This is a genomic window from Streptomyces sp. NPDC086835, from assembly GCF_044745705.1.
In the GTDB taxonomy this organism is placed as follows: Bacteria; Actinomycetota; Actinomycetes; order Streptomycetales; family Streptomycetaceae; genus Streptomyces.
Genome location: NZ_JBIVAU010000004.1, coordinates 234041 through 348069, shown reverse-complemented (window position 1 = coordinate 348069; position 114029 = coordinate 234041). Strand labels below are relative to the sequence as shown.

Genomic DNA, 114029 nt, shown 5'->3' with positions numbered 1-114029 from the left:
TCGCCCCGCTGCTCATCGAGACCGACGTGCCCGCCGACAGCTACGCGCTGATGGCCGAACAGTTGCTGCCGCACGGCCTGCTGGGCCTGGTCATCGTCGGGTTCTTCTCCCACACCATGGCCATGTGCTCCTCCGACGCCAACGCGATCGCCGCGGTCGTCACCCGCGACATCATGCCCGCGCTGTCCCGCAAGGCCAGGGAATGGGACACCCGCCTCGGACTGCTCGCCGCCCGCTGGACCACGCTGCTCTTCCTCGGTCTGTCGATGGCGATCGCGACGCAGGTCAACTCGCCGTTCTTCGGCGACATCATCACCGTCGTCATCAAGTGGGTCGCCGGCCTCATGGGCCCGATCGCCATCCCGCTGATGCTCGGCCTGCTCCCCTGGTTCCGTAAGAGCGGACCCACCGCCGCCCTGCTCAGCTGGGGTGCCGGCCTGCTCACCTTCTGGCTGGTCAACTACCCGATCAGCTGGAACGTCGAGGGCGGTGTGCCGCTCCAGTACCAGATCTCGGTGCCCCTGGCCGTCTCGCTCGTCCTCTACATCGTGGTCGGCTGGATCAAGCCCGAGGACACTCCCGAACGCGACGCCGTCCTCGCCAAGATCAACGGCGACGACGAGGGCGGCATCGGTGCCGCACGGCTGATCCCGTCGCCGGCCGCGGCCGGCGACGCGGACGTCAAGGTGCTCGGCCGCGAGAGCGCCGACAGCTGAGGCACGCCTCTCCGTCGGCCCTGCCGACCGTGCGAGGGCCCGGCTCCCGAGGAGGGGGGCCGGGCCGTCGTCGTTCCTGGACGGGGCGGGCCGGCTCAGGTCAGCTCGGCCGCCGCCCGCGGATACCGCTGGAGCCAGCCCGGCGCGGTCACCGTGGGGCTGTGCAGTGCCGGGCCCTGGGTCATCTCCATGGCGAAGTCGTCCGCGATCTCCAGCAGCGTCGGACGGCCCTCCAGCTCGCACAGCCAGGCCGGCGGCAGCGCGGTCTCGCCGTGCATCGCGCCCAGCAGCGCGCCGCACACGGTACCGGTCACCTCGGACGGGCCGTCGTGATTGACGGCGAGACGCAGCCCGTGCCTGATGTCCTCGCCGACGAGGGCGCAGTAGACGGCGATCGCGAGGGCGTCCTCCGCCTGCCTGGCGTCGCCGAGGGACGCGATCCGCGCCGGGCTCGGGATGCCCTGCCGCACGGCGCCGAGCGCCTGCTTGAGCGCGTCCGTGACCGGCTGATGGCCCGGCCGGGACGCCAGTTGCGCCAGCGCCCGCTGCACCGAGCCGTCCAGCGTCTCGCCGCGGGCCAGGCCGTGCACGATGACGGCGAACGCGCCGGCCGACAGGTAAGCGGTCGGATGCCCGTGCGTCTGCGCCGCGCACTCGACGGCGAGCTGGCACACCAACTGCGGCTCCCAGCCGACCAGCAGCCCGAACGGCGCGGAGCGCACCAGCGCGCCCGCGTCACGGGCGGTCGGGTTCTTGGGGGTCTGCAGGGTGCCCATGTTCGCGTCGCCGAGACCGATGACGGTGTCACGGGGCGGGTTGCGGCGGCTGTAGAGCCACTCCTCGCGGGCGAGCCAGCCGTTGTCCTTGCGGCGCTCGTCGGGGCCCCAGTCGCGCTGGGTCGCGGCCCATCTCAGATACGCGCGGTGCACATCGGTGGGCGGGTGCCAGGCGCCGGTGTCGCGGCGGACCTGGGCCCGTATCAGGCCGTCGACGGTGAAGAGCATCAGCTGTGTGGCGGCCGTCACCGCGCCGCGGCGGCCGTTGACCGGTTCGAGGTCGGTCAGCCCGTCGGGGCCGTGGGCGGCGCGGATCTCGTCGAGGGTGAGCCCACCGACACCGGCGCCGAGCGCGTCGCCGATGGCACCGCCGAGCAGCGCGCCGCGCACCCTCGCGCGGAAGTCCTGCTGCTCGGCACGGCCCCACACGCCTGCGGCTGCTGCGCTCACCGCGCTCCTCCCCCGACGTCGAACGAACACTGCCCGGCCCAGCACTGTAATCGAACGGCAACGGCCGGCTCAGGGGGCGAGGGCGGTCCCGGCCTGGCCGTGCGCGGGTCGCACCGGTATGTCGCGGGACGCAGGCAGGCGCGGCGTACCGACCCGTATGCCCCGCCGTGCCGGGCACCGGCGCGGCCGTGCCCTACGGCCTGTTTTGCGCGCCGCGCCGGGATCGGTCGGGGTGGCCGGGCCGCCCGGCGGCCGGTCCGCCTGGTCGGTCCGGCCGGCGATCGGTCCGCCGGTGGTCGGTCCGACCGGCGGTCAGTCCGGCCGGCGGTCAGTCCGGCAGCAGGGGCAGCAGCGCCGGGAGGTGCCCGTCGGACGCGCTCGCCGCCTGCTGACGCTCGGCCGGGACCTCCCCGTACAGCGTCGTACGCGGCCTGGACGGCCGCCCGGCGGCCTCCGCGATGGCGGTCAGGTCGCGGACGGAGCGGTACGAACCGTAACTGGAGCCCGCCATACGGGAGATGGTCTCCTCCATCAGCGTGCCGCCGAGGTCGTTGGCCCCCGAGCGGAGCATCTCCGCCGCACCCTCCGCACCCAGCTTCACCCAGCTGGTCTGGATGTTGGTGATGTGCGGGTGCAGGAGGATGCGGGCCATCGCGGTGACGGCGCGGTTGTCGCGGGTGGTCGGGCCGGGCCTCGCGATGCCCGCCAGATACACGGGTGCGTTGGTGTGGATGAACGGCAGGGTCACGAACTCCGTGAAGCCGCCGGTCTCCTGCTGGATGCGGGCGAGCGTACGGAAGTGGCCGAGCCAGTGGCGGGGCTGGTCCACATGCCCGTACATCATCGTGGACGAGGACCGGATGCCGAGCTCGTGCGCCGTCTTCACGACCTCGATCCAGGTCGCCGTCGGCAGCTTGCCCTTGGTGAGGACCCAGCGGACCTCGTCGTCGAGGATCTCCGCGGCGGTGCCGGGGATGGAGTCGAGGCCGGCCTCCTTCGCCGCCGTCAGCCACTCGCGGACGGACATGTTGGTGCGGCTGGCGCCGTTGACGACCTCCATCGGCGAGAAGGCGTGCACATGCATGCCGGGGACGCGTTCCTTGACGGCCCGTGCGATGTCGAAGTACGCGGTGCCGGGCAGGTCGGGGTGGATGCCGCCCTGCATGCACACCTCGACCGCGCCCACGTCCCACGCCTGCTGCGCCCGGTCCGCGACCTGGCTCAGCGAGAGGGTGTAGGCGTCCGCGTCGGTGCGCCGCTGGGCGAAGGCGCAGAAACGGCAGCCGGTGTAGCAGACGTTGGTGAAGTTGATGTTCCGCGTGACGATGTACGTGACGTCGTCGCCGACGACCGCCCTGCGGAGCTCGTCGGCGATGCGGGTGAGCGCGTCCAGGGCGGGGCCGTCGGCGTGCAGCAGGGCCAGCGCCTCGTCGTCCGTCAGCCTGGTGGGGTCGTCGGCGGCCGTGGCCAGTGCGGCCTTCACATCGGTGTCGAGGCGCTGCGGCACCATGCCGGGCGCGGCGGCCTCCCGCAGGGCGTCCCAGTCGCCGTAGACGGCGTCGAAGTCGTCACGCCGGTCGTGCGTACGGCCGTCGGTGTCGATGGTCCGGTGCAGATCCGTACGCCCGGTGGCGGTGAAGCCCTCGTCGGGCTCCTGCCAGGGCAGCCCCGTGGGGCAGGCGTCGCTCTTCGCGAGACCGGTCTCCGGGTCGGCCAGCGCCCGTACGTGCGGCAGCAGCCGCGGATCGAGCCACGGCTCGCCGCGCTGGACGAACTCCGGGTACACGCACAGCCGTTCGCGGAGCTCGAAGCCTTCGGCCGCCGACCTCTCGGCCAGCTCGTCGATCCGGGGCCAGGGCCGCTCCGGATTGACGTGGTCGGGGGTGAGCGGCGACACGCCGCCCCAGTCGTCGATCCCGGCGCGGATCAGCCGCGCGAACTCCGCGTCCACCAGGTTCGGCGGCGCCTGCAGACAGGCGGAGGGCCCCATGATGTGGCGCGCGACCGCGACGGTCGCGACCAGCTCGTCCAGCTCGGCGTCCGGCATACCGCGCATGGCCGTGTCCGGCTTGGCGCGGAAGTTCTGCAGGATCAGCTCCTGGATGCCGTGGTACGCCCGCGAGACGCGGCGCAGCGCGAACAGCGACTCGGCCCGCTCCTCGTACGTCTCGCCGATCCCGATCAGCAGCCCGCTGGTGAACGGCACGTTCGTCCGTCCTGCGTCCTCCAGCACGCGGAGCCTGACAGCGGGCTCCTTGTCGGGCGACCCGTAATGCGGCCCGCCCGGCTCGCTCCACAGCCGGGTCGCCGTGGTCTCCAGCATCATCCCCATCGACGGCGCGACCGGCTTCAGCCGCTGGAAGTCGGTCCAGGACATCACCCCGGGGTTGAGGTGCGGGAGCAGCCCGGTCTCCTCGAGGATCCGGATGGCCATGGCCCGCACGTACGCGATCGTGTCGTCGTACCCGTGCGCGTCGAGCCACTCGCGGGCCTCGGGCCAGCGGTCCTCCGGCTTGTCGCCGAGCGTGATCAGCGCTTCCTTGCAGCCCTGTTCGGCGCCGCGCCGCGCGATCTCCAGCACCTCGTCCGGCGACATGAACATCCCGTGCCCCGCGCGGCGGAGCTTGCCGGGCACGGTCACGAACGTGCAGTAGTGGCACTTGTCGCGGCACAGGCGGGTGAGCGGGATGAAGACGCTCCTCGAGTACGTGATGATCCCGGCCCGGCCGGCCGCCTCCAGCCCCGCGTCCCGGACCCTCGCGGCGGAGGCGGCAAGGTCCTCCAGGTCCGCGCCGCGCGCCTGCAACAGCACGGCGGCTTCCGCGACATCGAGCGCGACCCCGTCCCTGGCCCGCTTGAGCGCCCGGCGCATGGCGTTGGCGGTGGGCCGTGCGGTGGGTTGGCCGGGCTGTCCGGGCTGTCCGGGCTGTCCAGGCTGTCCAGGCTGTCCAGGCTGTCCAGGCTGTCCGGGCTGGTCGTCGGGCTGGTGATCGGTCATGCGTCGAGCATACGAGCGGGGTGGGGCGGGTCCGTGACGTCGGCGACATGCGTCCCATATGCATCGGTTTGCCACCCGATCTCCGTTGCATGGAGGGCCCGGGCCGGGCAGCTCCTGGACGAGCTCGCCCTCGCGCGGCTCAGATTCATGATGTCGCTGGAGGATTCCGGGGACACCGCCGTTCTGGCGCCCCTCGACGACTCCGGCAGCCTGTGGAAGCCCTGGAAGGAGAAGGAAAATGGCTTCGCTCGTCTACTTTCGCAAAGTTTCCGAATCGGGTGATTCGGTCCAATATGCATTCGGCTTCGATCCGACGGAAACGCCTCGCGCTCTCATCATGGATACGAAGAGCCGTCGATCCCGTCCGGCGGACGGTGAAGTCGACTACGCATTCCTCAAGGCGTCGCGCAAAATCAACGCCATGTACGACGAGTTGGCGCAATGGCCGGACCGCGGAGCGAGTGCAAGCTGACAACGCCGAGACCCCGCGCCCTGGGGGTACGGTGCCCGGTCGGCTGAGTAGCCGTGCTCATCCGGCTTGAGTCGGTTGACGGGTACGGCCGTGGCGGCCCTCCTCGTAGCGTCGTCCCCGTGACCGAAGACCTCGCGCAGCCCCGCACCAGCACGTCCGCCGCCAAGTGGGTCGGCATCGCCCTGGCGACGATCGTCGGCATCCCTGTGCTGCTGGTGCTCGTCGTACTGGTGACGTACGGCGTCCAGCGCGCGACCCCCGAGGACTACCCGAAGGCCGCGCCGCAGACCATGGCCGACCGGGCGGGTGCCCGCTCCCAGGAGTCGTACGACGTCCTCGGCTTCGACGCCCTGATCCCGTCGGGCGAGTTCAACTCCCTGTCGTCCGGCTACTGCTACCCGGACGGCCTGGAGAGCGTGGCCGACGAACACGTCGACAACGCATACGCCCTCTCCCACTCGTGGCACCTCGCCGACGTCCCGGAGTCGGAGGCGCTCCCGGCCATGCGCCGTCTGCGCGACCACCTGAAGGCGGAGGGCTGGGACATCGTCTCGTTCGACTCCACCCCGTCGGGCGACAATTGGACGCTGCGCACGGAACGCGACGGCGACGGCCGCCAGGTCTACGAGTGGTACGCGGACGGCGGCCGCTTCTACGGGGGCGTGCACGCGGAGTGTGCGTACCTCCCGACCCCGCCGACGGACCCGTACGCGAGCCCGGACGACGCGACGACGGGCCTGACGGCGCCGACACTGCGGCCGGCGTCGGACTGACGGCGGTGGCGACGCCTGGCTGACGCCGGTGTCCCGTGGGACGACTTGCCCTATTTCCCCGTTGCTGGCGGGAAGTTCCGCGTGACAGCATCCGAGGCGTGAGTGGCAACGGGGATGACATATCGAGGCCGGACCGCCTCTCCAGGCTGTCGGAGTTGGCCGAATTGACCCACCCGGCCGAACTGGCCGAGCCGGCTGATGGGCCTTCTCATGGCGAGCACGTCCAAGGCGGTCGGGATGCCTAACCGATTTACAACAGCACGGGAGGCGCTCAGTAAGTTCGGTTTTCGCCCTCCGGCAACTCGATTGAGCGTTCTCGTGACTACATACAAGTATCGTTTGAGGAGTCACATCGGCGGACTGGCCGCCGACTTGGACGCAGAATTTCGCCCGCCGCAAGAAGCTCCGGAAAGCCACGTACAGATTCACCAAAGGATTCGACTCGAGCTACCTCGAACAGGGATCTACTGGAAAGATCTGGCATGGCTTGCGTTCGGGGCATCCCTGCACGCGATGGAACTTGCCGAGAGATACCCGAATGGACTCTCTATCACCATTCATTTTTTGCGATTCCCGTTGGCTGACTACAGAGCCGAAGTGGCGGCTCTGGCGATAGAGGGATGGATCAGGCAGGAACTTGGCCTACCAGAGGCAGGAGTTTACGCAGAATACTCCGCCGCAGACGGGACTTATTCGTTCCATTGGGGCGACGAGGCATCCCCTTTCGACGACTCGTGACCGGGCATCGACCAGAGGAGGCCGAGAATGCGAGTCAAGCCCTGGCGGCACGACCCCGGAGATTTCGAACGGGCGCCGCTTGGCACCCTGCGCGGAGCCGTCCGCGGCTTCCTCACCTTCACGTCCGGAAGGCGACCTCGCCCGCGGGAGGGACCATCCGCAGCCGAGCGTGACGCGAGTCACATTCAGCCGTGTCACATCCTTGCCGGGTCGTTCCGTCGGAGAGGTGTAACCATCGGCAACGGCACAGGAGCTCACCATGGACGCTCGCTTGAACCTCTTCGGTAACCCGGTCGCCACCCAGTTCCTCAAGCACCTCAACTCCGCGGGCAAGGTCATATCCGACTCGACCCTGCCCCATGCGACGCAGGAGTTGGTGAAGCTCCGCGCCAGCCAGATCAACGGCTGCGGATTCTGCACCGACATGCACTCCAAGGACGCCGCGCACGCCGGGGAGACCTCGGTGCGCCTCAATCTGGTCGCGGCCTGGCGTGAGGCCACCGTGTTCACCGACGCCGAGCGAGCCGCCCTGGAGCTGACCGAGCAGGGCACCCGCATCGCCGACGCGGCCGGTGGTGTCACCGACGAGGCGTGGGCGAACGCGGCCAAGCACTACGACGAGGAGCAACTCACCGCCCTGGTCTGCCTCATCTCCCTCATCAACACCTACAACCGCGCCAACGTGATCGTCCAGCAGCCCGCCGGCAGCTACCGGCCCGGCCAGTTCGGATGACGAGCAGCACCTGGCACGGACCGTCGCCCGGTGCCGTCCCGTACGCGCAGTAGCACCCGCCCCGGGCCGCCTTGTCGCGGCCCGGGGCGGACTTCGTCCAGGCCGGCGTCGGCGCACCCCGCACGTCCCTGACGCTGGGACGACCAATCGGTCGCTCTTGTTGACCGGCATTGAGTAGCGCGGCAATGACCGTCGCGGCTACCAAGGCGACTGCTGCCGGCGTCCCGGGCTGGGTAGATAAGGCATACAGAGAAGCTGACGGCACCGGGCGGGCCGTACGCGAGCCCGGCCGCCGCGACGGGGGCCTGATCCCGTCAATCCTTCGACCGGCGTCGGCTGACGGACAGCGCCTCCTCGGGCTACGCCGACCTCAAGTACCGGTGCTCGATCAGGAGGTGGAACCTTCGACACTTCGGAGATCGTCCGCTACCGATGACGGGTGTGTCACAGGTGGCGACTTGCCCGATTTTCTCGTTGCTGGCGGGAAAAGCCACGTGGCAGCATCCAGTGGTGAGTGACAACGGGGATGAGATATCGAGGCCTGACAGCCTTTCGAGGATTGCTGAGTTGGCCGAACTGGCCGAGCAGGCCGGGGAGTCCGGGCGGGTGGCATCGGCTGCGCCTCTCGAGCAGCCGAAAACGGCTGCGCCCGCGCCGGTGGTGGATGAGGTGGCGGCGGGTCGGCGTCGGTTTGCGCGTTTGCTGGGTGAGTTCCGGCGTGCGGCTGTGTTGGTGCCGTTCGATGCGCAGGGGAGTTTGTGGACGGCGGATTTCAACGGGGTGCGGTGGATCTGTGCGTTCTCCGATGAGGAGGCGTTGTCACGGTTCGCGCACGCTCAGCGGGACGTGGGGCGGGAGTGGGTGTTCCGGACGGTGCTGGGTGCGCGGTTGCTGGATGTGATGGTGCCGATGCTGCCGGGCCCGGCGGGTGTTGCGTTGGATGCGGGTAGCGAGGACGGCATGTTGTTTCCGCCGGTCGAGGGTGTGGTGCCCGAGGCGGCGGTGGTGGATCTCGGGGGGACGCGGTGAGTGGGGAGCAGCCGGATCTTGCGGCGCCGCCGTCGGCTTTGGTGGAGATCGCGAACGGTATCAATTTGGCGCATGCGGAGCTGAAGGAGCTCGGCATGATCGGGGAGGCGACGACGGGCCGGGGGTTTTCTGATCTGGCTTTGTCGGGGCTGGAGTTGGGGCATGGGGGTTTGACGTCGGAGTTCGAGACGTTCTGCAACCGGTGGGAGTGGGGCGTTCGGGCGCTGACCATGAAGGGCAATGTGGTTGCTCAGGCGTTGGGGCTGTCGGCGGGCTCGTTCGCGGAGCAGGAGCAGTACGTCAAGGACAGCATCAAGATCGGTGTGAACTCGCTCAACGGTAATCCGCATCTGTCGGAGGACGAGGTCAAGCAGATGCGCTGGGACACGATCCGTGACCAGCACGCGTGGGACAACGCCGACTGGAGCCGGGAGTCGTTCTCCGAGGCGCATGCCGAGGTGAAGCAGACGTGGGCCAACACCACCTATGACGTGATGGACGCGCAGAACGACGCGATGGAGCGGGCGGGGATCTTGGATCCGGCGGTGCGGGAGCGGTTGGACGCGCAGTTGCGTGAGGATCTGGACCCTGATCAGGCGACGGTCGATCAGGCTGAGCAGCCGCGGTGGGGGGAGAGTCGCTGATGGTGGACTGGGGCGGGCTGGTCGACAAGGGCGTCGACATCGTCGACGACGGGATCGACAAGGGCAAGGAACTGGTCGGCGAGGGCGTCGACTACGTGACCGACAAGGCCGGCGAAGGCCTGCGGCACTACGGCTACGACGGTGTGGCCGAGGCGGTCGAGGACTGGGGGGACGAGACCGCCTCGTCTCTCGGTGCGCAGGTGGGTGAGCAGCAGCTCGGTCAGACCGAGGAGGCGAACGAGCTGATTCATGGCCGGCCGGAGAAGATCGCCGAGTCGGTGAAGAACCTGCGGGACTTCCACAAGGCGTTCGACCTGGTCGGCGGCGGGTTGAAGAAGATGGACTCGGCCCACTGGAAGGGTGAGGCGGCCAATACCTTCCGGGAGAAGTTCGAGCCGCTTCCCACGGACTGGCTGCGCGCGGCGGACGCGTGCGAGGACGCGGCGAAGGCTTTGGAGACCTACTCCAAGGCGATCACCGGTGCGCAGGGCAAGGCGAAGGAGGCGATCGCCCTCTACAAGGAGGGTGAGAGCGACTCCAAGAAGGCGGTCGAGGCGTACAACAAGAAGGTCGACGCCTACAACGCGGCCCGCAACGGGGACGATCCGCTGCCGCATCCCGGCGAATACTCGGATCCGGGCGAGGCGAAGCGGGCCCGCGCGCAGGAGATCCTCGCCGATGCCCGCAAGGCCCGCAACGAGGCCGCCGAGGCTGCCAAGTCCGCGGTGACGGCGGCGATGGCGCATGCGCCGAAGGAACCGACGGGCCGGGACAAACTCAAGGCCGAGTTCACCGACTACGCCCTGGGCATGGGCGTGGAGTCCATGCACCTGGCCGGCGGCGTGGTCAAGGGAACAGCGGGCATCGTCAATTTCGTCCGCTCGGTCAACCCGCTGGACATGTACAACCTGACCCACCCGGCCGAGTACTGGAAAGGCGTCAACACCACACTGGCAGGCATCGCCTCCACCGCCGCCAACCCCGACCGGGCGCTGAAGAACGCCTGGGAAGCAGCCAAGGGCGACCCTTCCGAATTCATCGGCCGCCTCATCCCCGAAATCCTCGGCACCAAAGGCGCCGGCGCCGTCAAAGGCCTGGTCACCGCCGGGGCCAAGAACGCCGTCACCACGGGTGCGAAGACCGCGGCTCGCGAAGGTGTCGAAGACGCAGCGAAACCGTCCCGGACCCCGGACGCCGTCGAGAGCCGGGGCACGGACCCGATCGACCTTGCCACGGGCGTCATGTATCTGCCCCAGACGGACATCGTCCTGCCGGGCACACTGCCGCTGATCTTCCGCCGCCGAGTCGCCTCGGACTACCGCGCCGGCCGCTGGTTCGGTCCATCCTGGTCGTCGACCGCCGACCAGCGCCTCGAGATTGACTCCGAGGGCGTCGTCTTCCTCCGCGAGGACGGCCTGCTCCTTGCCTACCCGCACCCGGCCCCCGGTGTCCCCGTCATGCCCAGCCATGGCCCGCGCTGGCCGCTGGACCGTACGCCGGACGGTGACTACACGATCACCGACCCGGACACCGGACATACCTGGCACTTCACCACCCGCAGGGAGGACCAGGCACTCCTCACCCAGATCGACGACCGCAACGGCAACTGGATCACGTTCGAGTACGACGACGAGACCGGCGCACCGATCTCGATCGTCCACTGTGGCGGCTACCACCTGAAGCTCACCACCGCGGACGGCCGGGTCACCGCCCTGCACCTCGCCGGCGCCGCCCCGGACGGCTCCGACCAGGAGATCCTGCGCTACGGCTACACCGACGGCCATCTCACCGACGTCACCAACTCCTCCGGCCTGCCCCTCAGATTCGCGTACGACGGCCGAGGCCGGGTCACCTCATGGACGGACACCAACGGCAGCCGTTACGACTACACCTACGACGACCAGGATCGGTGCATCGCCGAATCCGGTGCCGCAGGCCACATGAGCCTTCGCCTTGACTACGACGACATCGATGCAGAGACCGGCCTGCGGGCCACGACCACCACCACCGCTGCCGGTGCCGTGAACCGGTTTGTCATCAACGACGCGCACCAGGTCGTCAAGGAGATCGACCCGCTCGGCGCGGTCACGCGCTACGAGCGCGACCGCTACAACCGCCTTCTGTCTCTGACGGACCCGCTCGGCCGGACCACACGCTTCGAATACGACGAGTCCGGGCACCCCACCACGGTAGTCCGCCCCGATAACCGCGAGGCGCAAGCCGAGTACAACGCGCTGGGATTGACCGTGCGCGTCACCAACCCGGACCGGACGACGGTCCGACATGCCTACGACGAACGCGGCAACCGCACCAGCGTGACCGCCCCGACCGGGGCCGTCACCCGCTACACCTACAACCATGCTGGGCACCTCACCGCCGTCACCGACGCACTCGGCAACACCACGCATGTACGCAGCAACGCGGCGGGTTTGCCGGTCGAGATCACAGACGCACTCAGTGCGGTAACCCGTATCGAACGCGACACCTTCGGCCGCCCCGTCACCCTCACCGACCCTCTCGGCGCAACGACCCGACTCGAGTGGACTCCGGAAGGAAAACTCGCCCGCCGCACCGAGGCGGACGGCACCCAGCAGTCCTGGACATACGACGGCGAAGGCAACTGTGTCACGCACACGGATGCCCTCGGCCAGGTGTCCCGCTTCGAGTACACGCACTTCGACCTGCTCAGCGCCCGTACCGGCCCTGACGGCGTGCGCTACGAGTTCACCCACGACGACGAGCTGCGGCTCACCCAGGTCCTCAACCCGCAAGGTCTCACCTGGGACTACGCGTACGACCCGGCCGGCCACCTCATATCCGAGACCGACTTCGACAACCGCGCCCTCATCTACGAACGCGACCCGGCAGGCCGCCTCGTCGCCCGCACCGACGCCCTCGGCCAGACGATCCGCTACGAGCGTGACGAGCTCGACCGCATCACCCGCAAGGACGCCGCAGGGAAGATCACGACCTTCGCCTACGACTTCTCCGACCAGCTCGCCGAAGCCGTCAACGCGGACGCCACCATCACGTATCTCCGCGACCGATACGGCCGTCTCGTCTCCGAAACCGTCAACGGCCGCACGGTGTCCTACACCTACGACGCCCTCGGCCGCCGAACCGGACGTACCACCCCCACCGGCGCCGTCAGCTCCTGGGCCTACGACGCCGCAGGCCGGCGGACCTCCCTCACCACGTCGGGCCGCACGATCGCCTTCGAGCACGACGCAGCAGGCCAGGAGATCGCCCGCCACATCGGCGACACCGTCTCCTTCACCAACCAGTACGACCCGCTCGGCCGCCTCACCAACCAACACGTCACCACCGGCGACCGCAGCATCCAACGCCGCGACTACACCTACCGCGACGACGGCAACCTCGTCGCCCTCACAGACCAGCTCACCGGCACCCGGACCTTCGACCTCGACCCCGTCGGCCGCGTCACCGCCGTCCACGCCGCGGGCTGGACCGAGCGCTACGCCTACGACGAAGCCGGCAACCAGACCGAAGCCGCCTGGCCCGCCACCCATCCCGGCCAGGAAGCCACCGGCACCCGCGAATACACCGGCACCACCATCACCCGTGCCGGCAACATCCGCTACGAACATGACGCCCTCGGCCGCATCACCCTCCGCCAGAAGACCCGGCTCTCCCGCAAGCCGGACACCTGGCGCTACGAATGGGACGCCGAAAACCGCATCCGTTCCGTCACCACCCCCGACGGGACGGTGTGGCATTACCACTACGACGCGCTCGGTCGTCGAACCGCGAAACAACGCCTCGCCGAGAATGGCACGGAGGTCGTTGAACAGACCACCTTCACTTGGGACGGCACGACCCTCTGCGAGGAAGTGGCGGAGAGTAACGTCATTCCACAACCGGTAGCTCTCACTTGGGACCACCACGGCCTGCACCCCGTTGCCCAAACTGAACGTCTACTCTCGCGCGGCTCCCCACAGGAAGCTTTTAACGAACGCTTCTTTTCCATCGCGACGGATCTCTCCGGAACTCCGAACGCGCTCATCGATGAGTCGGGGTCGCTGGCATGGCGCGCTCGTAGCACGCTGTGGGGAGCCTCCACGTGGGCTACCGCCAGCACGGCATACGTACCCCTCCGGTTCCCAGGCCAGTACTTTGATCGCGAAACTGGCCTCTACTATAATTTTCATCGATATTACGTTCCCGAGACTGCAAGGTTCGCATCGCCTGATCCCCTGGGGTTGGCGCCCGCACCGAACCCCGCAGCTTACGTCCACAACCCGTACTCCTGGGCGGACCCGAATGGGTTGTCACCCTGCCCGAACAATGTCGCGCTTGGAATACGAAAGTATGGCCTGCGCGAGTTCGCCGAAACCAATGGGTTTACTCACTACCTGGACAACTGGACCGATTTCGAGACGGACGTGCGCAATGCGGCACATAATCCTGACGTTCGCCTGCACATCGCCATGGACGGTTTCAAAAACGGTGAAACGCTAGCCGAGAAGCTTCTTTCCGCCTATCGGAACGGGGCGGGAGACAATTGGTTCGCCACGGAAAGAGAGATGTACCATGTAGGTAAAGCAGTGCGGGTGGGGGATAGATCGTGGGACAGCATCACGTTCTATGAAAACGGAAAGATCGTGGAGATTCCCGAGATGGTCTTCCCGCTACCGGAAGGATGACTTTGATGAGAATTTCCGCATGGGATCGAGAATTCCAGGTGTGGCAGTATTCGGTTAGCCATTCGGTGCTACTGCTACGGAGTGCGGATTCCGATCGATACGGATCGCGGGTGGATGTTTTCTTTCCTGCGGTCGAGCTCATGAAACTGCAACCCACTTACGAGTCTCTACGTATCGACATTGCCACGGCGGAAGACCAGACGAGAGTCCTTGGAGAGACACCGCCAAGCTTCTCCCATGGCTCTCTCTTCTTGATTAATGAAGGAGAGGGATACGTGTGGGCGGCAGATTGCCAGTGGCACGAGGACGGCGGTGATTACAGAACGCCGTCCCGGTTCGGCCCACTTCGGGGTACCGCCTGACTCCGTATGGTCCGAGCCTTTTGCGTGACTAATGGCCCGATCGCGGGATGAGTTGCAGTTGACATCGCAGCGTTCGGTCTCGGCACCACCAACGTTCTCTCTTCAAGGTGCGGCTCCGCCTCGGCAGTCTTGGCGACTTGCCGGGGCGTGCATCCCATGCGTCCGCCCAGCGCCGCGAGTAGGCGTTCGATGCGCAAGGTGTCTGACTCCCCGAGCAGCGAGGGATGTTCGGCCCGGGTACGCGACCGTAGATGGCCACGTCCGCCGCAAGTTGGTCCGCAACGATGTTCGCCACTCTTTTGGAGAGCATTCGTAACCGTGACCCAAGAACGCCGCGCACGCCGGGGAGACCTTGGTGCGCCCCAATCTGGTCGCGGTCAGTTCGGATGACGAGCAGCACCGGGCACGGACCGTCGCCCGGTGCCGTCCCGTACGCGCAGTAGCCCCCGCCCCGGGCCGCCTTGTCGCGGCCCGGGGCGGACTTCGTCCAGGCCGGCGTCGGCGCACCCCGGTACGCGAGGGGGATTTGTGCGGGTACGACCGGATCGGGGATCTCCCGGACCCGGTTTTTCAGGACCTCCTGGCGCCCGCTCCAAAAGCTTTAAGAACCAGGGAAAGAACCTTCCCCACCCCTACCTCACCCCCGCTCACTCGGACGGGTGACGCACCCCAACTCAACTGGCGCATATGCCATGACGCGGTGCAAGCTCAGCCTCGACAACAGAACACGACCGCAGAAATGCGGCGGCCCCCGGCCGGGACTGGCATCCCGATCGAGGGCCTCACCAACGAGGAAGAAGACCCTTCCCCATGGCTGTACCGCAGCTTAACGCGCCCCTGTGCGCGTCGCCGCCCGTTCCCACGGTCGGCATCCGGCACGTCGATCTGCCGCACAACGAACGCTTCGTCGTGGTCGGCAACCACCTCGCCCAGCACGACCGTCTCTCGCTGACGGCGATCGGGCTGGCCGTGCACATCCAGTCGCTGCGTACCGGGACCAGGATCTCGGTCAAGAAGCTCGCCGAGCGGTTCCCCGAGGGCGAGGACCGCATCGCGGACGCGCTCAACGAGCTGGAGCGGTACGGGTATCTGCGGCGTACGCGGGTGCGGTTGCCGTCCGGGCAGCTCATCACGACGACCGAGTCGTTCAACAACCCGCCCGCGATGCGGGTCCGCGCGCCGGGGCAGCCCGTGCCCGTCCCCCGACGGGAAGCGCCGCCGCCTTCCGTCGAGCCGCCGGTGCCGGACCCGGTCGCCGGACCGGAGGCCGTATCCTGCGGCAGCAGGACGGTCCACGGCACCGGCCGACGACCGAGCACCCGAGGCCGACGCCCCCGCGTCCCGTCCCCGCCGCGCTCCTCGCGGACCTGCGGCGGCACGATCCCCGGCTGCTGCTCTCGGAGCGGGACATCGGCCGCCTGGCCCCGGCCGTGGACGCCTGGCTCGAGCGCGGCGTCGCGCCCGACGCGGTACGGCGGACGCCGACGGCCGCGCTGCCCGCCGGGGAGCTGCACCGCCCTGCGGGTCTGCTCCGGTACCGGCTGACAGAACTGCTGCCGCCGCCGCTCCCGGCCGCCCCGCCCTCCGCCCCGCGCCCGGACCCGTTCCAGACGTGCGACACCTGCGACCTCGCGTTCCGCGCGCCCGAGCCGGGGCTGTGCAGCGCTTGCGCGACGGCCGCCGTCCTCATGGCGTCGTGACTGCTGCTCGACGCCTCGCGGCCAAGACGGTCACAGATACTGCGCGTACTCGTCCAGCGCCCGCAGGACCTCCGGCTCGGCCGCCGGCGGGAGTTGGAGGACGACCTCCTCCACGCCCAGCTCCGCGTAGTGCGCCAGCTTCCCCGCGGAGGGGCGGACCGCGTACGGGACGACCTGGAGGGTCTTCGGGTCGCGGCCCGCCGCCTCCCAGGCGGAGCGGAGCTGCGGCATCGTCTCCGTGAGGCCCCGGCCGCCGATGGGGAGCCAGCCGTCCGCGTACTCCGTGATGTGGGAGAAGAGCTTCGGGCCCGCCGCGCCGCCGACCAGGACGCGAGGGGCGCCGCCGGCCGGCTTGGGGAAGGCCGACGAGGGGCGGACCGAGCTGAATTCGCCCTTGTACGGGGTGGGTTCGGGCGCCCACAGCGCTCGCATCAGGCGCATCCGGTCCAGTGTGAGTTCGCGGCGTGTCGACCACTCGACCCCGTGGTCCGCCGCCTCCTCCTTGTTCCAGCCGAAGCCCACGCCCAGCGTGAAGCGGCCACCGGAGACATGGTCCAGGGACGCGATCTGCTTCGCCAGGTCGATCGGATCGTGCTGCGCGACCAGGGTGATGCCCGTGCCGAGGGCCAGCGTCGACGTCACCGCCGCCGCCTGCGCGAGCGCCACGAAGGGGTCGAGTGTGCGGCCGTACTCGCGGGGCAGCTCGCCACCCGCGGGGTAGCCGGTGGTCCGCTCCACCGGGATGTGGGTGTGCTCGGGGACGTAGAGGCCGGCGAAGCCCCGCTGCTCCAGCTCGCGGGCCAGCCGCACGGGGCTGATCGTCTCGTCGGTCAGGAAGATGGTGGTCGACATCCGCATGCGCCCAACGTATGCCGTACGGGCCCGCACCGTCTCCGGTCATGACGGCGTCGTCCGTCGAACCCCTTCCCTTGGCCGCTCGTTCACGGCTGAATACCAGGGTTCGACCACAAGGCCGCAACCGACGCACCGACCGCACCGACCGCACCGACCGCAAGCTGCATCACTCCTGTCCTTCTCGACACCCTGGGGAGCCGACGGCATGTGCAACGACGAAGCGAACGACGAAGTAGGAGCGGGACACGCAGGGCACGCAGGACATGCGGGACACGCGATGGCACGGCGCGGCCTGCTCGTGACCGGGGCCGCCGCCGCGCTCACGCTCGGGACCGTGAGCTTCGCGAGTGCCGCACCGCGCGACGGAGGCCGGCGGACAGAGGTCGTACGCGGCACGCTGCCACCCGGCTCCCCCGACTACGTGTACCTGCCGGTCGAAGTGCCGCGCGGGGTGCGGGAGATCCGCGTCTCCTACCGGTACGAGCGGCCGGCGCAGCCGGCCGGGACGGCGGGCAACGCGCTCGACATCGGCATCTTCGACGAGCGCGGCACCGCCCTCGGCGGTGACGGCTTCCGCGGCTGGTCGGGCGGCGCCCGGACGGAGTTCTTCATCCGGGCGGACGAGGCGACCCCCGGCTACGTCCCCGGCCCGGTCCGCCCCGGCACCTGGCACATCGCGCTGGGCCCGTACACCGTCGCGCCGCAGGGCCTCCCGTACGAGGTGACCGTCACGCTGACGTACGGCGAGCCGGCTCCGGCCCCCAAGGTGGCCTACCCGCCCGAGCGGGCCAAGGGTCGCGGGCGTGCCTGGTACCGCGGCGACTGCCACCTCCACTCCTGGTACTCGGACGGCAGGCGCACCCCCGCCGAGATCGCCGCCCTCGCCCGCGCCGCCGGGCTGGACTTCATCAACTCGTCCGAGCACAACACCCACTCCGCGCACGCCCACTGGGCGGCGGAGGCCGGGGACGACCTGCTGATCCTGCTCGGGGAGGAGGTCACGACCCGCAACGGGCACGTGGTGGCGCTCGGCACCGATCCGGGCACGTTCGTCGACTGGCGCTACCGCGCCCGCGACAACCGCTTCGGGCACTACGCCCGCGAGATCCGCCGGGCCGGCGGGCTGGTGGTGCCCGCCCATCCGCACGCCACCTGCATCGGCTGCAACTGGAAGTTCGGCTTCGGGGAGGCCGACGCGGTGGAGGTCTGGAACGGGCCCTACACGCCCGACGACGAGGTGTCGCTCGCCGACTGGGACAGCACGCTCGCGCTCGCCGCCCGCACCGGCAAGGGCTGGACCCCCGCCATGGGCAGCAGCGACGCGCACCGCGACCCGGACCCGGTCGGCACACCGCAGACCGTCGTCCTCGCCGACGACCTGACCCGCGAGGCGATCCTCGACGGGATCAAGGCCGGACGCAGTTATGTCGCGGAGTCCAAGGACGTCTCGCTCTCCTTCTCCGCGGCAGGCGGACGCGGCCGGCACGCGGGCATCGGCGAGCGGCTCCGCGTGGACGACAGGGATCCGGTGACGGTGCGGCTGGAGGTCGAGGGCGCGCCCGGCTGCACGGTTCGGTTCGTGACCGACCAGGGCGTGCTGCACTCGGCGGCGCTGCCCGCCTCGGGGACCGGGACGGTGGAGTGGCGCACGACCGCGCGGTACGCCACCTACGTACGCGCCGAGGTGCGCCACGCGCCCGTGATGCCGCCGATGCCGGGGGCGCTCGCCGCGTTCACCAACCCTGTTTTCCTGGGCGGTTGAGCCTGCGGTCCGGCGAAGTGATGTCCGGGCCGCCGGCGGTGCGGGCGGCCCGGCCCCCGACCCTATCGGCCGACCGGCCGACGGAAAAATGGAAGGTACTGCCGGGCGCCGGGCCATACGCTCCGGGCATGGGATCCCTTGTGCGCCACATCACCATCGACTCCTCCGACGCCTACCGCCTCGCGACCTTCTGGGCCGCGGTGCTGGATGCGAAGGTCTCCGACGAGGACGCTCCCGGCGACGCCGATGCGCTGGTCGAGTCGAAGAACGGCGCGCTGCTGTTCGTCACCGTCCCCGAGAAGAAGACCCTGAAGAACCGTGTCCACCTCGACATCGTGCCGGCGGAAGGCACCCGCGACGAGGAGGTGGAGCGTCTGCTGGCGCTCGGGGCGACGCTCGTCGCCGATCACCGTGTGCCGGACGGCCGGGGATGGGTGACGCTGGCGGACCCGGAGGGGAACGAGTTCTGCGTAGAGCGCGGCGCCGCCGAGCGTACGGCCTGACGGCCGGGACCCGTCACCGCCTGTGCAGTGCCCCGACGTAGACGCCGAGCAGGATCAGCGGTGCCCCCAGCAGCAGGCTCGCCGTCAGGGGCTCGTCGTCGAGCCACGCCGAGAGCAGGATGGTGACGAGGGGAAAGACGACGAAGATGTGCGCGGCTCTCGACGGTCCCCAGGCTCTGACCAGCATCAGGTAGAGCACGAACACCGCCACCGAGCCCGCCAGGACGACATACGCCACGGCCCACCACGTCGCCGCGCGCTCGGGGAGGATCCACGCGTCGCCGGCGGCGCGGGAGCCGGCGAAGAGGAGGACCGCGGCGGCCGTCATACCGACCGCGTTCATCGTGACCGGGTGGACCTTCGGCAGGCGGTGGATCAGGACCGTCGCCTCCGCGAAGGAGAGCACCGCGCCGAGCATCGCGAGGAACGAGAGCAGTGGGACGGAGCCCTGCAGCGGGTTCCGGGACACCACAGCGACGCCCGCGACGGCGAGTACCGTCCCCACGGCCGCCCGCGGCCGGAACGTCTCCTGGTGCTGGGCGACGGAGAGCAGCAGGGCGGCGAGCGGCACCAGCGCGAGGATCGTCTGGCCGAGACCGGCGTGGATGCGGACGAGGGCGTAGTACGCCAGGGCGAACGTGACGCCGAAGTTGAGCACGCCGAACAGCAGCGCTCCGGCCAGTGCCCGCCCGCGTGGCCACTGGAGCCGCATGACGGCCATGACGAGGAGCAGGACCGCGGCCGCGGCCCCGAAGCGCAGGGCGGCGCCCCACAGTGGATCCAGCTCGCGGTTGCTGAAGCGGACGCCGACGGCGTTGCCGCCGGCGAAGAGACAGCAGACGGAGAACGTGGCCACAGCGGCGCCGCTGCCAGAAGGTGCGCGCATGACCGCACCGTAGGACGGGCACGGCGTGAGCGGGGCGCCGACACTCCAGCCGGCGCCCCCGGGCCCTACCGCCGGTTCTTGCCCGCCGGGAAGAGCGGGGTCCAGGGCAGTGCCGTGCGCCAGGTGTCGCCGCCGCGCATCCAGTCGCCGATGACCTTGGCCACCGGCTCGGGCCCGATGACGTCCCCCTGCCACGGCACATGTGCCTCGAAGTGCAGGTGGTCGCCGCCCTCGCGGTACTCGACCCGGTAGCTGAAGTCGTCGTTCAGATACACCTGCATGAAGTGCTGGCCGACCGGCTCCCTGTCGGTCCGCTCGACGATCACGAACGGGTGCGAAAGGTTCATGTCGGCGAGCAGGTCGTGGACGGCCACCTCCGACGGGTCGTCGAGGGACCTCCCGCCCGCTTCGGTGGCTCGGATCAGCGGCTCGGTCATACGGCTGACTGTAGGGCCCGGGTCGGACAGCGGGGCCGGCCACCCGGTCGAACCGGGCCGCCGTCAAGGCCGGGCCGCCGACGGCCGGGGCCGCCGGTCAGGGGCCGGACAGCGGAAAGCCGGGCCTGCGGCGCGAGACGCGCGCCGCAGGCCCGGCAGAGGGACGTTCAGTCGGCCAGTTCCAGTGCCGGGGTCTCCTTGGTGAGGACCTCGCCGCGGAAGAACGCCGGGCTGCGGCGCTGCATGAGGAGCATCAGGAAGAAGCCGAGCACCAGCAGGCCGACTCCGATGACGAAGACAGAGCCCATGCCGAGGACGGAGGATCCGGAGCCGTAGGCCGGGTCCCACATGTCGTAGAGGGTCTTGCCGAAGACCGCGGTGAGCATCAGGCCGCCGACGCCGGGGAGGATGCCCTTGACCAGCAGGTTGCCGGTCGAGCGGGTCAGTTCCTTGCGGAAGAACCAGACGCAGGCGAAGGCCGTGATCGAGTAGTAGAAGCAGATCATCAGGCCGAGCGCGTAGATCGTGTCGACGAGGACGTTCTCGCTGACGAGGCTCATCACCGTGTAGAAGACGCCGGTCGCGACGCCCGCGGCGACCGTGGCGAGCCCGGGGGTCTTGAAGCGGGGGTGGACCTTCGCGAACGCCGGCGGCATGGCGTCGTACGCACTCATCGCGAGGGCGGTGCGGGCGACCGGGATGAAGGTGGTCTGGAGGCTGGCCGCGGCGGATGCGAGGACCGCGACGAAGAGCAGGATGCCCAGACCGGAGCCCATGATCGGGTCGGCCAGCACGGCGAACACGTTGTCCGAGGTCTCCGGGTTGCCGAGGCCGGTGCCCTTCTCACCGATGCCGGCGTACATCTGCACGGCGATGGCGACCATCAGGTACGAGGCGACGATGACGACCATGGCGAGCATGGCGGAGCGGCCCGGGGTGCGGGCGCTGCCGACGCTCTCCTCGTTGATGGACAGGCAGGCGTCCCAGCCCCAGTAGATGAAGATCGAGAGGGAGAGCCCGGCGGTGAAGGCGGAGAAGGACTCGATGCCGAACGGGTTCATCCAGGACAGTGAGAAGTCCAGGGAGCCGGCGACCTCGCCGGACTTGGCGATCGCCATGGCCGCGAAGATCACGATGACGGTGAGCTGGAGGCCGACCAGGGCGTACTGGACCCACTTGGTCGCGGTGATGCCCCGGTAGCTGATGGCCGTCGCGACGGCGATGAAGCCCAGGGTGGTGAGGATGTGGACGGCCTTGTTGCCGTCGAGGGCGGCTACGTCGGCACTGCCCGTGATCTCTCCGGCGGTGAGCCAGAAGAAGGACGTGGCCACGCCGGCGAGGTTGGAGAGGACCACGACGGTGGCCACCAGCAGTCCCCAGCCGCACATCCAGCCGATCTTGGGACCGAAGGCCTTCACCGACCAGGTGAAGGAGGTGCCGCAGTCGGGGACCGCCTTGTTGAGCTCCCGGTAGGCGAAGGCGACGAGCAGCATCGGCAGGAAGCCGGCCAGGAAGATGGCGGGCATCTGGAGGCCGACCTCGCCGACGGTCGGTCCGAGTGTCGAGGTCAGGCAGTAGACGGGGGCAACCGTCGAGACGCCGATGACAGCTCCACCCATGAGGCCGACGGAGTTCCCGCCCAGGCCCTTGGTGCGGACACCCCCGTCGGGGGCGCTCCGTACCGTGTCTCCGGCCTGTGGCCGCGCATCCAGCTGAGTCATGGAGAGGACGTTAAGTGCTGCGGTTTCCACATCCGGATGATCGAAGTCCGGATGGGCGGAGATCCACGACGCTCGATTCCAAGGTCAAGGCAGACACTTCCCAGGCATTCGCAAGACACTCAGCGGTTACCAGCGGTACATCACAAGGCTCCAGCGCCACTCTTCCGACATGCGAGAACCGCAGCGTCACCCGTTTTGTCCGGTTTCAAATTTTCCCGTGCGTTTTTCGGGCCCGGCGCCGGTCCAGTGACCGCAAGGGATTTCGGCCACCCGCCACCCGCCGTCAGCCCGGCCACACCACCGACTGGAGCTCGCTGTACGCATCCAGCGCGTACGAGCCGACGTCCCGGCCCACCCCGCTCCGCTTGAAGCCGCCGAACGGCGCCTCCATGTTCCGGCCGACGGTGTTCACCCCGACGCCGCCCGCCCGCAGCCGGCCCGCCACCCGGAAGGCCCGGGCGACATCGCCCGACCAGACGTAGTCGATCAGGCCGTACTCGCCGTCGTCGGCGAGCGCGACGCCCTCCTCCTCGTCGTCGAACGGGATCACCACGACCACCGGCCCGAAGATCTCCTCGCGCACGACGCGCATGTCCTTCGTGCAGTCGGCGAAGAGCGTGGGGGCCACGTAGAAGCCCTTCTCGAAGGCGGGCCGCCCGCCGCCGGCCACCAGACGCGCACCTTCCTTCCTGCCCAGCTCGACATACGACTCCACCCGGTCGCGGTGCGCCGCCGAGATGACCGGTCCGACGACCGTGACCGGATCGCGGGGGTCTCCGACGCGCAGGGCACGCGCCAAGCCGGCCAGCCCCTCCACCAGCCGGTCGTACACACCGCGCTGCGCGATCACCCGCGTCGGCGCCGTGCATATCTGACCGCTGTAGAAGGAGAACGTCGTACCGATCCCGCGCACCGCGGAACCGATGTCCGCGTCGTCGAAGACAAGGGCCGCGCCCTTGCCGCCCAGCTCCATCAGCTGGCGCTTCATCCCCCGGCCGCAGACCTCGGCGATGCGCTGCCCGACCCCCGTGGAGCCGGTGAAACTGACCATGTCGACGTCCTCGCAGTCGACGGCCGCCTCGCCGACGGCCGGCGCGGAACCGGTGACGACGTTCACCGTGCCGGGCGGGGCGCCCGCCTCCTCGAGGGCCGCCGCCATCCGGTAGACGGACAACGGATCCTGCGGAGCGGGTTTCACCACGACCGTGTTGCCCATGGCGAGCGCCGGCGCGACCTTGCCGGCCGGATTCGCCCACGGATTGTTGTACGAGGTGATGCAGGTGACCACGCCGACCGGACGGCGTACGGCGACAGCGCCGAGCACGCCCCCCTTGCCCATCGGGCCCGCGGCGCTGATCTGCGGCGGCAGGGCCCGCTCGACCGGCTCCAGCGCGCCCTTGGCGTACCGGGCGAACCGCGCAGCCGCCACCGCCACCTGCATCCCGCGTGCCGTGGCCGTCGTCGCGCCGCTCTCGGCACGGGCGAGCTCCGTGTGCGCCTCCCGGTCCCGCAGGACCAGGTCGGCCGCCCGGTCCAGGACTGCCGCGCGCTCCTCGGGCCGCGTACGGGACCAGGTGGTGAAGGCCTCGCGGGCGGCGGCGGCCGCGGCGTGGACCTGGGCGCGGCTCGCCTCGGGCGCCAGGCCGACGACCTCCTCCGTCGCCGGGTCGATCACCTCGTAGTGACCGTCGTCCGGCTCGACCCACTGTCCGCCGATGAACAGCCGCTGCCCGGCCCGCTCCGGTGCCGTCACCGGGTCGACACCGTCCTCGTGTCACGGCCGGAACGGAGCACCCTGCCCGGGACGGCGCCGGTGACCTGGTCGTTCCGTATCGTCTCGACGCCGTTGACCCGCACGGACACGATCCCGACGGCCTTCGCGTCCAGGCGCGGGCTGTCGCCGGGCAGGTCGTGCACGAGCGTCGCCGGGCCGGCGTCGATGCGTTCCGGGTCGAACAGGACGAGGTCCGCGTGGTGGCCCTCGACGATGCGGCCGCGGTCGCGCAGACCGAAGAGACGGGCCGGATCGTCGGTCAGCATCTTCACCGCCTCCTCCAGCCCGACCAGCTTCCGGCCCCGCAGGCAGTCCCCGAGGAACCGGGTCGTGTACGGGGCGCCGCACATCCGGTCCAGGTGCGCTCCCGCGTCCGAGCCGCCGAGCAGCACGTCCTCGTGCTGCCAGGTCTCCGCGCGCAGAGCCCACGAGTCCGGGTCGTTGTCGCTGGGCATGGGCCAAAGGACCGTACGGAGATCGTCGTTGGCGCAGATCTCGACCAGGCACTGGAACGGGTCCTGGCCGCGTTCCGCGGCGATGTCCCGGACGACGCGGCCGGTGAGGCCCTCGTTCTCCCGGGTGTACGTGTCCCCGATGACGTACCGGCCGAAGTGGGCCAGCCGGCGGAAGACACCGGCCTCCGGGGAGTCCGCGCGGCGCAGCATCCCGGCCCGGACGGCCGGGTCACGCAGTTTCGCGATGCGCCGCGGCACGGGCAGGGACAGGATCTCGCCCCAGCCGGGGATCAGGTTCAGCGCGCAGAACGTCCCCAGCGACATGTTCATCGGCGTCAGGATCGGCATGGTCAGCGCGACGACGCGGCCACCGGCCTTACGGGCACGCTCGGACGGGACCAGCTGGCGGGGGACGCGGTCGGGGACGGAGGCGTCGATGGTGAGGACGTTCCAGTTCAGCGGCCTTCCGGCGGCGGCGCTCATCTCCACGAGAAGGTCGATCTCCTCGTCCCCGAACCGGTCGAGGCACCCGGCGACGATCGCCTCGAGCTGGGTGCCCTCGTGCTCTCCCACCGCCCTGGAGAGGGCGAGCAGTTCGTGCGGCAGGGCGTGACGGGACGCGACGGGCCTGCCGTCACCGTCGGAGTGCGTCGACGACTGGGTGGTGGACAGGCCCCAGGCGCCGGCCTCCATGGCGTCATGGAGGAGGGCCAGCATCTGCTCGAGCTGCGCCGGGGTCGGCTGCCCGCCGATCGCGTCGGGGCCCATCACGTGCCGGCGGAGCGCGCAGTGGCCCACCATGAAGCCGGCGTTGACCGCTGTGCGGCCTTCGAGGGCGTCCAGGTACTCGCCGAACGTGTGCCAGTTCCAGGGGGCGCCCTGCTCGAGCGCGACGAGGGACATGCCCTCGACCTTGGACATCATCCGCCGCGTGTAGTCGGCGTCCTGCGGGCGGTCCGGGTTGAGCGGCGCCAGCGTGAAGCCGCAGTTGCCGCCGGCGACGGTCGTGACGCCGTGGTTGAGGGACGGGGTGGCGTACGGGTCCCAGAACAACTGGGCGTCGTAGTGGGTGTGCGGGTCGACGAAGCCGGGGGCGAGGACGAGGCCGGTGGCGTCCTCGACGGTCCTCGCGGAGGGGGTTCCTGTGCCGGTGCTCGTGGCGGAGCCCGGCTCTGTGACGACGGCTATCCGGCCGTCGTCGCCGATGCCGACGTCGGCGGCGTAGGCGGGGGCGCCGGTGCCGTCGACGACGGTCGCGTTGCGGATGAGGTGGGCGAGCATGGCGTCCCCTTCTGCACGGGGTCGTTGGTGGGTCGGGGGGGTTGTGCGGTGTGGCCCGGCCGGGGGGTGCGGCGGCCGGCCGCGGCCACGCGCGCCGCCCCGACCGGGCCGCGACGGGCGACGGTCCGGGAAGACGCCGCCCGTGCGTGTGGGGTGGGGCGGGCGGGTGGCCGCTGCGCGGGGCCGTTGCCCTCCCCGCCCCTTCCCGCTGTACCGATGTGCGGCTCCGCCGCGTGGGGGCCCACCCGGACCCGTACCGCGCTCCGCGCGGTGCCCTCGAACGCCGGACGGGCCGACTTTGTCAGCCCCGCCCGAGATCGAGGCACGGGGGTCCGGTGGGGGTCCCCCCACGCCGCCAGGCGTAGGGGGAGGAGCCCCCGGTCATGCCCCCGTCACCTCCCCGCCGACTCCCGGAAGCGTGTCGTCCGGTGGATCGGGTCCGTGTCGATCTGGGGGATCACGTGCTCGCCGATCAGGCGGATCGTCGTCATCGTGTCCTCGTAGGACACTCCGATCGGCAGGCCGAACGACAGCTGGTCCGCCCCCGCCTGCTCCCACCGCTTGCACTGCCGCAGCACCTCACCCGGGTCGCCGCAGATCATGAGTTCCTCCGCTATCAGCAGCTCGATGATCTCCGCGGTGTACTCCGGCAGCAGTTCCGGCCACTCGGGGACGCCCTCGGGACGCGGGAAGGTGTCGTGGTAGCGGAACAGCAGCGACTGGAGGTAGTTGAGACCGCCGGACACCGCGATCTCGACCGCGCGTTCGTGCGTCTCCGCACAGATCGCCGTCGACGTCACCATCACGTTGTCGTTGACGAACGCGCCGACCGCCTTCGCCTCCTTCACGGCCGACTTGTACGAGTCGAGGACCCATTCCATGTCGGAGACCTTCTGGACGCTGAAGCCCAGCACGCCGAGGCCCTTCTTGCCGGCCATGGCGTACGAGGACGGTGATCCGGCCGCGTACCACATCGGCGGGTGGGCGGGTCCGTACGGCTTGGGGAGGACCTTCCGGGGCGGCAGGGACCAGTGTTCGCCCTGGAAGCCCACGTACTCGTCCTGGAGCCACATCTTGGGGAACTCGGCGATCGTCTCCTCCCAGATCTCCTTGGTGTGGTTCATGTCGGTGATGCCCGGCATGAATCCGAGGATCTCGTGGGACCCGGCGCCGCGTCCCGAGCCGAACTCGAAGCGGCCCTGTGACAGGTGGTCAAGCATCGCGACCTTCTCCGCGACCTTGACCGGGTGGTTGACCGGGGCCAGGGGGTTGAAGATGCCGGAGCCGAGATGGATGCGCTCGGTCGCGTGGGCGAGGTAGCCGAGGAAGACGTCGTTGGCCGACAGGTGCGAGTACTCCTCCAGGAAGTGGTGCTCGGAGGCCCAGGCGTACTTGAACCCGGACCTGTCCGCCTGGATGACGTACTCGGTCTCCTCCATCAGCGCCTTGTGCTCGGCGAGCGGGTCGGTCTCGGCGCGCTTGCCGAGGTATCCCTGAACAAAGAGGCCGAATTCCAAGGGGGTTCACCGCCTATCGTTTCTGACGCACCGTCAGATCTGGATGGTCCGACTGTTCCACCGGGTGCCTGCGCAGTCAAGAGAGCCGGGGCTCCGCACCGGGCAGCGCCGAGCCGCCACGGGGCGGGGCCACCTCGTCACAGGACGCTGACGCCCGCCAGCCATCCGCCGTCGATCACGAACGGCTGGCCGGTGATGTACGAGGAGTCCTCGCCGGTCAGGAAGAGGGCGAGCCGCGCGACCTCCTCAGGCCGCCCGACCCGTCCGAGCGGCACCAGCGTCCGGTACAGGTCGCCGACCGCTTCCGGGTCCGCGCCCTCGGGGTTGCTCATGGGGGTGTCCACCGCGCCGGGGCACACGGCGTTGACCCGGATCCCCTTCCCCGCGAGCTCGAGTGCGGCCACCCTCGTCAGGCCGAGGATCGCGTGCTTGGAGGCCGCGTACGCGCCCACGTAGGCCATGCCCGTCAGTGCCGTGTACGAGGCCGTGTTCACGATCGTGCCGCCGCCGGCCGCCTCGATCTCCGGGGCGACGCCGCGGATACCGAGGAACGTACCGATCTGGTTGACCTGTGTGATCAGCTGGAACTCCTCCAGCGGGGTCGAGACCAGCTCGTTGAAGCGCAGGATGCCCGCGTTGTTGACCAGTCCGTCGATCTTGCCGAAGCGCTCCTTCGCGGCGGCGACGGCCGCGGTCCAGTCGGCCTCGCGGCTCACGTCGAGATGGACGTAGAGACCGCCGACCTCCTTGGCGAGCGGTTCGCCCAGCTCGTCGAGGACGTCGGCGAGGACGACCTTCGCGCCCTCCGCGGCGAAGAGTCTGGCCTCCTGCTCCCCCTGCCCGCGCGCGGCGCCGGTGACGAGGACGACGCGTCCGTCCAGCTTGCCCATGCCTGCTCCTTGGTCAGTCGAGGTGCGGGGCGACGTCGGCGGCGAAGGCCGCCATCTGGTCGGTCAGTTCACTGCGGCTCCGGCTGCGGAACCGCACCTGGATCTGGTCCACGCCCATCACCGCGTAGGCCCGCAGGGACTCCGCGACCGCCGCGGGCTTGCCGGCGACCGTCCGGCGGCCGACGTGCCGGCCGGGCTCGCCGATGTACAGCGGTTCGGTGATGGCGCCGATCACGAAGGGGGCCTCGATCCCCGCCGCCTCGCGCAGCTGCCGGATCCGGGCGATCTGCGCCGGCAGTTTCTCGCGCGGATCGCCCTGCGGCAGCCAGCCGTCACCCTTGAGCGCGGCCCGTCGCACGGCGGCCGGCGAGGAGCCGCCGACCCAGAGGGGGATACGGGGCTGGGCGGGCCGTGGCCGCTGCCCGAGGTCCTCGAAGCGGAAGCGCTCGCCGTGGAACTCCGGATACTCGCCGGGGCCGAGCGCGGCGCGCAGTGCGTCGATGGTCTCGTCGAGGACGGCTCCGCGGGCGTCGAAGTCGACACCCAGGGCCTCGAACTCCTCCCGTACGTGGCCGGCCCCGACGCCGAGGACCAGCCGTCCGCCGGAGAGGTGGTCGAGGGTCGCGTACTGCTTGGCGGACGCCAGGGGGTGGCGCAGCCCGACGACCGCGACATGGCTCAGCAGCCGTACCCGTCCGGTCACCCCGGCGAGGAACGAGAGCGTGGCGACCGGGTCGTACCAGACCGTGGACATGGCGTCCGCGAGGCGGCGGGGGACGGCGACGTGGTCGCAGACGGCGATGTAGGAGAAGCCGGCCCGGTCGGCCGCCACGGCGACGGCGGCGAGGTCGTCCGGGCCGGCCTCGGTCTCCCAGGGCTCGGCGTAGAGGGTGCTCTGCGACTGGACCGGGAGCTGCATCCCGTACGCCACCATGGAGACTCCTCGAAGCTGACGGGCCGTCAGGAGTGACGGCTGTTCGCCATCGTCAGGGCTGACGCTCCATCAGGCAAGGGCGGCGCAGCGGCTTCAGCCGAGCAGCGCGTACACCGTCGACGCGCGGGCGGCCGGCTCCGGGGCGCCCTGGGCGGTCATGGTGATGTCGGCGAACGCCATGCGCTTGCCCAGCTTGGTGATCCGGGCGTCGACCAGGACGTCGGCGCCGACGACCGCGCGCATGAAGCTCGTGGACTGCTGGACCGTGGTCATGGGGACGAAGCCGCCCCGGGCCGACGACACGGCGATCACCGTCGCCGTGTCGGCCGCGGCCATCAGTGCCTGCCCGGACATCCCGCCGCCCTCCCGGGCGAGCCGGTCGGACCAGGGCAGCCGGAGCACGGCGTGCAGGTCGCCCGTCTCCTCGACGGACAGGCCGAGTTCGAGGACCCAGGGGGCGAAGCTGTCGGCGAGGATCTTGCCCGCTTCCGCGGTGGTGAGCGTCATGCCCTGATGGTGCCGGTCGCCGGGCCTTCCCGGTAGCGGGCGGGGCACACGGGCGTCGCGGACGTCAGCGGAGTTCGCCCTCCAGCAGGCCCATCGTGAACTGGTCGTACCACTTTCCGTCGCGGCGGAAGGACTGGCGCAGGCGGCCTTCCTCGACGAAGCCGACCTTCTTGTAGACCTGCTGTGCGGCCAGGTTCTCGGTGACCACCGTGAGCGAGATCTTGTGCAGGCGCATCTTGTCGAAGCCGTACCGGCACACGGTCCGCATGGCGTCGGTCGCGTAGCCCTTGCCCCAGTAGTCCTTCTCGCCGAGATAGATGTCCAGCTCCGCGATGCCGGTCTCCGGTTCCGCGTCGCGCAGGGCGACGAGCCCGATCAGCAGGCCGTCGCTCTGCACCTCGATCCCGAGCAGCAGGTCGCCGTAGGTGTTGCGCGGGCGGTCGGCCAGCCACTTCTGCACATGCTCGAGGGACGAGGGGTGGTTGTCGTCCATCCAGCGCATGACGTCCGGGTCGTGGTTCCACCGCCACAGCGCCGCCGCGTCCGCCGGGCCCATCGCCCGCAGCTTCACCAGTTCTCCGAGCACCATGCCCGCCGCCCCCTTCGTTTCGTGTGATCACGTCACAGGTAGCACGCGGCGGGCGGCTCGCTCAACGCGATTGTCCCCCGGTGATCGTCTACGGGCCCGCCCACAGCCCGTCGTCGGTCAGCCCCAGCAGGTCGATCGCGTTGCCCGCCACGATTCTTTCCACCACGTCCTGCGGCAGGTGGCCCATCTGGGACTCGCCGACCTCCTTGGACTTCGGCCAGGTCGAGTCGGAGTGCGGGTAGTCCGTCTCGTAGAGGACGTTCCCTGCCCCGATCGCGTCCAGGTTCCTGAGGCCGAACGCGTCGTCGAAGAAGCAGCCGTAGACATGCTCGGCGAAGAGTTCGGAGGGGGGCCGGGTGACCTTGTCCGCGACACCGCCCCAGGCGCGGTTCTCCTCCCAGACGACGTCCGCGCGCTCCAGGACGTACGGGATCCAGCCGATCTGCCCCTCGGCGTACATGACCCGCAGGCCCGGGAAGCGCTCGAACTTGCCGCTCATCAGCCAGTCGACCATGGAGAAGCAGCAGTTGGCGAAGGTGATGGTCGAACCGACGGCGGGAGGCGCGTCCGCGGAGGTGGACGGCATCCGGCTGGAGGAGCCGATGTGCATGGCGATGACCGTGCCGGTCTCGTCGCACGCCGCGAGGAACGGGTCCCACGCGTCGGTGTGGACGGACGGGAGCCCGAGGTGCGGGGGTATCTCGGAGAAGGCGACGGCGCGCACGCCGCGCGCGGCGTTGCGGCGGACCTCCGCGGCGGCCAGTTCGGCGTCCCACAGCGGGATCAGGGTCAGCGGTACGAGCCGGCCCCGCGCCTCGGGGCCGCACCACTCCTCGACCATCCAGTCGTTGTAGGCGCGGACGCACAGCAGCCCGAGCTCGCGGTCGGCGGCCTCCGTGAAGGTCTGGCCGCAAAAGCGCGGGAAGGTGGGGAAGCAGAGCGCGGACCGGACGTGGTTGACGTCCATGTCGGCGAGCCGCTCCGGGACGCTGTAGGAGCCCGGGCGCATCTGCTCGTAGGTGATGATCTCCAGCTTGATCTCGTCGCGGCCGTAGCCGACGGCGGTGTCGAGCCGGGTGAGCGGCCGGTGCAGGTCCTCGTAGACCCACCAGTCGCCGACCGGTCCCTCGTCGCCGGGCGCTCCCATGACGGGGGCGAACCTGCCGCCCAGGAAGGTCATTTCCTTCAAGGGCGCACGGACGATGCGGGGGCCTGTGCCGGCGTACTTCGACGGGAGCCGGTCCCGCCAGACGCCGGGGGGCTCCACCGTGTGATCGTCCACCGAGATGATCTTGGGGAAGGTCTCCATCGTCTCAAGGTAGCGCTGATCTGACGACCCGTCAGCTGTCGGGGGCGGGTTCCGTCGGCCCGGGCCACTATGAACCCCGCGTATACACGCTGTGTATAGTCACCGGCGAGTACGGACGACCACCGGCCGGCGGCCGCATTCCGTACGACCGGCACACCGCCGTGCCACCGCGCCACCACGAACGGGGAGACTCACCATGCCTTCAAGGACGTACACAACCGGCTCCAGGGTTGTCCCGGCACTCGCCGCGGCCCTGACGCTGGCCCTCGCTCTCGCCGGCTGCTCCGTCGACAGCACCTCGCCGGCGGACGCCCGCTCCGACGCCGCCGGCTCCGACGGGAAGCCGCTCGCGAGCGAGAAGGGCCAAGGCTCCGGTGCACCGGCCGTCGACTGCGAGAAGGCCAAGTGCATAGCGCTCACCTTCGACGCGGGCCCCGGCAAGGACACCCCCGAACTGCTCGACCACCTCGCGAAGGAGAAGGTGCCCGCCACCTTCTTCCTCCTCGGCAAGAACCACGTGCTCAAGTACCCCCAAGTGGTGCGCCGCCTCGCCGCGGAAGGCCACGAGGTCGCCAACCACACCTGGACCCACAAGCGGCTCGACAAGCTCGACAAGGAAGAGATACGCGCGGAACTCGGCCGCACCCAGGACGCCATAGAGGAGATCACCGGCGAGAAGCCGCGGTTGATGCGCCCGCCGCAGGGCCGCACCGACGACGAGGTGAAGGCCGTCAGCAAGGAACTCGGCCTCTCCCAGGTCCTGTGGAGCGCCACCGCCAAGGACTACTCCACCACCGACAGCGAGCTCATCAAGAAGCGGATCCTCGACCAGGCCGGACGCGACGGCATCATCCTGCTGCACGACATCTACGACGGAACGGTCCCCGCCGTGCCCGGGATCATCGCCGAGCTGAAGAAGCGCGGTTACACCTTCGTCACGGTCACCCAGTTGCTCGCACCGGCCGCACCCGAACCCGGCACGGTCTATCGCCCCTGATCAGAGCGGGCCGGACGGCCCGGCGGACGGACAGCAGTCGCCGCCGCCCCGCTGCTGACGCGGCCACCCCCAACAAGGCAGACTGTCGAGGGCGATTCCGGCAGTACCGGCAGGGGGCACCTATGGACCGTGACAGCGGGCCACGCGTACCGAACCAGCGCGCTCCGCTCGGGAGCGAGAACGCCGAGCTGTACTTCAGCGTGCTCGGACCGGTACGGGTGCGGCGGGGCGGTCAGATCCTGCCGCCCGGCTCGCCGCAGCAGCGCGCCCTGCTCGTCGCGCTGCTGCTCCGCGACGGGCGCACCGCCACCGCCCACGAACTGATCGACGCGATCTGGGGCGAGGAACCCCCCTCCCAGGCCCTCGCCGCCGTCCGCACGTACGCCTCCCGGCTGCGCAAGGCACTCGACCCGGACACCCTGGTCAGCGAGTCGGGCGGCTACGCGCTGCGCATCGGCCGGGACGCCCTCGACCTCGCCGTCGCGCAGGAGCTCGCGGCGGAGGCGTACAAGGCGAACGCCGCCGGCGACCGTACCCAGGCCCGGGCGCTGCTCAACAAGGTGCTGAACCTGTGGGACGGCGAACCGCTCGCCAACGTGCCGGGACCGTACGCGGAGAACCAGCGCACCCGGCTCGTCGAGTGGGGTCTGCAACTGCTCGAGACCCGGCTCGACATCGACCTCGAGGTCGGCCGGCACGCCGAGGCCGTCTCCGAGCTGACGGCGCTCACCGCGACCCACCCGCTGCGTGAGCGGCTGCGTGAGCTGCTGATGCTCGCCCTGTACCGCAGCGGCCGCCAGGCGGAGGCACTCGCCGTCTACGCCGACACCCGCCGGCTGCTCGCCGAGGAACTGGGCGTCGACCCGCGTCCCGAACTCTCCAGCCTCCAGCAGCGCATCCTGCGGGCCGACGCCGAACTCGCCCGCACGCCGGAGGAGACCGCACCCGCCCCGCAGACCACCCGGCCCGCCCAGCTGCCGGCCACCGTGCCCGACTTCACCGGCCGGTCGTCCTTCGTGCAGGAGCTCGGCGGTCAACTGGCGACCGCCGAGGGCTCCGTGATGGCGGTGTCCGCCCTCGCGGGCATCGGGGGCGTCGGCAAGACCACCCTGGCCGTCCATGTGGCCCACCAGGCACGCAAGCACTTCCCCGACGGCCAGCTGTACGTCGACCTCCAGGGCACCGGCAACCGGTCCGCGGAACCGGAGACGGTCCTCGGCGCGTTCCTGCGCGCCCTGGGCACACCCGACTCGGCGATCCCGGACACACTGGACGAACGGGCGGCCCTCTACCGCTCGGCCCTGGACGGGCGCCGGATCCTGGTGCTGCTCGACAACGCCCGCGACGCCGCCCAGGTCCGGCCCCTGCTGCCCGGCACGGCCGGCTGCGCCGCGCTGATCACCAGCCGGGTGCGGATGGTCGACCTGGCGGGCGCGCACCTGGTCGACCTGGACGTGATGTCCCCCGAGGAGGCCCTCCAGCTGTTCACCCGGATCGTCGGGGCGGAACGGGTCGGCGCGGAACGCGACGCCGCGCTGGACGTGGTCGCGGCATGCGGCTTCCTGCCGCTCGCCATCCGTATCGCCGCCTCGCGGCTGGCGGCCCGCCGCACCTGGACCGTCTCGGTCCTCGCGGCCAAGCTGGCCGACGGACGGCGCCGCCTCGACGAGCTCCAGGCCGGCGACCTGGCGGTGAAGGCCACCTTCGAACTGGGCTACGGCCAGCTGGAGCCGGCCCAGGCCAGGGCGTTCCGCCTGCTGGGCCTGGCGGACGGCCCGGACATCTCGCTCGCCGCGGCGGCCGCCGTGCTGGAACTGCCGCCGCACGAGACGGAGGACCTGCTCGAGGCACTGGTCGACACGTCCCTGCTGGAGTCCGCGGCGCCGGGCCGGTACCGCTACCACGACCTGGTGCGGCTCTACGCGCGTGCATGCGCGGAGCGGGACGAGTCCCCTGAGGCGCGGGAGGCCGCCGTCTCCCACCTGCTGGACTTCTACCTGGCGACGGCGGCCCGGGTCTTCGCCATGGAGCGGCCCGGCGACCGGCTCGTGGTCCATCTGGAGCCGACGGGTGACGCCGGGCTGAAGTTCACGCACCTCGACGACGCCCAGGACTGGCTCTACGCGGAGGCCCACTGCCTGTTGGCCTGCGCCCGGCAGGCGTCCCCCGGACCGCAGTTGCGGCGGGCGGTGGATCTGCTGTGGGCCGTCCAGAACCTCGCCGAGTCGGGAGCGAACTCGAAGGTCTACGAGTCCGTGGCCTGCGCGGCGGTCGAGGCCGCACGGGCCGCCGGCGACACCCGGACCGAAGGCCGGGCCCGGACGTCGATGACCAACGTCCATCTCACGGCGGGCCGTTACGAGGAGGCGGACGAGGAGGCCGCCCAGGCGGCGGTCCTGGCCCGCTCGGTGAACGACCCGGCGCCGGTCTACTGGTCGGACAACGACCGGGGCATCATCGCCTTCATACAGGGACGCAACCAGGAGGCCGAGGAACACCTGCGCCGCGCCATGGAGGGTTCACGCCGCGACGGCAACCTGCCCGGCGAGGCGAGCGCCCTGTCCAACCTCTCCCGCATCCACGTCGCCACCGGCCGCATCACCCAGGCGATCTCCCTCGCGGAGCAGGGCATCGCCATCTACGACCGGATCGGCCACACCCTGCGGCTGGCCAACGCCCGCTACGCCCTCGGTGTCGCGCTGACCCAGGCGGGCCGCCACACGGACGCCCTGGAGCAACTGTCACAGGCGCTGAGCCTGTTCGAGTCGAACCGGCAGCGCCTGTGGGAGGGCACGGCCCACTTCCGCATCGCTCAGGCGCATCTGTCCGCGCGCCGCCCGGCACGGGCCGCGCAGCACGCGGAGCAGGCGCTCGCGATGGGCTGCATCGGCGGCGACCGTACCCGCGGCAATGTGCTGACGACGCTGGGACTGGCCCTGGACGCGCTCGGTCAGGCGGACCGTGCGCGTGCGTGCTGGCGTGACGCGCTGTTCCTCCACGAGCAGACGGGCGCGGCGGAGGCCGAGGAGGTCCGCGCGCTGCTCGAACCGCTCAGCGGCGCCGCCTGACGGTTCGCCGCGCACGGCCGATCCCTGCGGGTCCGGGAAGACGGATGCAGGAACCGGCAGGGGCGGGGGCAGGGCGTTCATCGAATGTTTATGCTCGTCCGACATGCTCCAAGCATTCGATCCGTCGCATCGGGGGGCAGACGGATCACACGGGCCGGCGCCTCAGCGGGTGACAGGTCCACCGGCCTTCCGTCCGGCGACCCTCGGGGGAGTCGCCGGCCGGAAGGCCCTCCGGTCATCGGACATCCCATGGGGGACGACATGAGCACGAACAAGCAGAACCGCGAAGAGATCACCACGCTGGGCGACCACCACGCGCCCGCGCCGCCCGCCGACGGCATCACCACCATGGGTGACCACCACGCGCCGGTTCCGCCCGCCGACGGCATCACCACGCTGGGCGACCACCACGCGCCGGTTCCGCCCGCCGACAGCACCATCACCACCATGGGTGACCACCACGCCCCGGCGCCGCCGAAGGGCTGACACGAAGCCAACCACGACGGGGAACGGCCGCGGCGGCGCGGAGGGGAGCCGCCGCGGCCGTGGCATGTCCCGAACCGGCGTGCTCCGGCTGTGTTCTGAGCCACACTCAGACACTTCGTCAACAATGGGCCACCGACCGGACAAAACCAAAGGATCTTCGACAGAAACCGAGCGCAACCGCTCAGCGGCAGTGTGTACTTGGCGAGCGCGCCTCACGGCGCCCCCCACACCCTGCTCTCCCGAGGTCTAATTCGATGATCGAGATACCGGACCTGGCCGCCGGCGGCCTGGCCGCCGGGACGCTGTCGGCACTCGTCCTGGGAGGCGGGCTCCTCCGCTCCCGGCGGGAACGGGCCCGGCAGCGCGAGGAGATCGCCACGCTCCGGTCGCATCTCGACGCCGCCCGGTACGAAGTGGACCGCGCGGCCCAGGCCTTCGCCGCCGAGATCGCCCACCTCGCCGCGGAGCGGATGCCCGCGGAGGCCACCCGGACCGCCCACCCGCACGTCCGGGTGCCCGGACCGCTCGGGCCGGCGGGTGCGGGGACGGAGGCCGTGCTCGAAGCCCTGCGCACCGCCATGGCCCAGGAACGCAAACGCGTCGACGCCGCCGCCCGCGCCGGTATGCGCGGTGCGACCCGCGAGATCCAGGCCGGGCTCTACCGGCTCCAGGACGTGCTGCGCGGGCTCCAGCAGCGCTACGACGACCCGGAGCTGGCGCAGACCCTCTTCGCCCTCGACCACGAGAACGAGCAGTCGCTGCGCCGCGCCCAGGTCGCCGCCGTCGTGTGCGGGGCATGGGTGGGGCTCGCCCGCGAGGAGTCGCACCTGGTCGACGCCGTCACGGGCGGACAGGCCAGGCTCGTCGGCTACCACCGGGTCCAGGTGCACAACCACCTCGAGCCGGGCACCGCGCTCGTGTCGCACGCGGTCGAGCCGGTGGCGATCATCGTCGCCGAGCTGCTCGACAACGCGCTGCGCCACTCCTCGCCGGACACCGCCGTGGTGGTGAACCTCGAACGCGTCCACCACGGCGTCTCCGTGACGGTCGACGACGCGGGCGTCGGCATGGCGAGCGACGAACGGGCCGCCGCGCAGCGGCTGGTGGCCGGGGACGACCCGATCCTGCTGTCCGACCTCGGCGACCCGCCCCGGATGGGGCTGGCGGCGATCGGCCGGCTCACGCGGCAGTTCGACGTGTCGGTGGACCTGTCCACGCCGTCGCCCTACGGGGGTGTGCGGGCCGTGCTGCTCGTCAAGAGCCATCTGCTGACCCGTATCGACCCGGTCCTGCACCCGCCCGCCGTCAGCGCCGCCCGGTCCACCCGGAGTTCGGCGGAGCCCGAGCTCGCGGCCGAGCAGGCAGGGCCCACGGAACAGACGCCGCCGGTCCGGCAGGAACCGACCAGCCGGCAGGCGCAGCCCACCGGCCCCGAACAGCCCCGCCCTGAACCGCGCGTCGCGCAGCCGCGGCTCCCGGCGCCCGCCACCCGCGCCACATCGCCGGCCGCCGCCCCGGCGCCGCACGGCGACGAGCCCGTCCACGAGCCGGTGCCCGACCCCGCCCAGGACGGCGACCAGCTCCCGCAGCGCCGCCGCCGGGTCCGCGCGGAGGCGTCCTCCGCGGCGCCCGCCCCCGAACCGGCCGCGCCCGCGGCACCTGCCCGCACCCCCGAGGAGTCCGCCGCGGCGCTCGGGGCGCTGCAGTCCGCAACAGCCGCGGCACGCAACGCCGCAGAGACCGAAGGGAACGCCCCCCGATGACCAGCCGCGACCCCGGTGAAGCCGCCTGGGTGCTCGATCCGATCCTCGAAATCCCGCATGTCCGGGCCGCCGCGCTGCTGACCAGGGACGGGCTCGTCTCCGGGTACTCCGCCGCGCTCTCCCAGGACTCGGCGGAGCGCGTCGCAGCGATCATCAGCACCGTCCAGGGTGCGTGCCGTACCGCTGCCGCCGCGTTCGCCGACGAGGACGCCGCCCGGCTGCGGCAGGTGGTCGTCGAGTCCGACCACGGCTACATCCTGGTCGCGCCCACGGACCACGGCACGTGCGTGGCCGCGTACGGCAGCCCGGAGGTACGCCTGGACCTGCTGGGCCACCGGGTCCACTCCCAGGTCGCCCGGCTCGGTGAGAAGGCCATGGCCGCGGCGCCCCGGGTGGCCGACGGCGGCACAGCGGTATGACCGGCCGCCGGAGCGGCCGCCCCCTGGTGCCCGCCTACCTGTCCACCGGCGGGGTGGCGAGGCCCAGTCGCAACAGCCTGGAGCGCCTGTCGGTGCTGACCGGCGCCGGCGGGCCCGCGCCCGCCGGCCTGCCCGCCGCCCAGCACGCCGTGCTGGAGGCGCTCGACGGCGGTTCGCTGACCGTGGTGGAGACGGCCGCCCTGCTGAAGCTGCCGGTCTCCGCGGTCCGCGTCCTGGCCGCCGCCCTGATCGACCAGGGTCTGGTGCGCGCACGCCCACCGGTCCCCTCCGCAGCCCTGCCCGACCGTGACCTTCTGAAGAGAGTGGCCGATGGCCTCCGCGCCCTCAAGCTTTAGCCCGCCCGCGCGCTCCGGCCCGTCCTCGCGTGAGCGCGACTCGGCCGAGGCCGGTCTGCATCTGCCCGACACCGCGCGGGAACTGGTCAAGATCCTTGTCGCCGGCCCGTTCGGCGTCGGCAAGACGACACTGATCGACTCCGTCTCCGAGATCCGGCCGCTGCACACCGAGGAACATCTGACGCAGGCGTCGGTGGCGGTCGACGACCTGGCCGGGGTGCGCGACAAGACGTCGACGACCGTCGCCATCGACTTCGGGCGGATCTCGCTGGGCGGCGGGATCGTGCTCTACCTCTTCGGCACCCCCGGCCAGGAACGTTTCCGTTCCCTGTGGAACGACATCGCCTACGGGGCGCTCGGCGCGCTCGTGCTCGTCGACACCCGCCGTATCGACGACTCCTTCGACGTCCTCGGCATGGTCGAGGAGTCGGGACTGCCGTACGCCGTCGCCCTGAACACCTTCCCCGACTCGAAGACCTACGGCGAGGAGCAGCTGCGCCGCGCCCTCGACCTCGAGCACGACACCCCGCTGGTGATGTGCGACGCCCGCGACACCAACTCCTCCGTCGACGCGCTGCTCGCCCTGGTCCAGCACCTCATCGACCGCAACAGCCGCCGGACGGAGCTCCGTTGAACGCCTATCCTGCCCGCGCCGACGCGTTCTCGCTGTCCGCGCCCGTACGACTGTGGGAAGAGGGCTTCGCGGCCGACCCGCACGCCTACTACGCGGCGCTGCGGGCGCAGGGTCCGGTCGGCTGGGCGGAGCTCGCCCCCGGTGTGCCCGCGTACGTCGTCACCGACCGCCGCGCCGCCCTCGACCTGCTGCACGACCCCAAGACCTGGTCGCACGACCCGCGCCCCTGGGAGGCCACCGTCCCGGAGGACTCCCCCGTCCTCGGCATGATGCGCTGGCGGCCCAACTCCCTCTTCGCGGACGGCGACGCGCACATCCGCTACCGGCGCAGCCTCACGGACGCGTTCGACCTGGTGGAGCCGCACGACCTGCGCGAACGCGTCCATCACGCGGTGGACGTGCTCGTCGGCCGCTTCGGCCCGGCCGGCTCCGCGGACCTCGTCACCGAGTTCGCCCGGCCGCTCATGGCGCTGATCTTCAACAACCTCTTCGGGCTGCCCGACAGCGAGTCCGGCCGGCTCGACGCCGCGCTCGGCGCGATGATGGAGGGCGGCGACCGCGCGGCGGAGGGCGAGGCCGAGTACGGCAGGTACGTGCTGGAACTGATCGCCGCCAAGTCGGTGCAGCGCGGGCCCGACATCACCAGCCGGCTGCTGGACCACCCGCTGGCCCTCACGCCGGAGGAGGTCACCTGGCAGGTCTTCCTCACCCTCGGGGCGGGCCACGAGCCGAGCGCCAACCTCGTCTCCAACGCGCTCTCGCGGATCCTCGGCAACCCCGACTACTACTCCACCCTCACCAGTGGCTCCCGGCCGGTGATGGACGCGGTCCTCGAGGTGCTCCGGTACGAGACCCCGCTGTCGAACTACGGCATCCACTTCGCCCGCGAGTCCGTGTCCTTCCACGGCGTCTGGGTGCAGGCGGCGGTCCCGGTCGTCGTCTCGTACGGAGCGCTGGGCCACTTCGCCGAAAAGGACTTCGCCGGGACGCACCACCGCCACGACGCCTCGCACCTGTCGTTCTCCGCCGGTGAGCACGCCTGCCCCGTGAAGCAGCCGGCCCTGCTGATCGCCACGGAGGCCATCGAGCGCCTCACCCAGTGGCTGCCGGATCTTCAGCCGGTCGTACCGCGTGAGCGGCTCAGCTGGCGGCCGGGCCCGTTCCACCGTTCGCTGACGGCGCTGCCCGTCAGATTCACTCCTCACAGCCCCGACCAGGCAGGAGACCGTTCATGACCGTGTCCACCCGTGTGGCCGTCGATCCGTTCGGTGCCGACATCATCGCCGAGTGCGCGAAGCTCCGTTCCCTCGGTCCGGTGGTACCGGTCGAGCTGCCCGGCGGCATACCCGCCTGGGCGCCGACCGGTTACGACACCCTCAAGGCCCTGATCCTCGACCCGCAGGTCAGCAAGGACCCGCGTAAGCACTGGTCGCTCTTCCCCGAGATCGGCGAGCGCCCCGAGTGGGGCTGGATCCTCGGCTGGGTCGGTGTGGTCAACATGCTGTCGACCTACGGCAGCGACCACACCCGGCTGCGCAAGCTCGTCGCCCCCAGCTTCACCGCCCGGCGCACCGAGGCGATGCGGGACCGCGTGGAGGCCATCACCGAGGAGCTGCTCACCGAACTGGACGCGGCCGGCGCGAACGGCGAAGTGGTGGACGTGAAGGCCGCGTTCGCGCACCCGCTGCCCATGCGCATGATCTGCGAGCTGTTCGGCGTGCCCGAGGACCTGCGTGAGGCCACCGGTCGGCTGATCGCCGCCCTCATGGACACCTCCGACCCGAGCCCGGAGCGGGCGGCCTGGGTCCAGGAGCAGATCGGCACGGTCCTCGGCTCCCTCATCGGGTACAAGACCGAGCACCCCGGCGACGACATGACCACCGAGCTGATCCGGGTCCGCGACGAGGACGGTGACCGGCTCAGCGACGAGGAGCTCCTCTACACCCTGCTCCTCGTCATCGGCGCCGGCTTCGAGACGACGGTCAATCTGATCGGCAACGCCGTCGTCGCGCTGCTCGAGCACCCCGAGCAGCTGGCCGCCGTCAGGGCCGGCGGGATCAGCTGGGAGCAGGTGATCGAGGAGGTGCTGCGGGTCCGTCCGTCGATCGCCTCGCTGCCGCTGCGGTTCGCGGTGTCCGACATCACCGTCGGCAAGGTCACCGTCCCGGCGGGCGACGCCATCCTGACGACGTACGCGGCCGCGGGCAACGACCCCGCGCGCTACGGCGAGGACGCGGCGGCCTTCGACGCCACGCGCGCGGCCGACGACCATCTGTCCTTCGGTATCGGTGTGCACCGCTGCATCGGCGCCCCGCTGGCCCGCATGGAGGCGATGACCGCGCTGCCGGCGCTCTTCGACCGCTACCCGGGCCTCACCGCCGCGTTCACGTCCGACGAGCTGAAGCAGGTGCCCTCGTTCATCGCGTACGGGTGGCAGGAGATCCCGGTCCGCCTCCACGGCTGACCACCGCAGACGGGCCCGGCCCGGTGCCGCGACAGCGCGGGACCGGGCCGGTGCCGCGCTCAGCCGCCGTGCCGGGCGCGCAGCTCGGTCTTCAGCACCTTCCCGCTCGCGTTGCGGGGCAGTCCGGCCATGAACTCCACGTGTCTGGGGACCTTGTAGTTCGCCATCTCCCGTCGTGACCAGGCGATCAGGTCGTCGGAGGTGAGCGTCGAGCCGGGCCGGCGGACCGCGTACGCCTTGGCCACCTCGCCGAGGCGTTCGTCGGGCACGCCGACGACGGCGACGTCCGCGACGTCCGGGTGCAGGCCGATCAGCTGCTCGATCTCCGCGGGGTAGGCGTTGAAGCCGCCGACGATGAACATGTCCTTGATCCGGTCGGTGATGCGCAGGTTCCCCGCCTCGTCCAGGACGCCGACGTCGCCGGTGCGCAGCCAGCCGTCGGGAGTGATCGCGCGGGCCGTTGCCTCGGGGTCCTCGAAGTAGCCGCGCATGACGTTGTGACCGCGTACCAGTACCTCCCCCGGCTCTCCCGGCGGCGCGAGGACGCGGACCTCCGTGCCGGGTATCGCACGGCCGGAGGTGGCGGCGACGGTGGCGGGGGCGTCGCCCCGGCGGCACATGGTCACGATGCCGCTCGCCTCCGAGAGTCCGTAGGCGGTCAGGACGGTGGGGACGCGCAGCTCGTCGCGGATCCGTTCCACCAGTTCGAGGGGGACCACGGCGGCGCCGGTGACGACGAGCCGCAGTGTGCTCAGGTCGTGCCGGCCGCGTGCCGGGTGGTCCAGCAGCGACCGGTGCAGGGTCGGCGGGCCGGGGAGCACGGAGATGCGTTCCGCGGCGATGTTGGCGAGGACGGTCTCCACGTTGAAGACGGGTTGCGGGACCATCGTGGCGCCGCGGGTGAGGCAGGCGATGATGCCGGCCTTGTAGCCGAAGGTGTGGAAGAACGGGTTCACGATCAGGTAGCGGTCGCCCTCGCGCAGCCCCGCGAGCTCGCTCCACAGGTCGTAGCAGCGCAGCGTCTGGGCGTGCGTGATGACAGCGCCCTTGGGGCGGCCGGTGGTACCGGAGGTGAAGACGAGGTCGGAGGGGTCGTCGGCGGTGACGGTGCCGGCCCGCTCCCGCACCTGCCGTGCGCCGACGCCGTCGCCGCCCGCGAGGAAGTCCTTCCAGGTGCGGTACTCCTGCGGCGCGCTCTCGGCGAGCACGACGACCTGCTCCAGGTCGGGAAGCTCCACGTCGCAGCGGCGCAGGGAGGCGACGTAGGAGGTGCCGAGGAAGGTGCCGGTGACGAAGAGGAGCCTGGCGCGTGAGCGTTTGAGGACGTCGGCCGCCTCGGTGCCCTTGAAGCGGGTGTTGAGGGGGACGAGTACGGCTCCCGCGGTGACGGCGCCGAGGGCGCAGACGATCCAGTCGAGGGTGTTGGGCGCCCAGACGGCGACCCGGTCCCCCTTGCGGACGCCGGAGGCGATGCACGCGGCGGCGGCGCGTTCGACCCGTTCGCCGAGCTCGGCGAACGGGACGCGGGTGCGCCCGTCGACGACGGCCTCGCGTTGCCCGTACCGCAGGGCGGCACTTCGCACCAGCTCCGGGACGGTGCCCCATGCCAGGTCGCCGCGTCGCATCACATGCCTCCCGTACGTCCTCGCGCAGTAGCTGACGGTACGTCAGATTAGCTGTACGCTCCGGCCATGGCGACCCTCAAGGACAAGGCGGCGATAGTCGGGATCGGTTCGACGGCCTTCGCCAGACGACTGCCCGAGTCGGAGAAGACACTGGCCTGCCGCGCGGTCCTCGCCGCTCTCGAGGACGCCGGCATCGCCCCCTCCGAGGTGGACGGCTTCGCCTCGTACACGATGGAGGAGACCGACGAGGTCGAGCTCGCCAAGGCCGTCGGCGCGGGCGACGTCACCTTCTTCTCCAGGGTCGGCTACGGGGGCGGCGGCTCGTGCGCCACCGTCGCGCACCTGGCCGGCGCCGTCGCCACCGGACAGGCGAGCGTCGGGGTGGCCTGGCGCTCGCGCAAACGCGGCTCGGGACCGCGGCCCTGGACGAACACCACGGCACAGCTGCCGACCCCGGCCCAGTGGACCCGTCCCTTCGGGCTGCTGCGGCCCGCCGACGAGATCGGCATGCTCGCCCGCCGCTACATGCACGAGTACGGCGCGACCCGCGACCACTTCTTCAACGTGGCCCTCGCCTGCCGCAACCGTGCCAACCAGAACCCCGCCGCGATGATGTACGAACGCCCGCTCACCCGCGAGATGTACATGACCGCCCGCTGGATCAGCGAACCGCTCTGCCTCTTCGACAACTGCCTCGAGACGGACGGCGCGCTCGCCTGCGTGATCGTGAGCGCCGAACGCGCCCGCGACTGCCGGCACAGACCCGTCTACGTCCACTCCGCCGCCCAGGGCCTGCCCGCCCAGCACCACGGAATGGTCAACTACTGGAACGACGACCCGCTCACCGGCCCCGCCTGGACGGCCGCCCGGCACCTGTGGAAGCAGGCCGACTTCGGGCCGGACGACGTCCATGTGGCGCAGATCTACGATGCGTTCACCCCTCTGATCCCGCTGTCGCTGGAGGGCTACGGCTTCTGCGGGCGGGGCGAGGGCGCGGCCTTCACCGAGGGCGGAGCGCTGGAGATCGGCGGGCGTCTGCCCCTGAACACCGCGGGCGGTGGACTCAGCGAGGCCTACGTGCACGGCTTCAACCTGATCAACGAGGGCGTCAAGCAACTGCGGGGCGCCTCGACGGCCCAGGTGCCGGACGCGCGGACCTGCCTGGTGACAGCGGGCGAGGGCGTACCGACGTCGGCCCTTCTGCTGAGGAGCTGAGATGCTGCGACCGGTCATCGACGACGACGGCGCGCCCTTCTGGAAGTACGCGGCGAGCGGCGAACTGCGCGTCCAGGCCTGCGCCGCACCGGCCTGCGGCGAACCGCGCTTCCCGCCGCGGCCCTGCTGCCCGCACTGCGGGTCCTTCGACAGCGAGTGGCGCCTGATGAGCGGCCGTGGGCGCATCTGGTCGTTCGTTCTCCCGCACCCGCCGCTGCTGCCCGACTACGCCGAACAGGCCCCCTACAACGCGGTCGTCGTCGAGCTGCTCGACGCCCCCCGCATCCGGCTCGCCGGCAATGTGGTCGCCACCCCGGACGCGCCGCTGAACTCCGTCGACCCGGCCCGGCTGCGCATCGGTGCCGGGGTGCGCGTGGTGTTCACCCAGGACGGGCTGCCCCGATGGCGACTGGAGCGCGCATGAGCGTGCGCGTGGAGACCGACGAGGACACCGGCGTCGCCCTGGTCACCCTCGACCGGCCCGCCAGACTCAACGCCATCGACCTGGAGACGGCTGTGGAACTGACGGCGGTGTGGCGGGATTTCCGCCGCGACGACGCGGTCCGGGCAGCGGTGGTCACGGGCGCGGGCACCAGGGCGTTCTGCACGGGCATCGACCGCTCGGCCAAGGTGCCGCAGCCGTCCTCGCCGTACTCCCTCGACGATCCGCTGCTGGAGATCGGCCCCAAGGCGAACGACCTGTGGAAGCCGGTGATCGCGGCCGTCGAGGGCATGGCCTGCGGCGGGGCGTTCTACCTGCTCGGCGAGAGCGAGTTCGTGATCGCCTCGCACGAGGCGACGTTCTTCGACCCGCACACCACGTACGGGATGGTCAGCGCCTACGAGTCCGTCTTCATGGCCCAGCGGATGCCGGCCGGCGAGGTGGCGCGGACGGCCCTGATGGGCACGGCGGAGCGGCTGACGGCACGCCGTGCGTACGAAGTGGGCCTGGTCTCCGAGCTGACGGAGCCCGGCGGCGCGGCGGCGGCGGCGCTGCGGGCCGCGGCGGTGATCGCGTCGTGTCCGACGGACGCCGTCCAGGGAACGGTACGCGCCGTGTGGTCGGCCACCGAGGCGTCACGGTCCCGGGCGCTCGCTCTTGCCCCGCACCTGGTCACGCTCGGCAACCTGCCGCCGCGACGGCAGGCCGAGCTGTTCGAGCAGGGGCGGGGCAAGGGCGGCTTCCGACTGCGTTAGCGCCCCACCGGGGCGCCGTGGCGCCCGCCGGTCAGCTGCGGGAAGCCCGCGAGACCTCGCACTTGGTGTACTCGGAGCCGTCGCCGGAGCCGGTGTACGGGGTGGTGAGCACGGTGGTCTCGGAGGCGCCGGCGGCGACGGCGATCGCCGTCTTGCTCGCGGTGGCCGGGACGGCCGTGCCGCCGACGCCACCGGTGAACTTCATGGTGACGTCGTAGTCGTAGTCCAGCGAGTCACTGTTGTTGATGGTGATCTTCGCGGTGAGTGCCTTCGTCGCGTCGTCGTACATGCACTCGTCGATGGTGATGTCACGCGCGGCCTTGTCGGCGCTGGAACCACCGGTGACGGAGCCACCGCCGGTGCTGCCGGCGCTGTCGTCGTCGCGGTGGCTGCCGCCACTGCTCGAAGAGCTGCTGGAGCTGCTGGAGTTGTCACAGCCACCACCGCCGGAACCACGGGCCCCGGTCAGTGCGACGAGCGCGATTCCGAAGACGGCAATGGCGCGGACATGACGGATCTTCACGTTTCAACCCCCGTTGAAAGTGTCGGCGAATGGGCCCGGTTGACGAGCGCACGTCACCCTAGCAGCGTCATGGGACGCCTCCCGACACGAGAACGCCGACGGCGGTCACCCCCGCGGGGGGACCGCCGTCGGCGTGACAGGACTCGCACCCGGCACCGGGCCGGCAGCTCCGTGGGGCCGTTACTTCGCCGGCTTCTTGCCCGTGATGCCGAGGTGCACCACCAGGGCGAGGTTCGGCTTGAGTTCGGCCTGCTTGACCCCCCAGGTCGTGAAGCCCTTCTGGTGCGAGGCGACCGCGGCCAGCATCGCCACCAGCGATCCGGCCATCGCTCCGGGGCTGACGTCCTTGTCGACCTTGCCCTTGCTCTGGAGCTCCTTGACGGCGTCCGAGAGGGAGTTGGTGACCGAGGTCAGGATCTTCATACGGATCTTGTAGAAACGCTTGTCGCCCTCGGCGGCACCGAGATCGACCACGCGGAGAATGGCGTCGTTGCGGCGCCAGAAGTCGAGGAAACCCTCGACCAGTTCCTCCGCCGTCTGCCAGCCCGCCTTACCGACCCAGGAGCGGCCGGAGACCAGGTCGGTCAACTCGGCGCCCTCCTTGGCCATTTCCTCGGCGATTTCGAGAACGGCGCCCTCGACGTCCGGGAAGTACTGGTAGAACGTCGCCGGGGAAGTGCCCGCTTTACGGGCCACGTCGATGACTTTGACGTCCCGGTACGGCGACGAGCTGAGCATCTCGCTGAGGCAGTCGAGCAGTTTCTGCCGCGTCGCCTGCCCGCGTCGGCCGGCTACCCGGCCGTCGACGGTGCGCACTTGTCCTGTCATGCCGTCAGCTTACCGAGGGGTGATCGGCGCGCGATTCGGCCGACTGCAAATGGGGTGCCGACCACGGACAGCAATAGTGTTATCAACAGGCTGTGGACAACTTCGGTGGACAACTCGACGGGATCGGTCCCGCCGGGAGCACCCCGCATACCCCTTTCGACCGTTCCCCCCTTGCCGGAGCGGCCCATATCACCCATATGTTCGAATTGATTCCGCGCGCCCCGCGTGATGCGCCGTTAGCTTGATGGTGACGGGCACCACACCCAGGGAAGGAATCAGGTCCATGGCCGCATTCGCAGAGGGCACGCCGTGCTGGGTGGACGCATCGCTCCCCGACGTGGAGGCGGGCAAGCGCTTCTACGGCGAGCTCTTCGGCTGGACCTTCACCGAACGGGGCGGCGGCCACGTCGCCGGCGGCACCCGCGGGCGCTTTGCCGACGCCTTCAGCGACGGACGGCTGGTCGGCGCGCTGACTCCCAAGCGGGACGGCCGCATGCCCACCGTGTGGGGCGTCTACTTCGCCACCCCCGACGCCAAGGCCCTCGGCCGGCGCATCGCCGACCACGGCGGCCGAATGATCAACGACCCGCTGCCCGTCGACTCCGCGGGGATCTCCGCCGTCGCCGCGGACCCCGGCGGCGCGGTGTTCGGCCTGTGGCAGGCGGGCACCCGGCAGGGCTTCGAGAAGCAGGGCGAGCCGAACTCGTTCTGCTGGACCGAGGTGTACACCCGGGACCACGAGCGCGCGGACGACTTCTACGAGTCCGTGTTCCACTTCCAGGGCACGGACCTCACCGGCACCATGGCCGGCTTCCGCATGTGGTCGCCGGCCGGTACGGAACCGGGCGAGAGCACGGCCGTCGGCGGACGCAGCGCGATCACGGACGAGTTCCCGCCGGAGATGCCCGACCACTTCCTCGTCTACTTCTGCGTCACCGACTGCGACGCCACGGCCGAGTCCGTCGTCCGCCTCGGCGGCCGGGTCCGCACCGTCCCGTCCGACACCCCGTACGGGCGGATCGCCGTGTTCGGCGACAACCAGGGCGCCACGTTCGCGGTGCTGGCGGAGCCGGACCGGTCGGACGCGCCCGGCGGGACGCAGGAGACCGAGAGCGACGGGACCCAGTCGGAGTCCGGCAGGGGCGGGACGCGAAGGCTGGACCGCGACTCGTCCGACGAGGACGGAGAGGCCGCAAGAAGCGCCTGAGGCGACGATGTGAGCGGCCCCGGGGGGCCGGTCCGCGTATCCCCCACCGGCCGGCGCCTGCCAGGTCCCGGCCGGTGACCACGCTCACAGCGATGCCCGAAACGCGGTGAGACACCCCGATCCGCCCCCGGGTTCGCAACCGTGGCTCCGTACAGGAAGAATCAGGGTGCTCACCGCTGAGGGGCTCGATGGTGAGACCCTGCACGGGGCTGTATGTGACGGGCTCCATTTCGTGGGAGCCCGTACGGGGAGGTGGCACGCAGGTATGGAGCAGCTGACGCAGCACGACCCGAGACGGATCGGTCCGTTCGAGGTGCTGGGCCGGCTCGGTGCCGGTGGCATGGGACTGGTCTATCTCGCCAGGTCGGCGTCCGGCCGCCGGGTCGCGATCAAGACCGTGCGGACCGAGCTCGCGGAGGACCAGCTGTTCCGCGTCCGCTTCACGCGCGAGGTGGAGGCGGCCCGCGCGGTCAGCGGCTTCTACACCGCCGCCGTGGTCGACGCGGACCCGCGCGCCGCGGTGCCGTGGCTGGCCACCGCGTACGTGCCCGCGCCCTCCCTCGAGGAGATCATCAACGAATGCGGGCCCCTGCCCGCCCAGGCCGTCCGATGGCTCGCGGCGGGCATCGCGGAAGCGCTGCAGTCCATCCACGGGGCGGGCCTCGTGCACCGCGACCTCAAGCCGTCCAACGTGCTGGTGGTGGAGGACGGGCCGCGCGTCATCGACTTCGGTATCGCGTCCGGCGTCTCGAACACCCGGCTGACCATGACCAACGTCGCCGTCGGCACGCCCGCCTACATGTCGCCGGAGCAGGCCCGCGACTCCCGCAGCGTGACCGGTGCCAGCGATGTCTTCTCACTCGGCTCCACCCTGGTCTTCGCAGCCACCGGACACGCGCCCTTCCACGGCGCGAACCCCGTGGAGACCGTCTTCATGCTGCTGCGCGAAGGCCCGGACCTCGAAGGGCTCCCGGACGAGCTGCGGCCGCTGATCGACTCCTGCATGCAGATGGAGGCCGGGCTGCGGCCCACGCCCGAGGACCTTCAGGCCCAGCTGGCGCCCCATCTCTTCTCCTCCGGCAGCGACGACAGCGGCACCGCATCCGCCTGGCTGCCTGCCTCGGCCACCACCATGATCGAGACCCGTCGCGGTGGCGGCCGTCCGCAGGCCACGCCCCAGCGCCCCGCGCCCTCGCGCCCCACCCCGCCGCCCGTCCCCCCGGCGCCTCCCCAGCCGCAGTCAGCGCCCCCGCAGTCCATGGCCGCCCCGGTACGGCTGCCCGGCTCCAACGTTCCGATCGGACCCGGACCCCGGGTCGCCGACACCGGCCGCGCCGTGGTCGCGGAGGCCGGACCCGCCACCGGCTGGGTGCGGCCGCCCGGCGGCGCTGTGGCCGCGCCGCCGTCACCCGTCCCGCCGCCCGCGCAGGCGCCGGAGCCCGGTCCCGCCCACTGGCGGCCCTGGCGTTTCCGCATGTCGAACGACGTGTGGGGGACACCGGTCGTCGACGGCGACCTGCTGTACGTCACCTCCTTCGAGGTGCACGCGCTGGACGTGGGGACCGGCCGCCGCCAGTTCAAGACGCGGGACGTGGCCTGGGCGATGGCCGTCGCCGCCGGCCGTATCCACGCCTCCGACGGTCCGACGCTGTACGCGCTCGACGCCGCCACCGGCAACGAACGCTGGCGGCTCCAGACCGACGCCTGGGTGTACTCCCTCAAGGTCGACCGCGGCACCGTCCTCACCGGCACCCGCGGCGGCGGCGTGCAGGCATGGGAGGCCTCCAACGGCGAGAAGCTGTGGGAGATCACCGGCGCCCAGAGCGACTTCGAGACACCGGAGGCCGGCCCCGCGATCTTCGGTGACACGGTGTACGTGTGGAAGGACGCACGGCTGCGCGCCCTCGAGGCCCGCACCGGCGACGAACGCTGGTCGTACCCGATCGGGGACGCCGCCTCCTGCGGGAACGTGCCCGTACGGGTGCAGCCGGCGCCCGACGGCTACGTGTACGTCTGTGCCGGCACGCGGGTGCTCGCCGTCGACATCACGTCCGGACTGGTGCGCTGGCACTTCGAGGCGCCCGCGGTGTTCCTCTCGCCGCCCGCGTTCGCGCCCGGCCCCGCCGTGACCGGCGGCGGCGTGTACCTCGCCGACTACCTCGGCACCGTCTACGCGCTGGACGCCACCACCGGCAAGGACCGGTGGCGCATCGCCACGGAGTCCCGCCAGTCCAGCGAGCCGGTACTCGTCGCGGCCGGCAACGTCCACGTCGGCAGCGGCTCGGCGCTCTACACCCTCGACGCCGTGACCGGCACCCCGATGTGGCGCTTCGCGGCCGGCGGCGAGGTCGTCGGCGCACCGGTCGTCGCCGACGGCCGCGTCCACTTCGGCTCCGCCGACCACGTGCTCTACACGCTCGACGCGAGCGGCGGCCAGCTCCGCTGGAAGCTGGCGACCGGCGGCGAGATCACGGGGTCGCCGGTGGCGCGCAACGGTGTGGTGTACGCGTGCAGCAAGGACCGGTGCGTGTACGCGCTGGACGCGGTGAAGGGGACGGCGACGGGTCGCGGCGCGGCGACGCGCTGACGCGTAGCACCTGCGGCGGGCTTGCCCCCTCCCCGCCCCTTCCCGCAACCGGGCTCCGCCCGGACCCGTACCGCGCTCCGCGCGGCGTTTCGGGGGCTCCTCCCCCTACGCCGTGGCGGCGTGGGGGGGACCCCCACCGGGCCCCCGCGCCTCGAACGCCGGCGAGGCTGGAAAAGCCTCCGCCCGACGAGGTTGATCTCGCTCAGCGAAAATCCAGCCCGCCTGGGGGCACCTCCCACGGCCGCCAGGCCATGGGCGGTAATTGAGGGCACCGCGTGGAGCGCGGTACAGGGTCCGGGGCCTGCCCGCCACGCGGCGGAGCCGCACATCGGCACAGCGGGAAGGGGCGGGGAGGGGAACGGCCCCGCGCAGCGGGCACGACCGCCGCGCGCCCGGTTCAAGACGGATCCGCTGGGTACCCGCCGCATGTCGCCGTCGGCTGCGGCGACAGAAGGAGGCCGGCGATGATCCGCAACGTCATCGGCTCGATACTCGCTCTCATCGGAGCGACGGCCGCCGTATGGAGCCCCTTCCATGACTGGTACGACGACCGTCACGGGCGCGACTACCGCATCCAGGACCTGTTCACCGGAATCACCTCGAACGAGGGCGAGCTCTTCACGTCCCTCCTGCTCCCCATGGCCTTCGCCGCCCTGCTGACCCTGATCGGTCTGCTGCTGCGTTCCCGCCTGTTGGTGGCGCTCGCCGGCGTCGTCGTCCTCGGGTTCACCGTCCTGTGGATGGTCCGGCAGGGTCAGACCGCCGGCAGTCTCACGGCGGGCGGGGACGGGCTCGGACCGGGCGTGGCGCTCGCCTTCGGCGGAGGCGTGCTGCTGCTGTTGGCCGCCGCGCTGATGAGCGGTCGCCGCGCGCTGCGCCGCAGGCGTGAGGAGCCGTACGACGAGGAGCCCCCGGGGCATGTCCCGGCAGCGGCGGAGGACTGGGGTCCGTACGGCCGGGACCCGAACAGCCCCGGCCCCTATCAGGGCCACGACCAGTACGACGCGGGCGAACACCCCGGGGACGAGGAGGCTCGGCCCCGGCACACGAGGTTCAGACGTCACTGACGGCCGGCGGTCTCCTTGGAGAACGCGAACAGCCCGGCCCGTTCGGCGGCGGCGTCGCGCAGCCGGTGCACGGGTCCGAAGAGCAGTTCGTCGGCCGCGGCCCGTTTGACGTACAGATGCGCCTCGTGTTCCCAGGTGAAGCCGGTGCCGCCGTGCAACTGCACGGTCTCGCCCGCGACCGTGCGCAGTGTCTCGAGGCACTGCGCGAGTGCCAGGGCGCCCGCCTCCGGGTCCCCTGCCGCGTAGTACGCCGCGGAGCGGGCCGCCTGGACGTGGACGTACAGATCGGCGAGCCGGTGCTCGACGGCCTGGAGGGAGCCGGTGGGGCGGCCGGACTTCTCCCGGGTCCTGACGTGCTCCACGGTTGTCGACAGCGCGCCCGCCGCCGCGCCCGCCGCTTCCGCCGCGAGGAGGGTGGCCGCACCGCAGCCGGTGGCGTGCAGGGCGCGGGGCACATCGGCGCCGTCCTCGCCGAGGAGCCGGGCGGGGCTGTCGCGGAGTTCGAGCCGGGCCTGCGGGCGGGTCTCGTCGAGTGCCGTCAGCCGGGTGCGGGTCAGGCCGGGTGCGTCGGCGTCGACCTGGAAGAGCAGGGGGCGGCTGCGCGGGAAGCCGCCCGTGTGGGCGGCGACGAGCAGCAGTCGGGCGCTGTGGCCGTCGAGGACCTGCGGGGCCTCGCCGTAGAGGGTCCAGCCGTCCCCCGTGCGCCGGGCCTGGATGCCGCCGGCCCGGCCGCCGCCCGCCCACACGCCGGCCGTGTTGTCGCCGGTCAGCGCGAGCGCCTCGGCGAGGTTGCCGGGGACGGCGAGCGCGCAGGTCAGGGAGGAGTCCGCGATCCGGGGCAGGAGCTCGGCGCACTGTGCGGGGGTGCCGAGTGCGCAGATCAGGGGGGCGGCGAGGCCGGCGGTGGCGAGCAGGGGCGACGGCAGCAGGACCCGGCCGCTCTCCTCGCAGGCGAGCGCGAGTTCGGTGAGGGTACGGTCCGCGCCGCCGTACCGGGCGGGGAGCGCGAGGCCGGGCAGGCCGAGCTGCCCCGCGAGGCGGGCCCACAGCTCGGTGTCGTACCCCTCGGGCGTGCGGGCGGCCGCGGCGGACCCGGCGGGGCTCGTGTGTTCCGTCAGCGCTTCGCGCAGCGTGCGGCGGATCTCGTGCTGCTCGGTGGTGAAGGCGGCATCCATCGGCGGCTCCTGCCCACGACATTCTGACGGGCGGTCATGTTAGGGCGTCGGGGGCGGGATGCACAGACGTCTTCCACCCCTTGGCGTGCACTATCTGATGTACCGTCAGATACATGCCCACCACATCGCGCAAGGTCGCCGTCGTCGGCATGTCCCTCTCGGACTGCGGCCGCGTCGACGGCCTCACCCCCTACGCGCTGCACGCCCAGGCGGCCCGCCGGGCGCTCGCCGACTCCGGTCTGGACCGCTCCGTCGTGGACGGCCTCGCCTCGGCCGGTCTCGGCACATTCGCGCCGGCCGAGGTCGCCGAGTACCTCGGCCTGCGACCCCTCTGGGTGGACTCCACGGCCGTCGGCGGAGCGAGCTGGGAGGTCATGGCGGCGCACGCGGCCGACGCCGTCGCCGCCGGTCACGCCAATGTGGTGCTGTTGGTCTACGGGTCCACCGCCCGCGCCGACATCAAGGCGGGACGGCGCACCTCCGACCTGTCCTTCGGCACCCGTGGCCCCCTCCAGTTCGAGGTGCCGTACGGGCACACCCTCGTCGCCAAGTACGCGATGGCCGCGCGCCGTCACATGCACCGATACGGCACGACCCTGGAGCAGCTCGCCCAGGTGGCCGTCCAGGCGCGGGCGAACGCCGCCGCCAACGAGGACGCCATGTTCCGTGATCCGATCACCGTCGACGACGTGCTGGACGGCCCGGTGATCGCCGACCCGTTCACCAAGCTGCACTGCTGCATCCGCAGCGACGGCGGCTGCGCGGTGCTGCTGGCCGCGGAGGAGTACGTACCGGACACGGCGAAGGACCCGGTCTGGATCCTCGGCACCGGTGAGCACGTGTCCCACACCACCATGTCGGAGTGGGACGACTTCACCGTCTCCCCCGCGGCGGTGAGCGGCCGGCTCGCCTTCGAGCGGGCCGGGGTGCGGCCCGACGAGATCGACATCGCGGAGATCTACGACGCCTTCACCTACATGACCTTGGTGACGCTGGAGGACCTCGGCTTCTGCGCCAAGGGCGAGGGCGGCGCCTTCGTCGAGCAGGGGCGGTTGCTGCGGGACGGGGAGCTGCCGGTCAACACCGACGGAGGCGGCCTCTCGGCCTGCCACCCGGGCATGCGGGGGCTGTTCCTCCTGGTGGAGGCCGTGCGGCAGCTGCGGGGCGAGGCCGGCGCCCACCAGGTCCGGGGGCCGGGCGGGCGGCTGCCGGCGCTCGCGGTGGCGTCGGGGACGGGCGGCTGGTTCTGCTCGTCGGGGACGGTGGTGCTGGGGCGGGGCTGATCCCACCCGGCGGAGGCCGGGGAGGTTGAATGCGTCCATGGACCATGAAGAGCGGGACCCGCAGGCGGCCTTCCGCGCCCTGCTGCACGCGCAGCGCGTCTGGGACGTCGAGCTGCCCGGGTTCGACCCGGCCGGCGCGCCCGGTGAGCCGCTGCCGCTGTTCCACCGGTGGTTCGGCGAGGCCGTGGCGGCCGGCCAGCCGGAGCCGCACACCATGACCCTGGCGACGGTGGACGCCCAGGGGCGTCCGGACGCCCGGATCGTGATGCTCCACGACGCCGACGAGCACGGCTGGCACTTCGCCTCGCACGCCACCAGCGCGAAGGGCCGGCAGCTGGCGGCCGCGCCGGAGGCGTCGCTCGTCTTCTACTGGGCCGCGCAGGGCCGCCAGGTCAGGGTCCGGGGCCGGGTCGTCCCCACCTCCGCCGAGGAGAGCGCGGCCGATCTGCACGCCCGCTCGACGGGCGCGCTGGCGGCGGCGCTGACCGGGCGGCAGAGCGAAGTGCTGGACTCCGTGGAGGAGTTGGCGCGCGTCTCGCAGGCCGCTTGGGAGAAGGCGCGGGCCGAGCCGGACGCCCCGGTGCCGACATGGACCCGGTACGTGCTCCAGCCGTGCGAGGCCGAGTTCTTCCAGGGCGACGAACAGCGCCGGCATGTGCGGCTGCGCTACCGGCGGGCCGCCGGCGGAACGTGGGAGCGGGAACTGCTCTGGCCCTGAGCAGGCCCGGCCGGCCGGAAGACCGGGACGCTGACGCCGTCCTCTCCCGTACGGAAGGCGACCGTCAGCTCCGTCCCGACGGCCAGCCGGTCCGGCTCGCACTCCACGACCTCGGTCATCATCCGCACCCCTTCGGCGAGTTCGACCAGCGCCGCCGCGTAGGGCACGCGGTCCGTGAAGGGCGGCAGGTCGTTGCGGTGGACGACGGACCAGGTGTAGAGCGTGGCGCGGCCGACGGCACGCTCCCAGCCGACGTCGTCGCTCCAGCAGTGCGGACAGAACTCGCGCGGATAGTGGTGTGCCCGGCCGCAGGCGGCGCAGCGGCGGATCAGCAGTTCGCCGGCGGCGGCCGCGTCCCAGTAGGGGCGGGTGAAGTCGTCGATGCCGGGCGTCGACGGGTCCTGGGTCATCAGAAGAGTCCGATCGCGTCGTCGAGCGACCACACCTGCCAGGACATGGCGAAGAGGGCGACCAGGGAGATCAGGGCCATCATGGCGTTCTGCCCCTGCTCCGCCCAGTCGTGGATCATGAGCACCAGGTAGAGCAGATTGAGCAGCAGCCCTCCGATCAGCGCCACCGGGGTCAGGAATCCGCTGATCAGGCCGAGGCCGAGGGCGAGTTCCGCGTGCACCACGAGGTACGCCATCGCCTTGGGCCGGGGCGCCACCACCTTGTCGAAGCCGGTGCGGACGGCCTGCCAGCGGTGCTCCGCCGCGACGCCGGCCGCCCACGTGATGCCCGTACCGCGCCGGAGCCAGCCCTTGCGGTCCTTGTGGCGCCAGCTCTCCAGCCACCACAGGCCGAGGCCGATGCGCAGAACGGCGGTCCATTCGGCACCGGTGAGCAATATCGTCCGCACGCTCCGGCCTCCCCTCCCGCTACTTTCTGACGGTACGTCAGTTCAGCGGAAGGAGGCGGCGGGCACAAGAGGGCGGGACCGTGACCGATTCGCAACCGAACTCCGTCTTGACTGAGACCCATCAAACCGGTGGGTCATTACGCTCACGCTCATGGCCGACGAAAAGGACTCCGACAGATACCCGGGCATCGACCGGACGAACGACCGCCCGGTGTATGTCGTCGGCGGCGGCCCGGGCGGTCTCGCCGCCGCGGCCGCACTGCGCGAGCGGGGTGTACGGGCGGTGGTGCTCGAGAGGTCCGAGTCGGTCGGCGCGTCCTGGCGGCGGCACTACGACCGGCTCCATCTGCACACCACCCGCAGACTCTCCGCGCTGCCCGGCCTGCCGATGCCCCGCTCGTTCGGCCGCTGGGTCTCGCGTGACGACGTCGTCCGCTATCTGGACAAGTACGCGGAGTTCCACGGGCTGGAGATCGTCACCGGTGTCGAGGTGTACCGCATCGAGCCGGCCGGGAACGACTGGTTGCTGCACGCCACCGGCGGCCGCCGGCTGACCGGGCGGGCGGTCGTGGTGGCCACGGGCTACAACCACACCCCGCATCTGCCCGACTGGCCGGGCCGCGACACGTACCAGGGCCGGCTGTCGCACGCCGGCGAGTACCGCAACCCCGCGCCCTTCGCGGGCAAGGACGTGCTCGTCGTCGGCGTGGGCAACACCGGCGCCGAGATCGCCGTCGACCTCGTGGAGGGCGGCGCCGCGCGCGTACGGCTGGCCGTGCGCACCGTCCCGCACATCGTGCGCCGCTCCACCGCGGGCTGGCCCGCCCAGCGCACCGGCATCCTGGTCCGCCGGCTCCCGGTGCGGCTGGTGGACCGGGCGGGCAGGGTCATGAGCAGGATCGCGGTACCCGACCTGGCCGCCCAGGGGCTGCCCCGCCCGGACACGGGCCTGTACTCGCGCGTCAAGCAAGGCGCCATCCCCGTGCAGGACGTGGGCCTGATCGACGCCGTACGCACGGGCAAGGTCGAGCCCGTCGCGGCCCTCGAGTCGTTCGACGACGGCAAAGCGGTGCTGGCCGACGGTACACGGATCTCCCCTGACGCCGTGATCGCCGCGACCGGCTACCGGCGTGGACTGGAGGACCTGGTGGGACACCTCGGCGTGCTCGACGAGCGCGGCCGCCCCGTCGTCCACGGTGGCCGCACCCCTGCGCAGGCGCCGGGTCTGTACTTCACCGGCTTCACCAATCCCATCAGCGGCATGCTCCGCGAGATGGCGATCGACGCCCGCAAGATCGCGAAGGCGCTGACGTAGCGACGCCGCCGGGGCCGGCGCCGGCCCGGCCCCGGGCACCGCTCCGGCCGGACGACGCCTCCGCCCCACGGCGGGCCCGGTTCCTCCGCCGGAGCGATCCGCCCCAAGGGCGGCGGCCGCCGCCACTCACCGTGAGGCGCCCACGACGCGATGCGACGCGCCCAGCGTGACGCGCCGGACGCGCACCGGCGCGTTCTCCGTTCGCACGACGGTTCCTGACTACCAGTCAGTTCGGTAACCTGACTGAGCGTCAGTTAACCGGCCGGACAGCTCGGCCATCGAGCAGGAGCGGAGACCAGCGATGCTCGGATCAACTCACGGCACCCTCACCTCCGACCTTCGCGCGCGCGTCGTCGCCTGCGGCGACCGCCCCGCAAACGCCGTCCACGAAGCCGCCGGACCCGCCGCGTCCACAGGTGACCTCGATGTGAGCGGCCGGCCTCTGTACGCGCCGGTGCCCGACCTGGACCGGTTCTTCCGCCCCTCCTCCGTCGCGGTCGTCGGGGCCTCGGACACCGAGGGCAGGCCCAACACCGGCATCACCCGCCAACTCGTCGACTGGGCCGCACGCGTCGGCGCACTCCTGCACCCCGTGCACCCCACCCGGACCTCCGTCTTCGGCCTCGACTGCGTACCCTCCGTCGCCGACCTGCCGGGCCCCGTCGACCTCGCCGTACTGCTGGTCCGCGACCCGCTCCCGCTGATCCCGCAACTCGGCGAGGCCAAGGTGCCGTTCGCGGTCGCGTTCGCCTCCGGGTACGCGGAGACCGGCGAGCAGGGCGCCGCCGCCCAGGCACGGCTCGCGGCGGCCGTGGCGCGCTCCGGCGTACGGCTGCTCGGCCCCAACACCAATCTCAACGCCTTCGAGACGTTCCGCGACGACCTCGAAGGGCCGGCGATCGCGCTCATCACCCAGTCCGGCCACCAGGGCCGGCCCGTGTTCACCATGCAGGAGCTCGGCGTACGGCTCTCCCACTGGGCGCCCACCGGCAACGAGGCCGACCTCGAGACCGCCGACTTCATTTCGTACTTCGCCGAGCGCCCGGAGGTCGGCTCCATCGCCTGCTACGTGGAGGGACTGAAGGACGGGCGCTCCTTCCTGCTCGCCGCCGACCGGGCGGCCCGGCGCGGGGTGCCGGTCGTCGCCGTCAAGGTCGGCCGCACCGACACCGGCGCGCGGACGGCCGCCTCGCACACCGGCAAACTCACCGGCAGCGACCAGGTGGTGGACGCGGCGATGCGGCAGTTCGGCGTCATCCGCGTCGACGGGCTCGACGAACTCCAGGACACCGCGGCGCTGCTGGCGCGTGCGCGGCGCCCGGCCGGCGACGGCGTCGCCGTCTACTCGATCTCCGGCGGCACCGGCGCGCACTTCGCGGACCTGGCGACCGCCGCGGGACTGCGGATCCCACGGCTGAGCGACGCCCGGCAGGCCGAACTGCACCAGTGGATACCGCCCTACCTGAACGTCTCCAACCCCATCGACAACGGCGGACACCCGGTGGGCGACCACCGCGGCCGCAAGATCATCGACGCGATCCTGGCCGACCCGGACGTGGACGTGCTGATCTGCCCGATCACCGGCCCCTTCCCGCCGATGAGCGACAGGCTCGCCCAGGACCTGGTGGACGCGGCGGAGACCACCGACAAGCTGGTGTGCGTGGTGTGGGGGTCACCGGCCGGCACGGAGGAGGCGTACCGGACCACGCTCCTCGGCTCCTCCCGCGTCGCGACCTTCCGCACCTTCTCCAACTGCATCACGGCCGTGCGCGCCCATCTGTCCCACCACCGGTTCACGGCCCGCTACCGCTCCCCGTTCGACGAGGCGCCGCGCACCCCCTCCCCCTCGTACCGCAAGGCGCAAGCGCTGATGCGACCCGGCGAGCAGCTGAGCGAGCACGCGGCGAAGCAGCTGCTGCGGGCCTACGGGATCCGCGTGCCCCGCGAACAGCTGGTGACCAGCGCGGCGGCATCGGTACGGGCGGCGGCCCTGGTGGGCTACCCGGTCGTGATGAAGGCGTCGGCGCCGCAGCTCGCGCACAAGACCGAGCTGGGACTCGTCAAGATCGGCCTCACCTCGGCGAGCCAGGTGCGTGACAGCTACCGCGAGCTCACCGACATCGCCCGTTATGAGGGCGTGGACCTCGACGGCGTGCTGGTGTGCCAGATGGTGGAGCGGGGCGTCGAGACGGTCGTCGGGGTCGCGCCGGACGAGCTGTTCGGCCCCACCGTGACCGTCGGCCTCGGCGGGGTGCTGGTGGAGGTACTGCACGACACTGCCGTGCGCGTCCCGCCCTTCGGCGAGGACCAGGCACGGTCCATGCTCGGCGAACTGCGCGGCCGGGCACTGTTCGAAGGCGTACGGGGCGGCCCGCCGGTGGATGTGGACGCGCTCGTCGAGGTGGTCCTGCGGGTGCAGCGGATGGCGCTCGAACTGGGCGACCAGCTCGCCGAACTGGAGGTCAACCCGCTGATGGTGCTGCCGCGCGGGCAGGGCGCGGTGGCGCTGGACGCGCTGGCGGTGTGCCGGTGAGCCCTGACGTGCGGCACGCCGTGTCGGACGGCGTCTCCTGGATCACCCTCGACCGCCCGGAGGCGATGAACGCCCTCACCTGGGAGCAGCGGGAGCGGATCATCGACCTGCTCGCCGCCGCATCCTCGGACCCGGCGGTGCGCGCCGTCGTCGTCACGGCGACGGGCCGGGGCTTCTGCGCGGGCGCCGACCTGCGTGGGGCGCCACCGCGCGAACACGTCCCGGGGGACATCGCCCGGACCGTCCGGCTCGGCGCGCAGCGGCTGATCGGGGCGGTGCTGGACTGCGAGAAGCCGGTGATCGCGGCGGTCAACGGCACGGCGGCCGGTATCGGCGCGCATCTGGCCTTCGCCTGCGACCTGGTCCTGGCGGCGGAGGAGGCCCGCTTCATCGAGGTGTTCGTACGGCGGGGGCTGGTGCCGGACGGCGGCGGGGCGTATCTGCTGCCCCGTCTGATCGGCCCGCAGCGCGCGAAGGAGCTGATGTTCTTCGGCGACGCCCTCCCCGCGCCGGAGGCGCTGCGCATGGGCCTCGTCAACCGGGTCGTCCCCGCGGCGGACCTGGACAGGACGGCCCGCGAATGGGCCGCCCGCCTGGCCGCCGGCCCGACCCGGGCGCTCGCCCTGACCAAGCACCTGGTGAACACCTCCCTGGACGCGGACCGCGCCACGTCCTTCGCCGCGGAGGCCGTGTCCCAGGAACTCAACATGACCACCCACGACGCCCAGGAGGGTGTGGCGAGCTTCGTGGAGCGCAGGGCGGCGCGTTTCGAAGGGCGGTAGATGCCGAAGCCGGACCACCACGCGGGCGGCACCATGCCGACGCTTCCGCTGCTCGAACGGCTCGCGGCAGCGCTCGGGGCACGGCTCAGCGTCGCGTTCGAGCCCCTCGATCGTGCGGGCTGACCCCAGCGGCGCAGTACCCGAGGCCCGTACCCGTGCCGGTCACCCCTTGCGCAGGATGTAGAGGTCACCCGAGTCAGGGTCGCCGATCACGACAAAGAGTTCGAGACGGTCCCGGGTACCGCTGAACGTCCATCGGTCGCGCGCGTCCCGGCAGCCCTGGACCGTGAAATCGACGGCGGCCCGGTCATCGGGGCCATGCCCGCGCCACGACCAGGTGCCGTCGCCGTCACAGAACTCCGTTTCCCCCAAGGTGGATCCGATGTGCGGCAGGCTGCGGAAGGACGCACGGCCGTCCGCGGCAAGACGGACCTCCGTACCGCCCTCGATGCGCCACGTGCCCACAGCGTCGGTACGGCTGATCTCGGGGGGCTCGTACTCCTTGAGGTGGCCGGTCCGGAGCCCGAGCGCGATCAGGCCCATGGCCAGAGCCACGCAGACGGCGGTGCCCAGGGTGAGTTCACCGATCAGCCGCCGGCGGGGCCTCGGTCCGCCGAGGGCCGCGCGGTGTATCGCATGGTGCCCGAAGAGGATGGGGATCACGCTCGAGCCCAGCGTCCACAGCAGAGCGACGGGATACGACGCGCCGTTCGCCCACGCGAGCAGTGCGTACAGCAAGGAGAGCGGTGCCGCCGCGGCCAGGCTCCAGCACCAGGCGGGTGGGCGCCGTCGGGCGGCGAGGCGGCCGAGCAGGATCGCGGGGAGGGACATCGCCAGTGCGTGGCCGAAGCCGACGACGGCGAGGGACAGCGGGGCGAGCAGAGCGACGAAGAGCAGCCCGACGGCCGGTCCCGGCGCGTAGTACGTATCCTCCTGCGCGGGCAGCCACCAATGCCCCACCATGAGCACGACGACCTGCGCACCGAACGCGGACGCGGAGGCGAACAGCCCGATTCCCATCCGGCTGCCGCGCGGTTCGTCCCTCACTCCCACCTCCGAATTGAACACGTTCAACCAACCGGACAGTACCCCGGCACCGGGAGCCCACGTCACGGGGGTTCCTTTCTGACATTCCGTCAGTTTCAATGGTGGTGTGATGGGACACGCCGCCATGGCCGCCACCGCCGTCCGGTATCTGAGGTCCGTCGGGGCGCCGACCGGGGCCGGACCGGGGGCCGGCGTACCGGCGCCCGTGCTGCGGGCCGTCGGGGAGGACGAGCGGGCGCCGTTCGGCGTCGGGGAGTTCCGGCGGGTGCTGGGGCACTTCGCCAGCGGGGTGACCGTCGTGACGGCGGCCGGCGAGGACGGGCCCGCCGGGTTCGCCTGCCAGTCGTTCGCGTCGCTGTCGCTCGATCCGCCCCTCGTCGTCTTCATGGTGGGGCGCACGTCCACGACCTGGCCGCGGATCGCCCGCGCCGGAGGCTTCTGCGTCAACATCCTCGGTGAGGACCAGGGCGAGCTGTGCCGGGGCTTCGCCGTCAGCGGGGCGGACAAGTTCGCCGGGGTCGCGTACCGGCCGGCGCCCGTCACCGGCGCGCCGCTGCTGGACGGTGTGCCCGCCTGGATCGACTGCACCGTCCAGGCCGTGCACACCGGCGGCGACCACCTCCTCGTCGTCGGCCGGGTGGTGGCGCTGGACGCCGAGGAGGACGGCGCGCCCCTGCTGTTCCACCGCGGGCGGTTCGGGCGGTTCGACGTCCGATAGCCGCCGGCACACGCCGGTCCCGCCGCGGATGCTGGTCGCATGACCACGACGACCTACGAAAATCTCGCGATCGCGCCCGCCGTGTTGAAGCAGTTGCGGGAACGCGACGACGCGGGACTCGTCCCGCGACCCGCCGTCGATCCGCAGGGCGGCGCCCCGCTCCGCTGCTGCCTGCGGCACAGCGAGGCGGGTGAACGCATCGCTCTCGTCTCGTACGCCCCGCTGCGCCGCTGGGCGGCAGGGACCGGCGCCGATCCGGGGCCGTACGACGAGTGCGGGCCGGTCTTCGTCCACGCGGAGGAGTGCGCGGGGCAGACGTCCGGGCCCGGTTACCCGGTCGGGCTGCACGGCCCGCGCAGGGTCCTGCGCGCGTACGACAACGGCGGGCGCATCCTCGGCGGGACGCTGGTCGAGCTCCCCCGGGAGCGGGCCGCCGAGGTGGAGGGCGTCCTGCGGGACGTCTTCGCGGATCCGGCGGTGGCGCTGGTGCACGTGCGGGCCGTGGAGTTCGGCTGCTTCATGGTCGAGATCCGCCGCTGCTAGACCGTGGCGACCGGGACCTTCGGGAGCGGCTTGCGACGGATGACGAGGGCCATCAGGGCCGCTGCCGCGCACAGGGCGCCGGAGGCGTACCAGACCACGTCGTACGAGCCGAAGACGTCGCGGGCGACGCCGCCCGCGAAGGCGACGACGGCCGCGCCGACCTGATGGGAGGCCAGCACCCAGCCGAAGACGATCGCGCTGTCGTCGCCGTAGTGCTCGCGGCACAGGGCGATCGTCGGCGGGACGGTGGCGACCCAGTCGAGTCCGTAGAAGACGATGAAGAAGATCATCGGCGGCTCGACGGACGGCCCGAGCAGGATCGGCAGGAACAGGAGCGAGACGCCGCGCAGCGCGTAGTACACGGCGAGGAGGCGGCGCGCGTCGAAGCGGTCGGTGAACCAGCCGGACGCGATCGTGCCCACGACGTCGAAGACACCGATCACGGCGAGCAGCGACGCGGCCGCCGTGATCGGCATTCCGTGGTCGTGCGCCGCCGGCACGAAGTGCGTCTTGACCAGGCCGTTCGTCGAGGCCCCGCAGATCGCGAAGGTGCCGGCCAGCAGCCAGAACGGACCGGTGCGGGCGGCCCGGAGGAGGACGGAGAGCGCCCTGCGCGCCGCGCCGGGCACCGGCTCCGGCTTGGGCGTGAAGCCCTCGGCGCCGTACGCGGCGAGGCCCACGTCGGCCGGGTGGTCGCGCAGCAGCAGCCAGACGAAGGGGACGACGGCCAGCGCGGAGAGCGCGACGGTGATCGAGGCGGGCTCCCACTCGTGGTTCTCCACCAGCCACGCCAACAGCGGCAGGAAGACGAGCTGCCCGGACGCGCCCGCTGCGGTGAGGATGCCGGTGACCAGGCCGCGGCGCTGCACGAACCACCGGTTGGTGACCGTCGCGGCGAACGCGAGCGCCATGGAGCCGGAGCCGAGGCCGACGAGGACACCCCAGTACAGGACCAGTTGCCAGGCCGCGGTCATCGTCACCGTCAGCGCCGACCCGATCGCGATCACGGTCAACGCGACGGCGACGACCCGGCGGATGCCGAAACGGTCCATCAGGGCCGCGGCGAACGGCGCGGTCAGCCCGTACAGGGCCAGGTTGACCGAGACGGCGAAGCCGATGGTGCCCCGCGACCATCCGAAGTCTTCGTGCAACGGCTCGATCAGCAGACCCGGCAGGGACGCGAAGGCCGCGGCGCCGATGATCGTCACGAAGGTGACGGCTGCGACGAACCAGGCGCGGTGGATACGGGGCGGACGGCGAAGCGGCTGCTCGGAGCCGGCGCTGGTCGCGGTTGTCTGGGTCACGTCACCCAGCTTCCGGTCCGGGATCCGCCCGCAGCGAGTGGCCCGAAGGACAGCATTCGATAGGATCGGGCCATGACTGCTGCGAGAAGGCACCGGGTCGTGGTCCTGGCGCTGCACGGGCTGCTCCCCTTCGAGCTCGGCATCCCGCACCGGATCTTCGGCCGCGCCAAGGACGCCGCCGGCAACGCGCTGTACGAGATCGTCACGTGCGGCATCAGGCCGGGACCGGTCATGACGGACGCCGACTTCGCGGTGAACGTCGAGCACGGGCCGAAGGTCCTGGCCACCGCGGACACGGTCGTCGTCCCCGCGTCGTACGAGCTGGGGCCCGTCTACGACGAGGGCCGGCTCCCCGACGACCTGGCCGCCGCCCTCGCGCACATCCGGCCGGGCACCCGCATGGTGTCCATCTGCACCGGCGGGTACGTACTCGCCGCCGCCGGCTATCTCGACGGCCGCCCCGCCACCACGCACTGGTCGGCGGCCGAGCACTTCCAGCGGATGTTCCCGTCCGTCAAGGTCGACGCGGACGTCCTGTTCATCGACGACGGTGACGTGCTCACATCGGCGGGGGTCGCGGCCGGACTCGACCTCTGCCTGCACATCGTGCGCCGCGACCACGGCGCCGCCGTCGCCAACGAGGTGGCGCGCCGGACCGTCGTACCGCCGCACCGCGACGGCGGCCAGGCCCAGTACATCCACCGGCCCGTGCCGGAACCGCAGTTGGCGACCACCACGGCCGCGCGCGCCTGGGCACTCGGCCGGTTGCACGAGCCGCTGCAGCTACGGGACCTGGCCGACCAGGAGTCGATGTCCGTGCGGACCTTCACCCGCCGCTTCCGCGAGGAGGTCGGCATCAGCCCGGGGCAGTGGCTCACCCAGCAGCGGGTGGAACGGGCCCGGCATCTGCTGGAGTCCACGGACCTGTCGGTGGACCAGGTGGCGCGGGACGCGGGCTTCGGCACGGCCCAGTCGATGCGCCAGCACCTCCAGGCGGCACTCGGCGTCCCACCGACGGTCTACCGACGCACGTTCCGCGCGAGCGCGGGCAGCGCCTGACACAGAGGCCGGGCGGACGGACGGGCACGCGGGGGCAGGGGCCGGGGGGCCAGACGGACGCAGGGGAGCGCACCGGGCGGACAGTCGGACGCACGGGAGCGCACCGGGCGGGCGGAAGGGCGCACGGACCGGACGGTCAGAGACAGGGCGGTCGCGGAGCCGGCGGGATTCGAACCCGCGGACAGGGAGGGGCAGGCCCGCCCCTGCCCCCGTCAGTCGGCGAGGGAAGGGCCTCCCCCACGCCGATCGCAATGGGCCGCTCTGCCACGGCTCCGGGACCTGCGGGGCCGCGCGACCCCGGTCCCGTGAGCCTAGGGTCGGCGGCCCGGCCGGAGCCACAGATTTTGGGACTCAGAAGGTCAGCACACCGCGCGCCACCCGGCCCTGCCTCGCGTCCTCTGCCGCCTTGGCGAAGTCCTCGACGGGGTAGGTGGCGGTGACCAGTTCGTCGAGCAGCAGGCCGCCCCGGCGGTACAGATCGGCGTAGAGCGCGATGTCGTGCTGCGGGCGGGAGGAGCCGTAACGGCAGCCGAGCACCGACTTGTCCAGGAACATCGACGCCGGCAGGAAGGACGCCTCGGCCGTCGGGGCGGGCATCCCGAGCAGGATCGCCTGGCCCCGCCGGTCGAGCAGTTCGATCGCCCGCCGCACGAGAGCGGCGCTGCCGACGCACTCGAAGACATGGTCCGCGCCGGTCGGCAGGATGTCGCGCACGCCGTCAGCAGATCCGAGGAAGTGCGTCGCGCCGAACTGCCGGGCCACGGCCTCCTTCGCCGGGTTGGTGTCGACGGCGAGGATCGCGGAGGCGCCGGCGATCCTGGCGCCCTGAAGGACGTTGAGCCCGATGCCGCCGGTGCCGATGACGACCACGGTGTCACCGCGCTGCACGTCGGCCCGGTTGAGCACGGCCCCGACACCGGTCAGGACGCCGCAGCCGATCAGCGCCGCCGAGGTGAGGGGGATGTCCGCGGGGATCCTCACGGCCTGCACGGCCTTGACGACCGTGCGCTCCACGAAGGCGGAGTTGGACGCGAACTGGAACAGCGGCGTGCCGGCCCGGGAGAAGGGACGGCCGGGCCGGCCGATCGCCCGGCGGCACATGGTGGGCCGCCCGCGGTCGCAGTCTGCGCAGGCGCCGCAGTTGGCGAGGGTGGACAGTGCGACATGGTCACCGGGAGCCACATGGCCGACCCCGTGGCCGACCGCCGCGACGACGCCCGCGCCCTCGTGGCCGAGCACCACCGGTACGGGAAAGGGGATCGTTCCGTCGATCACCGACAGGTCGCTGTGGCAGAGCCCGGCGGCCGCGATGTCGACGGCGACCTCTCCTGGTCCCGGATCCCGTACCTCCAGGTCCGCGACGACCTCGGCCTGTTCGCCGTCGAACACGACGCCCCTCATCGCGGCTCCTTCAACAGGCCGAGCACCCGCTCGGCGACGGTGTTCCACCGGCTCTCGGCGGAGCCGCCGTTGATCGTGCCGGCCCGGGAGAGGAGGAAGTCCACGGCGGCGGCTCAGTCCTGGGGCCGGGCACCGGGGCGCCGACCGGTGTCGTCGGCGGGGCCGGCGTCGGTGGGGGCCGTATCGGCGGGGCCGGTGTCGTCCTCACGGGGCGCCTCCAGCCGCTCCAGCAGCGGCATCGGGTCGGTGCCCACCGTGCCGGGGAGGAAGTCGGCTATCCGGTCCGGGGTCCAGGGCCCTTCCCCGTAGGCGGCCCGCAGTTCCCTCGGCTGCGCCCAGACCGCGATCTTGGGGCCGGCGATCGTGTAGACCTGCCCGGTGATCCGCTCGGCGCGGGCACGCTCGGAGAGCAGGTAGACGACGAGGGCGGCGACGTCCTCGGGGTCACCGATCTCCTTGAGTTCCATGGGGACGTTCGCCGACATACGGGTACGGGCCACCGGGGCCACCGCGTTGGCGGTGACCCCGTACTTGTGGAGCCCGAGCGCCGCACTGCGGACCAGCGAGATGACGCCGCCCTTCGCGGCGGAGTAGTTGGCCTGCGACACGCTGCCCTGGTGGCTGCCGCTGGTGAAGCCGATCAGGGTGCCGGACCTCTGGGCCCGCATCACCGCCGACGCGGCGCGGAAGACCGTGAAGGTGCCTTTGAGATGGGTGGCGAGGACCGGGTCCCACTCGTCCTCCGTCATGTTGAACAGCATCCGTTCGCGCAGGATGCCGGCGACGCAGACGACGCCGTCGAGCCGTCCGTACTCGGCGAGGGCCACGTCCACGACCCGTGCCCCGCCCGCCATCGTCGCGATGTCGTCGGCCACGGCGACGGCCGTGCCGCCGGCGGCCTCGATCTCCTTGACGACGCCGTCGGCGACGGCCGACGTGGGCGAGGAGCCGTCGATCGAGACGCCGTGGTCGTTGACGACGACCTTCGCCCCCTCGGCCGCGCAGGCGAGCGCCACGGCCCGCCCGATGCCACGGCCCGCCCCGGTCACGGCGACGGTCCTGCCTGCCAAGAAGTTCCCCACGACCGGCCCCTTCCCGCAGTTTCTGACGGACCGTTAGATTCTAGGCCCAGTCCGCCGCATGAACACAAGCCCCGGGAGGCCAGATGTCACTGCCGGCCGCGTTCCACGACATCGCGAAACGCGTCAACAACTGGGGCCGCTGGGGTGAGGACGACGAGATCGGCACCCTGAACCTGATCACCGGCGAGGTGGTCAGGGACGCCGCCGCCACGGTGCGCAGCGGCCGGCGCATCCCCCTCGCGCTCCCCCTCCGGCAGGACGGCGTGCAGACCGGCGTCATCCCGGGACGGGTGAACCCGCTGCACACGATGGTCCAGATCAACCAGGAGCTCTTCGGGCCCGGAACCGTCGCCACCAGCGACGACACCGTGACGATGGGGCTCCAGTCGGCCACCCACTGGGACGCCCTGACCCATGCCTCGCACTCGGGCCGCATCTACAACGGCCGCCCGGCCGACACGATCACGCCGCACGACCGGGCCCGCTTCAGCGGCATCGACAAGGCCACGCCCGTCGTCTCACGGGGCGTACTGCTGGACGTGGCACGGGCGAAGGGGCTGGACCGGCTGGCCGGCGACCACGCCGTCACGCCGGAGGACCTGGAGGAGGCGGCGGAGTACGGCCGGGTCACCGTCGGCGCGGGCGACATCGTCCTCGTACGGACGGGGCAGATGCGGCTGTGCCTGGAGGGGGACCGGCACGGTTACGCGTTCCCGTCGCCCGGCCTGTCGGTCCGCACCCCCGAGTGGTTCCACGCCCGTGACGTCGCCGCCGTCGCGAACGACACTCTCACCTTCGAGATCTTCCCGCCGGAGATCGAGAACCTGTGGCTCGCGGTGCACGCGCTCGATCTCGTGGAGATGGGCATGCTGCAGGGCCAGAACTGGAATCTGGAGGAGTTGTCCACAGCCTGTGCACAGGATCGGCAGTACGCGTTCCTGCTGTCCGCGATGGCGGAGCCGTTCGTCGGCGGGACCGGCACGCCGGTCGCACCGGTGGCCGTACTCTGACGCCCGCGCACCCGCAACCACAGACCGGATCGGACGCCGCGCGGCGGAACTCACAGGCGAAGGCACTCCTGCGCCCGCGGGCGGGATCAGGCTCCGCGCGCCGCGACCGGTGGGCCGGCCAGCCGTGCGGTGTCCGCCGGGAGGTCGCGGTCCACCTCGCACCAGATGGACTTGCCGGCGCCCTCCCGCTGCCAGCCCCAGCGGTCCGCGAGGCCGTCGACGAGCTCGAGGCCGCGTCCGCCGGTGTCCTCGCCCCGTGCGTGCCGCGGTCTCGGCGGGCAGGCACTGACGTCGGCGACCTCGACCCTGACCGTCCCGACCTCCGCGGTGCCCGCGCCGAACAGCATCCGCAGCACGGCCGGACACCCGGTGTGCACCACGGCGTTGGTCACGAGCTCCGAGATGAGCAGGATCAACGTCTCCGCCAGCGGCTCGTCGTCGCCCATACCGGACTTGAGGAGGCGTGAACGGGCCCATCTTCGGGCCCGTCCCACCTCCGAAGGGTCGGATCCGATCTCCAACTGCACCTGAAGCACCTGCACCGCTCACACCACCCGAACCGGCGGACACATAGCCTCGCGCCTCACAGCCATAACGGAATGTGATTCCCTTACAGCACAGCATGATTGACAGTCAGTCACCGCAACAAGCGCTTCGGGCATATTCCAGCGTGAAGGAGTACGCATGGTGCATACTGTGCGACCCACGCCCCGGCCAGTCGAACACAAGGCCGCAGAACACTTTCGCAACCCGGCCCGCCTACCGCCTGCCGACCGCCGCAGGGGCCCCCACCTGCGGCCCGAGGGCTGTGAGAGATCACCCCGGGCAGTGCGCACCGACGGGCTCGGGACCGCCTGACCGGCGACACCGTGAGACCCCGTCATCGCAGCGACTCTCATCCCACGGAGAGTACCGGAGGGGCACCCCGACTCCGCCCAGTGACGAGTCCTCCGAAGGACACAACACGATATCGACACACGGTGACTGTTCAGAACGCCGAGGCCAAAGCCTGCGCCTGGATCTCCTCCGCCTGGGCCGTCGTCAGCCACAGCCGGGCCCGCAGCAGGGCGCGTTTGAGGTGGAGGTGCACGTCCGACTCCCAGGTGAAGCCCATGCCGCCGAACACCTGGAGGCAGTCCTTGGCGCCGCGCACCGCCGCTTCGTCGGCGAGCAGTTTGGCGCCGGCGATCTCCGCCGCGTCCCCGCAGACGGCCGCCGCGTAGACGGCCGCCCGCGCGACCTCCGTTCGGACGAGCATCTCCGCGCACAGGTGCCCCACGGCCTGGAAGCCGCCGACCGGCTGCCCGAACTGCACGCGTCCCTTCGCATGGCGCACCGCCTCCTCGGTGCTGCGGGCGGCGCTGCCGAGCTGCTCCGCGGCCGTGAGGAGGACGGCGGCCCCCAGCAGCGGACCGGGCGCCTCCGGCGCGCGAGGGCGTGGAAGGCGGTGCAGGGGCGTGAGCGGGTCCAGGGACCGCACGGCGACCGCTTCCGAGGCGTCCACAGCGTGCGGGACGCCGTCGGACGTGAACGCGACGACGGTGTCGGCGTCATCGAAGTGCTGTACGAGAAAGGTCAGTTCGGACACGGAGGTGACGACCACCGTGCCGTCGGCCGCTCCCGGCACCAGGCCCGCCGCCAGATGCGTCGCCACCAGCGGCCCCGGCAGCAGCGCCCGGCCCGCCTCCTCGAAGACCAGCACCGCCTCCGACAGACCCGCACCGGCACCGCCGTCACCCTCCGGCAGCCGGAGCGCGAAGAACCCGGCCTCGCCCAGTTCGCGCCAGAGCTTCCGGTCGAGCCTGCCCTCGCGGTCCACGGCGGCCCGCAGCGCCTCGCGCCCGAAGCGGCCGGTGAGCAGGTCCCGTACGCCGCGGCGCAGCGCCCGCTGGTCGTCGCTGAGCCGGAAGTCCATCAGCGCCCCTTCGGCAGGCCGAGGACGCGCTCGGCGAGGATGTTCCGCTGGATCTGGGAGGTGCCGGCGGCGATCGTGTACGAGAGGGACGAGAGCCGCTCCCGCGTCCAGGGCAGCGACAGGTCGAGCGCGCCGACCCCTAGGACCTCCGCGGCGGCGTCGTACAGCTCCTGACGGGCGTGGGAGTAGCGGAGCTTGAAGACGGACCCGCCGGTTCCGGGCACACCGCCGGTGGCCGCGGCCTCGCTGACGTTCCACTGCACGAGCCGCCACAGCGCCGTGAACTCGGCGCGCAGCCTGCCCAGTCTGCGACGCAGCACCGGATCGTCCCAGCAGCCGTTCGCACGTGCCTGCGCGGCCACCTCGGCGAGGGTGCGGCGGCAGGCGACGACCTCGCCGGCGAAGGCGGTGCCGCGTTCGAAGGACAGCGTGACCATGGTGACGCGCCAGCCGTCGTTCTCCTCCCCGACGCGGTTGGCGGCGGGCACGCGGACCTCGTCGAGGAACACCTCTGCGAACTCGGCGGACCCGGCCAGTGTGCGCAGCGGCCGTACGGTGACGCCGGGCGCGTCCATCGGCATGGCGAGCCAGGTGATGCCGCGGTGCCGGGGGGCGCCGGGGTCGGTGCGTACGAGCAGTTCGCACCAGTCGGCCACCTCGGCGTGCGAGGTCCAGATCTTCTGTCCGGTGACGACGTAGGCGTCGCCGTCGCGGACGGCCTTGGTGCGCAGGGAGGCGAGGTCGCTCCCGGCGTCCGGTTCGCTGAAGCCCTGGCACCAGATCGCCTCGCCGCGCAGGATGGGCCCGAGCCAGCGTTCCCGCTGCTGGGGGGTGCCCTCCGCGGCGATGGTCGGCCCGGCGTGCAGCAGCCCGACGAAGTTCGCGCCGACGTAGGGCGCTCCCGCCTTCTCCGTCTCCTCGAGGAAGATCAGCCGGAGGGTCGGGGAGGCGTCCCAGTGCACGTTCCCGTAGCCGGCGTCGTACAGCCTCCGCTGCCAGGCGCTGTCGTAGGCGCGCCGCGCCGGCCAGTCACCGGCCGGCGGCGGCGGAGGCAGCGTGGGCAGCGCGTCCGCCAGCCAGTCGCGCAGCCGGTCCCGGAACTCCTCCTCCGCGGCGGTGCAAGCCAGCTCCACTACGTGTCCAGGTCCAGGCCGAGCATGCGGATGGCGTTGCCGCGCATCAGCTTGTACACGGTCTCGTCGTCCAGGTCCTTCACATGGTCGAGGGCGACCTGCTTGGTGTGCGGGAAGGTCGAGTCGACATGCGGGTAGTCGGTCTCGAAGGTGGCGTTGTCGCGGCCCACGGTGTCGAGGGAGGCGACGCCGTGCTTGTCGCGGAAGAAGCAGCAGAAGATCTGCCGGTAGTAGTACGTGGAGGGCGGTTCGGGGACCAGGTCCCGCACACCGCCCCAGGCCCGGTGCTCCTCCCACACGTCGTCGGCGCGTTCCAGGGCGTACGGGATCCATCCCATCTGGCCCTCGCTGTAGGCGAGCGTGAGCCGCGGGAAGCGCACGAGGACGCCGCTGAAGAGGAAGTCGGTCATCGAGGCCATGGCGTTGTTGAAGGAGAGCGCGGCCTGCACGGCGGGCGGCGCGTCCGGCGAGGCGGCGGGCATCTGGGACGACGAGCCGATGTGCATGTTGACGACGGTGCCGGTGTCCTGGCAGACGGCGAAGAACGGGTCCCAGTAGCCCGAGTGGATCGACGGCAGTCCGAGGTACGTGGGGATCTCGGAGAAGGTGACGGCGCGTACGCCGCGCGCCGCGTTCCTGCGGATCTCGGCGACGGCCAGGCCGATGTCCCACAGCGGGACGATGCACAGCGGGACGAGCCGGCCGCCGCTGTCGCCGCACCACTCCTCGACCATCCAGTCGTTGTAGGCGCGGACGCAGGCGAGCGCGACCTCCTTGTCGTGGGCCTCCGCGAAGGTCTGGCCGCAGAAGCGGGGAAAGGTCGGGAAGCAGAGCGACGCCTCGACGTGGTTGAGGTCCATGTCCTTGAGGCGCTCGGCGGGATCCCAGCAGCCGGGCCGCATCTCGGCCCGGGTGATGCCTTCGAGGGTCATCTCGTCGCGGTCGAAACCGACGGCGGCGATGTTGCGCTTGTACGGGAACTTCAGGTCCTCGTAGATCCACCAGTCGGTGGGCGGTCCCTCCGGGTCCATCGTGATCCGGTACTTGCCGCCGACGTAGGCGAGCTCGCCGATCCCGGCGGTCAGCGGCTTGGGCCCGCGCTCGCGGTACTTGGCGGGGAGCCAGGTCTCGAAGAGGTGCGCCGGTTCGATGACATGGTCGTCGACGCTGACGATCCGGGGCAGTTCCTGTTCCATCGGGACCTTCCTCCGCTCCTGACGGTGCGTCAGTTCCGTCGCTCAGGCTAGCCCCGCACCCCTGGACCGACAAGGCGCGCGACCCTACGATCTGACGCATCGTCAGACCGCTTCCACGGAGGTGTCCGGGCATGGAAGAGACCGCGCACGCACTGGGATCGGCCCGCACCCTCTGGGAACTCGTCGGACGCCGGGCCGCCCTCACCCCGCACCGCCCTGTCCTGCTCCAGGGCGAACGCGTCCTGACCTTCGGGGAGCTCCGTGACCGCGCGGAACGGACCGCCGCGGGGCTGTACGCGATGGGTGTCCGCCCCGGCACGGTCGTCGCCTGGCAGTTGCCCACCCGGATCGAGACGGTGCTGCTGACCGTGGCGCTCGCCCGCCTCGGCGCCGTCCAGTCGCCCGTCATCCCCTTCTACCGGGACCGGGAGGTCGGCTTCGCGCTCCGCGAGTCACGCGCCGCGCACTTCGCCGTGCCGGGTGAATGGCGCGGCTTCGACTTCACGGCCATGGCTCGACGGGCCGGCGCCCGCGGCGTCTTCGAGGCGTACGCGTCGCTGCCCGACGGCGATCCGTCGGTACTTCCCGCGCCGCCCGCCTCCGGCACGGACGTGCGCTGGATCTACTGGACCTCCGGCACCACCTCCGACCCCAAGGGCGTGCTGCACACCGACCGTTCGCTGATCGCGGGCGGCTCGTGCCTGGCGCACGCGCTGCGCCTGTCCGAGGACGAGGTCGGCTCGATCGCCTTCCCGTTCGCGCACATCGGCGGACCGGACTACCTGGTGATGCTGCTGCTGTACGGGTTCCCCGCAGTGCTCTTCGAGAAGTTCGCACTGCCCGACGCGCTCGACGAGTACCGCAGGCACGGCGTCACCATCGCAGGCGGCTCCACGGCCTTCTACGCGATGTTCCTCGCCGAACAGCGCAAGCAGCCCGGCCGGAAGCTGATCCCCACCCTGCGGCTGCTCGCCGGCGGCGGCGCGCCCAAGCCGCCGGAACTACACCGCGCCGTCGTCCGGGAGATGGGCTGCGTGCTCACCCACGGCTACGGCATGACCGAGGTCCCGATGATCACCATGGGCTCGCCCGACGACAGCGAGGACGACCTCGTCCGGACCGAGGGCAGACCGCCCGCCGGCATGGAGGTACGGATCGTCGACGGCGAGGTCAGGCTGCGCGGCGAGGCGGTCTGCCAGGGCTACCTGGACCCCGCCGCGACGGCGGCGGCCTTCGACGCCGACGGCTTCCTGATCACCGGCGACCTCGGCCGGCTCACCGACAGCGGCCACCTCGTGCTCACCGGGCGGGCCAAGGACGTCATCATCCGCAAGGGCGAGAACATCTCGGCCAAGGAGATCGAGGATCTGCTGCACGCCCACCCCGCGGTCGGCGACGTGGCTGTCGTCGGCCTGCCGGACGAGGAGCGCGGCGAGCGGGTGTGCGCGGTCGTGGAGCGGGCGCCGGGCGTGGCGGATCCCGTACTGGAGGACATCACCGCCTTCCTCCGCGACACGGGCCTCGCGCTCCACAAACTCCCGGAACGGCTCGAGGTGGTGGACGCCCTCCCCCGCAACGAGGCGCTGCGGAAGGTACTCAAGTACAAACTACGCGAACGGTACACATGACCGCTTACCGGACCTGGCCGGGTTCGGGCCGGGCCCGGTCGCGCGCGTCGGAACTCGCCGGCCCTGTCAGGGCCCTGCCCCGAGCCCCGCGCCCCGAACGCGAGCCGGGCTTGTGCTGCCCGGCGATCGAGGCCACCGCGCGGAATGCGGTACGGGTCCGGGGCGGAGCCCCGGACCGCCGCGCGCCTCGCGGTGGCCGCCGCACAGCCTCCCCGGACCGTCAGTCGGGCTCGGGCGTGACGTAATACGCGGCGAACGCGGTCAGTACGTCCTCCTCGGTGATCCGCCCGTCCCCGTCCGTGTCCAGCGCCGCTCCCGCCGCCGCCGCGACACCCGCGTCGACGCCGAGCGCGCCGAGCACGCGCTCCACGGCCGCGGGGGTGACGCCGCGGCCGTCCTCTTCGGCGACCCTGAACACGGCGTGCACGAACGGGCGGGCGATCTCGCCGAAGCGTTTCGGGTTGTCGCGCAGTCTCTTGACCGCGCTCGTCACGAACTCCTGGCGGGTCACCCGCTGGTCGCCGTCCACGTCGGCGATCCCGGCCATGCCCTGCCAGAACGCCTCCGCACCGCTGTAAAGGTCCTGCCCCTTGTCGGACCTGGCCGTGACGGAGAACTCGGCGAGCAGCTTGGCCGCGGCCGAACTGAAGTCCTCGCGGTCGATGTAGCCGTTGCCGTCCTGATCGAAAGCGGCGAAGCGGGAAGCGATCTTCCGCTCGTACTCTGCGCTGTCCATGCGGGGAGCGTAAAGCCCCGGAGGCGGAGGTGTGCACGCACCCGGGCAATTGCGCGGCGGCAACAGCTCGGCAAAGCGCAGGTGACGGGAGTGCGACGGGGCGTACAGGGGCGCGCGCACGGGGCACGGGGCGCATATACGGCCTTGCGGCCGACACGAGTTCGCGTGAGTTTTCTCGCGGATACCGCCGGCGTCACGCGGTCAGCGGCTGCGCCCCGTCGTCCGTCGCCGAGCCGGTGTCCGCGTAGACCTCGAAGAGGCGGCGCACACCGAGGGCCCCCAGCACCCGGTTGACGTGCGACCCGTCCTCCGCGCCGCGCGCCGGCAGGATCAGCCGCAGCCTGCCCCGGCACGAACGCATCAGCCGGCGCGCGGCGATCAGCACGCCGACGCCGCTGGAATCACAGAAGAACACCTCGGAGAGGTCGAGCACGACGTCGTGGTGACCGGCGGCGACGGCGTCGTGGACCCGCTGGCGCACGACCGGCGAGGACACGAGATCGAGCTCCCCCCGTACGTGCAGCACGGTCCACGCGCCCTGCCTGGACTCGGCCACCTTGAGCATCACCACGTCTGGACCCCTCCTCAGGCCGGTCACAGAAGACCGGAAGCTGTCCTTCCACTGCCGCTGCCCGACTGTCCGTCGCTGAAACGCGACATTCGTCACGGAGTGCGTTCCCACTCGTCCCCCAGGCAGTTCTTCCCCGTACGCGGCTCTACCATCCCGGTCCACGCCAGGGGCGTACTTGACGCAAAGGGACGTGCGTATTTCGTCCGGCCCACTACATTCGAAGGAGCAACAGTCACGAGGGCAGAGGCAGCAGGCACGCAGCGAGCGCAGAGCTTGGGGGCGGTATGGCGAAGGACGCACCACCGCGCTGGGACCGCAGGATGCAGCAGCGACTGGCGCGCGGCGAGGCCGCGGCGCTGGGTGAGCTGTACGACAAGTTCGCCGCGCTCGTGCACAGCCAGGCCCATCGCGTACTGGACGACGACGAGGCCGCCGACCAGGTCACCCGCGAAGTCTTCGGGTACATATGGGAAAATCCGGACGCCTACGACCCCAAGCAGGGCTCCATGCGGTCCTGGGTGGCGCGGCTCACCAACAGCCAGGCCGTGCACCGGCTGCGGCAGAGCGAGGCGGCGGCACTCGCGGAGGGCGGCGGGGGCACGGCGGAGGAACTGGAGCAGAAGGTGCGCAGGGCCGCCGTCGCGGCCAGGGCCGACTACATCGTGACGTCCATGCCCGCCCCGCTGCGCGCCGCGCTGGAACTGGCGTACTTCCAGCGCAGGGACTACCGCCAGACCGCCGCCGACCTCGGCGTCACCGAGGACGAGGCCCGGCGGCGGCTGAGGCTGGGTCTGCAACTGCTGGCGACGGCGCACACCCGCTCACTCGAGGGTTCGTCGCCGCCCGGGTACGGACGAGCGCTGTGAGCGGGCCCCTGGGCAGCGGCGGCGACGGGGACGAGGTGCGGGGCGTGCCGCGCATACCGTCCCCGCGCGCCGCGGCGGACGACCTCCGTCCGGACGCGTACCGGCCGGGGCCGCCCGTTCCTCCGGGGCCGGCTCCCGGCGGCGAACCCGCCGACGCCACCGACCCCGCGGCCGGGTCCGGCGCGGCGGACGGCGCGGCGGACAGCGGGCCGAACGGCGCGGTCGACGCCCCCGGGAACCTCGCCGTGAACGGCGCGTCCACCGCCGACGACCCGGCGGCCGGGGACACCCCTGCCGCTCCCGAAGTCTCGGCCGCCCCCTCGCACGGTGTGCTGAAGTCCCTGCTCGGCGCCTGGGCCCTGTCCGCGTGCTCCGCGGAGGAGACCGCCGCCGTCGAGGAGCACCTCGGTGACTGCGCCCCGTGCGCGGAGGAGGCCCTCCGGCTGCGTGACGCGGTCGGGCTGCTGCACACCGACCGTGACCTGGACCTCGACCCGCTGCTGCGCTTCCGGGTGCTGGAGAACTGCCTGGGCCGCAGACCCGCCCGTATCCCCGTGCCCAGCTGGGCCGATCCGTACGACGCGGAGACCGCGAGGCTCGACGCGCTGCTCCGGGACATCGGGGACTCGGAGTGGCACGCTCCCGTGCGGCTCAAGTGGTTCGAGGGCGAACGCCGGATGAGCCGCCGCACGACAGTGGCCGGGGTGATCGGGCATCTGCTGACCGTCGACGGCATAGTGGCCGGCGCGATGGGGCTCGACGACCCGCTGGGGCCGCACGCGCCGCTGCTGCCGGCCGCGCGCACCGAGGCGTTCTGGGACGACACGGACCTGCCGCCCACCGGCACGATCCGCGAACCGTGGCGCGACCAGAGCCACGACCTGATCCGCACCGTGTCGTTCGCCGGACCCGCCGCCGCGGAACTGTCCGTCTCGTACGGGTCCTTCGCGCTGCCGTTGCGGGACGCGCTGCTCGACCGGGCCTTCGAGTGCTGGATCCACGCGGACGACATCGCCGACGCGGTGGACTACCCGTACGCGCCGCCGAGCGGCGCCCACCTCAACCGGATGATCGACCTCGCGGCCCGGCTGCTGCCCGCCGCCCTCGCGGAGCGCAGGCGTGCCGGGCTGGCGGGACCTCCGCGGCACCTGGTGGCGGCGGGCGCGCCCGGACGATCGCTCCATCTGGAGGTCGAGGGGTCCGGCGGTGGCAGCTGGTACATCGCCCTCGACTCCCCGGCGGCGGTCGGCTCACCGGACAAGTCGGTCGCCCAAGTGGCACTGGACGGCGTCGAGTTCTGCAAGCTGGTGGCCGGGCACGTCTCCCCGGAGGATGCCGCAGCGGGCCAGGACGGAGACCGGCAGGCCATCCGTGACGTGCTGTTCGCGGCGGCGGCCTTGAGCCGGATCTAGGAGAGCCGCCGCCGGATCAGGGAGCGGGATCAGGGTGCGGGACGGCCCGGGGGCGCCGACGCCGGTGCCCCCGGGGGACGTGCGTCAGTACAGGCCGGAGTAGGTGTTCCAGCCGGTGCCGACCGACGCCTTGGGCTTGAAGTTGCCCTTGCCGTCGGAGTCGTAGCGGTACAGGGTGCCGCCACTGGTGCGCGCGACGATGTCGGCGCGGCCGTCGCCGGTCATGTCGCCCGGGGCGGCGAGCTTCGTGTAGGAGCCCCAGCCGGAGCCGATGAGCTTCTTGGCCCTGAACGGCGCGGCGGCCGCGCCCGTGCCCTCGTACAGGTACAGCTTGCCGTCCTTGGCGCGCGCGACCAGGTCCGCGCGGCCGTCGCCGGAGATGTCGCCGGCGCCGAGCAGGGCGTTGAACTGGCCCCAGCCGGAGCCGATCCGCTGCTTGGCGGCGAAGCCGGTGCCGTTGCCGTTGCCCCGGTACAGGTAGAGGACGCCGGAGCCGTCGCGGGCGATCAGGTCGCCCTTGCCGTCACCCGAGAGGTCGCCGAGGCCGACGAGGGTGTTGTAGACGCCCCAGCCGCTGCCGAGGTAGTACGGGCCGTCGGAGACACCGTAGTTGTAGAGCCCGCCGTCCCACACCTGGAGGATCTCCGGGTAGCTGTCATCGTCCAGGGACGACGTCACGGTGATCTCGGCTCCCTTCCAGCCGCCGACGCTGCTGAGCTGCTGGCGGGCGGAGAACCTGCCGTTGTTCCGGTCGAGATACCACCAGAGGGTGCCCTGCGTGTCGATGGCGGCCAGATCCTCCTTGCCCCAGTTCGACACGTTACCGGCGTTCGCGAACTGGTTGACGGCGTTCATCCCGGAGCCGAACTTCACGCGGGGCAGGAACGCGCCGGTACCGGTGGAGGTGTAGCGGTAGAGGTCACCGTTGACGGCACGCGCGAGCAGTTCGGCGTTGCCGTCCCCGTCGAGGTCGTCGAGGCTGAACAGCGTGTTGAAGATGTTCCATCCGGTGCCGACCTTGACCCGCCCCTCGAAGGGCCGGGTGGCTTCGCCGGTACCACGGTAGAAGTACAGCTCGCCCGCCGTGTTCCTGGTGAACAGGTCGGCGATGCCGTCGCTGTTGACGTCGTTCAGGCCGGTCAGCTGGTCGTACTGGGACCAGCCTGAGCCCACCTTGACCCGCGACGCGAGCGGGCTGGTGCCGCTGGCAGTGCCCGGGTAGAGATACAGGTCTCCCGCAAAGGTGCGTGCGAGTACATCGCCGATGCCGTCGCCTGTCAGGTCACCGGGCGCGAAGACCTTGTTGTAGATCTGCCAGCCGCCGCCCGACCAGTAACGGATCGGGGAATGCGGGTCGTTGGCGTAGGCCGAGAGGCGGCCTGCCGACGACAGCGTGAAGTGGACGGGGCCGTCCTCGCGCAGGCCTGCTGCGGAGAAGACGTCCTTGTAGACCTGGTAATAGGAGCCCTGGCCGTCCTGGAGAACCAGTTCGTGGCTCTCGGCGCCGGTCGAGACGTTCACGACCCCGTTCTGGTCCTGAAGGATCATGTCGGACCGCCCGTCGCCGTCCACGTCGCTGCGCGGCTCGGCCGGCAGCGCGCCGGCCTCGGCGCCGAACGCGCCGCGGCTCGCGGGTCGCGGCAGCTCGAGGGTCGGCAGCGGGGCGGCGGCCTTGGGCCGGACGGCCGTGCGGTCGGGCATCGGCGCCTCGTCGGCCTGTGCGGCCGGGGCCGCCAGCAGCATGCCGGCGGCGAGGGCGAGCGCGGTGCAGGCGGCGACGCGGGTGCGGGCGCGGGTGCTTCTGCGCGGACCGGCCGCGGCGCGGCCGGAGTCCATGGAAGTCAAGGTCCCCCCTTTGAGGGTGTCACTCGCACGGCCGCTCCGCGGCGCTGCGCGCGGGCGCGCACCCATGGGGGATGTGGAGACAGCGGTGCAAGGAAGATGGCACCGGTACAGACGTGCAGGGCGGGGCGAGGGATGTACGGCCCGGCGATCCTTTTCCGGCGTCTTCGCAGCGCTCGCGTGCGGCAGGAAACCCCTGGTGGGCGGCGGCACCCTGGGACGGACGCCCCACTTCCGGGCCGGCGCCCCGCGGCCCTGGGTCAGTCCGGGGTCGGACGGAAGGCCCTAGGCGCCGGTGGTCCGCTCCTTCGCCGGACTGCCGGCCGGGTGGGCAGGGGCCCACGGCTGCGGAAGTTCGCGCCGACGGCGCACCGGGGAGAGGAAGACGGGCAGGAACGCGAGGGTGAGACAGCCCGCGCCCACCCACATCGCGACGCGCAGTCCCGCGAGTTCGCCGATCAGTCCGGCCACGGCCGAGCCGACGGCGATCGCGCCCGTGAGCATGAAGCGGAAAGTGGCGTTCATCCGGCCGAGCAGCGGGTCCGGCGTCAGGCGTTGGCGCAGGCTCACCCCGAGGACGTTGTCGACGCCGATCTTGAACGTCACCAGCACCCATCCGGCGCCGGCGAGCCACAGCCAGGGACCGCGGTCGATGAGCGGCACGAGCAGCGCGGTCGGCGCCATCACCAGTCCGGCGACGCCGAGGGTACGGCCGTGGCCGAGACGCCGGGCCACGGGGCGGGCGCAGCGCGCGCCGAGGAGGATGCCGGCGCCGCCCGCCGCCCAGTAGAGGCCGAGCGCCCCGGCGGACAGGCCGAGTTCGCGGGTGAAGAGGACCGGCAGGAGTGTGTTGACGATCTGCGAACCGAGGTTGGTGAGGGACGCGGTGAGGGCGAGTGCGCGCAGCTCGGCGTTGCGCAGGACGTGCCGCAGGCCCTCCCCGATCTGCGCCGCCAGTCCCCCGCGCGACATGCCACGAGCGTCGTCCACCCCGGCCGGCACGACGCCGTCCGCCTGCCGGCGGGCGCGGCCCGTCGCCGGCAGCGCGAGACGGAGGGCCGAGGCCAGGTAGAGGACGCCGACGCCGATCACGGCCACCGGAGCGGTGAACACCTGCACGATCCCGCCGCCCGCGCCCCGGCCCGCCACATTGCCCGCGGCCTGGAGGCTCACCACGGCGGCGTTCGCCCGTACCAGGCTTTCGCGGCCCACCAGTCGGGGCAGGGCGCTCTGCGAGCCGACGTCGAAGAAGACCGTGGCGCAGCCGTTCAGCAGGACGACCGTGTAGAGGTGTTCCAGGGTGAGGGCGTCCAGCGCCCAGGCGGACGGCACGGAGGCGAACAGCCCGGCCCGCACCAGGTCCGCGGTGATCAGTACCCGGCGGTGGCGCATCCGGTCCACCCAGGCACCGGCCGGGAGGCCGATGAGGAGGAACGCGACGGTGCTCAGCGTCGCCAGCAGACCGACCTCACCCGCGCTCGCGTCGAGCGCGGACACGGCGATCAGCGGGACGGCGACGTAGCCGATGTTGGTGCCGAGCTGGCTGAAGGCGGTGGCCGTGAAAAGGGTGCGGAAGTCACGGGACCGCCACGGACTGTCGTTGGGCATGGTCCGTACGCTGCCCGGACTCCGCGCCCCGCTCCAATGATTTAGCCTCGGCCGAATGGTGCTGGAGAGCCGCCCGGAGGGCGGCACACTGGAGATCGGCTTCTCCGCCGAGGACGTGGCCCGCATACGTTTCGCCGTGTCCCCGCTGTGGGAAGTCGTCGCGAGCGTGCGGGTGCTCAGGGACACCGGGCCGGGTGCGCACCGGCCGTGGGCGGAGCGGGTACGGCCCGCTCTCGCGGCCGCGAAGCTGGACCTCTCCCCGCTGTCCTCGCTGATCGGCCCGCCGCCGGCCGGCGTCCCCGGCTTCCTGGTCGCGCCGCCCACGACCCCGCAGCCCTCGCTCGACGTGGAGTTGGCGGCGCTGCGTTCCATGCCGCACGAACTGCTCCGTACGACGACGCCCGCCGCGCGGGAGGGGGTCGCCGCACTGCGCGCGGACCCGGATCGCGGTCTCGGGCGGCTCGCGGACGTGATCGCCGCCTACTGGGAGGTGGCGATGGCCCCGCACTGGCCGCGGATCCTCACCGTGGTCGAGGGCGACATCCTCTACCGCGCCAAGCGCCTCGCGGAAGGCGGTGCCCGGCGCGTGTTCGACGACCTCGATCCGCGGGTCACCTGGGACTCGGGCACCTTGCAGGTGATGCACCGCTGCGTACGCGGCGAACGGCGCCTGGACGGCCGCGGACTGCTCCTGGTGCCTTCCGTGTTCGGCGGGCCGCGGATCTTCTCCGACGTGGACAGCCCGGACTGGCAGCCCACCCTGCGCTACCCGCCGCGGGGCACCGCCACCTTGTGGGAAGCGCGGGCGGAGCCTCTTTCCAACGCCTTGGCGGGCGTGCTGGGCCGCAGCAGGGCCCTGCTGCTGGCCGAGCTCGCGGCCCCGGCGTCGACCACCGACCTGGCCCGCCGTACCGGCCTGTCGGCGGGCGGTGTCTCGCAGCACCTCACGGCGATGCGCGCGGCCGGTCTGGTCAGCGCGCACCGTACGGGTCGCGTGGTGCTCTACGCCCGTACGAGCGTGGGCGAGTCGCTGGTGGCCGGCTGAAAGCTCGGGCGGTGCGCGCGGCGCGTCACCCCGCGCCGGGGCTGCCGGTGGTCCGTCGCCGCGTCACTCACCGCCGACGCTGATGTTCGGGTTGCCGTCCGGCCCGTGCGGCTTCAGTTCGACCTTGATGGTGTGCGTGGTGTCGCGCGCCGCGGAGCCGCCGCCACCGGCCGTCAGCACCCCGATCCGCAGCTCGGCCCGCCCGCTGCCCTCCCGGCGCACCTGCACCGCGAACTCCAGGTGCACGCTCTCCACGCTGAACCGCAGATCGCGTCCCTCACCGGCCTGTTGGGCCCACTCGAGCTCGTCACGGACCTGCCCGATGACCTCCGCCAGCCCCACGACCGCGGTTTCGTCACGCTCAGCCATCGCGTCCCCCGTCTCCCGTAGTTATCTTGAGCAGTATGAGCGAGCCGATTCGCACATCCAACTCCGCGATACACGAGGAGAGTTGGCGGGTACGTCTGCTCCGCGGACCGGATCGGGCGGGCCGGCCGCTCGGCGCCGGGGTGCTGCTGCCCGGCGGCCTGGTGCTCACCTGCGCGCACGTCGTCCTGATGCGCCCGGACTCCTCCGGCATCCGTACCCCGCTGGAGGAGGTCTACGTCGACGTACCCCACGCCCCGGCCGGAAACACCACGGAGCCGCTGCGGGCCCGGCTGTTGAGGGAGTACCTGGTCATGCCGACGGGCCAGTTCGGCGGGGATCTGGCGCTGCTCAAACTGGACCAGGAACCGGCGGTCCCGCACGCCGTCCTGCACCGGCAGATCCCGGCGCGCGGCGACATGGTGCATTTCACCGGATACCCGGAGGACCTTCCCGGCGGGGAGAACCTCGACGCCCGGCTGATGGGTCGCGGTGGCCCCGCGCCGACGCCGGAGTGGGTGCAGCTCGACGCGCTGAACGCGCCGTACGTGGTGCGGCGCGGCTACAGCGGATGCGCCGTCGTACACAGCCGTTCGCGGCGGGTCATCGGCATCGTGGCGCACCAGTTCGGCACACCGCAGGCGCGGGTGCGCCGGGACCACGCGTACATGATCCCGACCGAGACGGTGCTCAAGCACCTGCCGCTGGAACGGCTGGGGCTGACGGTCACGGGAAAGCCGGCCGTGTCGCACGATGTCGCGGTCGCCCACGACAGGACGGCCTCCGGCCGTGTCCCGGGCCTGCACCGCCGGCTGACGCGGTGGCTCGACGGTGCCCCGGACACCGACCCGGTGGAGCCCGTGTTCGCCGGCGAGGGGGAGCACGACGTGCTGCACACGGTCAGATCGGTGCTCACCCTCGCCGACCGTGAGCAGAGCCCGCCGGAGGCGCCGCCCGTCCAGGGCAGCGCGACGGGCCCGGCGCAGGTCACGGGTGAGCCGCAGGCGGGCAGCATCGACATCGCGGTCGACGCCACGAACCGCACGGTGGCGGAACTGGCCAGGGACGCGGCGGACCGTATCGGCCTCGACCCCCTCCCGGACGGTCCGCCGGCCGCCGGCGGCACGGACGGGGACCTGCTCGGACGGATCGCCGCCGAGAGCCCGCCGCTGATCGCCGCCTTCCTGTCCGTCGACCGGTCGGCCTCCACCGACGACGAGATGCTGCGGCTCCTGTCCGCGCTCCTCGCCCGCGGCCAGAGCCGGCTCCTGCTCGTCTTCAGCGACCCCCGCTCACCGCTCCTCGCCCGGGTGCGCGAGGAACTCCTCGGCCCCGACTGGGCCGCCCGCCGCACCGAACGGCTCGGCACCCGGGTGAGCCGGCTCGCGGAGACCGAGCAGCGGCTGCGGCAGCTGTCCGGCCGGCGGCCCGCCGCCCTGGCGCCGCGGCTGCGCCGGATGCTGGAACAGCTCGGCCCGGCGGGCCCCTTGAACGGCTCCCCCGAACAGCCGCACGCCCTGTTCCGCTGCGCCGTCGACATCGAGGCGGCGCTGCTCGACGCGGAGACGGCCGAGCAGGAGCTCACCGGTCCGGCGGGGCCCCGGGAGTTCGTCGTCGGGCCGCCCGGTGACGGGCTGACCGACCTGCCGGCCGTCGCCGTGCGCGACCCGGACGCGCTCGTCACCGAGCAGGCCGGGGACCGACTCGCGGGCGGCGATCGGCTGCACCAGCAGTACGAGGTCGTGGGGCCCATCGGGCAGGGCAGTCACGGCAAGGTGTACCTCGCCCGCGATCTGCTCCTGGAGAACCGTCCCGTCGCTCTCAAGGGCATCCTCGACCCCGGTGATCCGGCGGCCGTGCTCCAGGCCCACCAGGAACGCCTGCGGCTCGTCAGCCTCAACCACCCCTCGGTCATCCGGGTGGTCAACTACGCGCGCCACGAGCCGTCATCGGCCGAGTTCATCGTGATGGAGTTCGCCGACGGGGCGCCCCTGTCATGGGTCGGCTCCCGCATCGCCCGGGGCATCGAGCCGTTCGCCGGGCCACGGGTCCGCGAGTTCATCGTCGTGTACGGGCTGCTCGTGCTGGAGGCCCTCGACCATCTCCACGAGGAGGAGAAGCTGGTCTACGGCGACCTCTCGCTCACCAACGTCCTGCACTGCGGCACCGGTATCAAACTCATCGACGTCGCGGGCGTACGCGAACCGGGAGCCCCCGGGCCCGTCAGCCACCGGCCGCCGGAGAGCGGGCCCGGCGGCGGGATGACCACCGCGGGCGACCTGTACACCGTCGGCGCCGTCCTCGGTGAGCTGCTCGCCAAGGACCCGGCGCCGCCGTCCGACCTCGGCACCGAATCGCTCCGGCGCGCCCTCTCGCGCGCCACGGCCACCGACCCGAGGCGGCGTTACGCCTCCGCGCAGGAGATGGCCGTCCAGCTGCGGGGGGTGCTGCGTGAACTGCGGTCGCTGCGGCTGGACGAGGAGACGTTCGAGCCGTCCCCGCTGTTCCACTCGGCCGCGATCGCGCTGGACGGCCGGCTGGGCAAGCCGCCGCCGCTCGAGCGCTGGCGGGTGGACGCCACGGCCGACCGGCTGGGCGCCCATGTGCCGGAGCCGGCGGAGGCGGCGGTGGCCCTGCCGGTGCCGAAGGCCGACGTGCAGGACCCCAACTGGAAGGAGCTCCAGCGCACGTCCTACGACGACCCGGCGGGTCTGCTCCAGCTCAGCGACGAGTGGCTGCCGTCGCCGGAGTTGCATCTGCTGCGCTGCCGGCTCCATCTGGAGCTGGCCGGTGTCCGCCGTCAAGGCCGTGACAAGGAGCTGGTGACGGCCGCGGTGGAGCTGGAGCGGGCCGGGCGGCTGCTCGGTGACCGGGCCCGTTACGACTGGCGCCTGGACTGGCACCAGGGCCTGGCGCAGCTGGCCCACGGCCGCCTGCACCGGGCGCTGAACTGCTTCGACACCGTGTACGCGGCGATCCCCGGCGAGTACGCGCCCAAGCTCGCCCTCGGCTACTGCCACGAGAAGCTCGCCGACGAGTGGCGGACCGGCGAGCGGGCCACCGCACCCGAGGCCCCGGCGGCGCGTGAGGCGCACGAGCAGCAGGCCATGCTGTTCTACGACGCCGTGTGGCGGCGCAACCACGCGCTCGGCGCGGCCGCGTTCGGGCTCGCCCGGATCCATCTCGCCCGGCACAGCCCCGATCGCGCGCTGGCCTCCCTCGACGGCGTCCCGCCCGACTCGCGGCACCGCACCGCGGCGCGGACGGCGATGGTACGCATCCACGCCGGCACCCCCACGGCCGCCTCGGCGGTACGCGCCCACGCCGCCCTGCACCGGCTCGCGGGCCACGAAGGGCTCACCGACCGGCAGGCGCAGGAGCGGCTCACCGCGGAGCTGCTGGAGCAACTGCTGGAGCTGGTGCGGTCGCAGGGCGCCGGCGTGCTCGAGCAGGTGCGCGCCGCGCTGCCGGCCGGCGTCCCGCTCCCGCCGACCGAACGGGAACTGCGCGAACAGTTGTCGGCGAGCTACCGCCAACTGGCGAAGCAGGTACCGGACACGGACACCGCGGAGGGCGCCGCGCTGGCGGAGGCGCTCCTCGACAACGCGTACAGCACCCGCCCGCTCGGTCTGCGTCATGCCCGCCACCACGAGCGCGGCCCCTGGCTGCGCCGCCTGACCCTCGGGGGCCGTCCATGACCACGCGTCCGTACACCGGCCCGTCGGCGGACGCCGCGAAGGGGGAGGCCGGCGGGAGCGACGTGCGGCCGTCCGCGCGGCGAAGGGTGGCCGCGCTGTGGCAGCGCCCCGTCGCAGCGGTGCGGCGGTCCCCGGCGACGAAGCCCGCCCCGTGGATCAGGGCCTGGCGGATCCTCGGGCCCGGACTGTGGGCGCGGGCCACCGGGCGGGGCCCCGCAGGGCGGCGGGCGACGGCCGCGTTCCTGCGGCGCCGGATGCTGGTGCTGCCCGCTCTGGCGCTCGTCGCGCTCGCGCTGTGCGCCGCCGCGTACAGCGACGTGCACGAACGCTCCGACCGGCTGCGCCACCGGTCGGTGCCGGCGCTGGAGGGGCTGGCGCAGGCCCGTACGTCGCTGGTCCTGGCGCGGGAACAGGCCGAACTGCGATTGCTGAAGGCCCGGCACGCCGGTCGGGTCGAGCTCGGCGAGACGTACCGCTCCCGGCTGACGGAGGCCACCCAGAGCCTGAACCGGGTCGCTCGGACCGGTGCCCTGAGCCGGGGACAGGAGCAGGAGCTGCGGGTGGTGTCCGGGCTGGTCGTCGCCTACGGGGACAAGATCGCCTGGGCGGACCGCAACCGGTCCAGCAAGCTGCTGCGCACAGCCGGTGTCGAGTACGCGGCGGGCCTGCTCGGCAGCCCGGGCACGAGCCCGGACGAACAGCAGGAACCGACCACCGTGCTGGACCGGATCGAGAAGATGGAGGGCCTGCTGCGGCAGGAGAGCGGCGACCTCGCCGCCTGGAGTCCTCTGACGCTGACAGCCGCCGGAGCGGCCGTGCTGACGACCGCCCTGTTCGGCTTCATGACCGTCGGCACGGCGGTGTTCCTGCGGGACCGGCTGCGGCTCGTCAGCCTCCAGCTGGCGGCGGGCGCGCTGCCGGTGCTGGTGACGCCGCTGCTGCTGGCGTTCGGCGGCGCCCAGGAGCACGGCGCCCAGCACGATGTGCACTCGGCGGTCGCCGATCTGGCGGACGTCGAAGCGAACGAGGCCGCGCCGCGCGCGATCGAGGCGGCGGCGGACGCCGCGTACGCGCGGATGAGCGTGGCGGACCCGGACGGCTGGTCGCTGACGGCGGGGATCACCGTACCGGCCGCGGGACTCGGGGCGGTCGCCTGCGGCGTCACGCTCTACCTCTACGGCAGGCCGTACCCGGCGGCCCGCACCCGGCGCACGTACACCGACGCGTGAGGAACTCATGAGGAGACGCAGGGGCCTGAGAACGCTGCTCGCGGGTGTTCTGCTCGCCGTGGCCACGGCGGGCTGCGGCGGCGGCCCCCTGGAGGAACGCACCCTGGTCGTGCTGGGCCCGTGGACCGACGGCGAGGAGAGGCCGTTCGTGGAAGCGCTGAAGAGCATCGGGAAGCAGACCGGGCACCGTTACGTCTACAAGGGCACCCGCTCGCTGCGCGAGACCCTCGTCGCCCAGCTCCAGGCCGGCGCGCCGCCGGACGTGGCGATCCTCAACAGCCCCGGTGAGCTGGCCGAGTACGCCAGGGCGGGCGATCTCCGTCCGCTGCCGGAGCATGTCGCGGGGGCAGCCGTCACCCCGTGGGCGCCGACCGTCACGGTCCAGGACGCGGGCGGCGAGGCGCGGACCCGCGCCTATTGGGCTCCCATCCGGGTGGACCTCAAGTCGCTGGTGTGGAGCAGGAGCGAGGTGGCCGACTCCGCTCCCGTGTGGTGCGTGGGACTCGGCTCCGGTGCCACCTCCGGCTGGCCGGGCACCGACTGGATCGAGGACCTGATGCTTCAGCGCAGGGGCTCGGCGAAGTACGAGGAATGGGCCACGGGCAGGATGCCCTGGCAGGACACCCGGCCGGTCTGGGAGGAGTGGGCGCGGATGCTCACCGCGGGCGGGCGCGCCCCCGACGCGCGGTGGCTGCACGACTTCGCGCTGATCGGCGACCGCCGCCACGGGCTCCTGAACCGCGGCGACTGCACCCATGAGCACCAGGGTTCCTTCATCCGCAGGCACTACGGCGACGACGTGCGGCCCCGGCCGACGGCCGACTATCTGGACAGGCTGCCGACCGCGAAGGACGACGAGGGGGACGAGAACGCCTTCGAGGTGTCGGGCGACATGGCCGCGGTGTTCAGGAGCAGTGCGGCCGCCTGGGACCTGCTCGACCGGCTCACCTCCGAGAAGGCCCGCGCGAGCTGGGCGGCCGCGGCGCTGCCCGGTGAGCGGCCGTTCTTCCCCGGTTCGGCGGTGGTCACCGCGGAACCGTCGGCCACCAGGGACGTCCAGCGGTTGTTCCGCTCGGCGGGCCGGATCTGTTTCGACGCCTCCGACGCGATGCCTCCGACGTTGCGCGACGCGTTCTACCGGGCGGTGCTGGAGTTCGTCGTCCGTCCCGGGGACGAGGCGCTGCTGGACCGGCTGCTGGGGCAGCTGGAGGCGGAACGTCAGCTGCAGAGCGAGGAGAAGGCGTTCGTCCTGGACGACCTGTGCGGCACCCCGGTCCTCGAGTAGGGCCCGGTCCGGTCACACGTCAGGCGAAGACGACGGTCCTGCGGCCGTTGAGCAGGATGCGGTGCTCGGCGTGCCACTTCACCGCGCGGGCCAGCGCCTGGCACTCCACGTCGCGGCCGACCGCCACCAGCTGCTCCGGGGTGACCTCGTGGCCGACGCGTTCGACCTCCTGCTCGATGATCGGGCCCTCGTCGAGGTCGGCCGTCACATAGTGGGCGGTCGCGCCGATGAGCTTCACACCGCGGGCGTGCGCCTGGTGGTAGGGCTTGGCGCCCTTGAAGCTCGGCAGGAAGGAGTGGTGGATGTTGATGATCCGGCCGCTGAGCTGCTTGCAGAGGTCGTCGGAGAGCACCTGCATGTAGCGGGCGAGGACGACCAGCTCCACCTGCTCGGCGTGCACCAGTTCCAGCAGCTGCGCCTCGGCGGCCGCCTTGTTGTCCTTGGCGACCGGAATGTGGTGGAACGGGATGTCGTAGGAGGCGACGAGCTCGGCGAAGTCGGTGTGGTTGGAGACGACGGCCGCGATCTCGACGGGCAGGGCGCCGGTGCGGGAACGGAACAGCAGGTCGTTCAGGCAGTGCCCGAATTTGCTGACCATCAGCACGATCCGCATCCGCTCGTCGGCGAGATGGATCTGCCAGTCCATCTGGAAGGCGTCGCCCACGGCGGCGAAGCTGGCGCGCAGCTTGTCGACCGTCACCGGGGCCTCGGCGGAGAAGTGGACCCGCATGAAGAACAGACCAGTGTCCCGGTCACCGAACTGCTGGCTGTCCTCGATGTTGCAGCCGGTGATGAACAGGTAGCTCGAGACGGCGTGCACGATGCCCTGTTTGTCAGGACAGGAGAGCGTCAGGACGTACTGGTCGGTCATCCTTGTAGCCTGCCACATCCGGCCGTCCGGCCAGGAACGCGTCCGTCAGGCGGACCGCGTCATGATCCGCAGCACCTCGAGGGAACGCGGCGGGGTGTCGGGGTCCTCACCGTCGCTCGTGGCCATCCGGACGTGCGCGTCACGCGCCGCCCGTACGGCCTCCGGCCAGCCGTGGTGCTCCATGTACGCGGAGACCGGGGCGTCGGCGCCGACCTGGTGCATGATCCGCAGCACCCGCAGCACGGCGACGTCGACGAGCGCGGCCTCGCCGGAGTCGCGGAAGATCGTCCCGACGTACTTCTCCGCGGACCAGTTGTCCAGCCAGGTGTCCTCGACCAGGCGGTAGACGGCGTCGGTGACGTCGCCGTATCCCTCGCGCCCCGCCAGCCAGCACTCCTGATGGAAGACGGGGTCGGAAAGCATGTGCAGCGCCGAGCGCACGTTGCTGCGCCAGCGCCACCAGGGCATGTCGTTGAGCGGCATGCCGCCCATGGTGGAGGAGCGACGGCCGCGACGGGAAGGGTTGACCGAACCTTGCTGCACGCCTTCGATCGTACGTTCCCTTTCCGTCCGCCCGAACGCCCCCCTGCAATTCACCTGGCCGTCACCCCACGTTGAACCATGCTCACTGTGCCGTTACCTGGAACCGGAAGCGTGCACAGTCATGACCGGTAGGCGCCGTTCCTCCTCCCCTCGCCCGTCCAGAGCCTTCTCAGTCCGTGCCGCGTGTACGGCGGTGGTGGCGACCGGGGCGTCGCTCATCGCCGGCTGTGGCGTACTCCCCGGAGATCCGGGGGGCTCCAGGGAGCCCGTCACTGTCATGACCTTCGCACCGGAAGACACCAAAGCAACCAATATGCCCGGCATGCCCGCCATGGCCGAGGCCTACGCCCGCTGGGCAGAGGCGCAGGGCGGCATCGACGGCCACGAGCTGCGTGTCATCACCTGCAACGAGCAGAACACCCCCCAGGGCGCGGCCGCCTGCGCCCGGCGCGCCGTCAAGGAAGGCGCGGCCGCGGTGGTCGGCTCCTACAGCCAGTACGGCGACGCCTTCATGGCTCCCCTGGAGGCCGCGGGCATCCCCTTCATCGGCGGATTCGGCATCTCCGACGAGGAGTTCACCAGCTATCTGTCCTACCCCGTCAACGGCGGGCAGGCCGCCCTGCTCGCCGGGAACGGTCAGCAACTCGCGGACGTCTGCGACAAGGTCGCGCTCGTACGGCCGGACAGCCTCGCCGGCGACGACCTGCCCGACCTCCTCAACGCGGGCCTGGCCCGCGGCAAGGCCCGGGAGTCGGCGGACATCCTCGCCGCCGACGACGCCACCGACTACTCCGACGAGGCACGGCGGGCGCGCAGGAAGGCGGCAGAGGCGACCTGGACCACGACCGCGTCCGGCGGTGACCGGCCGGGCTGTGTCACGGCCGCGCTCGGCGAACGCACGGAAACCTTCTTCGACTCCTACCGGCGGCTGCCCGAGGACGGCCGGCAGGTCCGGATCTCGTCCGTGATGGGCAGCGTCGGCCAGCCCCTCATCGACCGCACCGGCGGCCGCAACGGCCCCTACGAGGGCGCCTACATCACCGGCTGGTACCCCGACGCGAGCGACGCCCGCTGGGACCGGATGCGCGACGTCGTTCGGACCCACGCGTTCGGCGACAACAGGATCGACCCGGCCGACGCGGGCGTGCAGACCACCTGGATCGCGTACAACGTCCTCAACAAGGTCGTCCGCTCGATCGACAGCGACCGGATCACCCCCGGCAGGATCTCCCATGCCCTCGACCAGGGGGTGGAGGTCTCGACCGACGGCCTGACACCGGCCCTGCGGTGGAGCTACGAGGACATGCTCGGCGCTTCCCGCTACCCGAGGATCGTCAACAGCAGCGTGACGTTCCAAGTGGTGCGCGAGGGACGGCTGGTGACGCAGCGGAAGGACTTCGTGGACGTCGGCCGGACCCTGATGGACGCCTCGTAGGGCGACCCTGGCCAAGGCCCCGGCCCGCCGTCCGGCGCCCCGGCCCGCTCCCCCACGCGGGACAGGCCGGGGGCCTCGTCGTCAGAGCTGGCTGCTGCGGCGTTCGGTCAGGCCGTACTTGCGGGCGATGGAGTTCCACAGCGGCGAGGCCGCGTTCTTCGCCGTCGTGGCCTCTCCGCTCGCCGCGGTGGCCTGGGCGGTCCGGCCGGTCACCCGCGCCTTGCCGTCCTTGCAGCCCTTCTTGCCCTTGACCTGCTGCGCCCAGGCCGCGTAGTGGTCGTCGGCCGAGGCCGACGCCTGCCACGCCTTGGTCAGCGAGGCGGTCAGCTCCGCGTTGCGCGGCAGCTTGTCGACGGACAGGGCGCCCAGCCGCGTCACCAGGCTCCGGCGCTGCTGCGCCGCGCCCTTCAGGTCGGCGGTGGCCTGGTCCAGGTTCTTGCAGACCTTGATGTTCTCCACGGAACGGATGACCGCGTCACGGCTGTTGTTGCTGTCCGCGAGCAGCTTGTCGAGCTCCCTCGCCTGCGGCTCCGCGGGGTCGGGGGCCTGCGTGGTGGGGCTCGCCTGGCTGGGCGCAGGGGCGTCGGCCACGACGTTCTTGTCCGGGCCCGGGTCCTTCTGCTCGTCGCCGTCGCCGAACATCACGGCACCGACGCCGAGTCCGAGGACCGCGCACCCGACGACGAGCGCGGCGACCACCGGCGCCAGGGACCTGCGGCGCGGCTCCGGCTCCGGGTCGTAGTGCGGCTCGTGCCGGGCCGCCGGCCGGCGGGCCTGCGGATGACCGTGGCCGGGCGGTTCCTCGAAGCGGGGCATCTGCTGGGTGGCGTCGGCCGTCTGCGGACCCTGCCCCTCCGAGCGGAACAGGCTGTCGAACTCGGCGGGCGGCTGGCGGTCCCCGGGAGCGCCGGGGCGGATGCCGAACGGCGCAGCGGCCGGAGCGGGCGGCACGGCCCCGCCGGGCACCGGGGCGATGTACTGGGTGGCGTCGGAGTCGGAGACCCGGCCGGCTCCCTGCGGCGTGCCGCTCTGCGCGGCGCCGGAGGCCAGGGGGCCCGTGCCGAGGAACGTGGTCGACTCCGCGGGCATCTCGGGCGGCAGTGCACCGGACGCGACGGGCGGGATGTACTGCGTGGCCTCGGCATCGCCACCGGCGGTGTGCGCCGGCGGGGCCTGCGGGAAGCCGCTCGGCGCGTTCGGGCCGGCGGCCTGCGGGGAACAGCCGTGCGTGTACGGGTCGTGCGGCGCCTGCGGGGAACCGCCCTGAGACGCCTGGAAGGGCTGTGCCCCTGCGCCCGGCCCGCCGAACCCGGCCTGGCCGGTGCCCTGAGGTGCCTCGGGGTAGCGCCCGTATGCGTCCGGGCCCTGAGGGGCGGAGGACTGCGCTGCCGGGGCGTCCTGCGGCGGGAGGGGCTGCCGGTGCACACCCGGCTGCGGTATCGCCGGGACCTGCGCGCCGTACTGCTCCTGCCCCTGCCGGCCCTGGGACGGGTAGGGGTCGTGCCCGGTGGGCGCGGGGCCGGCCGACGGGGCGGCGTGGGCACCCTGCCCGTGGTGCGCGTCCGCCTGCTGCGGCGGCGTGCCGGGAGCCCCGTAGCCGCCCTGCTGAGCGGGGCCGCCGTAGCTCTGGGGACCGCCCTGCTGAGCGCCGGGGTAGCCCTGAGGACCGCCCTGCTGAGCCGGACCGCCGGGATAGCTCTGAGGGCCGGCCTGCGCAGGGCCGCCGGGGTGGCCGTAACCGCCGGGCTGCGCCGGGGCGGCCGGGTGGCCGTAACCGCCGGGCTGCACGGGCGCCGGGTAGCCGTACCCCTGAGGCGCGCCGCCGCCGGCCGGCGGCGGGCCCGGGTATCCGTACGCGGCACCGGGCGCGGGTGCGGGTGCCGACTGCTGCGGGCCCCACGGCTCACCCCAGGGCTGCCCACCCGCCGGAGCCGTCTGTGCGCCTGCCGCACCCGGTATGAGGGGCTCACTGCCGTCGGCGGGCAGCACGACGCCTTCGTGCGCGGGCCGCGCGGCGGGTAGCCGCTGCTCGTCACCCTGTCCGCTGTGCGTCACCGGGACTCCTACGTGTGGACCTACTGCGATCGTCGGCTCACGCTACCGGGTGCCCGGAGTGGTCCGCACACACGTGCCGGAGCGGTAACAAGATGCGGACACAACTCGCCTTCCGTTCCTGACAGAAAGCCCTTGTGCACCACCCGCCACAGGCGCCTCCCCCGCCCCGCCGCACGTCAGGCCGCGGCGCGCAGTTCCAGCCGGGTGGCGAACTCCCGTACCGACGGCTCCTCCGCGTACGGCTCGAGCCTCAACTGCAGGTCGTCCAGATACTCCGCGCCCCTGCTGGAGCGCAGCGTGTCCAGCAGCTCCACCGCCCGCGTGCCCGTGTGGCAGGCCTGTTCCACCTCGCGCTGCTGCACCTGCGCGGAGGCCAGCAGGACCAGGCCGATCGCCCGGCGGCGGGCCCGCGACTCCGGGTGGCCCTCCAGCGCCTGCGACGCGTAGCGCGCCGCGCTCTGCGCCTCGCCGAGGTCGCGGTGGCAGTGCGCCAGCTCGTCCGCCAGATACGCGCCGTCGAAGTGGGCGATCCAGGCCGGATCGTCGCCGCTGTCCGGCTCGGCCCGCTCCAGCGCGCCGAGCGCCCGGCCGGCCGCCTCGTGGCAGGTGCGGGCGTCGCCGAGGAGAGCGTGCCCCCGCGCCTCCGCCGCGTGGAACATGGCCTGCACCCGCGGGGTGATCCGCCCCCGCGCCCCTTCCTGCGCCGCACGGGCGAGCTGGGCGATCTCACGCGGGTTGCCGAGCTCGGCCGCCAGGTGGCTCATCGACGCGGCCAGCACATAGCCGCCGTACGCCCGGTCGCCGGCGGCCTGCGCCAGGCGCAGGGCCTGGATGTAGTACCGCTGGGCGAGGCCCGGCTGACCGGTGTCCACGGCCATGTAGCCGGCGAGCTCCGTCAGCCGCGCCGCGGCGGCGAACAACTCCCGGCCGACCGCCTCCCGGTACGAACCGGACAGCATCCCGGAGACCACGCTGTTCAGGTAGTGCACGACGACCGGCCGCACATGGCCGCTGCCGAAGCGGTGGTCCATCTCCGTCAGCGCGGCGGTCATCGCCCGGACCGCGTCGACGTCCGCCGGGCCGACCCGCGCCCCGGCGGTGCGGGCCACCTGTGTGTCCGCTCCGGTGATCAGCCAGTCGCGGCTCGGCTCCACGAGAGCGGACGCCGCGACCGCGGAGCCCGACAGGAAGTCCCGGCGGCCCACGTCGCTCCGCCACAGCTCGCAGACCTGCTCGATCGCCCCGACCACGGTCGGCGCGAACTGGAGGCCGACGCCGGTGGCGAGGTTCTTGCCGTTCGCCATGCCGATCTCGTCGATCGTGACCGTGCGGCCGAGCTTGCGGCCGAGCGCCTCCGCGATGATGCCCGGCGCCCGGCCGCGCGGCTGCTGCCCGCGCAGCCACCGGGCGACGGACGTCTTGTCGTAGCGCAGGTCGAGGCCGCGCTCGGCGCCGACCATGTTGACGCGCCGGGCCAACCCGGCGTTCGAGCATCCGGCTTCCTGGATGAGCGCCTGCAGCCGTTCGTTCGGCTGGCGGACGACGAGAGGCCTGGCTGCCATGAACTACCCCCTGGTGTTGATCAATGAGTTGATCAATGCCCGGCTGATATACGGAGAATGCAGGGTTGGTCGGGTTGGTTCGCTTTTGCCGTGGCCCGGCCCGGTCGCGGCCGGCTGACGTACGCGCCCCGCACTCCTACCCGCCCGTACGGCCCCCCGCCCGTGCGCGCCCCCGGTCGTGCACCCGTGCGCCCCACGTGCAGGATCGATGCTCCACCGCCCACCGCATCACGCCCCGTAACCCGTGGTTGCGGCGGTAGTTGAGTGAGTCGTGGAAGAGACCATGGCAGTCACGGAAGCCGCCCGGATCCCCCAGCAGCGAGGCGGGCAACTGCTGGACAGCGCTGCGCGGTACGCGGAAGAGAGGCACTGGGACGTGTTCCCCGGCACCTGGCTGGAGGCCGTCGAAGGGGGACAGCGCTGCTCGTGCGGCGACCTGCGCTGCCCCCGCCCCGGCGCGCACGCCGCCCGCCCGGACTGGGCGAACCAGGCGACCGGCAGCGCCACCGCCGCGCGCCGGATGTGGACCAAGCAACCGACGGCCTCGATCCTGCTGCCCACCGGCCGCACCTTCGACGCCATCGAGGTCTCCGAGTCGGCCGGCTTCCTGGCGCTCGCCCGCATGGAGCGGATGGATCTTCCCCTCGGCCCCGTGACCTGCACTCCCGACCGCAGGATGCTGTTCTTCGTACTGCCGGGCGCGGCGCTCAAGGCCCCCGAGCTGATCAGGAACCTGGGCTGGGTCCCGAGCTCGCTCGACCTGGTCACCCGCGGCGAGGGCCACTACGTCGCCGCCCCGCCGACCCGGATCGGCGGGCACGGCGCCGTGCAGTGGGCGCGCCGCCCCACCCCGGCCAACCGCTGGCTCCCGGACGCCGAGGAGCTCATCAGCCCGCTCGCGTACGCGTGCGGCAGGGAAGCTGCGTCCGCGCGGGTGCGCCAGGAATAGCGGTACGCCGGGGGCCGAACGGATGCCCCGGGAAAAGCGGGTGGGCCGGGACAGGGCATCCACCCCGCACCCGGGCGTCCGTAGGGTGGACCCGTACACCTGTGCCCTCAGGGCACGTACGGGGACTCCGAAAGGCGCGGAAACACATGCCGGACCAGGCAGTTGAGGGGAAGGGCGGGGTACGGACGGCACCGCCCGCCGTGCAAGTCGAAGGTCTGTGGAAGCGGTTCGGCGAGCAGATCGCCGTCGCGGGGATCGATCTGACCCTGCCGGCCGGCAGCTTCATCGGCCTGGTCGGACCGAACGGCGCGGGCAAGACCACGACCCTGTCGATGGTCACCGGCCTGCTCCGCCCGGACCAGGGCCGGGTCCAGGTCGCGGGGCACGACGTATGGCGCGACCCGGTCGAGGTCAAGTCGCGCATCGGCGTCCTGCCGGAGGGCCTTCGGCTGTTCGAGCGGCTGTCCGGCCGCGAACTGCTCGCCTACAACGGCAGGTTGCGCGGCCTGCCGGGCGACGAGGTCGACAAGCGCGCCGGTCAGCTGCTGGACGTGCTGGACCTGGCGGGCGCGCAGCACAAGCTGGTCGTCGACTACTCGACCGGCATGCGCAAGAAGATCGGCCTGGCGGCGGCGCTGCTGCACAACCCGGAAGTGCTCTTCCTCGACGAGCCGTTCGAGGGTGTCGACCCGGTGTCCGCGCAGACGATCCGCGGGGTGCTCGAGCGGTACACCGCCTCCGGCGCGACCGTCGTCTTCTCCAGCCACGTGATGGAGCTGGTCGAGTCGCTGTGCGACTGGGTGGCGGTCATGGCGGCCGGCACGATCCGCGCACAGGGCCCGCTGGCCGAGGTGCGCGGCGACGCCCCGTCGCTCCAGGCCGCGTTCCTCGAACTGGTCGGCGCGCAGGGCAGGGACAACGGGGAGTCGCTGGACTGGCTCGGCGGCGGTGCGCGTTGAGCACCGCGTCCCTGACCTCCGTCTTCGTACGTCTGAAGCTGTCGCTGCTGCGCAACGGGCTGCGCCAGTCGTCGGGCCGCAGGACCGCGTTCGTCGTCTCGATGGTCTTCGTGCTGCTGCTCGCCGCCGTCCAGCTGCTGGGCCTGATCATGCTGCGCGGCAACGAGCACGCCATGTCGCTCGTCGTCCTGCTGACGGGTCTGCTGGCACTCGGCTGGGCGGTGTTGCCGCTGTTCTTCCCGAGCGGCGACGAGACGCTGGACCCGACGCGCCTGGTGATGCTGCCGCTCAGGCCGGGGCCGCTGGTGACCGCGCTGCTCGTCGCGTCCCTGATGGGCATCGGCCCGCTGTTCACGCTCTGCATGGTCGTGGGTTCGGCGTTCGCGCTGTCCCACGGCGTCGTCGCGGCACTGGTGTCCCTCGTCGCCGTCCCGCTCGCCCTGCTGGTCTGCCTGGCGCTCGCCCGCACGGTCGCGGCGGCGAACATCCGGCTGCTCACCTCCCGCAAGGGCCGCGACCTGGCCGTGCTCAGCGGCCTGTTGATCGCGGTGGGCATCCAGTTCGTGAACTTCGGCGTGCAGCGTCTCGGCGACGCGGGCGGCCTCGCGGCACTGGACCCGGCGGCGGCGATCGTACGGTGGGTGCCGCCGGCGTCCGCGATCGGCGCGGTGGACTCCGCGAGCGACGGCGCGTACGGCCAGGCCCTCGCCCAGCTCACCCTCTCCGCGGTGGCGCTCGTCCTGCTGCTGCGGACCTGGCGGCACAGCCTGACCAAGCTGATGACCGCCCCGGACGGGTCCACGCTGGCCGCGGCGTCCGAGCCGACCCGCAAGGGCACCACCTCCGGTCTGCACCGGCTGCTGCCGGAGGGCCGCACGGGGACGGTGATGCAGCGCAGTCTCAAGTACATCTGGCGCGACCCGAAGACCAAGGGCGCCTGGGTGTCGTCGCTGGCCATCGGACTGATCGTGCCGATCTTCAACGCCCTCCAGGGCACCGGCTCGATCTACTTCGCGTGCTTCGCCGCCTGGATGCTCGGCATCATGATGTACAACCAGTTCGGCCAGGACACCTCGGCCTTCTGGATGGTGGCGCTGACGATCTCCTCCACGCGCGACGCGTACGAGGAACTGCGCGCCCGGACACTGGCGCTGCTCGTCATCACCCTCCCGTACACCGCGCTGGTCGTGGTGCTCACGGCCGCGGCGCTCGGTGAGTGGCACGACCTGCCGGAGGCGCTCGGCGTGTCCTTCGCCCTGCTCGGCGCGATGCTGGCGACGGGCGCGGTGGCCTCGGCCCGTTTCCCGTACTCGATCCCGCAGGACAGCGCGTACAAGAACGTGGCCCCGGGGCAGGGCGGGCTGGCGTGGCTCTCCATCTTCGGCGGCGTGGTCATGGCGGCGCTGCTGTGCGCACCGGTGATCGTCCTCACGATCATGCTGAACGCCTCGGCCGGCTCCGGCAGCGAGACCCAGTGGACGGTACTGCCGGTGGGCGCCGTGTACGGGGCACTGATCACCTGGGCGGGCGTGCGACTGGCGGCGCCGCAGACGGCGAGGCGACTGCCGGAGATCCTCACGGCGGTCAGCAAGGGATGACGGGCCTGGCGCTCGACCGCTGAACGGCCGCCGTCCGACCCCCGGTCAGGGGGTGGGACGGCGGCCGTCGGCTTCAGCGGCGATGCGCGCTTCTACTCGCCGGCAGGACATGAGGCAGCCCGGTGGACAGGGAACCGGTCGGACCGTCATGACGTAGCGTCATGATCATGTCGACGCCTCAGAACCCGTACGGGCAGCACCCGAACCCGTACGGCCAACCTCCGTACCAGCAGTATCAGCAGCAGACGGGGTATCCGCAGTACCCGCAGCAGGCCGGGCAGGCGCAGCCCGGTTACGGGCAGCAGCCCCACCCGGCGGTGGGTGGGTGGGGCGGGCCGTCGCCGTACGGGCCGCCTCCCGTGCCGCCGAAGAAGAGCCGCACGGGGCTGATCCTCGGTCTGTCGCTCGGGGCGATCCCGTTGGTCCTGCTCCTCGCCTGGTTCGGCAACAACGTCGATCTGCGCTCCGACCGGGCGGGCGGTGGCAGCGGCTTCCCGGCGGCCGAGTACGGACTGACGGCGCCGAAGACGCTCCTCGACGGGACGTACGCGCTCGCCGACGACCAGTCGGCCCAGCGGCAGGAGCAGCTCGAATCCTCCCCCGTGGACGAGTCCGTCATCCGCGACCCGCAGGCCACGGTGGCCCAGTACACGTCCGTGTCCGAGGGCGGCGTCCTGGTGATCTCCGGTATGCACGGCCGGATCAAGGACCCGGCCGCCGCCCGCGAGAAGATCCTCGACGGCGCGGCCACGGCCGAGGGCGCCACGCTCGCCGTACCGGCGAAGGACTTCGTCCCGGCCGGCTCCGACGTCACAATCACCTGTCAGGTGGTGACCATGACGCAGGACGGCGGCGGCACCGCGCAGCTCCCCATCTGCGCCTGGGCCGACGACAACACCAACGCGTCGGTGAGCGTGGTCACGGCCGCCGGCGCGACGCAGTCCCCAAAGGAGACGGACCTGGCGGCCGCGGCGGAGGCCACGGCGAAGGTGCGCGAGGAGATCCGCAAACCGCTCAGCTGAGGCCCCCGGCGACGGCCGCCGCCGGCAGGTCCCGTCCGCAGAAGACGCATACGAAGTCGCCCTCGCGCACGATGCCGAGTTCGCCGCACCCCGTGCAGCGACGGAAGACGATCTCGTGCGTGAACCGCTCCGGCCTCACGACCCCCGCGCGGTCGAGGGCGGCGGCGACCGCCGGCCAGCAGTCGGGGTCCGGGCAGTACCCGGTGGACAGGTTGCTGACCTCGACCGCTTCCGGGCGGCCCGCCGACCGGCCGAAGGCCACCTCGCCGGCCGCGAGCACGTGCTCCCGGCCGGCGCAGGCCACATGCTCGCTGCGCCGGGGGGCGAGCCGCAGGAACCCGTCACCGCCGACGACATAGGTGAACGGCTCCGCGAAGTCGGCAGGGTCCTGCTCGGCCGCCCACGCCTCGAAGTCGTCCCTGCCGCGCACGATCCGGCCCCCCGGCGCGTCCTCGGCGGCCCGCCACAGCTCGGGCGGGCCCACATACCCGTAACGGCGGGGCCCGTCGGTCGATATGACGGTCCTGGCCCGGAGACGGGCCGCGCCCTCCCCCACCAGACGCACCTGGGCGCTGTGGGGAGGGTCGACGGCGTCCAGGCTGTGTCCGTACTTCTCGATCCGCTGGAGTACGAGGCTCCCGGCCTCGTACTCCTGCCCCGTCCGCGCGACGCCGCCCACGCACCGCACGACGCACACGGCCACCCCGGCGTCCGGCAGTTCGACGCCGAGGATCTGCAACTCGCCCTGCGTGACCGGAGTCACGGCGTCAGGACGCCGTCCAGGAACGGCTCGATCGCCGTCCGCCAGCCGGACGGGCAGTCGTAGTGGACCAGGTGGCCCGCGTCGGACACCTCGCCGTACTGGCCGCGGGGCAGTACGCGGACCATCTCCTGGGCCTCCGCGCGGCCCAGTTCGCCGTCGAGTCCGCGGACCACCAGCGTGGGGCAGCGGACCTGGGCCAGTTCCTCCCAATGGGCGTCGTGGACCCATGTCTCCCGCGACGTGAGCATCTGCCGGCGGGAGAACACCGGGCGCCAGCCGTCGGCGCGCTCCGCCATGACCTCGGCGAAGAACTCGCCGCGGGCCGGGTTCGGCCGCTCGACGCGGGGATCGTCCTCGCCGAACCACTTGCGGACGTCCGCCAGGGTCGCGAAGGGGACGGGCCAGGAGCGGAACCACTCCTCCCACTCGCGCTGCGACGCGGCGCCGAGCGCGGAGGCCCGCATGTCGCAGATGATCAGGGCCTGGACCAGGTCGGGGCGCTTGGCCGCGAGCTGCCAGGCGGTGAGGGCGCCCATCGCGTGACCGATCAGGGTCACGGGAGCGAGGCCGAGTTGCTCGATCGCGGCCTCGGCGTCCGCCACGTACGCGTCGCGGGTGTACGGCCCTTCCGCGGGTTTGTCACTGCGGCCGTGGCCCCGCTGGTCGAGCGCGACCGCGCGGTGCCGCTCGGTGAGCCACCGGGCCGTCGAGGCCCAGTGCGATGCCCGGCCCATCAGGCCGTGGAGCAATAAGACCCCCGGGGCGTGGTCCCCTTCCGCGCGGCCCTTGGGCGGGTCCGCGAACTCCCAGGCAGCCAGGCGTACGCCACCTGCTCCGGTCACGTCGATGCGCCGCACCATCGGCCCTGGCACCCCCTTCTCTCCCCCGAGTAGGACTGGCTCGTGTGAGCCCCGTGTCGAACTCCGTCAGACTATCGAACCTGTATTCGAAAACGCGGTTCTGCCACGCAACACCGCTCGTTCGAGTGACCACATGTCGGGATTGACTCGCGCTACCGAGGGGAGATCTTCTGCGGGAGGCGGACCGCTCGGGGAAAAACGGTCCGTGGGGATTGACCCTGGGAGCTCGGGGCTCCGGGTCAGCACAGGGGAGGACAGGTCCCGGCGCCCTCGGGCGCCGGGACCCCTTCCTGTCGGTGGGTCCCCGCAGAAGCGGCAGCACAAGGAGGCACCCGCACGTCCGCGCGGGCGTCCGCGCCGGTTCCCGCGCGGGGTGTACGACGGGCGCATCACCGGATCCCTCCCCTGCCCTCGGTGGGGGTCCCCACCCCCCGGCCGTGGTCATATGCCTCAGCCTCAGAGTGGCACGCGATTGCGGCGGCCGCTGCCGTTCCGGACGGAAAACGGTTTCATCCAGGTGAAAAAACGAACCGGCCCCGCCGCCCTCCGGTGAGGGGGCCGGGGCCGGTCCGGATGCGAAGCAGCGCTCGACGCGCTACGCCGCGTCAGCGCTTCAGGACGCCGCCGTCTCAGCGCTTCGCGACGAACACGTGCGAGGCGACCTCGGCCTCCAGCTCCGCCGCCTCACCGCTGCTGCCCACGAGCACACCGCCCGCCGACTCCGTCACGCTCACCACGGAACCGGGCTGCACGCCCGCACGCCGCAGCGTGTACATCAGCTGGGCGTCGGTCTGGATCGGCTCGCCGATCCGCCGCACGACGACCGTCTTGCCGTCCGGGCCCGGGTCCAGCTCGGCCAGGGAGACCATGCTGTCGTCCAGGAACGGGTCGGCCTCGGCCTTCTCCCCCAGCTCCTCGAGGCCCGGGATCGGATTCCCGTACGGCGACTCCGTCGGGTGACGCAGCAGCTCCAGCACCCGCCGCTCCACCGCCTCGCTCATCACGTGCTCCCAGCGGCAGGCCTCCGCGTGGACCTGCTCCCACTCCAGCCCGATCACGTCGACGAGCAGACACTCGGCGAGCCGGTGCTTGCGCATCACGCGTGTGGCCAGCTGCCGGCCTTCGCCGGTCAGTTCCAGATGCCGGTCCCCTGCCACCGTCACCAGACCGTCGCGCTCCATGCGCGCCACGGTCTGGCTGACCGTCGGACCGCTCTGGTCGAGCCGCTCCGCGATTCGGGCCCGCATGGGCACCACACCTTCCTCCTCGAGCTCGAGGATGGTGCGGAGATACATCTCCGTCGTGTCGATCAGTCCGGACATACGTGCCCCTCGATGCTGTGACTTGAAATCAGTCGTTCGCTGGCCCCAGGTCAATTCTTGCGCATCGCGCCGACAACCGTGCCGCGCTGTGCCAGGACCGTATTGACAGGGCAATGGTCCAGACCGCAACGTGATCCGCGACACGGGTACCACCGGTATTCCCACACCCCTGCGGAAAGGGCTCGGCGATGAGCGAGAGCAAGCTGGCCGGTCAGTTCTTCGACGCCGCGATCGGTCTGCTGCAGCGCGTGCGGGACGAGGAGTCCCAAAACATCGCGGCCGCCGGTTCGGCAGTCGCCGACACCGTGGAAGCGGGCGGCCGGCTCTTCGCGTTCGGCGCCGGGCACTCCTCGCTCGCCGCGCAGGACGTCGTCTACCGGGCCGGCGGTCTCGCCGTGATGAACCTGCTCGCCGTCCCCGGCGTCGTCGGCGTCGACGTCATGCCGGCCACCCTCGGCTCCGCGCTCGAGCGCGTCGACGGGCTCGCCGGCGCGGTGCTCGACTCCAGCCCCGCCCGGGCCGGTGACCTGCTCGTGATCATCTCCCTCTCGGGCCGCAACGCGCTGCCCGTCGAGATGGCCATGAACGCCCGCGCCCTCGGCCTCACGGTCATCGGTGTGACCTCCGTCGCCTACGCCACGGAGACGAAGTCCCGCCACACGTCGGGCACGTTCCTCAAGGACCACTGCGACATCGTGCTCGACTCCCACATCGCCGTCGGCGACGCGGAGCTGACCCACGAGAGCATCGAGGCGCCGTTCGGTCCCGCCTCGACCGTCGTGACCAGCGCACTGATGCAGGCGACGATGGCCGCCGCCGCCGAGCAGCTCGCCGATCGGGGCATCGAGCCGCCGCTGCTGCGCTCGGGCAACGTCGACGGCGGGCACGAGTGGAACGGCCGCGTGATGGCCGAGTACCGGGACCGCATCTTCTTCCGCCACTGACGCCGCCGGGGTCCTGGGCCCGGGCAGGGGGTCGGCGGCCGGCTGCCTCAGTCGCCCGTCGACTGCGCCAGGTCCAGTGCCGAGGCGGTGAGCACCGCGACGCTCTCCGCGTACACGGCGTCCGGACGCTCGAACGCCGGACGGGCCGCGCCGCGCAGGAAGGTCAGCACGCCGACCGTCCGGCCGCGGCTGCGCAGCACCGTGCACAGGGCGTGCGCCGCGTCCTCGGGCCACTGCCGGCGCTCCGCCCACTCCCCGGGCGTGCCCTCCGTGCCGACGCTCGCCCGCACCGACCCGAGCCGCTCCACGGCCTGGAGCGCCGGGTGCCCGGCGGCGTACCGCACCGGAAGCCCGCCGCCCGCCACTCCCGCGGCGGGGCCGGGCCCGCCGGCCGGTGACGCGACGGCCCGCACCAACCGCTCCCCGCCGCCCTCGCTACCACCGCTGCCCGCACCGCCGCCCTCCGTCACGTCGAGCAGGGCGTGGTCGGCGAAACCCGCCAGCGCGAAGTCGAGATACGCGGTCGCCGCCTCCAGCGGGTCCTCGCACTCGGAGGCCGCACGCCCCGCCCGGTGCAGCTGACTCGACCTGAACCGCAGCCGGTTCGCCTCCTGCTCCGCCAGCTTGGCGTCCGTCACGTCGTGGAACAGCCACCCCACCCCGAGCGGAACCGGCTCCTCCGCCAGCGGGGAGGCCAACCGCACGAACCCGCTGCGCCAGCAACGCCGTTGCTCCCGCCCGTCCGCCGACGCGACGGCCACCCACAGGTCCACCAGACCCCGGGGCGCGCCCTCCGCCAGCACATGGTGCAGCGCGCCCTCGAGCTCCTCCACGCCCTGCTCCAGCAGCTCGCCGAGCGGCCGCCCGAGCGCGGACGTACGGCCCGCCCCGAGCGCACGGGCCGCCTCGCCGTTGACGACGGCGGGCCTCAGATCCACGTCGACCAGCACGACGCCCCACGACGCCTCGTCGAAGAGCGCCTCGCTCAGCGCGATGGACCGCTCCAGGTCGATCTGGGTGTGCACCTCGCTGAAGGCGCAGTACACCCCGGCCGGCTTACCGTCCGGGCCCAGTACCCGCGCGGACTGGGTCCGTACGAGAACCCGCCCGCCGTCCTTCCGCAGCAGCGCGAACTCGTGCACCTGCCGGCCCGGCGCGTCCATCGCGGCCATCAGCCGCCCCTGCACCTCGGCCGCGTCCGCGCTGCGCACGGCCCACCCGGCGAAGCCCCGCCGCCCGACGGCCTCCCGCGCCGACCAGCCGAGTATCCGCTCCGCCTCGCGGTTCCAGTGCGTCACGACCCCCGCGGCGTCGAAGGCGCACAGCGCGGCGTCCATGCCGTCGAGCAGCGCCGCGAGCAGATCCGCCCCCGGCGGCCCCGGCTCGCGCCCGCCGGCACCGGGCGCGTCGGTGATCTCACTCCTGGAAGCACTCATCCCGGGACCCCCTGCAGGACGTGTCCACGTGCGCTCATGCCCGTCACGACCATTCAACTTCAACGTGACGCACAACACATACGGTTCCCGGAAATCGCCCCTGCCCGGGACGGTCGACACCCTGCCGGTCATGGAGGAACTGCTCCGTCGAGCGGCCCTGTGATCGCCGCCCGACGTGAGTTCCCGGGGAACGCGCAGGTCGGAGAGGGTCCGGGAAAAGACACGAAAAAACAGGTTGATCCCGGCCGCCGACGCTTTTTAAGGTGTGGGCACGCTCAGAAAGGAGGTGATCCGGAAGTGATTTCTTACCGGACAAGCGAGGTGGCTGCGGGCTGACGCCTGCCGTCGCACTCTGTGCACCTCGGCAGTCGTCTGCCGAAACCCAAGCAGTCACCCGACCCGTGGGCCGCCGGTAAGTCCGGCCGGCTCCCTCCGTCCGGACGGAGGGACCAAAGGCCCACGGGTCGTCTGCGTTCCCAGGGGCCTGCGGACCGCTCAGGGCGCCAGGCGTTCGACGCGCCAGCCGCCGTCCGTGCGGACGTACCGCAGCCGGTCGTGGAGGCGGTTCTCGTGGCCCTGCCAGAACTCCACCGCGTCGGGTACGACCCTGATGCCGCCCCAGTGGGCGGGCGCGGGCACCTGGGTGCCCTCGGGGTAGCGGGCTGACAGCTCCTCGTACCGGCGCAGCAGTTCCTCGCGTGAGGAGATCACCTGGGACTGGTCGCTCGCCCAGGCGCCGAGCTGGGAGCCGTGGGGGCGGGTGCGGAAGTAGGCGGCGGTCTCGTCGCTGCCGATGCGGGCGGCGCGGCCGGTGACGATGATCTGGCGCTCGAGCGGGTGCCAGGGGAAGAGCAGCGAGACGTGCGGGTTGGCGTCGATCTCGCGGCCCTTCCGCGAGTCGTAGTTGGTGAAGAAGACGAAGCCGCGGGCGTCGTACTGCTTCAGCAGCACCGTGCGCGAGGAGGGCCTGCCGTCGGGTGTCGCCGTCGAGACGATCATGGCGTTGGGCTCCAGCAGGGCTGCCGCTGCGGCCTCGGCGAACCACTGCGCGAACTGTTCCATGGGTCCCGCGGCCAGTGCGTCCTCGTCGAGCGGTGTCGAGCGGTACTGCTCACGCATGACGGCGGGGTCCGGGACGACGAGTTCCGTCTCCGCCGGGTGGGGCACGGGCAGGCCCGCGACGGTCACGTCCGAGGGGCGGGGTTCGGGAGCGGCGGCGTGGTCGGTCACGACGCCATCCTGCCGTAGGGACCGAGTTTGCCCGGCACGGAGTGCCGTCAATCCTCCTCGGTCGAAATGGGGCAGTGTGCCGGATGTCACGCTTCCCCGCATCGGCCGGACCCGCCAAAATCTTGGGTCCGGCCACTGTGGCCTCCATACACCAGGGGATATCGTGCCTGCCTCCCCGGCGGTTGGGTGACCACCGGCCGCACGGGGCATCACCGGAGGGACCGACCTGCCCGTCGGCCGCCGTATGCCGCACCCGCCTTTGCCGCACACGTCTTGTCGCACACGTCTTGAGGAGCCGCCTGATGTCCGACTTCGTACCTGGACTCGAGGGAGTCGTCGCGTTCGAGACGGAGATCGCCGAACCGGACAAGGAGGGCGGCTCGCTCCGCTACCGGGGCGTCGACATCGAGGAACTGGTCGGGCACGTGTCTTTCGGGAACGTGTGGGGCCTGCTCGTCGACGGCGCCTTCAACCCGGGCCTGCCGCCCGCAGAACCGTTTCCGATCCCGGTGCACTCCGGCGACATCCGGGTCGACGTGCAGTCGGCGCTGGCGATGCTCGCGCCGGTGTGGGGTCTCAAACCGCTGCTCGACATCGATGAGGCGCAGGCCCGTGACGACCTTGCGCGGGCGGCCGTGATGGCGCTCTCGTACGTGGCACAGAGTGCCCGTGGCCAGGGTCTGCCGATGGTTCCGCAGAACGAGATCGACAAGGCGGAGTCCATCGTCGAGCGGTTCATGATCCGCTGGCGCGGCGAGCCCGACCCGCGGCACGTCAAGGCCGTCGACGCGTACTGGACGTCGGCCGCGGAGCACGGCATGAACGCCTCGACGTTCACGGCCCGTGTCATCGCGTCCACCGGCGCGGACGTCGCGGCGGCGCTGTCCGGCGCGGTGGGCGCGATGTCCGGTCCGCTGCACGGCGGTGCGCCGTCCCGGGTCCTCGGCATGATCGAGGAGATCGAGCGGACCGGTGACGCGACGGCGTACGTGAAGCGTGCGCTGGACAAGGGTGAGCGGCTGATGGGCTTCGGGCACCGCGTCTACCGCGCGGAGGACCCGCGGGCCCGGGTGCTGCGCCGTACGGCGAAGGAGCTGGCCGCGCCGCGCTTCGAGGTGGCGGAGGCGCTGGAGAAGGCTGCGCTGGAGGAGTTGCACAACCGCCGCCCGGACCGGGTGCTGGCGACCAACGTCGAGTTCTGGGCCGCGATCATGCTGGACTTCGCGGAGGTCCCGGCGCACATGTTCACGTCGATGTTCACGTGTGCCCGTACGGCCGGCTGGTCGGCGCACATCCTGGAGCAGAAGCGCACGGGCCGGCTGGTGCGTCCGTCGGCGCGCTACGTGGGACCGGCTGCCCGCAGCCCGCGCGAGGTCCCGGGCTACGAGGACATCGCCGGCTGACGGCAGGCGGCTCGGCCGACCGCTGGCCGCTCGGCCGACGGCAGGCCGCCGGGCGGGGTGTACGCGCCCCGCCCGGACTCAGCCGAGCGCCTCCTCCACCAGCGCCGCCCACTGCGCCACGACCCGTTCCCGGCGGGCCGCGTCGTCGGTGAGGAGGTTGGCCAGGCCCAGGCCGCGGGCCATGTCCAGCAGGCCCTGGACGGTTTCGCGGACGCCCGGGCGGGACTCGTCCGCGTTCAGCAGGCGGACCGCGATGCGGTGGGTCTCGCGGCCCACCTTCGCCTCGAGTTCGGTGACCCGGGGGCGCAGCTGTTCCTCGTTGGACGCGGCCACCCACAGATGGAGCGCGGCCCGGAACAGCGGCCCGGTGTAGAGATCGACGAGTGCGGCGACGACGGCGGCGCGGTCCTGTGACGGGAGTTCCCGCAGCGCTTGCGAGCGTTCCTGGGCCACGTATTCGACGGCGGCCGTGAACAGGTCCTCGCGGGTCGGGAAGTGGTGCTGTGCCGCGCCGCGTGAGACGCCGGCCCGTTCGGCCACCACCGAGACCGTGGAGCCTGCCCAGCCGACCTCGGCCAGGCAGGCCACCGCGGCCTCCAGCAGCCGCTGCCGGGTCGCCCGGCTGCGGTCCTGTTTGGGGGCCTTGGCGGTCGGTGGCGTCACAACACCCATGCGGGGTCCCGTCGTTCGAGGAAGGCCGTCATCCCTTCGCGCGCCTCGGACGATGCGAACAGCGACGCCGAGCGCTGGACCAGGTCCTCCGCGTCGTGGTCGAAGGTTTCCAGCACCCTAGCCGTGACCAGTTCCTTCGATGCCGCCAGCCCCTGGGGGGAGGCCCTGCGCAGCCCGTCGAGGAGCGGCGCGAGGGCCGTGTCGACGTCGTCCGCGGTGAGGGTGAGCAGCCCGGTGCGGGCGGCTTCCGCCGCGTCGAAGCGTTCGCCGGTGAGGTAGTAGCGTCCGGCGGCCCGGGGGTCCATGCGGGGCAGCAGCGGCAGGGAGATGACGGCGGGCGCGACGCCGATGCGCACTTCGGTGAACGCGAAGTCGGAGTCCGAGCTGGCGGCGGCGACGTCGCAGGCGCCGACGAGGCCGAGTCCGCCGGCCCGCACATGGCCGGCGACCCTCGCCACCACGGGCTTGGGCAGTGTCACGATCTGCCGGAGCAGTCCGACGAACGTGTACGGGTTGGGCGGTGACTTGAGGTCGGCGCCCGCGCTGAACGTGGAGCCGGTGTGCGTGAGCACGACGGCGCGTACGTCCCCGTCGTGGGCGCACTTCCCGAGCGCTTCCGTGAGTTCGCCGACGAGCCTCGCCGTCAGGGCGTTGCGGTTGGCCGGCGAGTCGAGGGTCAGGGTGGTGATGCCGCGCTCGTGCGTGGTGGCGATGGTCACGTGCTACTGCTCCTTCGTACCGTTCTCGCGGACCCGCAGTTCCCTCCGGAGGATCTTCCCGGACGCGGCGCGGGGGACGGCGCCGATGAACTCGACGCGGCGGATCTTCTTGTACGGGGACACCTGGGCGGCGACGAAGTCGAGGACGTCCTCCTCCTTCAGGTGTTCGGTGCCCGGCTGCCGTACGACGTACGCCTTCGGTATCTCGTTGCCGTCGTCGTCGTTGACGCCGATGACCGCCGCGTCCGCGATCGCTTCGTGGGTGAGCAGCAGCGCCTCCAGCTCCGCGGGCGCGACCTGGTAGCCCTTGTACTTGATGAGTTCCTTCACCCGGTCGACGACGAACAGCCAACCGTCGTCGTCGACGCGCCCGACGTCGCCGGTGTGGACCCAGCCGTCCTCGTCGATCATCGCGGCGGTGGCGTCCGGCCGGCCCAGGTAGCCCTTCATCACCTGCGGGCCGCGGATGGCGATCTCGCCCTCTTCGCCGGCGCCCAGTTCCCTGCCGGAGCCGTCGAGGTCGAGGATGCGCATCTCGGTGCAGGGCAGCAGGAGGCCCACGGTGCCGGGCGGAGGGTTCTGTGCGGTGAGCGGTACGACGTGGGTGCCCGGTGAGAGCTCTGTCATGCCGTACGCCTGCCGTACCGGCGGCAGCCCGAGCCGTTTCGAGCATGCCTCGGCGAGGCTCGCGTCGAGCGGGGCGGCGGCGCTGAGGATGTATTCCAGCGACGAGAGGTCGTAGGTGGCGACGGCCGGGTGCTTGGCGAGCGCGAGGACGATGGGCGGGGCGACGTACAGCCCGTTGATGCGGTGTTCCTGGATCGCGCCGAGGAAGGTGTCGAGCTCGAAGCGGGGCAGGACGACGACGGTCGCGCCCTGCTTGAGCGGGGCGTTCATCAGGGCGGTGAGCCCGTAGATGTGGAAGAAGGGCAGGACGGCCAGGATGCGGTGCCCGGGTCCCGCCGGGGCGACCGGTTCGAGCTGCGCCAGGTTGGTGGCGATGGACCGGTGCGTGAGCATCACGCCTTTGGGCACGCCGGTCGTGCCGGACGAGTACGGCAGGGCGGCGACGTCGTTCGACGGGTCGATGGTGACGTCGGGCTCCGGTGCGGTGGAGCCGAGCATGTCGAGGACGCTGACGTGCCCGTCCGCGCGGTCGCAGACGAAGATCTCCTCGATCCCCGCGGCGAGTTCGGCGGCTCTGCGGGCCACTTCGAGCAGGGGGGAGACGGTGACGATCCAGCGGGCGGAGGAGTCGCGCAGCTGCTTGGCGAACTCCTCGGCCGTGGCCAGCGGATGGACGGTGGTGACGGCGGCGCCGGCGCGGGTGGCCCCGTAGAACACGGCGGGGTAGGCGACCGTGTTGGGGCTGTGCAGCGCCAGGACGTCGCCCTTGCGCAGACCGGCGTCGGCGAGCGCGGCGGCGATGCGCCGGTGGAACCGGTCGAGTTGCCGGTAAGTGACGGTGGTGCCGTTCACTCCGTCGACGAGGGCGACGGTGTCTGCGTACTCGGCGGCTCTCGCGAGCACGCACTCGTGGATGGGTTCGACGACTGCCGGGACATCTGCGTAGCTGCTGCGGAACACCATGTGTGCGCTCCCTCGGCGTGTGTGGACGGCCAGAATGTCGTCTCTCAGTACGACTTGGGGAGACCCAGGGACTGGTGGGACACGTAGTTCAGGATCATTTCGCGGCTGACCGGGGCGATCCGGGCGACGCGGGCGGCCGCGATGAGCTTCGCGAGGCCGTACTCGCGGGTGAGTCCGTTGCCGCCGAGGGTGTGGACCGCCTGGTCGACCGCCTTCACGCATGCCTCACCGGCGGCGTACTTGGCCATGTTCGCGGCCTCGCCGGCGCCGATGTCGTCGCCGGCGTCGTACAGGGCGGCGGCCTTCTGCATCATCAGCTTCGCGAGCTCGAGTTCGATGTGGGCCTGCGCGAGGGGGTGGGCGATGGCCTGGTGGGCGCCGATGGGTGCCTTCCAGACCTGGCGGGTCTTCGCGTACTCGACGGCCTGTGTGAGGGCGTAGCGGCCCATGCCGATGGCGAAGGCGGCGGTCATGATGCGTTCGGGGTTGAGTCCGGCGAACAGCTGGAGCAGACCGGCGTCCTCTTCGCCGACGAGCGCGTCGGCGGGCAGTCGTACGTCGTCGAGCACCAGCTCGAACTGCTTCTCCTGCGCCTGGAGTTCCATGTCGATCACCGACCGGCCGAAGCCCTCCGCGTCGCGGGGGACGATGAACAGGCACGGCTTGAGGCTGCCCGTCCTCGCGTCCTCCGTGCGGCCGACGATCAGGGTCGCGTCGGCGATGTCGACGCCGGAGACGAAGACCTTGCGGCCGGTCAGTGTCCAGCCGTCGCCGTCCCGGCGGGCGGTGGTGGTGATCCGGTGGGAGTTCGATCCCGCGTCGGGCTCGGTGATGCCGAAGGCCATGGTGAGGCTGCCGTCGGCGAGGCCGGGCAGCCACTGCCGCTTCTGCTCGTCGGTGCCGAAGCGGGCGATGACGGTGGCGCAGATCGCGGGCGACACGATCATCATGAGGAGGGGGCAGCCGGCCGCGCCGGACTCCTCGAGGACGATGGACAGCTCGCTGATGCCGCCGCCTCCGCCGCCGTACTCCTCGGGGAGGTTCACGCCGAGGTAGCCGAGCTTGCCGGCCTCGGCCCACAGGGTGGCACGGTCGAAACCGGGGCCGTGCCGGCGTCCGAGCGCGCCGACGGCTTCCCGCAGGTCCTTGTGCTCCTGGGTCTCGATGGCGTTCATGACGCGGTGTCCTCCTGGGCGTTGGCGGCTTCGTGGACGGTTTCCGGGGCGGCTTGGGCGATCGGCCGGGCGACGGATTCCGTGGCGGTCTCCGTGACGACGGCGAGCAGGGCGCCGACCTCGACCTGGCGGCCGGGGACGGCGTGGAGAGCGGTGAGCGTGCCGGAGGCGGGCGAGACGATCCTGTGCTCCATCTTCATGGCCTCCAGCCAGACCAGCGGCTGGCCCTGGGTGACCTCTGCGCCTTCGACCACGCCGTCCCCGACCCGTACGACGGTCCCGGGCATGGGCGCGAGCAGCGATCCGGGTTCGGCCCGGTCCTGGGGGTCGGTGAAGCGGGGCCGGGGGGTGAGGGCGTACGCCCCGGCGGGCGAGTCGACGTACACCGTGTCGCCGCGGTCGGTGACGTCGTAGTTCCGTACGACGCCGTCGATCTCGAGGGTGACGCGGTGCGGCTCGGCCCGCACGACCCGGGTGCCGGGGCGGTCCGTGATCTCGAAGCCGCCGTCCCTGGTGGGCCGGTAGCGGACCTCGTGGTCGCCGTAGCCCTTGACCTGGTCCGTGGAGGGCAGGTTGCGCCAGGCGCCGCCGAACCGGCCCGCTCGCCCGGCCGCGTGGGCGAGGGCCGCGGCGACGGCGGCGTGCTCCTCGCCGGGGGCCGGCCGGGTGAGTTCGGCCAGGTTCCGCTCGTAGAACCCGGTGTCGAGCAGCCCGCCGGTGAAGTCGGGGTGCTCCAGCGACGCGACGAGCAGCTCCCGGTTGGTGACGGGGCCGTGCACCCGTGCCCGGCGGAGGCTGTGCGCGAGCCGGCGTACCGCTTCGGCGCGGGTGGGCGCCCAGGCGATGACCTTGGCGATCATCGGGTCGTAGTGGACCCCGATGTCGTCCCCGTCCGCGTATCCGGCGTCGACCCGCACCCGGGGCGTGCCGCCGGCGGGGTCCGGGCCGCCCGCAGCCGCGTCCGTGGGGAAGCTCAGCTCGTGCAGCCGCCCCGCCTGCGGGGTCCAGTCGCAGGACGGGTCCTCCGCATAGAGGCGTGCCTCCACGGCGTGCCCGTCGGCGGTGGGCGGGTACGGCGGCAGGGCCGCGCCCTGCGCGACCGCGATCTGCAGGGCCACCAGGTCCACGCCGAAGACCGCTTCCGTCACCGGGTGTTCCACCTGGAGCCGGGTGTTCATCTCCAGGAAGTGCGCACGGCCGTCCTCGGCGAGGAGGAACTCGACCGTCCCGGCGCCCCGGTAGTCCACGGCGCGTGCGGCGGCCACTGCCTGTGCGTGCAGTGTCTCGACCTGTTCGGGGCCGAGGCCCGGTGCCGGGGATTCCTCGATGACCTTCTGGTGGCGGCGTTGCAGCGAGCAGTCCCGCGTGCCGAGCGCCCACACCGTGCCGTGGGCGTCCGCGAGGATCTGGACCTCGACGTGGCGGCCCGCCTCGATGTACGGCTCGACGAAGACCTCGCCGTCGCCGAAGGCCGATGCCGCCTCGGAGCGGGCCGCCGCCAGCTCCGCCGGGAGCGCGGCGAGCGAGCGGACCACGCGCATCCCCCGGCCGCCGCCGCCCGCCGCCGCCTTCACCAGGACGGGAAGGTCGCGCTCGGTGACCGAGGCGGGGTCCAGGGAGGTGAGGCCCATGAGCTGCTTGGCGCGGGTCT

Annotated in this window: 97 protein-coding genes and 1 tRNA gene (2 of these 98 running past the window's edge); 50 read left to right on the top strand and 48 right to left on the bottom strand. The window is 71.9% G+C overall.

The window, feature by feature from the left end; all coding sequences use genetic code 11:
* A protein-coding gene (locus tag ACIPJI_RS16715; protein WP_356618569.1) for a sodium:solute symporter family protein crosses the window boundary here: on the top strand, positions 1-716 show its 3' portion. It extends 868 nt beyond the left edge of the window; only the last 716 of its 1584 coding nucleotides appear in the window; its start codon lies beyond the left edge, outside the window; the stop codon is at positions 714-716.
* A gap of 95 nt (positions 717-811) precedes the next feature.
* Here the strand turns inward: ACIPJI_RS16715 and ACIPJI_RS16710 are convergent, their stop codons facing one another.
* Positions 812-1942 (bottom strand): ADP-ribosylglycohydrolase family protein, encoded by a 1131-nt coding sequence (locus ACIPJI_RS16710; RefSeq protein WP_307706924.1) that lies wholly within the window; start codon positions 1940-1942, stop codon positions 812-814.
* A gap of 328 nt (positions 1943-2270) precedes the next feature.
* Positions 2271-4940, bottom strand: a complete 2670-nt coding sequence (locus ACIPJI_RS16705) for a bifunctional FO biosynthesis protein CofGH (RefSeq protein ID WP_402246944.1) — start codon at positions 4938-4940, stop codon at positions 2271-2273.
* Positions 4941-5178: 238 nt separating this feature from the next.
* Between ACIPJI_RS16705 and ACIPJI_RS16700 the strand changes: the two genes are divergently transcribed.
* From ACIPJI_RS16700 to ACIPJI_RS16665, 8 genes are all read left to right on the top strand, one after another.
* Positions 5179-5412, top strand: a complete 234-nt coding sequence (locus ACIPJI_RS16700) for a hypothetical protein (protein WP_402246942.1) — start codon at positions 5179-5181, stop codon at positions 5410-5412.
* A 119-nt stretch (positions 5413-5531) separates the two neighbouring features.
* Positions 5532-6185, top strand: coding sequence for a hypothetical protein (locus ACIPJI_RS16695; RefSeq protein WP_402246941.1), 654 nt, complete (start codon positions 5532-5534; stop codon positions 6183-6185).
* 318 nt (positions 6186-6503) lie between these two features.
* The gene (locus tag ACIPJI_RS16690) at positions 6504-6923 is read left to right on the top strand and encodes a hypothetical protein (protein WP_402246939.1); all 420 of its coding nucleotides are present in this window, start codon (positions 6504-6506) and stop codon (positions 6921-6923) included.
* A gap of 259 nt (positions 6924-7182) precedes the next feature.
* Positions 7183-7656 carry a carboxymuconolactone decarboxylase family protein gene (locus tag ACIPJI_RS16685; protein ID WP_307706928.1) on the top strand — a complete coding sequence of 158 codons (474 nt, stop codon included), beginning with the start codon at positions 7183-7185 and terminating at the stop codon, positions 7654-7656.
* A 567-nt stretch (positions 7657-8223) separates the two neighbouring features.
* On the top strand, positions 8224-8685 hold the full coding sequence (locus tag ACIPJI_RS16680; protein ID WP_402246936.1) for an SseB family protein: 462 nt from the start codon (positions 8224-8226) through the stop codon (positions 8683-8685).
* Positions 8682-9329, top strand: a complete 648-nt coding sequence (locus ACIPJI_RS16675; RefSeq protein WP_402246934.1) for a hypothetical protein — start codon at positions 8682-8684, stop codon at positions 9327-9329. Before ACIPJI_RS16680 ends, ACIPJI_RS16675 begins: the two co-directional genes overlap by 4 nt.
* Entirely contained in the window at positions 9329-13993 is a 4665-nt protein-coding gene (locus ACIPJI_RS16670) for a putative T7SS-secreted protein (protein ID WP_402246932.1), read from the top strand. Before ACIPJI_RS16675 ends, ACIPJI_RS16670 begins: the two co-directional genes overlap by 1 nt.
* 1172 nt (positions 13994-15165) lie before the next feature.
* Entirely contained in the window at positions 15166-15900 is a 735-nt protein-coding gene (locus ACIPJI_RS16665; protein ID WP_402246930.1) for a helix-turn-helix domain-containing protein, read from the top strand.
* 185 nt (positions 15901-16085) lie between these two features.
* On the opposite strand, the gene ACIPJI_RS16660 is transcribed toward ACIPJI_RS16665, so the two are convergent.
* Positions 16086-16913: an LLM class F420-dependent oxidoreductase gene (locus ACIPJI_RS16660; protein ID WP_356618581.1), complete on the bottom strand. Its 828-nt coding sequence runs from the start codon at positions 16911-16913 to the stop codon at positions 16086-16088.
* A 274-nt stretch (positions 16914-17187) separates the two neighbouring features.
* Here ACIPJI_RS16660 and ACIPJI_RS16655 point away from each other — a divergent pair, with 274 nt between their 5' ends.
* Together ACIPJI_RS16655 and ACIPJI_RS16650 are read left to right on the top strand one after the other, a co-directional pair.
* Positions 17188-18672 (top strand): CehA/McbA family metallohydrolase, encoded by a 1485-nt coding sequence (locus ACIPJI_RS16655; protein WP_402247171.1) that lies wholly within the window; start codon positions 17188-17190, stop codon positions 18670-18672.
* Positions 18673-18800: 128 nt separating this feature from the next.
* Positions 18801-19175, top strand: coding sequence for a VOC family protein (locus ACIPJI_RS16650; RefSeq protein WP_307706935.1), 375 nt, complete (start codon positions 18801-18803; stop codon positions 19173-19175).
* Positions 19176-19188: 13 nt separating this feature from the next.
* Here the strand turns inward: ACIPJI_RS16650 and ACIPJI_RS16645 are convergent, their stop codons facing one another.
* The 11 genes from ACIPJI_RS16645 to ACIPJI_RS16595 all read right to left on the bottom strand — a co-directional run bounded on the left by ACIPJI_RS16645 (position 19189) and on the right by ACIPJI_RS16595 (position 31475).
* Positions 19189-20061, bottom strand: a complete 873-nt coding sequence (locus tag ACIPJI_RS16645) for an EamA family transporter (protein WP_356618584.1) — start codon at positions 20059-20061, stop codon at positions 19189-19191.
* A gap of 65 nt (positions 20062-20126) precedes the next feature.
* On the bottom strand, positions 20127-20498 hold the full coding sequence (locus ACIPJI_RS16640) for a hypothetical protein (RefSeq protein WP_402246928.1): 372 nt from the start codon (positions 20496-20498) through the stop codon (positions 20127-20129).
* A gap of 167 nt (positions 20499-20665) precedes the next feature.
* Positions 20666-22219, bottom strand: coding sequence for an APC family permease (locus ACIPJI_RS16635; RefSeq protein ID WP_356618588.1), 1554 nt, complete (start codon positions 22217-22219; stop codon positions 20666-20668).
* Between the two features lie 283 nt (positions 22220-22502).
* Positions 22503-23972, bottom strand: a complete 1470-nt coding sequence (locus ACIPJI_RS16630; protein ID WP_402246926.1) for an aldehyde dehydrogenase family protein — start codon at positions 23970-23972, stop codon at positions 22503-22505.
* Positions 23969-25729 carry an amidohydrolase family protein gene (locus ACIPJI_RS16625; RefSeq protein WP_402246924.1) on the bottom strand — a complete coding sequence of 587 codons (1761 nt, stop codon included), beginning with the start codon at positions 25727-25729 and terminating at the stop codon, positions 23969-23971. Before ACIPJI_RS16625 ends, ACIPJI_RS16630 begins: the two co-directional genes overlap by 4 nt.
* Positions 25730-26121: 392 nt before the next feature.
* Entirely contained in the window at positions 26122-27246 is a 1125-nt protein-coding gene (locus ACIPJI_RS16620; protein ID WP_307706941.1) for an LLM class flavin-dependent oxidoreductase, read from the bottom strand.
* A 137-nt stretch (positions 27247-27383) separates the two neighbouring features.
* Positions 27384-28136, bottom strand: a complete 753-nt coding sequence (locus ACIPJI_RS16615) for an SDR family NAD(P)-dependent oxidoreductase (RefSeq protein ID WP_307706942.1) — start codon at positions 28134-28136, stop codon at positions 27384-27386.
* 13 nt (positions 28137-28149) lie between these two features.
* The gene (locus ACIPJI_RS16610; protein ID WP_402246921.1) at positions 28150-29070 is read right to left on the bottom strand and encodes an LLM class F420-dependent oxidoreductase; all 921 of its coding nucleotides are present in this window, start codon (positions 29068-29070) and stop codon (positions 28150-28152) included.
* A gap of 93 nt (positions 29071-29163) precedes the next feature.
* Positions 29164-29577 carry a PaaI family thioesterase gene (locus ACIPJI_RS16605; protein WP_402246919.1) on the bottom strand — a complete coding sequence of 138 codons (414 nt, stop codon included), beginning with the start codon at positions 29575-29577 and terminating at the stop codon, positions 29164-29166.
* Between the two features lie 64 nt (positions 29578-29641).
* Complete coding sequence (locus ACIPJI_RS16600; protein ID WP_307706945.1) at positions 29642-30166, bottom strand: GNAT family N-acetyltransferase; 525 nt, start codon at positions 30164-30166, stop codon at positions 29642-29644.
* Positions 30167-30254: 88 nt separating this feature from the next.
* A complete protein-coding gene (locus tag ACIPJI_RS16595; protein WP_402246917.1) occupies positions 30255-31475 on the bottom strand; it encodes an amidohydrolase family protein in 1221 nt (406 codons plus the stop codon).
* A 196-nt stretch (positions 31476-31671) separates the two neighbouring features.
* Between ACIPJI_RS16595 and ACIPJI_RS16590 the strand changes: the two genes are divergently transcribed.
* The 9 genes from ACIPJI_RS16590 to ACIPJI_RS16550 all read left to right on the top strand — a co-directional run bounded on the left by ACIPJI_RS16590 (position 31672) and on the right by ACIPJI_RS16550 (position 41662).
* Positions 31672-32472, top strand: coding sequence for a polysaccharide deacetylase family protein (locus ACIPJI_RS16590; protein ID WP_402246915.1), 801 nt, complete (start codon positions 31672-31674; stop codon positions 32470-32472).
* Positions 32473-32594: 122 nt separating this feature from the next.
* Positions 32595-35540, top strand: coding sequence for a BTAD domain-containing putative transcriptional regulator (locus ACIPJI_RS16585; RefSeq protein WP_356618608.1), 2946 nt, complete (start codon positions 32595-32597; stop codon positions 35538-35540).
* Between the two features lie 261 nt (positions 35541-35801).
* Entirely contained in the window at positions 35802-36026 is a 225-nt protein-coding gene (locus ACIPJI_RS16580; protein WP_356618610.1) for a sigma-like protein, read from the top strand.
* 254 nt (positions 36027-36280) lie between these two features.
* Positions 36281-37789 (top strand): ATP-binding protein, encoded by a 1509-nt coding sequence (locus ACIPJI_RS16575; protein WP_402246913.1) that lies wholly within the window; start codon positions 36281-36283, stop codon positions 37787-37789.
* Positions 37786-38208, top strand: a complete 423-nt coding sequence (locus tag ACIPJI_RS16570) for a roadblock/LC7 domain-containing protein (RefSeq protein WP_356618614.1) — start codon at positions 37786-37788, stop codon at positions 38206-38208. Before ACIPJI_RS16575 ends, ACIPJI_RS16570 begins: the two co-directional genes overlap by 4 nt.
* A complete protein-coding gene (locus ACIPJI_RS16565; protein WP_053557178.1) occupies positions 38205-38564 on the top strand; it encodes a DUF742 domain-containing protein in 360 nt (119 codons plus the stop codon). Before ACIPJI_RS16570 ends, ACIPJI_RS16565 begins: the two co-directional genes overlap by 4 nt.
* Entirely contained in the window at positions 38539-39198 is a 660-nt protein-coding gene (locus ACIPJI_RS16560) for an ATP/GTP-binding protein (protein ID WP_307706953.1), read from the top strand. The genes ACIPJI_RS16565 and ACIPJI_RS16560 overlap by 26 nt, the downstream gene beginning before the upstream one ends.
* Positions 39195-40433, top strand: coding sequence for a cytochrome P450 (locus tag ACIPJI_RS16555; protein ID WP_307706955.1), 1239 nt, complete (start codon positions 39195-39197; stop codon positions 40431-40433). Before ACIPJI_RS16560 ends, ACIPJI_RS16555 begins: the two co-directional genes overlap by 4 nt.
* The gene (locus ACIPJI_RS16550) at positions 40430-41662 is read left to right on the top strand and encodes a cytochrome P450 (protein ID WP_402246910.1); all 1233 of its coding nucleotides are present in this window, start codon (positions 40430-40432) and stop codon (positions 41660-41662) included. The genes ACIPJI_RS16555 and ACIPJI_RS16550 overlap by 4 nt, the downstream gene beginning before the upstream one ends.
* Before the next feature lie 59 nt (positions 41663-41721).
* On the opposite strand, the gene ACIPJI_RS16545 is transcribed toward ACIPJI_RS16550, so the two are convergent.
* Entirely contained in the window at positions 41722-43287 is a 1566-nt protein-coding gene (locus ACIPJI_RS16545; protein WP_402246908.1) for a FadD3 family acyl-CoA ligase, read from the bottom strand.
* A 66-nt stretch (positions 43288-43353) separates the two neighbouring features.
* On the opposite strand from ACIPJI_RS16545, the gene ACIPJI_RS16540 reads away from it, so the two are divergent.
* Genes ACIPJI_RS16540 through ACIPJI_RS16530 form a run of 3 tightly spaced genes read left to right on the top strand, consistent with a single transcriptional unit; the run spans position 43354 to position 45699 of the window.
* Positions 43354-44502 carry a lipid-transfer protein gene (locus ACIPJI_RS16540; RefSeq protein ID WP_307706958.1) on the top strand — a complete coding sequence of 383 codons (1149 nt, stop codon included), beginning with the start codon at positions 43354-43356 and terminating at the stop codon, positions 44500-44502.
* Between the two features lies 1 nt (position 44503).
* The gene (locus ACIPJI_RS16535; protein WP_356618623.1) at positions 44504-44926 is read left to right on the top strand and encodes an OB-fold domain-containing protein; all 423 of its coding nucleotides are present in this window, start codon (positions 44504-44506) and stop codon (positions 44924-44926) included.
* Positions 44923-45699, top strand: a complete 777-nt coding sequence (locus tag ACIPJI_RS16530; RefSeq protein WP_402246906.1) for an enoyl-CoA hydratase/isomerase family protein — start codon at positions 44923-44925, stop codon at positions 45697-45699. Before ACIPJI_RS16535 ends, ACIPJI_RS16530 begins: the two co-directional genes overlap by 4 nt.
* Positions 45700-45730: 31 nt before the next feature.
* Here the strand turns inward: ACIPJI_RS16530 and ACIPJI_RS16525 are convergent, their stop codons facing one another.
* Positions 45731-46222: a hypothetical protein gene (locus ACIPJI_RS16525; protein ID WP_402246904.1), complete on the bottom strand. Its 492-nt coding sequence runs from the start codon at positions 46220-46222 to the stop codon at positions 45731-45733.
* Between the two features lie 180 nt (positions 46223-46402).
* The gene (locus ACIPJI_RS16520) at positions 46403-47050 is read right to left on the bottom strand and encodes a TetR family transcriptional regulator (protein WP_402246903.1); all 648 of its coding nucleotides are present in this window, start codon (positions 47048-47050) and stop codon (positions 46403-46405) included.
* Positions 47051-47333: 283 nt separating this feature from the next.
* Here ACIPJI_RS16520 and ACIPJI_RS16515 point away from each other — a divergent pair, with 283 nt between their 5' ends.
* From ACIPJI_RS16515 to ACIPJI_RS16505, 3 genes are all read left to right on the top strand, one after another.
* Positions 47334-48257, top strand: a complete 924-nt coding sequence (locus ACIPJI_RS16515) for a VOC family protein (protein WP_402246901.1) — start codon at positions 47334-47336, stop codon at positions 48255-48257.
* A gap of 265 nt (positions 48258-48522) precedes the next feature.
* A complete protein-coding gene (locus ACIPJI_RS16510) occupies positions 48523-50844 on the top strand; it encodes a PQQ-binding-like beta-propeller repeat protein (RefSeq protein ID WP_402246899.1) in 2322 nt (773 codons plus the stop codon).
* A gap of 464 nt (positions 50845-51308) precedes the next feature.
* Positions 51309-51911: a hypothetical protein gene (locus ACIPJI_RS16505; RefSeq protein WP_402246897.1), complete on the top strand. Its 603-nt coding sequence runs from the start codon at positions 51309-51311 to the stop codon at positions 51909-51911.
* On the opposite strand, the gene ACIPJI_RS16500 is transcribed toward ACIPJI_RS16505, so the two are convergent.
* Positions 51905-53086 (bottom strand): acyl-CoA dehydrogenase family protein, encoded by a 1182-nt coding sequence (locus tag ACIPJI_RS16500; protein ID WP_402246895.1) that lies wholly within the window; start codon positions 53084-53086, stop codon positions 51905-51907. The genes ACIPJI_RS16505 and ACIPJI_RS16500 overlap by 7 nt on opposite strands.
* Positions 53087-53199: 113 nt before the next feature.
* Between ACIPJI_RS16500 and ACIPJI_RS16495 the strand changes: the two genes are divergently transcribed.
* Positions 53200-54369, top strand: coding sequence for a thiolase C-terminal domain-containing protein (locus ACIPJI_RS16495; RefSeq protein WP_356618634.1), 1170 nt, complete (start codon positions 53200-53202; stop codon positions 54367-54369).
* A 37-nt stretch (positions 54370-54406) separates the two neighbouring features.
* On the top strand, positions 54407-55087 hold the full coding sequence (locus tag ACIPJI_RS16490; RefSeq protein ID WP_356618636.1) for a pyridoxal 5'-phosphate synthase: 681 nt from the start codon (positions 54407-54409) through the stop codon (positions 55085-55087).
* Here the strand turns inward: ACIPJI_RS16490 and ACIPJI_RS16485 are convergent.
* Together ACIPJI_RS16485 and ACIPJI_RS16480 are read right to left on the bottom strand one after the other, a co-directional pair.
* A complete protein-coding gene (locus tag ACIPJI_RS16485) occupies positions 55036-55497 on the bottom strand; it encodes a Zn-ribbon domain-containing OB-fold protein (protein WP_402246893.1) in 462 nt (153 codons plus the stop codon). The genes ACIPJI_RS16490 and ACIPJI_RS16485 overlap by 52 nt on opposite strands.
* A complete protein-coding gene (locus ACIPJI_RS16480) occupies positions 55497-55946 on the bottom strand; it encodes a DoxX family membrane protein (protein ID WP_307706970.1) in 450 nt (149 codons plus the stop codon). Before ACIPJI_RS16480 ends, ACIPJI_RS16485 begins: the two co-directional genes overlap by 1 nt.
* 151 nt (positions 55947-56097) lie before the next feature.
* Here ACIPJI_RS16480 and ACIPJI_RS16475 point away from each other — a divergent pair, with 151 nt between their 5' ends.
* The 4 genes from ACIPJI_RS16475 (at position 56098) to ACIPJI_RS16460 (ending at position 60699) form a co-directional block, all read left to right on the top strand.
* Positions 56098-57261: a flavin-containing monooxygenase gene (locus ACIPJI_RS16475; protein ID WP_402246891.1), complete on the top strand. Its 1164-nt coding sequence runs from the start codon at positions 56098-56100 to the stop codon at positions 57259-57261.
* Positions 57262-57562: 301 nt separating this feature from the next.
* Positions 57563-59794 carry an acetate--CoA ligase family protein gene (locus ACIPJI_RS16470; RefSeq protein ID WP_402246889.1) on the top strand — a complete coding sequence of 744 codons (2232 nt, stop codon included), beginning with the start codon at positions 57563-57565 and terminating at the stop codon, positions 59792-59794.
* Positions 59785-60576, top strand: a complete 792-nt coding sequence (locus ACIPJI_RS16465) for an enoyl-CoA hydratase/isomerase family protein (protein ID WP_402246887.1) — start codon at positions 59785-59787, stop codon at positions 60574-60576. The genes ACIPJI_RS16470 and ACIPJI_RS16465 overlap by 10 nt, the downstream gene beginning before the upstream one ends.
* On the top strand, positions 60577-60699 hold the full coding sequence (locus tag ACIPJI_RS16460; protein WP_402246885.1) for a hypothetical protein: 123 nt from the start codon (positions 60577-60579) through the stop codon (positions 60697-60699). It begins immediately after the preceding gene.
* Between the two features lie 39 nt (positions 60700-60738).
* Here ACIPJI_RS16460 and ACIPJI_RS16455 read toward each other — a convergent pair whose 3' ends face one another.
* A complete protein-coding gene (locus tag ACIPJI_RS16455) occupies positions 60739-61650 on the bottom strand; it encodes a hypothetical protein (protein ID WP_402246883.1) in 912 nt (303 codons plus the stop codon).
* A gap of 97 nt (positions 61651-61747) precedes the next feature.
* Between ACIPJI_RS16455 and ACIPJI_RS16450 the strand changes: the two genes are divergently transcribed.
* Together ACIPJI_RS16450 and ACIPJI_RS16445 are read left to right on the top strand one after the other, a co-directional pair.
* On the top strand, positions 61748-62341 hold the full coding sequence (locus tag ACIPJI_RS16450) for a flavin reductase family protein (RefSeq protein WP_307710396.1): 594 nt from the start codon (positions 61748-61750) through the stop codon (positions 62339-62341).
* A gap of 39 nt (positions 62342-62380) precedes the next feature.
* The gene (locus tag ACIPJI_RS16445) at positions 62381-62884 is read left to right on the top strand and encodes a DUF1203 domain-containing protein (protein WP_402246881.1); all 504 of its coding nucleotides are present in this window, start codon (positions 62381-62383) and stop codon (positions 62882-62884) included.
* Here the strand turns inward: ACIPJI_RS16445 and ACIPJI_RS16440 are convergent.
* A complete protein-coding gene (locus ACIPJI_RS16440) occupies positions 62881-64188 on the bottom strand; it encodes an MFS transporter (protein WP_356618649.1) in 1308 nt (435 codons plus the stop codon). The two genes, ACIPJI_RS16445 and ACIPJI_RS16440, sit on opposite strands and share 4 nt — an antisense overlap.
* Positions 64189-64260: 72 nt before the next feature.
* On the opposite strand from ACIPJI_RS16440, the gene ACIPJI_RS16435 reads away from it, so the two are divergent.
* Complete coding sequence (locus ACIPJI_RS16435; protein ID WP_356618651.1) at positions 64261-65247, top strand: helix-turn-helix domain-containing protein; 987 nt, start codon at positions 64261-64263, stop codon at positions 65245-65247.
* 154 nt (positions 65248-65401) lie between these two features.
* On the opposite strand, the gene ACIPJI_RS16430 is transcribed toward ACIPJI_RS16435, so the two are convergent.
* From ACIPJI_RS16430 to ACIPJI_RS16420, 3 genes are all read right to left on the bottom strand, one after another.
* Positions 65402-65521, bottom strand: a tRNA-OTHER gene (locus ACIPJI_RS16430).
* Between the two features lie 77 nt (positions 65522-65598).
* Positions 65599-66648: a Zn-dependent alcohol dehydrogenase gene (locus ACIPJI_RS16425; RefSeq protein ID WP_307706977.1), complete on the bottom strand. Its 1050-nt coding sequence runs from the start codon at positions 66646-66648 to the stop codon at positions 65599-65601.
* A 113-nt stretch (positions 66649-66761) separates the two neighbouring features.
* Positions 66762-67730, bottom strand: coding sequence for an SDR family oxidoreductase (locus ACIPJI_RS16420; protein ID WP_402246878.1), 969 nt, complete (start codon positions 67728-67730; stop codon positions 66762-66764).
* 83 nt (positions 67731-67813) lie between these two features.
* Here ACIPJI_RS16420 and ACIPJI_RS16415 point away from each other — a divergent pair, with 83 nt between their 5' ends.
* Entirely contained in the window at positions 67814-68740 is a 927-nt protein-coding gene (locus tag ACIPJI_RS16415) for a cyclase family protein (RefSeq protein WP_402246876.1), read from the top strand.
* An 86-nt stretch (positions 68741-68826) separates the two neighbouring features.
* Here ACIPJI_RS16415 and ACIPJI_RS16410 read toward each other — a convergent pair whose 3' ends face one another.
* The 4 genes from ACIPJI_RS16410 to ACIPJI_RS16395 all read right to left on the bottom strand — a co-directional run bounded on the left by ACIPJI_RS16410 (position 68827) and on the right by ACIPJI_RS16395 (position 72984).
* Entirely contained in the window at positions 68827-69282 is a 456-nt protein-coding gene (locus ACIPJI_RS16410) for an ATP-binding protein (RefSeq protein WP_307706980.1), read from the bottom strand.
* A 446-nt stretch (positions 69283-69728) separates the two neighbouring features.
* Positions 69729-70655 (bottom strand): acyl-CoA dehydrogenase family protein, encoded by a 927-nt coding sequence (locus ACIPJI_RS16405; protein WP_402246874.1) that lies wholly within the window; start codon positions 70653-70655, stop codon positions 69729-69731.
* Positions 70655-71788: an acyl-CoA dehydrogenase family protein gene (locus ACIPJI_RS16400; protein WP_402246872.1), complete on the bottom strand. Its 1134-nt coding sequence runs from the start codon at positions 71786-71788 to the stop codon at positions 70655-70657. The genes ACIPJI_RS16405 and ACIPJI_RS16400 overlap by 1 nt, the downstream gene beginning before the upstream one ends.
* Positions 71788-72984: an amidohydrolase family protein gene (locus tag ACIPJI_RS16395; RefSeq protein WP_356618661.1), complete on the bottom strand. Its 1197-nt coding sequence runs from the start codon at positions 72982-72984 to the stop codon at positions 71788-71790. Before ACIPJI_RS16395 ends, ACIPJI_RS16400 begins: the two co-directional genes overlap by 1 nt.
* Before the next feature lie 131 nt (positions 72985-73115).
* Here ACIPJI_RS16395 and ACIPJI_RS16390 point away from each other — a divergent pair, with 131 nt between their 5' ends.
* A complete protein-coding gene (locus ACIPJI_RS16390; protein ID WP_402246870.1) occupies positions 73116-74612 on the top strand; it encodes a class I adenylate-forming enzyme family protein in 1497 nt (498 codons plus the stop codon).
* A 220-nt stretch (positions 74613-74832) separates the two neighbouring features.
* On the opposite strand, the gene ACIPJI_RS16385 is transcribed toward ACIPJI_RS16390, so the two are convergent.
* Both ACIPJI_RS16385 and ACIPJI_RS16380 read right to left on the bottom strand, forming a co-directional pair.
* On the bottom strand, positions 74833-75348 hold the full coding sequence (locus ACIPJI_RS16385) for an EF-hand domain-containing protein (protein WP_307706986.1): 516 nt from the start codon (positions 75346-75348) through the stop codon (positions 74833-74835).
* Between the two features lie 193 nt (positions 75349-75541).
* Positions 75542-75916, bottom strand: coding sequence for an STAS domain-containing protein (locus tag ACIPJI_RS16380; protein ID WP_159695137.1), 375 nt, complete (start codon positions 75914-75916; stop codon positions 75542-75544).
* A gap of 287 nt (positions 75917-76203) precedes the next feature.
* Here ACIPJI_RS16380 and ACIPJI_RS16375 point away from each other — a divergent pair, with 287 nt between their 5' ends.
* Both ACIPJI_RS16375 and ACIPJI_RS16370 read left to right on the top strand, forming a co-directional pair.
* Positions 76204-76785: a sigma-70 family RNA polymerase sigma factor gene (locus tag ACIPJI_RS16375; protein ID WP_356618665.1), complete on the top strand. Its 582-nt coding sequence runs from the start codon at positions 76204-76206 to the stop codon at positions 76783-76785.
* Positions 76782-78197: a zf-HC2 domain-containing protein gene (locus ACIPJI_RS16370; RefSeq protein ID WP_402246868.1), complete on the top strand. Its 1416-nt coding sequence runs from the start codon at positions 76782-76784 to the stop codon at positions 78195-78197. Before ACIPJI_RS16375 ends, ACIPJI_RS16370 begins: the two co-directional genes overlap by 4 nt.
* An 84-nt stretch (positions 78198-78281) precedes the next feature.
* Here ACIPJI_RS16370 and ACIPJI_RS16365 read toward each other — a convergent pair whose 3' ends face one another.
* On the bottom strand, positions 78282-80033 hold the full coding sequence (locus tag ACIPJI_RS16365) for an FG-GAP repeat domain-containing protein (RefSeq protein WP_402247169.1): 1752 nt from the start codon (positions 80031-80033) through the stop codon (positions 78282-78284).
* 291 nt (positions 80034-80324) lie between these two features.
* Positions 80325-81647 (bottom strand): MFS transporter, encoded by a 1323-nt coding sequence (locus ACIPJI_RS16360; RefSeq protein WP_402246866.1) that lies wholly within the window; start codon positions 81645-81647, stop codon positions 80325-80327.
* Positions 81648-81702: 55 nt separating this feature from the next.
* Here ACIPJI_RS16360 and ACIPJI_RS16355 point away from each other — a divergent pair, with 55 nt between their 5' ends.
* On the top strand, positions 81703-82692 hold the full coding sequence (locus tag ACIPJI_RS16355) for a DUF5937 family protein (protein ID WP_356618671.1): 990 nt from the start codon (positions 81703-81705) through the stop codon (positions 82690-82692).
* 63 nt (positions 82693-82755) lie between these two features.
* On the opposite strand, the gene ACIPJI_RS16350 is transcribed toward ACIPJI_RS16355, so the two are convergent.
* A complete protein-coding gene (locus tag ACIPJI_RS16350; RefSeq protein WP_307706991.1) occupies positions 82756-83061 on the bottom strand; it encodes a trypco2 family protein in 306 nt (101 codons plus the stop codon).
* A gap of 35 nt (positions 83062-83096) precedes the next feature.
* Here ACIPJI_RS16350 and ACIPJI_RS16345 point away from each other — a divergent pair, with 35 nt between their 5' ends.
* Genes ACIPJI_RS16345 through ACIPJI_RS16335 form a run of 3 tightly spaced genes read left to right on the top strand, consistent with a single transcriptional unit; the run spans position 83097 to position 89270 of the window.
* A complete protein-coding gene (locus ACIPJI_RS16345) occupies positions 83097-86756 on the top strand; it encodes a tetratricopeptide repeat protein (RefSeq protein ID WP_402246863.1) in 3660 nt (1219 codons plus the stop codon).
* Complete coding sequence (locus tag ACIPJI_RS16340) at positions 86753-87985, top strand: hypothetical protein (RefSeq protein WP_402246862.1); 1233 nt, start codon at positions 86753-86755, stop codon at positions 87983-87985. Before ACIPJI_RS16345 ends, ACIPJI_RS16340 begins: the two co-directional genes overlap by 4 nt.
* 7 nt (positions 87986-87992) lie before the next feature.
* Positions 87993-89270, top strand: a complete 1278-nt coding sequence (locus ACIPJI_RS16335; RefSeq protein WP_402246860.1) for an extracellular solute-binding protein — start codon at positions 87993-87995, stop codon at positions 89268-89270.
* 19 nt (positions 89271-89289) lie between these two features.
* Here ACIPJI_RS16335 and purU read toward each other — a convergent pair whose 3' ends face one another.
* Complete coding sequence (gene purU / locus ACIPJI_RS16330) at positions 89290-90141, bottom strand: formyltetrahydrofolate deformylase (protein WP_307706995.1); 852 nt, start codon at positions 90139-90141, stop codon at positions 89290-89292.
* A 45-nt stretch (positions 90142-90186) separates the two neighbouring features.
* Complete coding sequence (locus tag ACIPJI_RS16325) at positions 90187-90633, bottom strand: hypothetical protein (protein WP_005316098.1); 447 nt, start codon at positions 90631-90633, stop codon at positions 90187-90189.
* Between the two features lie 172 nt (positions 90634-90805).
* On the opposite strand from ACIPJI_RS16325, the gene ACIPJI_RS16320 reads away from it, so the two are divergent.
* On the top strand, positions 90806-92119 hold the full coding sequence (locus ACIPJI_RS16320) for an ABC transporter substrate-binding protein (RefSeq protein WP_356618679.1): 1314 nt from the start codon (positions 90806-90808) through the stop codon (positions 92117-92119).
* Positions 92120-92200: 81 nt separating this feature from the next.
* Here ACIPJI_RS16320 and ACIPJI_RS16315 read toward each other — a convergent pair whose 3' ends face one another.
* Together ACIPJI_RS16315 and ACIPJI_RS16310 are read right to left on the bottom strand one after the other, a co-directional pair.
* A complete protein-coding gene (locus ACIPJI_RS16315) occupies positions 92201-94174 on the bottom strand; it encodes a hypothetical protein (RefSeq protein ID WP_402246857.1) in 1974 nt (657 codons plus the stop codon).
* Between the two features lie 176 nt (positions 94175-94350).
* On the bottom strand, positions 94351-95736 hold the full coding sequence (locus tag ACIPJI_RS16310; RefSeq protein ID WP_356618683.1) for a transcriptional regulator: 1386 nt from the start codon (positions 95734-95736) through the stop codon (positions 94351-94353).
* Positions 95737-96019: 283 nt separating this feature from the next.
* Between ACIPJI_RS16310 and ACIPJI_RS16305 the strand changes: the two genes are divergently transcribed.
* The 4 genes from ACIPJI_RS16305 (at position 96020) to ACIPJI_RS16290 (ending at position 100264) form a co-directional block, all read left to right on the top strand.
* Positions 96020-96685 carry a bifunctional DNA primase/polymerase gene (locus ACIPJI_RS16305; RefSeq protein ID WP_356618685.1) on the top strand — a complete coding sequence of 222 codons (666 nt, stop codon included), beginning with the start codon at positions 96020-96022 and terminating at the stop codon, positions 96683-96685.
* 146 nt (positions 96686-96831) lie between these two features.
* Positions 96832-97644, top strand: a complete 813-nt coding sequence (locus ACIPJI_RS16300; protein ID WP_356618687.1) for an ABC transporter ATP-binding protein — start codon at positions 96832-96834, stop codon at positions 97642-97644.
* Positions 97620-99242, top strand: a complete 1623-nt coding sequence (locus ACIPJI_RS16295; RefSeq protein ID WP_402247168.1) for a transporter — start codon at positions 97620-97622, stop codon at positions 99240-99242. Before ACIPJI_RS16300 ends, ACIPJI_RS16295 begins: the two co-directional genes overlap by 25 nt.
* 167 nt (positions 99243-99409) lie before the next feature.
* Entirely contained in the window at positions 99410-100264 is an 855-nt protein-coding gene (locus ACIPJI_RS16290) for a hypothetical protein (RefSeq protein ID WP_402246855.1), read from the top strand.
* On the opposite strand, the gene ACIPJI_RS16285 is transcribed toward ACIPJI_RS16290, so the two are convergent.
* From ACIPJI_RS16285 to ACIPJI_RS16275, 3 genes are all read right to left on the bottom strand, one after another.
* Entirely contained in the window at positions 100257-101027 is a 771-nt protein-coding gene (locus tag ACIPJI_RS16285; protein WP_402246853.1) for a hypothetical protein, read from the bottom strand. The genes ACIPJI_RS16290 and ACIPJI_RS16285 overlap by 8 nt on opposite strands.
* Entirely contained in the window at positions 101024-101887 is an 864-nt protein-coding gene (locus tag ACIPJI_RS16280; protein WP_356619034.1) for an alpha/beta hydrolase, read from the bottom strand. Before ACIPJI_RS16280 ends, ACIPJI_RS16285 begins: the two co-directional genes overlap by 4 nt.
* Before the next feature lie 629 nt (positions 101888-102516).
* Positions 102517-103209: a metal-dependent transcriptional regulator gene (locus ACIPJI_RS16275; RefSeq protein WP_159690750.1), complete on the bottom strand. Its 693-nt coding sequence runs from the start codon at positions 103207-103209 to the stop codon at positions 102517-102519.
* 188 nt (positions 103210-103397) lie between these two features.
* On the opposite strand from ACIPJI_RS16275, the gene ACIPJI_RS16270 reads away from it, so the two are divergent.
* Positions 103398-104153 carry an SIS domain-containing protein gene (locus ACIPJI_RS16270; RefSeq protein WP_307707004.1) on the top strand — a complete coding sequence of 252 codons (756 nt, stop codon included), beginning with the start codon at positions 103398-103400 and terminating at the stop codon, positions 104151-104153.
* A 47-nt stretch (positions 104154-104200) separates the two neighbouring features.
* Here ACIPJI_RS16270 and ACIPJI_RS16265 read toward each other — a convergent pair whose 3' ends face one another.
* Together ACIPJI_RS16265 and pdxH are read right to left on the bottom strand one after the other, a co-directional pair.
* Positions 104201-105589, bottom strand: a complete 1389-nt coding sequence (locus ACIPJI_RS16265; RefSeq protein ID WP_402246851.1) for a PAS domain-containing protein — start codon at positions 105587-105589, stop codon at positions 104201-104203.
* Positions 105590-106084: 495 nt separating this feature from the next.
* The gene (gene pdxH, locus ACIPJI_RS16260; RefSeq protein ID WP_356619036.1) at positions 106085-106708 is read right to left on the bottom strand and encodes a pyridoxamine 5'-phosphate oxidase; all 624 of its coding nucleotides are present in this window, start codon (positions 106706-106708) and stop codon (positions 106085-106087) included.
* Positions 106709-107121: 413 nt separating this feature from the next.
* Between pdxH and ACIPJI_RS16255 the strand changes: the two genes are divergently transcribed.
* Entirely contained in the window at positions 107122-108222 is a 1101-nt protein-coding gene (locus ACIPJI_RS16255; protein ID WP_402246849.1) for a citrate synthase 2, read from the top strand.
* A 78-nt stretch (positions 108223-108300) separates the two neighbouring features.
* Here ACIPJI_RS16255 and ACIPJI_RS16250 read toward each other — a convergent pair whose 3' ends face one another.
* The 5 genes in view from ACIPJI_RS16250 to ACIPJI_RS16230 are tightly spaced (at most 44 nt apart) and all read right to left on the bottom strand, a layout consistent with a single transcriptional unit that may run on beyond the window.
* Entirely contained in the window at positions 108301-108894 is a 594-nt protein-coding gene (locus ACIPJI_RS16250; RefSeq protein WP_307707007.1) for a TetR/AcrR family transcriptional regulator, read from the bottom strand.
* Positions 108882-109613, bottom strand: coding sequence for an enoyl-CoA hydratase family protein (locus tag ACIPJI_RS16245; protein ID WP_402246847.1), 732 nt, complete (start codon positions 109611-109613; stop codon positions 108882-108884). The genes ACIPJI_RS16250 and ACIPJI_RS16245 overlap by 13 nt, the downstream gene beginning before the upstream one ends.
* 3 nt (positions 109614-109616) lie before the next feature.
* Positions 109617-111203 (bottom strand): 4-coumarate--CoA ligase family protein, encoded by a 1587-nt coding sequence (locus ACIPJI_RS16240; RefSeq protein WP_402246845.1) that lies wholly within the window; start codon positions 111201-111203, stop codon positions 109617-109619.
* 44 nt (positions 111204-111247) lie between these two features.
* Positions 111248-112378 (bottom strand): acyl-CoA dehydrogenase family protein, encoded by a 1131-nt coding sequence (locus ACIPJI_RS16235; RefSeq protein ID WP_356618701.1) that lies wholly within the window; start codon positions 112376-112378, stop codon positions 111248-111250.
* Positions 112375-114029, bottom strand: the 3' portion of a protein-coding gene (locus tag ACIPJI_RS16230) for a biotin carboxylase N-terminal domain-containing protein (protein ID WP_402246843.1). Its footprint extends 346 nt past the window's final position; only the last 1655 of its 2001 coding nucleotides appear in the window; its start codon lies beyond the right edge, outside the window; it ends in the stop codon at positions 112375-112377. Before ACIPJI_RS16230 ends, ACIPJI_RS16235 begins: the two co-directional genes overlap by 4 nt.

Excerpts from the sequence above, each read along its gene's own strand:
- ACIPJI_RS16300 (WP_356618687.1), top strand. The coding sequence starts at position 96,832 with ATGCCGGACCAGGCAGTTGAGGGGAAGGGCGGGGTACGGACGGCACCG.
- ACIPJI_RS16335 (WP_402246860.1), top strand. The coding sequence starts at position 87,993 with ATGAGGAGACGCAGGGGCCTGAGAACGCTGCTCGCGGGTGTTCTGCTC.
- ACIPJI_RS16435 (WP_356618651.1), top strand. The coding sequence starts at position 64,261 with ATGACTGCTGCGAGAAGGCACCGGGTCGTGGTCCTGGCGCTGCACGGG.
- ACIPJI_RS16320 (WP_356618679.1), top strand. The coding sequence starts at position 90,806 with ATGACCGGTAGGCGCCGTTCCTCCTCCCCTCGCCCGTCCAGAGCCTTC.
- ACIPJI_RS16565 (WP_053557178.1), top strand. The coding sequence starts at position 38,205 with ATGACCGGCCGCCGGAGCGGCCGCCCCCTGGTGCCCGCCTACCTGTCC.
- ACIPJI_RS16660 (WP_356618581.1), bottom strand. The coding sequence starts at position 16,913 with ATGCGGATGTCGACCACCATCTTCCTGACCGACGAGACGATCAGCCCC.
- ACIPJI_RS16550 (WP_402246910.1), top strand. The coding sequence starts at position 40,430 with ATGACCGTGTCCACCCGTGTGGCCGTCGATCCGTTCGGTGCCGACATC.
- ACIPJI_RS16405 (WP_402246874.1), bottom strand. The coding sequence starts at position 70,655 with ATGGACTTCCGGCTCAGCGACGACCAGCGGGCGCTGCGCCGCGGCGTA.
- ACIPJI_RS16625 (WP_402246924.1), bottom strand. The coding sequence starts at position 25,729 with ATGCTCGCCCACCTCATCCGCAACGCGACCGTCGTCGACGGCACCGGC.
- ACIPJI_RS16415 (WP_402246876.1), top strand. The coding sequence starts at position 67,814 with ATGTCACTGCCGGCCGCGTTCCACGACATCGCGAAACGCGTCAACAAC.
- ACIPJI_RS16460 (WP_402246885.1), top strand. The coding sequence starts at position 60,577 with ATGCCGAAGCCGGACCACCACGCGGGCGGCACCATGCCGACGCTTCCG.
- ACIPJI_RS16640 (WP_402246928.1), bottom strand. The coding sequence starts at position 20,498 with ATGACCGAGCCGCTGATCCGAGCCACCGAAGCGGGCGGGAGGTCCCTC.
- ACIPJI_RS16390 (WP_402246870.1), top strand. The coding sequence starts at position 73,116 with ATGGAAGAGACCGCGCACGCACTGGGATCGGCCCGCACCCTCTGGGAA.
- ACIPJI_RS16575 (WP_402246913.1), top strand. The coding sequence starts at position 36,281 with ATGATCGAGATACCGGACCTGGCCGCCGGCGGCCTGGCCGCCGGGACG.
- ACIPJI_RS16325 (WP_005316098.1), bottom strand. The coding sequence starts at position 90,633 with ATGGGCGGCATGCCGCTCAACGACATGCCCTGGTGGCGCTGGCGCAGC.
- ACIPJI_RS16585 (WP_356618608.1), top strand. The coding sequence starts at position 32,595 with ATGGACCGTGACAGCGGGCCACGCGTACCGAACCAGCGCGCTCCGCTC.
- ACIPJI_RS16530 (WP_402246906.1), top strand. The coding sequence starts at position 44,923 with ATGAGCGTGCGCGTGGAGACCGACGAGGACACCGGCGTCGCCCTGGTC.
- ACIPJI_RS16505 (WP_402246897.1), top strand. The coding sequence starts at position 51,309 with ATGATCCGCAACGTCATCGGCTCGATACTCGCTCTCATCGGAGCGACG.
- ACIPJI_RS16655 (WP_402247171.1), top strand. The coding sequence starts at position 17,188 with ATGGCACGGCGCGGCCTGCTCGTGACCGGGGCCGCCGCCGCGCTCACG.
- ACIPJI_RS16355 (WP_356618671.1), top strand. The coding sequence starts at position 81,703 with ATGGTGCTGGAGAGCCGCCCGGAGGGCGGCACACTGGAGATCGGCTTC.
- ACIPJI_RS16250 (WP_307707007.1), bottom strand. The coding sequence starts at position 108,894 with ATGGGTGTTGTGACGCCACCGACCGCCAAGGCCCCCAAACAGGACCGC.
- ACIPJI_RS16645 (WP_356618584.1), bottom strand. The coding sequence starts at position 20,061 with ATGCGCGCACCTTCTGGCAGCGGCGCCGCTGTGGCCACGTTCTCCGTC.
- ACIPJI_RS16595 (WP_402246917.1), bottom strand. The coding sequence starts at position 31,475 with ATGGAGACCTTCCCCAAGATCATCTCGGTGGACGATCACACGGTGGAG.
- ACIPJI_RS16475 (WP_402246891.1), top strand. The coding sequence starts at position 56,098 with ATGGCCGACGAAAAGGACTCCGACAGATACCCGGGCATCGACCGGACG.
- ACIPJI_RS16240 (WP_402246845.1), bottom strand. The coding sequence starts at position 111,203 with ATGGTGTTCCGCAGCAGCTACGCAGATGTCCCGGCAGTCGTCGAACCC.
- ACIPJI_RS16600 (WP_307706945.1), bottom strand. The coding sequence starts at position 30,166 with ATGGTGCTCGGAGAACTGGTGAAGCTGCGGGCGATGGGCCCGGCGGAC.
- ACIPJI_RS16340 (WP_402246862.1), top strand. The coding sequence starts at position 86,753 with ATGACCACGCGTCCGTACACCGGCCCGTCGGCGGACGCCGCGAAGGGG.
- ACIPJI_RS16510 (WP_402246899.1), top strand. The coding sequence starts at position 48,523 with ATGGAGCAGCTGACGCAGCACGACCCGAGACGGATCGGTCCGTTCGAG.
- ACIPJI_RS16290 (WP_402246855.1), top strand. The coding sequence starts at position 99,410 with ATGTCGACGCCTCAGAACCCGTACGGGCAGCACCCGAACCCGTACGGC.
- ACIPJI_RS16650 (WP_307706935.1), top strand. The coding sequence starts at position 18,801 with ATGGGATCCCTTGTGCGCCACATCACCATCGACTCCTCCGACGCCTAC.
- ACIPJI_RS16500 (WP_402246895.1), bottom strand. The coding sequence starts at position 53,086 with ATGGATGCCGCCTTCACCACCGAGCAGCACGAGATCCGCCGCACGCTG.
- ACIPJI_RS16705 (WP_402246944.1), bottom strand. The coding sequence starts at position 4,940 with ATGACCGATCACCAGCCCGACGACCAGCCCGGACAGCCTGGACAGCCT.
- ACIPJI_RS16450 (WP_307710396.1), top strand. The coding sequence starts at position 61,748 with ATGGCCGCCACCGCCGTCCGGTATCTGAGGTCCGTCGGGGCGCCGACC.
- ACIPJI_RS16545 (WP_402246908.1), bottom strand. The coding sequence starts at position 43,287 with ATGCGACGCGGCGACCTGGCATGGGGCACCGTCCCGGAGCTGGTGCGA.
- ACIPJI_RS16540 (WP_307706958.1), top strand. The coding sequence starts at position 43,354 with ATGGCGACCCTCAAGGACAAGGCGGCGATAGTCGGGATCGGTTCGACG.
- ACIPJI_RS16610 (WP_402246921.1), bottom strand. The coding sequence starts at position 29,070 with ATGGTGGCGTACGGGATGCAGCTCCCGGTCCAGTCGCAGAGCACCCTC.
- ACIPJI_RS16305 (WP_356618685.1), top strand. The coding sequence starts at position 96,020 with ATGGCAGTCACGGAAGCCGCCCGGATCCCCCAGCAGCGAGGCGGGCAA.
- ACIPJI_RS16665 (WP_402246930.1), top strand. The coding sequence starts at position 15,166 with ATGGCTGTACCGCAGCTTAACGCGCCCCTGTGCGCGTCGCCGCCCGTT.
- ACIPJI_RS16365 (WP_402247169.1), bottom strand. The coding sequence starts at position 80,033 with ATGGACTCCGGCCGCGCCGCGGCCGGTCCGCGCAGAAGCACCCGCGCC.
- ACIPJI_RS16535 (WP_356618623.1), top strand. The coding sequence starts at position 44,504 with ATGCTGCGACCGGTCATCGACGACGACGGCGCGCCCTTCTGGAAGTAC.
- ACIPJI_RS16495 (WP_356618634.1), top strand. The coding sequence starts at position 53,200 with ATGCCCACCACATCGCGCAAGGTCGCCGTCGTCGGCATGTCCCTCTCG.
- ACIPJI_RS16700 (WP_402246942.1), top strand. The coding sequence starts at position 5,179 with ATGGCTTCGCTCGTCTACTTTCGCAAAGTTTCCGAATCGGGTGATTCG.
- ACIPJI_RS16385 (WP_307706986.1), bottom strand. The coding sequence starts at position 75,348 with ATGGACAGCGCAGAGTACGAGCGGAAGATCGCTTCCCGCTTCGCCGCT.
- ACIPJI_RS16590 (WP_402246915.1), top strand. The coding sequence starts at position 31,672 with ATGCCTTCAAGGACGTACACAACCGGCTCCAGGGTTGTCCCGGCACTC.
- ACIPJI_RS16255 (WP_402246849.1), top strand. The coding sequence starts at position 107,122 with ATGTCCGACTTCGTACCTGGACTCGAGGGAGTCGTCGCGTTCGAGACG.
- ACIPJI_RS16615 (WP_307706942.1), bottom strand. The coding sequence starts at position 28,136 with ATGGGCAAGCTGGACGGACGCGTCGTCCTCGTCACCGGCGCCGCGCGC.
- ACIPJI_RS16360 (WP_402246866.1), bottom strand. The coding sequence starts at position 81,647 with ATGCCCAACGACAGTCCGTGGCGGTCCCGTGACTTCCGCACCCTTTTC.
- ACIPJI_RS16490 (WP_356618636.1), top strand. The coding sequence starts at position 54,407 with ATGGACCATGAAGAGCGGGACCCGCAGGCGGCCTTCCGCGCCCTGCTG.
- ACIPJI_RS16515 (WP_402246901.1), top strand. The coding sequence starts at position 47,334 with ATGGCCGCATTCGCAGAGGGCACGCCGTGCTGGGTGGACGCATCGCTC.
- ACIPJI_RS16395 (WP_356618661.1), bottom strand. The coding sequence starts at position 72,984 with ATGGAACAGGAACTGCCCCGGATCGTCAGCGTCGACGACCATGTCATC.
- ACIPJI_RS16375 (WP_356618665.1), top strand. The coding sequence starts at position 76,204 with ATGGCGAAGGACGCACCACCGCGCTGGGACCGCAGGATGCAGCAGCGA.
- ACIPJI_RS16670 (WP_402246932.1), top strand. The coding sequence starts at position 9,329 with ATGGTGGACTGGGGCGGGCTGGTCGACAAGGGCGTCGACATCGTCGAC.
- ACIPJI_RS16310 (WP_356618683.1), bottom strand. The coding sequence starts at position 95,736 with ATGGCAGCCAGGCCTCTCGTCGTCCGCCAGCCGAACGAACGGCTGCAG.
- ACIPJI_RS16425 (WP_307706977.1), bottom strand. The coding sequence starts at position 66,648 with ATGAGGGGCGTCGTGTTCGACGGCGAACAGGCCGAGGTCGTCGCGGAC.
- ACIPJI_RS16635 (WP_356618588.1), bottom strand. The coding sequence starts at position 22,219 with ATGACTCAGCTGGATGCGCGGCCACAGGCCGGAGACACGGTACGGAGC.
- purU (WP_307706995.1), bottom strand. The coding sequence starts at position 90,141 with ATGACCGACCAGTACGTCCTGACGCTCTCCTGTCCTGACAAACAGGGC.
- ACIPJI_RS16570 (WP_356618614.1), top strand. The coding sequence starts at position 37,786 with ATGACCAGCCGCGACCCCGGTGAAGCCGCCTGGGTGCTCGATCCGATC.
- ACIPJI_RS16470 (WP_402246889.1), top strand. The coding sequence starts at position 57,563 with ATGCTCGGATCAACTCACGGCACCCTCACCTCCGACCTTCGCGCGCGC.
- ACIPJI_RS16560 (WP_307706953.1), top strand. The coding sequence starts at position 38,539 with ATGGCCTCCGCGCCCTCAAGCTTTAGCCCGCCCGCGCGCTCCGGCCCG.
- ACIPJI_RS16270 (WP_307707004.1), top strand. The coding sequence starts at position 103,398 with ATGAGCGAGAGCAAGCTGGCCGGTCAGTTCTTCGACGCCGCGATCGGT.
- ACIPJI_RS16280 (WP_356619034.1), bottom strand. The coding sequence starts at position 101,887 with ATGGTGCGGCGCATCGACGTGACCGGAGCAGGTGGCGTACGCCTGGCT.
- ACIPJI_RS16265 (WP_402246851.1), bottom strand. The coding sequence starts at position 105,589 with ATGAGTGCTTCCAGGAGTGAGATCACCGACGCGCCCGGTGCCGGCGGG.
- ACIPJI_RS16345 (WP_402246863.1), top strand. The coding sequence starts at position 83,097 with ATGAGCGAGCCGATTCGCACATCCAACTCCGCGATACACGAGGAGAGT.
- ACIPJI_RS16685 (WP_307706928.1), top strand. The coding sequence starts at position 7,183 with ATGGACGCTCGCTTGAACCTCTTCGGTAACCCGGTCGCCACCCAGTTC.
- pdxH (WP_356619036.1), bottom strand. The coding sequence starts at position 106,708 with ATGCGTGAGCAGTACCGCTCGACACCGCTCGACGAGGACGCACTGGCC.
- ACIPJI_RS16605 (WP_402246919.1), bottom strand. The coding sequence starts at position 29,577 with ATGACGCTCACCACCGCGGAAGCGGGCAAGATCCTCGCCGACAGCTTC.
- ACIPJI_RS16350 (WP_307706991.1), bottom strand. The coding sequence starts at position 83,061 with ATGGCTGAGCGTGACGAAACCGCGGTCGTGGGGCTGGCGGAGGTCATC.
- ACIPJI_RS16275 (WP_159690750.1), bottom strand. The coding sequence starts at position 103,209 with ATGTCCGGACTGATCGACACGACGGAGATGTATCTCCGCACCATCCTC.
- ACIPJI_RS16520 (WP_402246903.1), bottom strand. The coding sequence starts at position 47,050 with ATGACAGGACAAGTGCGCACCGTCGACGGCCGGGTAGCCGGCCGACGC.
- ACIPJI_RS16235 (WP_356618701.1), bottom strand. The coding sequence starts at position 112,378 with ATGAACGCCATCGAGACCCAGGAGCACAAGGACCTGCGGGAAGCCGTC.
- ACIPJI_RS16445 (WP_402246881.1), top strand. The coding sequence starts at position 62,381 with ATGACCACGACGACCTACGAAAATCTCGCGATCGCGCCCGCCGTGTTG.
- ACIPJI_RS16485 (WP_402246893.1), bottom strand. The coding sequence starts at position 55,497 with ATGACCCAGGACCCGTCGACGCCCGGCATCGACGACTTCACCCGCCCC.
- ACIPJI_RS16580 (WP_356618610.1), top strand. The coding sequence starts at position 35,802 with ATGAGCACGAACAAGCAGAACCGCGAAGAGATCACCACGCTGGGCGAC.